Origin of the sequence: Streptomyces sp. NPDC058678 (assembly GCF_042714835.1) — a bacterium.
In the GTDB taxonomy this organism is placed as follows: domain Bacteria; phylum Actinomycetota; class Actinomycetes; order Streptomycetales; family Streptomycetaceae; genus Streptomyces.
On record NZ_JBHXSG010000006.1, the window covers coordinates 121,344 to 232,325 of the forward strand.

At 71.0% G+C, this 110,982-nt stretch carries 89 protein-coding genes, 3 pseudogenes and 1 riboswitch (1 of these 93 cut by a window edge); of the genes and pseudogenes, 32 read left to right on the forward strand and 60 right to left on the reverse strand.

What is annotated here, in order from left to right; all coding sequences use genetic code 11:
* The 7 genes and pseudogenes from ACFWWR_RS08695 to ACFWWR_RS08725 form a co-directional block, all read right to left on the reverse strand.
* On the reverse strand, positions 1 to 2,197 hold the 5' portion of the coding sequence (locus tag ACFWWR_RS08695; protein ID WP_383861044.1) for a glycoside hydrolase family 3 N-terminal domain-containing protein. The gene continues 827 nt to the left of window position 1, outside the view; the window shows 2,197 of its 3,024 coding nt (coding positions 1–2,197); the start codon lies at positions 2,195 to 2,197; its stop codon lies off the left edge, out of view.
* 241 nt (positions 2,198 to 2,438) lie between these two features.
* Positions 2,439 to 4,043, reverse strand: coding sequence for a citramalate synthase (cimA, locus tag ACFWWR_RS08700; RefSeq protein ID WP_383861041.1), 1,605 nt, complete (start codon positions 4,041 to 4,043; stop codon positions 2,439 to 2,441).
* Positions 4,044 to 4,351: 308 nt separating this feature from the next.
* Positions 4,352 to 5,587 carry a TolB family protein gene (locus ACFWWR_RS08705; RefSeq protein ID WP_383861038.1) on the reverse strand — a complete coding sequence of 412 codons (1,236 nt, stop codon included), beginning with the start codon at positions 5,585 to 5,587 and terminating at the stop codon, positions 4,352 to 4,354.
* Between the two features lie 53 nt (positions 5,588 to 5,640).
* Positions 5,641 to 7,761, reverse strand: coding sequence for a hypothetical protein (locus ACFWWR_RS08710; protein WP_383861035.1), 2,121 nt, complete (start codon positions 7,759 to 7,761; stop codon positions 5,641 to 5,643).
* Between the two features lie 184 nt (positions 7,762 to 7,945).
* Positions 7,946 to 8,062, reverse strand: a pseudogene (locus ACFWWR_RS08715) (transcriptional regulator); the annotation flags it as partial.
* 62 nt (positions 8,063 to 8,124) lie between these two features.
* Positions 8,125 to 9,213 (reverse strand): branched-chain amino acid aminotransferase, encoded by a 1,089-nt coding sequence (locus ACFWWR_RS08720; RefSeq protein ID WP_383861032.1) that lies wholly within the window; start codon positions 9,211 to 9,213, stop codon positions 8,125 to 8,127.
* Positions 9,214 to 9,467: 254 nt separating this feature from the next.
* A complete protein-coding gene (locus tag ACFWWR_RS08725) occupies positions 9,468 to 10,511 on the reverse strand; it encodes a 3-isopropylmalate dehydrogenase (RefSeq protein ID WP_383861029.1) in 1,044 nt (347 codons plus the stop codon).
* A gap of 143 nt (positions 10,512 to 10,654) precedes the next feature.
* Here ACFWWR_RS08725 and ACFWWR_RS08730 point away from each other — a divergent pair, with 143 nt between their 5' ends.
* Complete coding sequence (locus ACFWWR_RS08730) at positions 10,655 to 12,220, forward strand: purple acid phosphatase family protein (RefSeq protein ID WP_383861026.1); 1,566 nt, start codon at positions 10,655 to 10,657, stop codon at positions 12,218 to 12,220.
* Positions 12,221 to 12,277: 57 nt separating this feature from the next.
* Here the strand turns inward: ACFWWR_RS08730 and ACFWWR_RS08735 are convergent, their stop codons facing one another.
* The 3 genes from ACFWWR_RS08735 to ACFWWR_RS08745 all read right to left on the reverse strand — a co-directional run bounded on the left by ACFWWR_RS08735 (position 12,278) and on the right by ACFWWR_RS08745 (position 15,320).
* Positions 12,278 to 12,409 (reverse strand): hypothetical protein, encoded by a 132-nt coding sequence (locus ACFWWR_RS08735; RefSeq protein WP_107091473.1) that lies wholly within the window; start codon positions 12,407 to 12,409, stop codon positions 12,278 to 12,280.
* A gap of 306 nt (positions 12,410 to 12,715) precedes the next feature.
* Positions 12,716 to 14,347, reverse strand: a complete 1,632-nt coding sequence (gene pruA / locus ACFWWR_RS08740) for an L-glutamate gamma-semialdehyde dehydrogenase (RefSeq protein WP_383861023.1) — start codon at positions 14,345 to 14,347, stop codon at positions 12,716 to 12,718.
* Between the two features lie 46 nt (positions 14,348 to 14,393).
* On the reverse strand, positions 14,394 to 15,320 hold the full coding sequence (locus ACFWWR_RS08745; RefSeq protein WP_383861020.1) for a proline dehydrogenase family protein: 927 nt from the start codon (positions 15,318 to 15,320) through the stop codon (positions 14,394 to 14,396).
* Between the two features lie 164 nt (positions 15,321 to 15,484).
* Here ACFWWR_RS08745 and ACFWWR_RS08750 point away from each other — a divergent pair, with 164 nt between their 5' ends.
* The 5 genes from ACFWWR_RS08750 to ACFWWR_RS08770 all read left to right on the forward strand — a co-directional run bounded on the left by ACFWWR_RS08750 (position 15,485) and on the right by ACFWWR_RS08770 (position 21,682).
* Positions 15,485 to 16,684 (forward strand): PucR family transcriptional regulator, encoded by a 1,200-nt coding sequence (locus tag ACFWWR_RS08750; RefSeq protein WP_384302593.1) that lies wholly within the window; start codon positions 15,485 to 15,487, stop codon positions 16,682 to 16,684.
* Between the two features lie 131 nt (positions 16,685 to 16,815).
* Positions 16,816 to 18,312 (forward strand): ABC transporter substrate-binding protein, encoded by a 1,497-nt coding sequence (locus ACFWWR_RS08755; protein ID WP_383861015.1) that lies wholly within the window; start codon positions 16,816 to 16,818, stop codon positions 18,310 to 18,312.
* The gene (locus ACFWWR_RS08760; RefSeq protein WP_384302595.1) at positions 18,309 to 20,048 is read left to right on the forward strand and encodes an ABC transporter permease subunit; all 1,740 of its coding nucleotides are present in this window, start codon (positions 18,309 to 18,311) and stop codon (positions 20,046 to 20,048) included. The genes ACFWWR_RS08755 and ACFWWR_RS08760 overlap by 4 nt, the downstream gene beginning before the upstream one ends.
* A complete protein-coding gene (locus ACFWWR_RS08765; RefSeq protein WP_383861009.1) occupies positions 20,038 to 21,021 on the forward strand; it encodes an ABC transporter ATP-binding protein in 984 nt (327 codons plus the stop codon). The genes ACFWWR_RS08760 and ACFWWR_RS08765 overlap by 11 nt, the downstream gene beginning before the upstream one ends.
* A complete protein-coding gene (locus ACFWWR_RS08770; protein WP_383861006.1) occupies positions 21,008 to 21,682 on the forward strand; it encodes an ATP-binding cassette domain-containing protein in 675 nt (224 codons plus the stop codon). Before ACFWWR_RS08765 ends, ACFWWR_RS08770 begins: the two co-directional genes overlap by 14 nt.
* On the opposite strand, the gene ACFWWR_RS08775 is transcribed toward ACFWWR_RS08770, so the two are convergent.
* Positions 21,669 to 22,253, reverse strand: a complete 585-nt coding sequence (locus ACFWWR_RS08775; RefSeq protein ID WP_383861003.1) for a TetR/AcrR family transcriptional regulator — start codon at positions 22,251 to 22,253, stop codon at positions 21,669 to 21,671. The two genes, ACFWWR_RS08770 and ACFWWR_RS08775, sit on opposite strands and share 14 nt — an antisense overlap.
* Positions 22,254 to 22,376: 123 nt before the next feature.
* On the opposite strand from ACFWWR_RS08775, the gene ACFWWR_RS08780 reads away from it, so the two are divergent.
* On the forward strand, positions 22,377 to 23,900 hold the full coding sequence (locus ACFWWR_RS08780; protein ID WP_384302597.1) for an MFS transporter: 1,524 nt from the start codon (positions 22,377 to 22,379) through the stop codon (positions 23,898 to 23,900).
* Positions 23,901 to 23,955: 55 nt separating this feature from the next.
* Here the strand turns inward: ACFWWR_RS08780 and serA are convergent, their stop codons facing one another.
* The 6 genes from serA to ACFWWR_RS08810 all read right to left on the reverse strand — a co-directional run bounded on the left by serA (position 23,956) and on the right by ACFWWR_RS08810 (position 34,166).
* Entirely contained in the window at positions 23,956 to 25,545 is a 1,590-nt protein-coding gene (gene serA / locus ACFWWR_RS08785) for a phosphoglycerate dehydrogenase (protein WP_383860997.1), read from the reverse strand.
* Between the two features lie 253 nt (positions 25,546 to 25,798).
* Positions 25,799 to 26,797, reverse strand: a complete 999-nt coding sequence (ilvC, locus tag ACFWWR_RS08790) for a ketol-acid reductoisomerase (RefSeq protein ID WP_383860994.1) — start codon at positions 26,795 to 26,797, stop codon at positions 25,799 to 25,801.
* Between the two features lie 118 nt (positions 26,798 to 26,915).
* On the reverse strand, positions 26,916 to 27,443 hold the full coding sequence (gene ilvN, locus ACFWWR_RS08795) for an acetolactate synthase small subunit (protein ID WP_031047109.1): 528 nt from the start codon (positions 27,441 to 27,443) through the stop codon (positions 26,916 to 26,918).
* Positions 27,444 to 27,463: 20 nt separating this feature from the next.
* Positions 27,464 to 29,344, reverse strand: a complete 1,881-nt coding sequence (locus ACFWWR_RS08800; protein WP_383860991.1) for an acetolactate synthase large subunit — start codon at positions 29,342 to 29,344, stop codon at positions 27,464 to 27,466.
* Between the two features lie 345 nt (positions 29,345 to 29,689).
* A complete protein-coding gene (locus ACFWWR_RS08805) occupies positions 29,690 to 32,728 on the reverse strand; it encodes a putative bifunctional diguanylate cyclase/phosphodiesterase (RefSeq protein ID WP_383860988.1) in 3,039 nt (1,012 codons plus the stop codon).
* A 487-nt stretch (positions 32,729 to 33,215) separates the two neighbouring features.
* Positions 33,216 to 34,166 (reverse strand): 2-hydroxyacid dehydrogenase, encoded by a 951-nt coding sequence (locus ACFWWR_RS08810; RefSeq protein ID WP_383860985.1) that lies wholly within the window; start codon positions 34,164 to 34,166, stop codon positions 33,216 to 33,218.
* Between the two features lie 76 nt (positions 34,167 to 34,242).
* On the opposite strand from ACFWWR_RS08810, the gene ACFWWR_RS08815 reads away from it, so the two are divergent.
* Positions 34,243 to 35,241 (forward strand): aldo/keto reductase, encoded by a 999-nt coding sequence (locus ACFWWR_RS08815; protein WP_383860982.1) that lies wholly within the window; start codon positions 34,243 to 34,245, stop codon positions 35,239 to 35,241.
* A 119-nt stretch (positions 35,242 to 35,360) separates the two neighbouring features.
* Complete coding sequence (locus ACFWWR_RS08820; RefSeq protein WP_384302599.1) at positions 35,361 to 36,533, forward strand: PQQ-dependent sugar dehydrogenase; 1,173 nt, start codon at positions 35,361 to 35,363, stop codon at positions 36,531 to 36,533.
* On the opposite strand, the gene ACFWWR_RS08825 is transcribed toward ACFWWR_RS08820, so the two are convergent.
* The 7 genes from ACFWWR_RS08825 to ACFWWR_RS08855 form a co-directional block, all read right to left on the reverse strand.
* Positions 36,526 to 36,729, reverse strand: a complete 204-nt coding sequence (locus ACFWWR_RS08825) for a DUF6191 domain-containing protein (protein WP_383860976.1) — start codon at positions 36,727 to 36,729, stop codon at positions 36,526 to 36,528. The genes ACFWWR_RS08820 and ACFWWR_RS08825 overlap by 8 nt on opposite strands.
* A gap of 38 nt (positions 36,730 to 36,767) precedes the next feature.
* On the reverse strand, positions 36,768 to 39,845 hold the full coding sequence (locus tag ACFWWR_RS08830) for an AAA family ATPase (RefSeq protein WP_384302625.1): 3,078 nt from the start codon (positions 39,843 to 39,845) through the stop codon (positions 36,768 to 36,770).
* 71 nt (positions 39,846 to 39,916) lie between these two features.
* Positions 39,917 to 40,102, reverse strand: a complete 186-nt coding sequence (locus ACFWWR_RS08835; protein ID WP_383860973.1) for a hypothetical protein — start codon at positions 40,100 to 40,102, stop codon at positions 39,917 to 39,919.
* Positions 40,103 to 40,308: 206 nt separating this feature from the next.
* Positions 40,309 to 40,896: a hypothetical protein gene (locus ACFWWR_RS08840; RefSeq protein ID WP_384302601.1), complete on the reverse strand. Its 588-nt coding sequence runs from the start codon at positions 40,894 to 40,896 to the stop codon at positions 40,309 to 40,311.
* Positions 40,897 to 40,931: 35 nt separating this feature from the next.
* On the reverse strand, positions 40,932 to 41,507 hold the full coding sequence (locus tag ACFWWR_RS08845) for a GNAT family N-acetyltransferase (RefSeq protein WP_383860967.1): 576 nt from the start codon (positions 41,505 to 41,507) through the stop codon (positions 40,932 to 40,934).
* Complete coding sequence (locus ACFWWR_RS08850; protein WP_384302603.1) at positions 41,485 to 43,731, reverse strand: MMPL family transporter; 2,247 nt, start codon at positions 43,729 to 43,731, stop codon at positions 41,485 to 41,487. The genes ACFWWR_RS08845 and ACFWWR_RS08850 overlap by 23 nt, the downstream gene beginning before the upstream one ends.
* A gap of 213 nt (positions 43,732 to 43,944) precedes the next feature.
* A complete protein-coding gene (locus ACFWWR_RS08855; protein ID WP_383860961.1) occupies positions 43,945 to 44,238 on the reverse strand; it encodes a hypothetical protein in 294 nt (97 codons plus the stop codon).
* Positions 44,239 to 44,427: 189 nt separating this feature from the next.
* On the opposite strand from ACFWWR_RS08855, the gene ACFWWR_RS08860 reads away from it, so the two are divergent.
* Complete coding sequence (locus ACFWWR_RS08860; RefSeq protein WP_383860958.1) at positions 44,428 to 45,231, forward strand: SAM-dependent methyltransferase; 804 nt, start codon at positions 44,428 to 44,430, stop codon at positions 45,229 to 45,231.
* 98 nt (positions 45,232 to 45,329) lie between these two features.
* On the opposite strand, the gene gatB is transcribed toward ACFWWR_RS08860, so the two are convergent.
* The 9 genes from gatB to ACFWWR_RS08905 form a co-directional block, all read right to left on the reverse strand.
* Positions 45,330 to 46,844, reverse strand: coding sequence for an Asp-tRNA(Asn)/Glu-tRNA(Gln) amidotransferase subunit GatB (gene gatB / locus ACFWWR_RS08865; protein ID WP_383860955.1), 1,515 nt, complete (start codon positions 46,842 to 46,844; stop codon positions 45,330 to 45,332).
* Between the two features lie 15 nt (positions 46,845 to 46,859).
* Positions 46,860 to 47,099, reverse strand: coding sequence for a hypothetical protein (locus tag ACFWWR_RS08870; protein ID WP_030040520.1), 240 nt, complete (start codon positions 47,097 to 47,099; stop codon positions 46,860 to 46,862).
* Positions 47,096 to 48,598 (reverse strand): Asp-tRNA(Asn)/Glu-tRNA(Gln) amidotransferase subunit GatA, encoded by a 1,503-nt coding sequence (gene gatA / locus ACFWWR_RS08875; protein ID WP_383860952.1) that lies wholly within the window; start codon positions 48,596 to 48,598, stop codon positions 47,096 to 47,098. Before gatA ends, ACFWWR_RS08870 begins: the two co-directional genes overlap by 4 nt.
* 5 nt (positions 48,599 to 48,603) lie before the next feature.
* Entirely contained in the window at positions 48,604 to 48,900 is a 297-nt protein-coding gene (gene gatC, locus ACFWWR_RS08880) for an Asp-tRNA(Asn)/Glu-tRNA(Gln) amidotransferase subunit GatC (RefSeq protein ID WP_007384860.1), read from the reverse strand.
* A gap of 210 nt (positions 48,901 to 49,110) precedes the next feature.
* The gene (locus ACFWWR_RS08885) at positions 49,111 to 51,366 is read right to left on the reverse strand and encodes a putative bifunctional diguanylate cyclase/phosphodiesterase (RefSeq protein ID WP_383860949.1); all 2,256 of its coding nucleotides are present in this window, start codon (positions 51,364 to 51,366) and stop codon (positions 49,111 to 49,113) included.
* Positions 51,367 to 51,645: 279 nt separating this feature from the next.
* Positions 51,646 to 53,838: an NAD-dependent DNA ligase LigA gene (ligA, locus tag ACFWWR_RS08890; RefSeq protein WP_384302605.1), complete on the reverse strand. Its 2,193-nt coding sequence runs from the start codon at positions 53,836 to 53,838 to the stop codon at positions 51,646 to 51,648.
* 15 nt (positions 53,839 to 53,853) lie between these two features.
* Positions 53,854 to 54,855, reverse strand: a complete 1,002-nt coding sequence (locus ACFWWR_RS08895) for a methionine synthase (protein WP_383860944.1) — start codon at positions 54,853 to 54,855, stop codon at positions 53,854 to 53,856.
* A gap of 232 nt (positions 54,856 to 55,087) precedes the next feature.
* Entirely contained in the window at positions 55,088 to 55,786 is a 699-nt protein-coding gene (locus ACFWWR_RS08900; RefSeq protein ID WP_383860941.1) for an SDR family oxidoreductase, read from the reverse strand.
* A gap of 18 nt (positions 55,787 to 55,804) precedes the next feature.
* Complete coding sequence (locus ACFWWR_RS08905) at positions 55,805 to 56,344, reverse strand: TIGR00730 family Rossman fold protein (protein WP_383860938.1); 540 nt, start codon at positions 56,342 to 56,344, stop codon at positions 55,805 to 55,807.
* A gap of 50 nt (positions 56,345 to 56,394) precedes the next feature.
* Here ACFWWR_RS08905 and ACFWWR_RS08910 point away from each other — a divergent pair, with 50 nt between their 5' ends.
* Together ACFWWR_RS08910 and ACFWWR_RS08915 are read left to right on the forward strand one after the other, a co-directional pair.
* The gene (locus tag ACFWWR_RS08910) at positions 56,395 to 56,718 is read left to right on the forward strand and encodes a DUF427 domain-containing protein (RefSeq protein ID WP_383860935.1); all 324 of its coding nucleotides are present in this window, start codon (positions 56,395 to 56,397) and stop codon (positions 56,716 to 56,718) included.
* Positions 56,719 to 56,755: 37 nt separating this feature from the next.
* The gene (locus ACFWWR_RS08915; protein ID WP_383860932.1) at positions 56,756 to 57,535 is read left to right on the forward strand and encodes an alpha/beta fold hydrolase; all 780 of its coding nucleotides are present in this window, start codon (positions 56,756 to 56,758) and stop codon (positions 57,533 to 57,535) included.
* 150 nt (positions 57,536 to 57,685) lie between these two features.
* Here the strand turns inward: ACFWWR_RS08915 and mnmA are convergent, their stop codons facing one another.
* Positions 57,686 to 58,816: a tRNA 2-thiouridine(34) synthase MnmA gene (mnmA, locus tag ACFWWR_RS08920; protein WP_383860928.1), complete on the reverse strand. Its 1,131-nt coding sequence runs from the start codon at positions 58,814 to 58,816 to the stop codon at positions 57,686 to 57,688.
* 60 nt (positions 58,817 to 58,876) lie between these two features.
* On the opposite strand from mnmA, the gene ACFWWR_RS08925 reads away from it, so the two are divergent.
* A complete protein-coding gene (locus tag ACFWWR_RS08925) occupies positions 58,877 to 59,560 on the forward strand; it encodes an N-acetylmuramoyl-L-alanine amidase (RefSeq protein ID WP_383860925.1) in 684 nt (227 codons plus the stop codon).
* Positions 59,561 to 59,620: 60 nt separating this feature from the next.
* On the opposite strand, the gene ACFWWR_RS08930 is transcribed toward ACFWWR_RS08925, so the two are convergent.
* The 3 genes from ACFWWR_RS08930 to ACFWWR_RS08940 all read right to left on the reverse strand — a co-directional run bounded on the left by ACFWWR_RS08930 (position 59,621) and on the right by ACFWWR_RS08940 (position 61,343).
* Entirely contained in the window at positions 59,621 to 60,790 is a 1,170-nt protein-coding gene (locus ACFWWR_RS08930; protein WP_383860922.1) for a cysteine desulfurase family protein, read from the reverse strand.
* Positions 60,791 to 60,867: 77 nt separating this feature from the next.
* A complete protein-coding gene (locus ACFWWR_RS08935) occupies positions 60,868 to 61,134 on the reverse strand; it encodes a DUF4190 domain-containing protein (protein ID WP_383860919.1) in 267 nt (88 codons plus the stop codon).
* A 44-nt stretch (positions 61,135 to 61,178) separates the two neighbouring features.
* Complete coding sequence (locus ACFWWR_RS08940) at positions 61,179 to 61,343, reverse strand: hypothetical protein (protein ID WP_383860916.1); 165 nt, start codon at positions 61,341 to 61,343, stop codon at positions 61,179 to 61,181.
* Positions 61,344 to 61,501: 158 nt separating this feature from the next.
* On the opposite strand from ACFWWR_RS08940, the gene ACFWWR_RS08945 reads away from it, so the two are divergent.
* The gene (locus ACFWWR_RS08945; RefSeq protein WP_383860913.1) at positions 61,502 to 62,128 is read left to right on the forward strand and encodes a TetR family transcriptional regulator; all 627 of its coding nucleotides are present in this window, start codon (positions 61,502 to 61,504) and stop codon (positions 62,126 to 62,128) included.
* A gap of 106 nt (positions 62,129 to 62,234) precedes the next feature.
* Here ACFWWR_RS08945 and ACFWWR_RS08950 read toward each other — a convergent pair whose 3' ends face one another.
* The 3 genes and pseudogenes from ACFWWR_RS08950 to ACFWWR_RS08960 all read right to left on the reverse strand — a co-directional run bounded on the left by ACFWWR_RS08950 (position 62,235) and on the right by ACFWWR_RS08960 (position 64,642).
* Positions 62,235 to 62,597, reverse strand: coding sequence for a hypothetical protein (locus ACFWWR_RS08950; RefSeq protein WP_383860910.1), 363 nt, complete (start codon positions 62,595 to 62,597; stop codon positions 62,235 to 62,237).
* A 113-nt stretch (positions 62,598 to 62,710) separates the two neighbouring features.
* Positions 62,711 to 63,723 (reverse strand): annotated as a pseudogene (locus ACFWWR_RS08955) (helix-turn-helix transcriptional regulator).
* Between the two features lie 67 nt (positions 63,724 to 63,790).
* Entirely contained in the window at positions 63,791 to 64,642 is an 852-nt protein-coding gene (locus tag ACFWWR_RS08960) for a thioesterase family protein (RefSeq protein WP_383860908.1), read from the reverse strand.
* A gap of 157 nt (positions 64,643 to 64,799) precedes the next feature.
* Here ACFWWR_RS08960 and ACFWWR_RS08965 point away from each other — a divergent pair, with 157 nt between their 5' ends.
* On the forward strand, positions 64,800 to 65,993 hold the full coding sequence (locus ACFWWR_RS08965; RefSeq protein ID WP_383860906.1) for an alpha/beta hydrolase: 1,194 nt from the start codon (positions 64,800 to 64,802) through the stop codon (positions 65,991 to 65,993).
* Here the strand turns inward: ACFWWR_RS08965 and ACFWWR_RS08970 are convergent.
* From ACFWWR_RS08970 to ACFWWR_RS09010, 9 genes are all read right to left on the reverse strand, one after another.
* Positions 65,902 to 66,558: a trimeric intracellular cation channel family protein gene (locus tag ACFWWR_RS08970; protein WP_383860904.1), complete on the reverse strand. Its 657-nt coding sequence runs from the start codon at positions 66,556 to 66,558 to the stop codon at positions 65,902 to 65,904. The two genes, ACFWWR_RS08965 and ACFWWR_RS08970, sit on opposite strands and share 92 nt — an antisense overlap.
* 64 nt (positions 66,559 to 66,622) lie before the next feature.
* A complete protein-coding gene (locus tag ACFWWR_RS08975) occupies positions 66,623 to 67,834 on the reverse strand; it encodes an ABC transporter ATP-binding protein (protein ID WP_383861291.1) in 1,212 nt (403 codons plus the stop codon).
* Positions 67,835 to 67,851: 17 nt separating this feature from the next.
* The gene (locus tag ACFWWR_RS08980) at positions 67,852 to 68,949 is read right to left on the reverse strand and encodes an ABC transporter ATP-binding protein (RefSeq protein ID WP_383860901.1); all 1,098 of its coding nucleotides are present in this window, start codon (positions 68,947 to 68,949) and stop codon (positions 67,852 to 67,854) included.
* Entirely contained in the window at positions 68,946 to 69,944 is a 999-nt protein-coding gene (locus ACFWWR_RS08985; protein ID WP_383860898.1) for an ABC transporter permease, read from the reverse strand. Before ACFWWR_RS08985 ends, ACFWWR_RS08980 begins: the two co-directional genes overlap by 4 nt.
* 142 nt (positions 69,945 to 70,086) lie before the next feature.
* Positions 70,087 to 71,886, reverse strand: a complete 1,800-nt coding sequence (locus ACFWWR_RS08990; protein WP_383860895.1) for an ABC transporter substrate-binding protein — start codon at positions 71,884 to 71,886, stop codon at positions 70,087 to 70,089.
* 77 nt (positions 71,887 to 71,963) lie between these two features.
* On the reverse strand, positions 71,964 to 72,971 hold the full coding sequence (locus tag ACFWWR_RS08995; RefSeq protein ID WP_383860892.1) for an ABC transporter permease: 1,008 nt from the start codon (positions 72,969 to 72,971) through the stop codon (positions 71,964 to 71,966).
* Positions 72,972 to 73,280: 309 nt separating this feature from the next.
* The gene (locus tag ACFWWR_RS09000; protein ID WP_384302627.1) at positions 73,281 to 74,054 is read right to left on the reverse strand and encodes an enhanced serine sensitivity protein SseB C-terminal domain-containing protein; all 774 of its coding nucleotides are present in this window, start codon (positions 74,052 to 74,054) and stop codon (positions 73,281 to 73,283) included.
* A 182-nt stretch (positions 74,055 to 74,236) separates the two neighbouring features.
* Positions 74,237 to 75,040, reverse strand: coding sequence for an enhanced serine sensitivity protein SseB (locus ACFWWR_RS09005; protein ID WP_383860888.1), 804 nt, complete (start codon positions 75,038 to 75,040; stop codon positions 74,237 to 74,239).
* A 69-nt stretch (positions 75,041 to 75,109) separates the two neighbouring features.
* Positions 75,110 to 75,778, reverse strand: coding sequence for an AAA family ATPase (locus tag ACFWWR_RS09010; RefSeq protein WP_383861288.1), 669 nt, complete (start codon positions 75,776 to 75,778; stop codon positions 75,110 to 75,112).
* 173 nt (positions 75,779 to 75,951) lie between these two features.
* A riboswitch (glycine riboswitch) is annotated at positions 75,952 to 76,051 on the forward strand.
* 151 nt (positions 76,052 to 76,202) lie between these two features.
* Here ACFWWR_RS09010 and gcvT point away from each other — a divergent pair.
* The 6 genes from gcvT to ACFWWR_RS09040 all read left to right on the forward strand — a co-directional run bounded on the left by gcvT (position 76,203) and on the right by ACFWWR_RS09040 (position 81,806).
* Complete coding sequence (gene gcvT, locus ACFWWR_RS09015; RefSeq protein WP_383860886.1) at positions 76,203 to 77,336, forward strand: glycine cleavage system aminomethyltransferase GcvT; 1,134 nt, start codon at positions 76,203 to 76,205, stop codon at positions 77,334 to 77,336.
* 110 nt (positions 77,337 to 77,446) lie between these two features.
* Positions 77,447 to 77,824: a glycine cleavage system protein GcvH gene (gene gcvH, locus ACFWWR_RS09020; RefSeq protein WP_383860883.1), complete on the forward strand. Its 378-nt coding sequence runs from the start codon at positions 77,447 to 77,449 to the stop codon at positions 77,822 to 77,824.
* 15 nt (positions 77,825 to 77,839) lie between these two features.
* Entirely contained in the window at positions 77,840 to 79,117 is a 1,278-nt protein-coding gene (gene glyA, locus ACFWWR_RS09025) for a serine hydroxymethyltransferase (protein ID WP_383860880.1), read from the forward strand.
* Positions 79,118 to 79,195: 78 nt separating this feature from the next.
* Complete coding sequence (locus ACFWWR_RS09030) at positions 79,196 to 80,563, forward strand: L-serine ammonia-lyase (RefSeq protein ID WP_383860878.1); 1,368 nt, start codon at positions 79,196 to 79,198, stop codon at positions 80,561 to 80,563.
* Positions 80,564 to 80,684: 121 nt separating this feature from the next.
* Positions 80,685 to 81,242 (forward strand): GH25 family lysozyme, encoded by a 558-nt coding sequence (locus tag ACFWWR_RS09035; protein ID WP_383860875.1) that lies wholly within the window; start codon positions 80,685 to 80,687, stop codon positions 81,240 to 81,242.
* A gap of 21 nt (positions 81,243 to 81,263) precedes the next feature.
* On the forward strand, positions 81,264 to 81,806 hold the full coding sequence (locus ACFWWR_RS09040) for an MOSC domain-containing protein (RefSeq protein WP_383860873.1): 543 nt from the start codon (positions 81,264 to 81,266) through the stop codon (positions 81,804 to 81,806).
* Between the two features lie 26 nt (positions 81,807 to 81,832).
* Here the strand turns inward: ACFWWR_RS09040 and ACFWWR_RS09045 are convergent.
* The 3 genes and pseudogenes from ACFWWR_RS09045 to ACFWWR_RS09055 all read right to left on the reverse strand — a co-directional run.
* Positions 81,833 to 82,066: pseudogene (locus tag ACFWWR_RS09045) on the reverse strand (NADP oxidoreductase); the annotation flags it as partial.
* Between the two features lie 50 nt (positions 82,067 to 82,116).
* Positions 82,117 to 82,329: an EF-hand domain-containing protein gene (locus tag ACFWWR_RS09050; protein WP_383860870.1), complete on the reverse strand. Its 213-nt coding sequence runs from the start codon at positions 82,327 to 82,329 to the stop codon at positions 82,117 to 82,119.
* 50 nt (positions 82,330 to 82,379) lie between these two features.
* Entirely contained in the window at positions 82,380 to 83,294 is a 915-nt protein-coding gene (locus ACFWWR_RS09055) for a MerR family transcriptional regulator (RefSeq protein ID WP_384302607.1), read from the reverse strand.
* 57 nt (positions 83,295 to 83,351) lie between these two features.
* Between ACFWWR_RS09055 and ACFWWR_RS09060 the strand changes: the two genes are divergently transcribed.
* On the forward strand, positions 83,352 to 84,023 hold the full coding sequence (locus tag ACFWWR_RS09060) for a GNAT family N-acetyltransferase (RefSeq protein WP_383860864.1): 672 nt from the start codon (positions 83,352 to 83,354) through the stop codon (positions 84,021 to 84,023).
* Here the strand turns inward: ACFWWR_RS09060 and ACFWWR_RS09065 are convergent.
* The 7 genes from ACFWWR_RS09065 to ACFWWR_RS09095 form a co-directional block, all read right to left on the reverse strand.
* Entirely contained in the window at positions 83,977 to 84,621 is a 645-nt protein-coding gene (locus tag ACFWWR_RS09065; RefSeq protein WP_383860861.1) for an ADP-ribosyltransferase, read from the reverse strand. The two genes, ACFWWR_RS09060 and ACFWWR_RS09065, sit on opposite strands and share 47 nt — an antisense overlap.
* A gap of 77 nt (positions 84,622 to 84,698) precedes the next feature.
* Positions 84,699 to 85,877, reverse strand: a complete 1,179-nt coding sequence (locus ACFWWR_RS09070; protein ID WP_383860858.1) for a PQQ-binding-like beta-propeller repeat protein — start codon at positions 85,875 to 85,877, stop codon at positions 84,699 to 84,701.
* Positions 85,877 to 86,662: a polysaccharide deacetylase family protein gene (locus tag ACFWWR_RS09075; RefSeq protein ID WP_384302609.1), complete on the reverse strand. Its 786-nt coding sequence runs from the start codon at positions 86,660 to 86,662 to the stop codon at positions 85,877 to 85,879. The genes ACFWWR_RS09070 and ACFWWR_RS09075 overlap by 1 nt, the downstream gene beginning before the upstream one ends.
* Before the next feature lie 395 nt (positions 86,663 to 87,057).
* Positions 87,058 to 87,561: an ATP-binding protein gene (locus ACFWWR_RS09080; RefSeq protein ID WP_383876691.1), complete on the reverse strand. Its 504-nt coding sequence runs from the start codon at positions 87,559 to 87,561 to the stop codon at positions 87,058 to 87,060.
* A gap of 263 nt (positions 87,562 to 87,824) precedes the next feature.
* Entirely contained in the window at positions 87,825 to 88,592 is a 768-nt protein-coding gene (locus ACFWWR_RS09085; RefSeq protein WP_383876688.1) for an enoyl-CoA hydratase/isomerase family protein, read from the reverse strand.
* Positions 88,593 to 88,710: 118 nt separating this feature from the next.
* Positions 88,711 to 89,973, reverse strand: a complete 1,263-nt coding sequence (locus ACFWWR_RS09090; RefSeq protein WP_383876686.1) for an Ig-like domain-containing protein — start codon at positions 89,971 to 89,973, stop codon at positions 88,711 to 88,713.
* A gap of 176 nt (positions 89,974 to 90,149) precedes the next feature.
* On the reverse strand, positions 90,150 to 91,394 hold the full coding sequence (locus tag ACFWWR_RS09095) for an Ig-like domain-containing protein (protein WP_384302611.1): 1,245 nt from the start codon (positions 91,392 to 91,394) through the stop codon (positions 90,150 to 90,152).
* A 151-nt stretch (positions 91,395 to 91,545) separates the two neighbouring features.
* On the opposite strand from ACFWWR_RS09095, the gene glgX reads away from it, so the two are divergent.
* From glgX to ACFWWR_RS09135, 8 genes are all read left to right on the forward strand, one after another.
* Positions 91,546 to 93,783: a glycogen debranching protein GlgX gene (glgX, locus tag ACFWWR_RS09100; protein WP_384302614.1), complete on the forward strand. Its 2,238-nt coding sequence runs from the start codon at positions 91,546 to 91,548 to the stop codon at positions 93,781 to 93,783.
* 163 nt (positions 93,784 to 93,946) lie between these two features.
* Complete coding sequence (locus tag ACFWWR_RS09105) at positions 93,947 to 95,737, forward strand: ABC transporter ATP-binding protein (protein WP_384302616.1); 1,791 nt, start codon at positions 93,947 to 93,949, stop codon at positions 95,735 to 95,737.
* The gene (locus tag ACFWWR_RS09110) at positions 95,734 to 97,593 is read left to right on the forward strand and encodes an ABC transporter ATP-binding protein (protein WP_384302619.1); all 1,860 of its coding nucleotides are present in this window, start codon (positions 95,734 to 95,736) and stop codon (positions 97,591 to 97,593) included. Before ACFWWR_RS09105 ends, ACFWWR_RS09110 begins: the two co-directional genes overlap by 4 nt.
* A gap of 50 nt (positions 97,594 to 97,643) precedes the next feature.
* Positions 97,644 to 99,401 (forward strand): ABC transporter ATP-binding protein, encoded by a 1,758-nt coding sequence (locus ACFWWR_RS09115; RefSeq protein ID WP_383876673.1) that lies wholly within the window; start codon positions 97,644 to 97,646, stop codon positions 99,399 to 99,401.
* Positions 99,398 to 101,182 carry an ABC transporter ATP-binding protein gene (locus ACFWWR_RS09120; RefSeq protein WP_383876670.1) on the forward strand — a complete coding sequence of 595 codons (1,785 nt, stop codon included), beginning with the start codon at positions 99,398 to 99,400 and terminating at the stop codon, positions 101,180 to 101,182. The genes ACFWWR_RS09115 and ACFWWR_RS09120 overlap by 4 nt, the downstream gene beginning before the upstream one ends.
* A 251-nt stretch (positions 101,183 to 101,433) precedes the next feature.
* Positions 101,434 to 103,512 (forward strand): M4 family metallopeptidase, encoded by a 2,079-nt coding sequence (locus ACFWWR_RS09125; RefSeq protein WP_383876668.1) that lies wholly within the window; start codon positions 101,434 to 101,436, stop codon positions 103,510 to 103,512.
* A 210-nt stretch (positions 103,513 to 103,722) separates the two neighbouring features.
* Positions 103,723 to 105,390: a M4 family metallopeptidase gene (locus tag ACFWWR_RS09130; protein ID WP_383876665.1), complete on the forward strand. Its 1,668-nt coding sequence runs from the start codon at positions 103,723 to 103,725 to the stop codon at positions 105,388 to 105,390.
* A 71-nt stretch (positions 105,391 to 105,461) separates the two neighbouring features.
* Positions 105,462 to 105,980: a DUF1990 family protein gene (locus ACFWWR_RS09135; RefSeq protein WP_383876663.1), complete on the forward strand. Its 519-nt coding sequence runs from the start codon at positions 105,462 to 105,464 to the stop codon at positions 105,978 to 105,980.
* Between the two features lie 6 nt (positions 105,981 to 105,986).
* Here ACFWWR_RS09135 and ACFWWR_RS09140 read toward each other — a convergent pair whose 3' ends face one another.
* Positions 105,987 to 108,605, reverse strand: a complete 2,619-nt coding sequence (locus tag ACFWWR_RS09140) for a glycosyltransferase family 1 protein (protein WP_383876660.1) — start codon at positions 108,603 to 108,605, stop codon at positions 105,987 to 105,989.
* A 290-nt stretch (positions 108,606 to 108,895) separates the two neighbouring features.
* Here ACFWWR_RS09140 and ACFWWR_RS09145 point away from each other — a divergent pair, with 290 nt between their 5' ends.
* Both ACFWWR_RS09145 and ACFWWR_RS09150 read left to right on the forward strand, forming a co-directional pair.
* Positions 108,896 to 110,095 (forward strand): S8 family peptidase, encoded by a 1,200-nt coding sequence (locus tag ACFWWR_RS09145; protein WP_383876658.1) that lies wholly within the window; start codon positions 108,896 to 108,898, stop codon positions 110,093 to 110,095.
* A 217-nt stretch (positions 110,096 to 110,312) separates the two neighbouring features.
* On the forward strand, positions 110,313 to 110,982 hold a 670-nt coding region (locus ACFWWR_RS09150), incomplete at its 3' end, for a maltotransferase domain-containing protein (RefSeq protein WP_384302621.1).

The window sequence follows — 110,982 nt, forward strand, 5'->3', positions numbered from 1 at the left end:
GCGGCAGCAGCCCCGCGGAGTTCTTCAGCAGCACCTGCGACTCGGCGACCGCCTGGCGGGCCACGGCGCGGTGCCCGGCGGAGCCGATCCGGGACGCGCCGCTCGTGTCGGCGTACGGCTTCTCGAAGAGCCCGAGCCTGAACTTCTGGGTGAGGATGCGCGACACGGCGTCGTCGATGCGTTGCTCGCCGACGCGGCCCGCCTCGATCTCGTCGAGGAGCGTGGCGCGGAAGTCCTGGTACGCGTACGGAACCATGATCATGTCGAGGCCCGCGTTGATCGACGTACGGACGTCGGAGGCGTAGTCGCCCGGGAGCTGGTCGATCGCCGCCCAGTCGCTGATGACGAAGCCGTCGAAGCCCATACGGCCCTTCAGGACGCCGTTCAGCATGTCGGCGCGGGCGTGCATCTTCACCGGGCCCCGGCCGTCGCCGGCGATGTCGAGCGAGGAGTAGGACGGCATGACCGTGCCGACACCGCGGTCGACGGCCGTCTCGTACGGCGCCAGGTGTACGGTCTCCAGTTGCTGCCGGGTGACCTTGGTGACGCCCTGGTCGATGGTGTACGTGCCGGTCGTGGACGAGCCGTACCCGGTGCCGCCGTCCCCGACGAAGTGCTTGGCGGTGGCGAGGACCTTGTCGGCGCGTCGCAGATCACTGCCGTCCGGGGCTCCCTGGAGGCCCTGGACGACCGTCTCCATGGCATCGACCAGCGCCGGATCCTCGCCGAAGGCCTCGTAGGAGCGGCCCCAGCGTTCGTCGCGGGTGACGCACAGGCAGGGGGCGAAGTCCCAGGGGACACCGGTGGCGCGGACCTCGGCAGCGGTGACGGCAGCCGTCTTCTGGGCCAGCCGGGGATTCCTGGACGCTCCGACGCCGATGTTGTGCGGCATGATCGTCGCGCCGACCAGGTTGTTGTGGCCGTGCACGGCGTCGACGCCGTAGATCAGCGGGATCTGGAAGCGGGTCGCCTGCGCGCGCAGCTGGAACGCGTCGACCATCTTCGCCCACGCCTCGGGGGTGTTGGGCGTCGGTGTCGAGCCGCCGCCGGAGAGGAGCGAGCCGAGGTCGTACGCGGCGATGTCACCGGGGGCGGTGACCGCGCCGCGCTCGGCCTGGGTCATCTGGCCGGCCTTCTCCTCCAGGGACATGCGGGAGAGGAGGTCGGCGACGCGCTTCTTCACCGGCAACCTGGCGTCGAGATACGGCAGTCCGTGCGCGTCGATCACGATCTGCGGGGTCTCGGACGGGGGTTTGGCGCCGGTGACGGTCAGCTTGAGCGGGATCGTCTCGGCGGACTCCGCCCGCTTGTCCTCGAGGGTGGGGACCTGGACGGTGCGGGTCGTGCCGGAGGGGGTGCCCTCGGGGAAGGTGAACTCGCCCTTGAGTGGCGTGCGGTCGGCGTCCGAGGCGGTGCCGCCGGTCGTCTCGTAGGCGACGGTCACCGGCGCGTCGATCGGGGCGGAGCCGGTGGTGGCGACGGTGAACCGGACGCCGGCCGTGCCGCCCTCCTTCACCGGGTACACGGCGGCGTCGGTCGTCACGCTCGCGCGCAGCGACTGGTCGGCCCTGCCGTACAGCTCGACGCCGTCCATGGCGAAGTCGCCCTTGACGCCCACGGGGAGGGTGACCGCGTATCCCCAGGTCTCGGTCAGGCCGAGGATCTGGTCGATGCCGCCGACGGGCTGGTAGTCCGTGCGGTACGCGAAGTCGGTGAAGGGGATCTCGATCTGTTTCCAGCCGCTGAAGTCGTCCGTGAAGGACGTCGTCCAGAGTTCGGAGGCCTCGCCGTCGGCGCCGCCGTCCTTGATCTCGAAGGCGATCTTCCTGCCGTTGGCCCTGCCGTCCCACCAGAAGCGGATGCCCTTGTGGGCCGACCAGTCGTGGGCGGGTTCGGCGAAGGCGAAGTCGTGGGTGAAGCCGCCGTATCCGCTGATGTCGTAGGTACCGGTGAGGACCTTGTCCCCCTCGGGGGCGTCCTCTCGGGCGGTCAGCCGGAGGGCGGGCGGGTCGTCGGTGTCGCTGCCCCAGGTGAAGATGCCCTCGGCGGGCGGGGAGGCGAAGGGGACTTCACCTTCGAAACGGTCGACGGGGGTGGGGGCGGGGTCGTCGGCGGCGGCCGAGACCGGGCCGGCGGTGGTGAGCGGGAGCAGTGCGGTGAGCAGGGTGGCGGAGGCTAACAGGGCGGTTCTTCGCATGGAACGTCCCTTGGCTCTCGTGGTCCAACGGCTGTCTCTTGCATCGGCTTACGGCTTAGCTCACGCCGTGAGTGAACTGGTGCCCCACCAAGCCGTCAAGACCTCACGTCATGACCGGCAGCCCTCCGCTGTCACCCGGCGGACCTCGCCCCTTCGGAACCCCGCCAGGTACGGGCCGGCGACCGGGCGCAGAGCCTCGGCGAGTTCGGGAAGCTCGCCGAGGACTCCTGTTCGGCGGCGGCTACTCGGCCGGCTCGACCCCGGCCCGCAGCAGGCCGTACGTGTACGCGTCCTCCAGGGCCTGCCACGACGCCGCGATCACGTTCTCGGCGACGCCCACCGTGGACCACTCGCCCGCCCCGTCGGACGTGGAGATCAGGACGCGGGTCGTGGACTGGGTGCCGTGCACGCCCTCCAGGATGCGGACCTTGTAGTCGACGAGGTCGAGCTTGGCGAGCTGGGGGTAGATCTGTTCCAGGGCGACGCGCAGGGTGCGGTCGAGGGCGTTGACCGGGCCGTTGCCCTCGGCCGTGGCGACGATGCGCTCGCCCTTGGCGAAGAGCTTGACCGTGGCCTCGTTGGCGTGGATGCCGTCGGGGCGGTCCTCGACGATCGCGCGCCAGGACTCGACCTCGAAGTACTTGAGGGGCTTGCCCTCCACCTCGGCCCGGAGGAGGAGTTCGAAGGACGCGTCGGCCGCCTCGTACGTGTAGCCCTTGAGCTCGCGCTCCTTGACCCGGTCGACCACCCGCTGGACCAGCGCGCGGTCGCCGCCGAGGTCGATGCCGAGTTCCTTGCCCTTGAGCTCGATCGACGCGCGGCCCGCCATGTCGGAGACCAGCATCCGCATGGTGTTGCCGACCTGCTCGGGGTCGATGTGCTGGTACAGGTCGGGGTCGACCTTGATGGCGGAGGCGTGCAGGCCCGCCTTGTGGGCGAAGGCGGAGACCCCGACGTACGGCTGGTGCGTGGAGGGGGTGAGGTTCACGACCTCCGCGATCGCGTGCGAGATGCGGGTCATCTCGCGCAGTTTGCCGTCGGGCAGCACCTTCTTGCCGTACTTCAGTTCCAGTGCCGCCACGACCGGGAACAGGTTGGCGTTGCCGACCCGCTCGCCGTAGCCGTTGGCCGTGCACTGGACGTGGGTCGCGCCCGCGTCCACCGCGGCGAGGGTGTTGGCGACCGCGCAGCCGGTGTCGTCCTGGGCGTGGATGCCGAGGCGGGCGCCGGTGTCGGCGAGGACCGTGGAGACGACCGCCTGGACCTGCGCCGGGAGCATGCCGCCGTTGGTGTCGCAGAGGATGACCACGTCGGCGCCGGCCTCGGACGCCGAGCGTACGACCGCCTTGGCGTACTCCGGGTTCTGGCGGTAGCCGTCGAAGAAGTGCTCGCAGTCGACGAAGACGCGGCGGCCCTGGCCCTTCAGGAAGGACACCGTGTCGCGGACCATTTCCAGGTTCTCGTCCAGCGTGGTGCGCAGGGCGAGTTCCACGTGCCGGTCGTGGGACTTGGCCACCAGGGTGATGACGTCGGCGCCCGAGTCCAGCAGCGCCTTGACCTGCGGGTCCTCGGAGGCCTTGCCTCCGGCCCGGCGGGTGGCGCCGAAGGCGACCAGCTGGGCGTACTTGAAGTCGATCTCCTGCCGGGCGCGGGCGAAGAACTCGGTGTCGCGTGGGTTGGCGCCGGGCCAGCCGCCCTCGATGAAGCCCACGCCGAAGTCGTCCAGGTGCCGTGCGATGGCCAGCTTGTCCGCGACGGTGAGGTTGATGCCCTCCCGCTGCGCGCCGTCGCGCAGGGTGGTGTCGAAGACGTGGAACGAATCGTCGAGCTCGCTGGTGTCGGTCATGGTGTCAAGGCTCCTGTGTCGGATCTCGGTCTGTACCGGAATGACCGGCTCCACCGTCCTCACATGGTCCCTCGCGCTCTCGCCTCCGGCTGCGGGTGGGCCAGAAATGCGAAAAACCTCTCGCGGGTGCGAGAGGTCTGCGCGCGGGTCGAAGACGACGGTGTCCGCCCGTACCTGGTCGTACGTGGCGGTCACTGCGGACCGGCGCGCCTGCTGCCAATAATCGTGGCGAACGAGAGCACGGGGGCATTCTGGCACAGACCACCTCCGTGCTCACCGTCCGTCTCAGGATGCGAGCAGATGCGTGATCATCGCAGGTGGCGGACGAGGACGTCGTAACCGTCGTTGACGTCTCCGCCCTCGATGAGTGTCGCGTCGGGCGAGGTGAAGGCGATCCGGCGGGCGCCGTTCGCGATGCCGCCGGGGGCGACTTCGGCCGTGGCCGTGCCGCCGGTGGTGTCCGGGGTGACGAGGACGGTTTCGCCGGTCTTCAGGTCGCGCAGGTAGACCGGGTTCTCGGTGCCCCACCGGCTGCCCGGTTCGTCGACCCGGGAGGAGAAGGTGACGTAGCGGCCGTCGGAGCTCACCGCGGGCGCACGGGTGTACGCGGTGGCGGGTCCGCCATGGGTGGCGTGGACGCGCTGGTTGGCGCCGGACGCCACGTCGTGCACGAACACGTTCCAGCTGCCGTCGGTGTCGTCCGGCACCAGGTTGGTGTCGGCCGACTCGAAGACGACGGTACGGCCGTCGCCGCTGATCGACGGCAGCAGGGACTCCCGCTGGGTCTGCGAGCCGTCGTGGGAGCGGTCGATCTGGGTGCGGGCGCCCGTGCCGCGGTCGAGCATCCAGACGTCTCCCCAGTCGTCGCCGCGCGGGCCGTTGGCGTAGCGGTAGTCGTAGACGACGCGGCTGCCGTCGTCGCTGACCGTCGGGGCACCGGCGTTGCGCGGCTCCCAGGTGGGCTTCGGGTGGCTGACGCGCTCGGTGGTGCCGGTGACGCGGTCGTGCAGGAAGACGACGGAGCCGCCCTCCTCGCCGTCGTACTGGCCACCGGCGGTGAAGACCGCGTAGCGCGCGTTGCCGCTGAGCGCGACGTCGGCGCGGCCGGTGCCGTAGCTCGCCGGGATCCCGGTGTCGAGGCGCTCGGTCCGGCCGGTGCGCAGGTCGCGCAGCCGGACCTCGGTGCCGGTGGTGTAGGCGAGGTGGCGGCCGTCGGCGCTGAGCGAGGGGCTGCCGCCGACGGCGACGTGCCGGAGCTTTCCGGTGCGCAGGTCGCGTACGAAGACGCCGCCTTCCGGGGCGCCGGGCAGCAGGTCGGACGCGCTCGAGGAGAAGGCGACGTACCGGCCGTCGCGGCTGGTCACGGCACCCGACGAGGCGCCGTTGCCCGCCTTGTTGTCGGGTGTGACGCTGACCGGCTCGGTGTGCGGGGCGCTGGGCGCGGCGCTGGGCGCGGCGCTCACCGCGGAGCCGGTGAGCGTCATGGCGGCGGTGGCCGCGACGACGGTGGCCGCCAAGGCGGCGCGGTGCCTCTTCGTGCGCATGGTTGTTCCCCCGTTGTCTCTGTACATGGTCTTTCCCCCGTGGTCGTTCGTTGTCATTGCACTGTCCGCAGGAAGACGTCCGCCACCCCGTTGGTGTCCCCCTCCACCAGATCGGGTGACGCCGATTCGAACGCGACGGTCGTGCCGTCGGCGTTGACGGAGGGGTGCCCGGCCGGGAGGTCGTTGCGGCCGCCCCAGCGGTCGACGCTGATCAACTGCCGCTTTCCGGTGGTGAGTTCGAGCAGGTACACGGATCGGCCCGAGGTGTACGCGACCCGTGTGCCGTCCCCGGCGAGCGAGGGCTGCGCGCCCTTGACCCGGGTCGTGGTCCCGGTGTCGAGGTCGCGGACGAAGACGTCCCGGCCCTGCTGGAAGGCGACCTTGCGGCCGTCCGCGCCGAGGGAGGGGGCCGAGCCGCCGCCGACCGTCTCCAGGGCGCCGGTGTCCAGGTCGCGGACGTGGATGTCACCGCCCTGTTCGAAGGCGATGTAGCGGCCGTCGTAGGTGATCGACGGGTTGCCCGCCGCCTTGCCCGAGGGCTCGCTGACCACGTCCGTGGTGCCGCCGTTGAACCGGAAGCGGTAGACGCGGGGTTGAGGGTCCGGGTCGGCGTCGGTGGCGGGCAGGGTGGCGGCGTAGGTGACCCACTGGCAGGTGGGGTCCACGCTGGGCTGTCCCATCCAGGTGAAGCGGACGCCCTGGTAGGAGCCCAGGCTGGTCAGCTTGCCGACCGCGCGGTTGCGGATGTGGACTCCCGGGCCGCCGTCGGATTCGAGCGGGGCCACGTAGCCGACCATGCGTCCGCTGTAGCAGGGCGTGCCCTCGTGGGAGGGGCCCTGTGTGCTGGAGTCGACCTGGGAGAGACCGCCGGCCGCGTGGACGAACACGTTCGTGTGCTTCGGGTCGTCGGTCCCCTGCGAGGTGAAGGCGACGACCTTGCCCTCGCCCATCACCGGGCCGTGGGACGCCCCGGGACGTTGCTGCCCGTCCCGCGTCATGCTGATCCGTTCGGTGACGGAGGGCATCGGGTCCGGGTTCTCCCGGAGCTCGCCCGAGAAGACGAACACGTCCGACTCCCCGTTGGTGTCGCCCGCGACCAGGTGGGACGCCCGCGAACTGAACGCCACCGCACGCCCCTTGGCGGCCAGCATCTCGGATCCCAGCTGGGTGTCCGCGGGGAGAGCCGCCCCGCGCCGGCCCGTCCGCAGGTCGCGCACCCGCACGCCGTCCTCGCCGCCGACGACGGCGTACCGGCCGTCCGCCGTGGCCGAGATGGGCCGCCCCTCGGCCACGCGCCGCGACTCGCCCGTGCGGAGGTCGTGGACGTACAGGCCGCTCCCGGCGTCGAGGAGGACGCGGCGGCCGTCCGCGGTGATGCGGACCAGCGAGGCCTGACCGAGGCCCGTGTCGGCCTGGATCCGCTCGCCGGTCCTCCGGTCCTTGACGAAGACGTCGTCCGGGTCGCCCTCCGTGGGCCCCGGGACCTGGTAGGCGACCCGCTCGCCGTCTCCGCTCACCGAGGCCCCGCGCTTGGAGCCCTCCTCGGCCGGAGAGATCAGTTCGTCGGTGCCGGTGGCCGTGTCGCGGACGTACAGGAGGCGTGTGTTCTGCGGCCCGTGGCGGTTGCCGATGGTGTACGCGACGTGCTTGCCGTCTTCGCTGATCGACTGCGCGCGGCCCAACTCGTTGGAACCGGGAGGGTTCTCGGGCCACAACCGCTCCGAGCGGCCGGTGGCGCGGTCGTACAGGTACGGGGCCAGGAACCGGGTGCCCGCGGAGTAGGCGATACGGTCCCCGTCGGCGCTCGGCATCGGCGAACCGTACGTGTAGCCGCTACCGAGGTCGATCTTGGTGACCCCGCCGGTGGGCAGGTCCTTCACGAGCAGGCACGGCAAGGTCTGCGCGCAGCCGAAGCTCGGCGCGTTGGACGTGAACGCGACGCGCCGGCCGTCGGCGCTGATCGCGGCACCGTCTGACGGCCCGTCGGCCTGGGTGCCGTCGACGCCGGTGCTGACCCGTTCGACGCGCGGTGCGTGCGGTGCGTGTGCCTGCGGTGCGTGCGGTGCGTGCGGTCTCTGCGGTGCCGCGGTGGCACTCGGAACGGCGGCTCCGGCGAGCGCCAGCAGCAGCACCGCACCTAACGAGCCTCTGGACACATGTACGGCTCTGGACATGTTCCCCCCTGTGATCCCCGTGGACGCTCTACCCCCGGCCCGCGCCGTCCTGCCGTCAAGGCTCCCGTCGTCCGCCCGAAGGCAGGCGGGAGCCGCCGCGGCAGGGCCAAGGGCTCGCTCCGAGGCAAACGCATCAGCAGCCATGGGGTCAATCGGCCTTATTGCGTACAACCCGGGCGGGGAGTCACGCGTCCGCGAGGAGGCTTTCATCCAGGAAGTCCCGAACGTGGCCGAAATGCTGCGCCCGGTCCGTGCCGCGCAGGCCGATCGCCACGTGGACGGAGAAACCCGGCAGGGCCGCCGCGGACACGGAGTCCACGGCGGCCCTGGCCGACAACGGGGTCCAGCCCGGTCCAGCCCGGTCTAGCCCAGCTTGTGCATCCAGCCGTGCTTGTCCTCCGTGACACCGCGCTGGATGCCGAGCAGGGCCTCGCGCAGGCGCACGGTGACCGGTCCGGGAGTGCCGTCGCCGTGCGTCCAGGCCGCGTCCTTGGTCTTGGCGTGGCCGATGGGCGTGACCACGGCGGCGGTGCCGCAGGCGAAGACCTCGGTCAGGGCGCCGGAGGCGGCGTCCTCGCGCCACTGCTGCAGCGTGACGACCCCCTCCTCGGCCGTGTAGCCGAGGTCGCGGGCCACCTGGAGGAGGGAGTCGCGGGTGATGCCCTCCAGGATCGAGCCGGTCAGCTCGGGGGTGACGATCCGGTCGCCGTAGACGAAGGCGATGTTCATGCTGCCGCTCTCCTCGACCTTGGTGCGGGTCACCGCGTCGAGGTAGACGACCTGGTCGCAGCCGTTCCTGGCCGCCTCGGCCTGGGGCAGCAGGGAGGCCGCGTAGTTGCCGCCGGTCTTGGCGTCACCGGTGCCGCCGGGGACGGCACGGACGTAGTCCTCGGAGACCCAGATGGTGACCGGCTTGACGCCGCCGGCGAAGTAGGCGCCGGACGGGGAGGCGATCAGCATGAACAGGTACTCGTTGGCCGGGTGCACGCCGAGCGCGGCCTCCGTGGCGAACATGAACGGGCGCAGGTAGAGCGACTCCTCGCCGCCGTGCGGCGGGACCCAGTCGGCGTCCTGCGCGAGCAGCGCGTCGAGGGCCCCGATGAAGAGGTCCTCGGGCAGCTCCGCCATGGCCATGCGGCGGGCGGAGTTGCGGAAACGGCGGGCGTTGGCCTCCGGTCGGAAGACGGCGACCGAGCCGTCGGACTGCCGGTAGGCCTTCAGGCCCTCGAAGATCTCCTGGCCGTAGTGGAGGACGTGGGTGGAGGGGTCGAGGGAGATCGGCCCGTACGGGACGAGCTGCGCGTCGTGCCAGCCGCGGCCCTCGGTCCACTTGATCGTCACCATGTGGTCGGTGAAGTGGCGGCCGAACCCGGGGTTGGCCAGGATCGCCTCGCGCTCGGTGGCGGCGAGCGGGTTGGCGGAGGGCTTGAGCTCGATCGTGGGCGTCGTCATGAGTGGTTGTCCTTCACCGGTCGGATAGTGACGGGCCGCGCTCACGCCCGTACTGCCTGTGGCCAGTGCTAGGACGTCCGAGCATTCCCTCAATCCGCGGCTCCGCGTTCGATTATCTCGCGACGGAGGCCGTGGACGAAAAACAGCGTGAATGCGACCCAGGGGATGATGGTGGCACCCCGGCGGGGACATGCGAAAGCCGCCGGGTGGTGAGTGACCCGGCGGCTTCGAGGTGTTCGCGAAAGCGCGGCGGGTCAGCCGGCTACTCGTACGGCGAGCGCGTCGCCGATCTCCGAGGTGGAGCGGGCGGGCTTGCCGGTGCGCTCCGCGAGGTCGGCGGAGACGGCGTCCTCGATGCGGGCGGCCTCGGCCTCGTAGCCGAGGTGACGCAGCAGGAGGGCGACGGACAGGACCGTGGCGCTGGGGTCGGCCTTGCCCTGACCGGCGATGTCCGGGGCCGAGCCGTGGACCGGCTCGAACATCGACGGGAACTCGCCGCTCGGGTTGATGTTGCCGGAGGCGGCGACGCCGATGCCGCCGGAGACGGCCGCGGCGAGGTCGGTGATGATGTCACCGAAGAGGTTGTCGGTGACGATCACGTCGAAGCGCTCGGGCTGCGTGACCAGGTAGATGGTCGCCGCGTCCACGTGCATGTACTCGGTGGTGACGTCGGGGAACTCCGCCGCCACCTTGTTGAAGATGTTCGTCCACAGGTGACCCGCGAAGGTCAGCACGTTGTTCTTGTGGATCAGCGCGAGCTTCTTGCGCGGGCGGGCCTGGGCACGGGCGAAGGCGTCGCGGACCACGCGCTCGACACCGAAGGCCGTGTTGACGGAGACCTCGGTGGCGACCTCGTGCGGGGTGCCCTTCCTGATGGTGCCGCCGTTGCCCGTGTACGGACCCTCGGTGCCCTCACGGACCACGACGAAGTCGATCTCGGGCTCACCGGCGAGCGGGGTGGCGACACCCGGGAGGAGCTTCGACGGACGCAGGTTCACGTGGTGGTCGAAGAGGAAACGGAGCTTCAGCAGGAAGCCGCGCTCCAGGACACCGGACGGGACCGACGGGTCGCCGATCGCGCCGAGCAGGATGGCGTCGTGCCGCTTGAGGGCCTCGGCGTCCGCGTCGGTGAGGGTCTCACCGGTGGCGTGGTAGCGCTGGGCGCCGAAGTCGTACTCCTTGGTCTCCAGCTTCACATCCTGCGGGAGGACGGCGGAGAGGACCTTCAGACCTTCGGCCACGACTTCCTGGCCGATGCCGTCACCGGGGATCACTGCGAGATTGATGCTGCGAGACATGTCGGCACCGTACTCCCTCGTCCCATGTGATGACACGCACTGTCCGGGATACGGACACCCAGGCGGCGGACAACGTCATCCTGTCGGATTGCGTTCACCCGTACGCAGGACGGGCGTTGGGCCGCGCTGGGAAGTTCACCACCATGGAGACTCCCGACTTCGGCATCCCGCCCGCGCTCGCCCGCCGGATGAGCATGGCGGAACAGCACGAGTACCTGCGCACCAAACTGTCCCGGCGCCGCACGCTGGTGACGGCGGGCGCCGTGGCGGGAGGGCTGCTGACCGGCTGTTCGGGCGGCGGAGCGCCGAGTACGACCGCCAGTGCGCCGGCCGCGACGGCCGCGTCCCGGGTGCACGGCTCCGTCGTCACCCCCTTCGGCCGCCATCTCGCCTTCGGCGCCGACCCGAAGACGCAGATGCGGGTCTCCTGGCAGGTGCCGCTCGCGGTGCGGAAGCCGTACCTCCGGATCGGCACCCGGCCCGACGACCTCGGCCGCAGGATCGAGGCCGAGGTGCGCGACCTGCACACACCCGGACTGACCGGGGTGCGCTCGGCGCTCGACCAGTACTACCTGCACGCGGCACTCGACGGCCTGCGCCCCGGCACGACGTACTACTACGGCGTCGGCCACGACGGCTTCGACCCGGTGTCGCCCGAGCGCCGGAAGACCATCGGCACCTTCCGCACGGCCCCGGCGAGCCCCGAGCGGTTCGTGTTCACCGCGTTCGGCGACCAGGGAGTCGGCAAGGCGGCGGCCGCCAACGACCATGTGCTGCTGCGCCAGGACCCCGCCTTCCACCTGCACGCCGGCGACATCTGCTATGCCGACGTCAACGGCCGCGGCGAGAAGTCCGACGGCTACGACCCCGCCTTCTGGGACCTGTTCCTCAAGCAGAACGAGCCGGTCACCAGGTCCGTGCCGTGGATGGTGACGACCGGCAACCACGACATGGAGGCCTGGTACTCGCCGGACGGCTACGGCGGCCAGCTGGCCCGCTGGTCCCTCCCGGACAGCGGCTTCGACCCGCGCGCGGCACCGGGCGTGTACGCGTTCACGTACGGCAACGTCGGCTTCGTGGCGCTGGACGCGAACGACGTGTCGTACGAGATCCCCGCCAACTTCGGCTACACGGAAGGCAAGCAGACGGCCTGGCTGGACCGGAAGCTGGGCGAGCTGCGGGCAGACGCCTCGGTCGACTTCGTCGTCGTCTTCTTCCACCACTGCGCGTACTCGACCTCCACGCACGCCTCCGACGGCGGAGTCCGTGCCGAGTGGCTGCCGCTGTTCGCCAGGCACCAGGTGGACCTGGTGATCAACGGGCACAACCACGTCTACGAGCGCACCGACGCGATCAAGGACGGCGAGGTCGGCAGGCCGGTCCCGATCGGCGCGTCAACGGACCCCACCCGGGACGGGACGGTGTACGTCACGGCGGGCGGCGGCGGCAAGGACCTGTACGGGTTTCCGGAAGGCGTGAAGGAGAGCTACGAGGGGCACGTCACGGGCCGCGAGTCGGTCGAGACCTTCCGGTGGACGAAGTCGAAGGAGTCCGAGAAGGAGACCGTGGAGTGGTCGCGGGTGCGCTACCGGGGCTTCTCCTTCCTCTCGGTGGAGGCGGAGAGCGGGGCACGGCCGCGCCTCACGGTGTCGGCGCTGGCGCAGAGCGGGGAGCGCGTCGACCATTTCGAGGTGCGGCGCGGCGTCTGAGACCGCGCCGCACCTCGCGGGTGCGGCTCCCGGCTTACATGGGTACTGGACCTGGCCTCAGTGGCCGGTCGAGCCGCCGTTGTCGCGGCGGTCGAGGGCGCGCTGGAGGGCGGCGGCCGCGTTCTTACGGTCGGACTCGCTCGTACGGGAGATACGACGGACTCGGCGGCGGGCGGTCGTCTCGGCCATGGGAAATCGACTCCTTCGAGTTCCTGGAGTGCACGGGGGGGGTTGCGAGACGCCGGAAGGGGCGGGGAGCGAGCCGCAGGGGTTGCCTGCGCGGGGCCCGGCTCACGACCGCCATTCGCTTGGTCGAGCGAGACGTTCGGCTCCTACAAAGTTAAGGGAGGAGCGCGCGTCTGTCTCCACAATTACTCGGACTTCCTACTATCTGAGACGGCGCACTGGCGGTGTACTGGCTCACACCGCGCTGAACTGCGGTTTCACGCGAACGGGCCGGGTCGACGACGACCCGGCCCGTTCCCCCGTGGGGGGTCAGCCCATGTGCGGGTAGGTGTAGTCGGTCGGCGGGACCAGCGTCTCCTTGATGGCGCGGGTCAGCGTCCAGCGCATCAGGTTCTGCGGGGCGCCCGCCTTGTCGTTGGTGCCGGAGGCACGGCCGCCGCCGAAGGGCTGCTGGCCGACGACGGCGCCGGTCGACTTGTCGTTGATGTAGAAGTTGCCGGCCGCGTAGCGCAGCTTCTCCATCGTGTACGCCGTCGCCGCACGGTCGGTCGAGATGACCGAGCCCGTGAGCGCGTAGGCGGACACCGACTCCATCTGGGTCAGCATCTCGTCGTAGCTGTCATCCTCGTAGACGTGCACGGCGAGGATCGGGCCGAAGTACTCGGTGGTGAAGACCTCGTTCGCCGGGTCGCCGCACTCGATGACGGTCGGGCGGACGAAGTAACCGGTCGAGTCGTCGTACGAACCGCCCGCGACGATCGTGCAGTCGGGGTCGGACTTCGCGCGGTCGATGGCCGCCTTGTTCTTGGCGAAGGCCCGCTCGTCGATGACGGCGCCGACGAAGTGGGACAGGTCGGTGACGTCACCCATGGTGATGTGGTCGACCTCGGCGGCGAACTCCTCACGGAAGCCGCTGTTCCAGATCGACGCGGGGATGTACGCCCGGGAGGTCGCCGAGCACTTCTGGCCCTGGTACTCGAAGGCACCGCGGGTCAGGGCGGTCTTCAGGACCGCGGGGTCGGCGCTCGGGTGGGCGACGACGAAGTCCTTGCCGCCGGTCTCGCCGACCAGGCGCGGGTAGGAGCGGTACTTCTCGATGTTGGCGCCGACCGTCTTCCACAGGTACTGGAAGGTCTTGGTCGAGCCGGTGAAGTGGATACCGGCCAGGTCGCGGTGGGCCAGGGCGACCTCGGAGACCTCGATGCCGTCACCGGTGACGAGGTTGATGACGCCCTTGGGCAGACCTGCCTCTTCCAGGAGCCGCATCAGCAGCACGGCGGCGTGGGTCTGGGTCGGGGACGGCTTCCAGACCACGACGTTGCCCATGAGCGCGGGCGCGGTCGGCAGGTTGCCCGCGATCGCCGTGAAGTTGAACGGCGTGATCGCGTAGACGAACCCCTCGAGCGGGCGGTGGTCGAGGCGGTTCCAGACGCCCGGCGAGTTGGCCGGGGGCTGCTCGGCGAGCAGGTCGCGGGCGTACTTGACGTTGAAGCGCCAGAAGTCGACCAGCTCGCAGGGGGTGTCGATCTCGGCCTGCTGAGCGGTCTTGGACTGGCCCAGCATGGTCGAGGCGGCGAGCGTCTCGCGCCAGGGGCCGGCCAGCAGGTCCGCCGCGCGCAGGATGATCGCCGCGCGGTCGTCGAACGACATCGCGCGCCAGGCGGGCGCGGCGGCGAGGGCCGCGTCGATGGCGTCCTGGGCGTCCTGCCGGGTGGCGTTGCCGTACGTACCGAGGACGGCCTTGTGGTTGTGCGGCTGCACGACGTCGAAACGCTCACCGCCACCGAGCCGCTGCGCACCGCCGATGGTGCACGGGAGGTCGACCGGGTTCTCGGCCAGCTCCTTCAGCTTGGCCTCCAGCCGGGCGCGCTCGGGCGAGCCGGGCGCGTAGCCGTGCACCGGCTCGTTGACGGGGGTGGGGACCTGGGTCACAGCGTCCATGGGTTCCGTAACTCCTTACTGAGCGGTGTTGCGAGCGGTGTGCGGCTCAGTCCTTGGTGAGGATCGAGCGGGCGAAGAAGCGGAGGTTCGCCGGCTTCTCCGCCAGGCGGCGCATGAAGTAGCCGTACCAGTCGGTGCCGTAGGCGGTGTAGACGCGCATCCGGTGGCCCTCGGCGGCGAGCCGCAGGTGCTCGTCGCTCCGGATGCCGTACAGCATCTGGAACTCGTACTCGTCGAGCTTGCGGCCGGAGCACCGGGCGAGTTCCTGGGCGATGGAGATGAGGCGTGGGTCGTGGGACCCGATCATCGGATACCCCTCCCCCGCCATCAGGACCTTCAGGATCCGCACGTACGCCTTGTCGATCTCGTGCTTGTTCTGGTGGGCGACCTCGGCGGGCTCCTTGTACGCCCCCTTCACCAGCCGTACCCGGCTGCCGTTCTCGGCGAGGCGGCGGGCGTCGGCCTCGGTGCGGAAGAGGTAGGCCTGGATCACGCAGCCGGTCTGCGGGAATTCCTTCCGCAGCTCCTCGTGGATGGCGAACATCGAGTCGAGGGTGGTGTGGTCCTCCGCGTCGAGGGTGACGGTCGTACCGATGGCGGCGGCGGCCTCGACGACGGGCCGGACGTTGCCGAGAGCCAGCTCGTGACCACCGGGGAGGGCCTGGCCGAACATCGACAGCTTCACCGACATCTCGGCGCGGGCGCCCAGCTCCAGCTGCTTCAGCCGGTCGACGAGCTCCAGGTAGGCGTCCCGCGCGGCGGCGGCCTGCGCGGGCGTGGTGATGTCCTCGCCGACGACGTCCATCGTCAGCTCCAGGCCCCGGTCCGTCAGCGCCCGGACGATCGGCACGATCTCGTCGACGGTCTCGCCCGGGATGAAGCGGTCGACGACCCGCTTGGTCACCGGGGCGGCCGAGATCAGGTGGCGCATCCGGTCGCTGCGCGACGCGGCGAGAATCACGGGACCCAGCACGGGGAACCTCCACATACCAACCCAGACGAGGCCGTTTCCCAACGTTCCGGGAACGGCACGGAGAACCACCGTGAAACCTAAGGATCCCTCCGATCGTCTGCCATCGACAGCTGTCACGCATCCGTGCCCCAGATCTCAGACAGATGTATGAAGGGCTTGCGGATATGCGGGAGAATGCCCGGGTGACGTCGGATTACAAGGACCACAAGGGCGACTACCAGGAGCTGGTCGACGAGGTCTCGGAGATCCTCGGCGCCCCGGCGACGCTGGAGAGCCGGGACTTCGAGCTGATCGCCTTCGGCGCGTACGACAGTGAGGGCGAGCTCGACGCCGCCGCCCTGGACCCGGTGCGCACCCGCTCGATCCTGACCCGCCGCTCGACGTCCGCGGTCCGGACGTGGTTCGAGGGCTTCGGCATCACGCGGGCGACCGGCCCGGTCCGCATCCCGCCGACCCCGGAGGCGGGCGTGTACCGGGGTCGCGTCTGTCTTCCCGTACGCCATCGGGGGGTCGTCCTCGGTTACGTCTGGCTGCTGGCCGACGATCCGGGGCCGACCGAACGGCAGCTGACGGCGGCCATGGAGGTGACCGCCCGCATCGGCGCGCTGCTCGCGGACGAGGCGCAGCACGGGGCGGACCTCTCGCGGGAACTGCGGGCGGTCCTCACGGCCGAGCGCGACTGGCAGCGCGACATGGCCGTCGCCGAACTCCGCACCGCCCTCGGGCCCCGCACCGACACCCTTCACACCGTGGTGTGCGTGGCCCCCTGGCCGTCGGCCGGCCCGGACGACGCCCCGTCGGTCCGTACGGTGCCGGGGGCCACCGCCCTGTGCACGGTGCCGTGGGAGACGACCGCCACGTCCCTGGCCCTGCTGGTACGGCTGCGCTCGGCGGACGTGCTGGCGCCGGCCACGTCGGCGGCGGGGCGGTTGCTGGAGCAGGCGCGCGGCACTGAGGCCGCCGCCGGCATCGCGCCCGCCCGAGCCGGGCTCGCGGAACTGGGGACGGCCTGGCGGGAGGCCTCGGCCGCCGCCCGCGCGGCCCTGGCGGAACCCCACCTCGGCCCGGTCGCCGAGTGGGCGTCGATCGGCCCGTACCGCCTGCTGACCGCCCTGCCCCCGGAGACGGCCCACGACCCCGCCGTACGCACGCTCCTCTCCCCCGCCCACCGCGAACTGGCCCGCACGGCGGAGGTCTACCTGGACTGCGCGGGCCAGGCGGGCCGGACGGCGGCGGAGCTGGGCATCCACCGCCAGACCCTCTACTACCGGTTGTCGCGGGTCGAACAGCTCACGGGGCTGGACCTGGACGACGGGGAGGACCGGCTGCTGCTGCACATGGCGTTGAAGAGGGCACGGCTGTGAGCGGTCGGGCGGCCAGGGCGGCGGTGCCCAGCGGTGACCAGGTCGGCGGGACACGGAATTATTGAAAACGATTGTCATCGTGCTACGGTCGCCGCACTCACCCTTGACCACCCCTTTACCCGGAGGGTCCCGTGCGCCTGCCCGCCCACCGCCTGCTCCCCGCCACCGCCCTCACGGCCGCCTCCGCCCTGCTCACCGGCTGTTTCGCCGGTGCGGAGTCGGCCACGGGTGACGAAGGGGGCGGCAAGCGAATACGCGTCGCGATGATGCAGCCCCCGCGCTCCGGGCTGTCCCCGCTGTCCGACGACGCGTTCAAGCTGTCCCGCTGGTCGACGGCCGAGACGCTGGTGAAACTGGACAAGGAGGGAGACGCCGCACCCGCGCTGGCCACCAAGTGGACACAGTCGGGCAAGAGCTGGACCTTCACCCTCAGAGACGGGGTCACCTTCCACGACGGCACGGAGCTGACCGCCGAGACCGTCGTCCGCTCCCTCACCGCGGCCGCCGGCGCCGCCCCCAAGCCCCGCATCCTCGACGGCGTCGAACTGACGGCGAAGGCCGAGGGCGAGGACACGGTCGTCGTCACCACGGGCGACGAGGACCCCCTCGTCCCGCAGCGGCTCAGCTCCCCGCAGCTGTCCATCCTCGCGGCGAAGGCGTACACCGGGAAGACGGTGAACCCCGTGGGCGCCGGCACCGGCCCCTTCGAGCTGACCAAGGTCAACGGCACCTCCTCCGCCACCCTCGACCGCTACGGCGCCTACTGGGGCGACAAGGCCGAGTCCCCCGGCATCGACGTCAGGTTCGTGCCGGACGGCACCGCCCGCGCCGCCGCCCTCCGCAGCGGCGAGGCCGACATCGTCGAGGCGGTCCCCGTGTCGCAGGCCGCGCTGCTCGACGAGGACCTGATCACCGAGGTCCCGATGCCGCGCACCAACACCCTGTATCTGAACACCGGGAAGGGCGCCTTCGAGGACGCCTCGCTGCGCGCCGCCGCCCGCGAGGCGGTCGACGCCGAGACGATCGTGAAGAGCGTCTACGAGGGTCGCGCCGACGTCGCCGCAGGGCTGCTGGGACCCGCGCTGCCGTGGGCGGCCGAACTGCGTACGCCGGTGTCCCGCACCAAGGCGGGCGACCCGTCCGGGAAGACCATCACCATCGGCACCTTCACCGACCGCGCCGAACTTCCCGAGGTGGCGGCCAGCCTCCAACAGCAGCTGCAGAAGGCCGGCTTCAAGGTGAAGCTGGACATCCGCGAGTACGCCAACATCGAATCCGACGCGCTGGCGGGCGAGTTCGACGCGTTCATCCTCTCCCGGGCGACCGTCCTCGACTCCGGCGACCCGGCCGCCTACCTCTACAGCGACTTCGCCTCCGACGGCTCCTTCAACATCTCCCAGCTCGCGAACCCCACCGTGGACAAGGCGCTGACCAGGGCGGGCGGCACCGAGAGCGGCGACGCCCGCCGCAAGGCCGTCATCGAGGCCGAGGCCGCCGTGCTCGCCACCGACGCGGCCGTGCCGATGCTCCATGAGCGGGTGATCCAGGGCGACGCCGCCGGGGTCGTCGACGCCGCCCACGACCCCCGCGAGCGGGAGCTGGTCACGGCGGACACGCACGTCAAGTGAGGCTCCGACCAAGAGCGGCCGGGGCGACCCGGGCCGTCTGTCTCCTCACGGTCCTGACCACCGTGGGCCTGTTGCCCTGGCTCTCCGGCCGCGACCCCGCCCTGACGGTCCTGCGGGCCCGCTCCGCCGAGCAGGAGCCGACCGAGGAGGCTCTGGACGCCGTACGCCAGGATCTCGGCCTCGACGCGGGACCGCTGCCGCTGCTGGGGAGTTGGGCCTCGGACCTGCTGCACGGAGACCTCGGCACGTCCTGGGTCTCCGGCACCGACGTCCTGCCGTCCGTGGTTTCCGGGCTCCAGGTGTCGCTGGCGCTGATGGGTGCGGCCTTCGCGGTCGCGGTGCTGCTGGCGTGCGCGCTGGTGGCGCCCGTGCTGGTGCGGGGGCGGGGGTCGTCCGGGGCGTGGGCCGCGATGCTGGCGGCCGTGCCCGAGTTCCTGCTGGCCACCGTCGCGTTGCTGGTGTGCGGGGTGTGGCTGGGGTGGCTGCCGACGTCCGGCTGGCAGGGCCCGCAGTACATGGTCCTGCCCGCGCTCGCCCTCGGCGTCCCCGCGGGCGGTCTGCTCGGCCGGCTGGTGGCGGACGCGCTGCCCGCCGTGCTGGACGAGCGGTGGGTGGAGCTGTGGCGAGGAGCCGGAGTCACCCGCCGGAACGTCTCGGCGGCCGCCCTGAGGCGCGTACTGCCGCCGCTGGTACCGCAGTTCGGGATGGTGGCGGTGGGGCTGACGGGTGGCGCGGTCGCCGTCGAGACCGTGTTCGCCGTGCCCGGCATCGGCCGTACTGCGCTCGGCGCTGCCAAGTCGCAGGATCTGCCGCTGCTCCAGGGCGCGGTCCTGGCTCTGCTGCTGCTCGGCCTGGTCACGGGGGCGGTCGCGGCGCTCGTAAGGCGTCGGCTGCTGGGCCCGGCGCTGCGGGACGCCGGGCTGTCGCTGCCGCCGGTGCGGCCGGTTCGCGCGCATCCGGCGATCCCGGTGGCCCTCGCCGTCCTGCTCGCGACGGCGATCGGCTGGGGCCTGCTGCGCGACCCGTACGCACTCGACCCGACCGCCCGGCTGGCCGCGCCCTCCTGGTCGCACCCGCTCGGCACCGACGGCCTCGGCCGGGACGTGCTCGCCCGGCTCGGCCACGGCGCGGCCCCGACGGTCGGCACGGCGGCGGCGGTGTGTCTGCTGAGCCTGCTGCTCGCGCTGGCGCTCGGCTTCCTGCCCGGTGTCGCGGCCGGCGCGGCGGACATCGCGAACGCCCTGCCCCCGGTGATCGTCGGCATCCTGGTCGCGGCGGCGTCCGGACCCGGCACCGGCGGAGCGGCCCTCGCGGTCGCGCTGATCTCGTGGCCGCCCCTGGCCTCGCACGCGGCGGCGCTGGTGCAGGAGGTGCGCGCGTCCTCCTTCCTCACCGCCCAACGGGCCATCGGCGCAACCCCGTCGTGGATCCTCACCCGGCACGTCCTCCCGTCGGTGGCCGCGCCCGTCGCCCGGCACGCCCTGCTGCGCCTGCCCGGCATCGCCCTCGCCCTGGCCTCCCTCGGCTTCCTGGGCCTCGGCGCCCAGCCGCCCGCCCCCGAGTGGGGCCTGCTCCTCGACGAGTCCCGCGCCTACGTGGAACGCGCCCCGTGGGCGGCCCTCGCCCCCGCGGTGGCTTTGGCCCTGCTCGCGGGACTGGCGGTGTCGGGAGCGGCGTACGCCCAGGGCCGACGCGTCACCCGCGACACCAGGAAGGCGGCCCCCGTTGGAGTCTGAGGCACTTCTCTCCGTACGCGATCTGCGGATCGCCTTCGACGGCGTCGAGGCCGTGCGCGGCCTGTCCTTCGACGTCCGCCCGCGCGAAGTGCTGGCCGTCGTCGGCGAGTCGGGCGCGGGCAAGTCCCTCACGGCGCGGGCGCTGCTGGGCATGCTGCCGCCGGGCGCGACAACGAGCGGGAGCGTACGACTGCTCGGCGAGACCGATCTCGCCGCCCAGCGCGGCCGCCGCATCGCCCTCGTTCCGCAGGACGCCCTGTCCGCACTCTCCCCCGTGCACCCGGTGGGCGACCAACTCGCCGTCGCCGTGAGGTCGGTGGCCGGTGTGTCGCGCAAGGAGGCCCGGGCCCGGGCGGTGGCCGCGCTCGACCGCGTCGGCATTCCGGACGCCGCCCGCAAGGCGCGCGCGTACCCGCACGAGTTCTCCGGCGGTATGCGGCAGCGGGCGGTGATCGCGATGGCGACGATCAACGAACCCGACGTCCTCGTCGCCGACGAGCCGACCACCGCGCTGGACGAGGAGCGCCGGGACCAGGTGCTCCGGGTACTCGGCGAACAGCGGGAAGCGGTCGGGGCGGCGCTCGTCCTGGTCACGCACGACCTGGACGTCGTACGACAACACGCGGACCGCGCGCTGGTCATGTACGCCGGACGCCTGACCGAACTCGGCCCGGCCGAAGAGGTGTTGACCCGCCCGTCGGCCCCCTACACGGCGGGCCTGCTGGCGTCCCTCCCCCAGTACGCCCCCGCCGGCCGCCGCCTGCCCACCCTTCCCGGCAGCCCGCCCGCGCCGGGCGCGCTGCCGCCGGGCTGCGCCTTCGGCCCGCGCTGCCCGATCGCGGCGGACACCTGCCACCACGAGGATCCGGAGCCGCGCCCGGTGGAGGGACGGCTGGTCGCCTGTCACCGCTGGGCCGAAGTCCCCCACCCCGCCGTCGAGTTGTTCCTGGAGAAGCCGTATGCCTCTTCTTGACGTCCGCGACCTCGTCGTACGCCACGGACCGGTCACGGCGGTGGACCACGTCTCCTTCGCCCTGCACGCGGGAGAGACGCTCGCCCTGAACGGCCCTTCCGGCTGCGGCAAGTCCTCCACCGCCCTGGCGGTACTGCAGCTGCGCCGCCCGGACAGCGGCGAAGTGCGCTTCGAGGGGCGGGAGCTGACCACCCTCGGCGAACGCGAACTCCGCCCGCTGCGCCCCCGCATGCAGCCCGTCTTCCAGGATCCGTACGGCTCCCTCAGCCCCCGCCACCGCATCCGCGACGCGGTCGCGGAACCACTCAGGGTCCAGGGCCGCTGGAGCGCGGACGACGGCCCCGCCCGAGTGGCCGACCTCCTCGACCGCGTCGGCCTCGACCCGTCGTACGGCGACCGCCACCCGCACGAACTCTCCGGCGGCCAGTGCCAGCGCGCCGGCATCGCCCGCGCGCTCGCCTCCGAGCCGCGCCTGCTGATCCTGGACGAACCGGTGTCGGCCCTCGACCCGTCCGTCCGGGCCGGCGTGCTGAACCTGCTCGCCGACCTCCAGGACGAGCTGGGTCTCGGCTACCTGTTCATCTGCCACGACCGGGCGGTCGTACGGCACTTCGCGGACCGGGTGCTGGAGATGCGGGACGGGCGGGTCACCCCTTCGTGACGGCGGCGATCACCTGGCGCAGCCCCTCGGCGAGCTGCTCCGCGCCGGGGGCGGTCTTCGGGTCGAAGGTCCACTGCGCGATGAGGCCGGTCATCAGGGTGAGGTAGAACGCGCCGAGGGTGTCCACGGTCTCGTCCGAGACGTCCTCCTCCCGGCCGCCCATGAGCAGCGGGATGAGCCCGCGCGCCGCCTCCCGCTGGGCCAGCGCCAGGTGATCGCGCACCTCGGGCATCTCGTCACCCATGACCAGGACCTCCATGCTGAGGTGCCAGATCGAACCGGGATCCCGCATGGTGCCGACGATGTTCGACCACACCCCCTGGAACCGTTCGACGGATCCCGGCTCGGTGGCGCTCGTGGCGATCCCGCCCCCGTCGAAGGCGTCGCCCAGCGCTTCGACCAAGGACACGTACGCCTGCGCCAGCAACGCGTCCTTCGATCCGTAGTGGTAGCCGATCGACGCCAGGTTGGTGCCCGACTCCTTCACGATGTCGCGCGCCGTCGTACGCGCGAACCCCTTCCGCAACAGGCAGCGCTTGGCGCCTTCGAGCAGATCCTCACGGTGTCCCATGCGCAGCAGCGTACCCGGATCCATACGACTGTCCTAGACAGGCGACTTACACAACCGACTTGTACAAACGATTTATACAGACGTACTAGACAAGCGTTTAAGACGCTCGTACAGTCCTCAGGCATGACGAACCCGACGCGTACTTCCGCAGGCCCCCGTGCCGGCCGCCGCGAATGGACCGCCCTCGCCGTGCTGATGCTTCCGCTGCTCCTGGTCTCCATGGACGTCTCGGTGCTCTACTTCGCCATCCCGGCGATCAGCGCGGACCTGGAGCCGAGTGGCACCCAGCAGCTGTGGATCTTCGACATCTACGGTTTCGTACTGGCCGGCCTGCTGATGACGATGGGCTCCCTCGGCGACCGCATCGGCGGTCGCAGGCTGCTGCTGATCGGCGCCGCGGCCTTCGGCACCGCCTCCCTGGTGGCGGCGTACGCGCACAGCGCCGAGACCCTGATCGCGGCGCGTGCGGTCCTCGGCATCGGCGGCGCGACCCTCATGCCGTCGACGATGGCGCTGGTCCGCACGATGTTCACCGACTCGGCCCAGCGCGCGAAGGCGGTCGGCCTCTGGTCCGGCGTGATGACGGCCGGTATCGCACTCGGCTCGGTGATGAGCGGCGTGCTCGTCGAACACTTCTGGTGGGGCTCGGTCTTCCTGGTCAACCTGCCCGCGATGGTGCTGCTTCTGGTCCTCGGCCCGGTCCTGCTCCCGGAGTCGAAGAGCACGAACCCCGGACGTTTCGACCTGCTGAGCGTCCCGCTCTCCATGGCAGCGGTCCTGCCCGTGATCTACGGCCTGAAGGAGATTGCGTCCGAGGGCTGGAACGTGCGCTACGTCGTGTCGGTGACCGTCGGCCTGCTCTTCGCCGCGCTGTTCGTCCACCGCCAGCGCACCACGGCCTCGCCGCTCATCTCACCGGCGCTGTTCCGCAACCACGGCTTCACCCCGGCGGTCGCCCTCAACCTCGTCTCCGCCTTCGGGATGATGGGGTCGGCCTACTTCACCACGCAGTACCTCCAGTCGGTCCTCGGCAAGAGTGCCCTGGAGGCCGCGCTGTGGAGCCTGCTGCCTTCCGTGCTCATCGGCGCCGCGGGGCCGCTCACGGCCCACCTCGCGCAGCGGGGCGTGCACCGCGCCCACCTCGTCGCCGCAGGCTTCGCGGTCAGCGCGGGCGGCTACGCGCTGCTGGCCCTGGTGGACACGGACTCCCTCTGGCTGCTGCTGGCCGCGTGCGGCGTCCTGGCCTCCGGCGCCGTCACCGTGATGTCCCAGCTGACCGACCTGGCCATGAGCACGGCCCCGGTCGAGAAGGCGGGCGCGGCCTCGTCGCTCCTGGAGACGGGCACCGAGTTCGGCGGCGCCCTGAGCATGGCCGTCCTGGGCGCGATCGGTACCGCGATCTACCGCCACGACATGCCGGCCTCGGCCCCCGCTCCTGCCCGCGAGACCCTGGGCGGGGCGCTCGCCGTGGCCGACGGGGTACCGGGCCTGGCGACCACGGCACGAGAGGCCTTCACCAGCGGGATGCAGGCGGCCTCGGTCGCGGGGGCGCTGGTACTTGCGGGGGCGGCGGTGCTGGCGGCCGTGACACTGCGGCGCGTTCGGGTGCCGGAGGAGACTCCGGAACCGGAAAAGGTCCCGGCATGACGGAAGCCGGGTGCGCCGAGGATTCTCGGCTCACCCGGCTTCTCGCCGTCAAGCGTCAGACCAGGTTCACCGCGCGGGCGGACGTCGCGCCGATCTCCTCCGCGACCTCCGCCAGCACGCCGGCGGGCACCGTGTCGTCCACGGTCAGGACGGCCAGCGCCTCGCCACCCGCCACCGCACGCGACACCTGCATGCCGGCGATGTTGATGCCGGCCTCGCCGAAGACACGGCCCACGGTGCCGACGACACCCGGACGGTCCTCGTACCGCAGGACGACCATGTGGTCGGCGAGCGCGAGGTCGACGTCGTACTCACCGACCGCGACGAGCTTCTGCAGGTGCTTGGGGCCGGCCAGGGTGCCGGAGACCGCCACCTCCTCGCCGCTGCCGAGCGTGCCGCGCACGGTCACGACGTTGCGGTGGTCGGCCGACTCGGAGCTGGTCGTCAGGCGCACCTCGACACCACGCTCCTGCGCGAACAGCGGGGCGTTGACGTACGACACCGTCTCGTCGACGACGTCCTCGAAGACACCCTTGAGGGCACTGAGCTCCAGCACCTTCACGTCGTGCTGGGTGATCTCGCCGTACACCTCGACGTCGAGGCGGACCGCGACCTCACCGGCGAGCGCGGTGAAGATACGACCGAGGCGCTCGGCGAGCGGCAGGCCCGGCTTGACGTCCTCGGCGATGACACCGCCCTGGACGTTGACCGCGTCCGGGACCAGCTCGCCGGCCAGGGCCAGGCGCACCGACTTGGCGACGGCGATACCGGCCTTCTCCTGCGCCTCGTCGGTCGACGCCCCGAGGTGCGGGGTGCAGACGACCTGGTCGAGCTCGAACAGCGGGGAGTCCGTGCAGGGCTCCTTCGCGTACACGTCCAGACCGGCGCCGGCGACGCGGCCCTCCTTGAGCGCCGAGTACAGCGCCTCCTCGTCGACGATCCCGCCGCGCGCGGCGTTGACGATGCGCACCGACGGCTTGACCTTGTGCAGCGCCTCGTCGCCGATGAGACCCAGCGTCTCGGGGGTCTTGGGCAGGTGCACGGTGATGAAGTCGGCGACCTCGAGCAGCTCGTCCAGCGACAGCACCTTGACGCCCATCTGCGCGGCCCGCGCGGGCTGCACGTAGGGGTCGTAGGCGACGACCTTCATGCCGAAGGCCGACATCCGCTGGGCGACGAGCGCGCCGATACGGCCCAGACCCACGACACCGAGGGTCTTCTCCGCGAGCTCGACGCCCGTGTACTTGCTGCGCTTCCACTCGCCGTTCTTCAGCGCGGTGTTGGCCTGCGGAATGTGGCGCGCGGTGGCGAGCAGCAGACCGCAGGCCAGTTCGGCGGCGGTCACGATGTTCGAGGTGGGGGCGTTGACGACCATCACGCCGGCCTTGGTGGCGGCGGAGACGTCGACGTTGTCCAGGCCGACGCCGGCTCGTGCGACGACCTTCAGCTTGTTCGCGGCGGCGACCGCCTCGGCATCGACCTTGGTGGCCGAGCGGATCAGGATCGCGTCGACGTCGGCGATGGCGGGCAGCAGCTCGGCCCGGTCCGCGCCGTTGACGTGCCGGATCTCGAAGTCGGGGCCAAGCGCGTCGACAGTGGCGGGCGACAGCTCTTCAGCGATGAGTACGACAGGTTTCGAGCTCACGTGAGTCCTCACATGTCCAATGCGGACGGCCGTCCCGACGGCCGCATGCGGTGGAGGGTTGCTAGCCGCGTGGAAGACGCACGACGCTGTGGGCCTGACGCGTATGTAATGCAGCAGTCTAGTGCCGCAACGGAAGTCGTCTTACGCCTCCACGGAAGGATCACTCGTCCGTGGCTGGACACCGTGGACAAGCGGTTACCCGTGGTTCGGCGACGGGGCCGCAACGACATCGCCGCGGCCCCGCCCCCGCGGCTCACGCCTCGTCGTTCACCCACGACATGAGCTTGCGCAGCTCCTTGCCGGTGGTCTCCAGGAGGTGGTTCTCGTCCTGGGTCTTGTACTCGTTGTACTTCTTCAGACCGCCGTGGTACTCGGCCATCCACTCACGCGCGAAGGTGCCGTCCTGGATCTCGGCGAGGACCTTCTTCATCTCGGCCTTGGTGGCGTCCGTGATGATGCGCGGGCCGGTGACGTAGTCGCCCCACTCGGCGGTCTCGGAGATGGACCAGCGCATCTTGTCGAGGCCGCCCTCGTACATGAGGTCGACGATCAGCTTCAGCTCGTGCAGGCACTCGAAGTACGCGATCTCCGGCTGGTAGCCGGCCTCGGTCAGCGTCTCGAAACCGGCCTTGACCAGCGCGGCCGTACCACCGCACAGAACGACCTGCTCACCGAACAGGTCGGTCTCGGTCTCCTCGGTGAAGGTCGTCTTGATGACGCCGGCGCGGGTGCCGCCGATGCCCTTGGCGTACGAGAGGGCCAGCTCGAAGGCGCTGCCGGTAGCGTCCTGCTCGACGGCGGCGATGCACGGAACGCCGCGGCCCTCCTCGTACTGGCGGCGCACCAGGTGGCCGGGGCCCTTGGGGGCGACCATGCAGACGTCGACGCCCGCCGGGGGCTTGATGAAGTCGAAGCGGATGTTCAGGCCGTGGCCGAAGAAGAGGGCGTCGCCGTCCTTGAGGTTGTCCTTGATGGACTCCTCGTAGACCTGGGCCTGGATCGGGTCCGGAACCAGGATCATGATGACGTCGGCCTCGGTGGCGGCCTCGGCCGGGGTCACCACGCGCAGGCCCTGCTCCTCGGCCTTCGCCTTGGACTTGGAGCCCTCGTGCAGACCGACACGCACGTCGACACCCGAGTCACGGAGCGACAGCGCATGGGCGTGGCCCTGGCTGCCGTAACCGATGACCGCGACCTTGCGGCCCTGGATGATGGACAGGTCGGCGTCGGCGTCGTAGAACAGCTCGGCCACTTTGGGTTCTCTCCTTGTGTGCAGGTGTTGCGTCCCACCGTATGACGGCGAGCGGAAGTGGAGTTTCGGGGTCTCGGTATACGGGCGGTCGGTGGTCTCCGACCGCCCGCTCCTTCTCTCAGGCAGACCGGTCCAGGGCGCGCAGCGACCGGTCGGTGATCGAACGCGAACCACGGCCGATCGCGATCGTGCCGGACTGGACGAGCTCCTTGATGCCGAACGGCTCCAGCATCTTCAGCATCGCCGACAGCTTGTCGCTGCTGCCGGTGGCCTCGATGGTGACGGCCTCCGGGGAGACGTCGACGGTCTTGGCGCGGAAGAGCTGGACGATCTCGACGATCTGGGAGCGCGTCTCGTTGTCGGCGCGCACCTTCACCAGAACGAGTTCCCGCTGAACGGCGGATCCCGCCTCCAGCTCGACGATCTTCAGCACGTTGACGAGCTTGTTGAGCTGCTTGGTGACCTGTTCGAGGGGCAGTTCCTCGATCACGTTCACCACGATGGTGATCCGGGAGATCTCGGGGTGCTCGGTGACGCCGACCGCGAGCGAGTCGATGTTGAAGCCGCGGCGGGAGAACAGGGCGGCGATCCGGGCGAGGATGCCGGGCGTGTTCTCCACCAGGACGGAGAGCGTGTGCTTGGACATGTCTCTTGGGTCTTCCTCGCTCAGTCGTCTTCGTTGTCGCCGAAGTCGGGGCGGACGTCCCGAGCGGCCATGATCTCGTCGTTGGAGGTGCCGGCGGCGACCATCGGCCACACCATGGCGTCCTCGTGGACGATGAAGTCCACGACGACCGGGCGGTCGTTGATGGAGTTGGCCTCTTCGATGACCTTGTCGAGGTCCTCCGGGGACTCGCAGCGGATCGCGTAGCAGCCCATGGCCTCCGACAGCTTCACGAAGTCGGGGACGCGGGTGCCGGCGCTCGGCTGCTTGCCGGAGCCCGCGGCGGAGCCGCTGATCGATGCAGTGGGGCCGGAGTGCAGCACGGTGTTGGAGTAGCGCTGGTTGTAGAAGAGGGTCTGCCACTGGCGCACCATCCCGAGGGCGCCGTTGTTGATGATGGCGACCTTGATCGGGATGTTGTTCAGGGCGCAGGTGGTGAGCTCCTGATTGGTCATCTGGAAGCAGCCGTCGCCGTCGATCGCCCAGACCGTGTGGTCCGGGGCTCCGGCCTTGGCGCCCATCGCGGCCGGGACCGCGTAACCCATCGTGCCCGCGCCGCCGGAGTTCAGCCAGGTCGCCGGTTTCTCGTACTGCACGTAGTGCGCGGCCCACATCTGGTGCTGGCCCACGCCCGCGGCGAAGATCGTGCCCTCGGGAGCGAGCTGCCCGATGCGCTCGATGACCTGCTGCGGCGAAAGGGATCCGTCCTCAGGCTGGTCGTAGCCCAGAGGATAGTTCTCGCGCCAGCGGTTGAGGTCCGTCCACCAGGCGGCGTAGTCGCCCCGGTGACCCTCGCTGTGCTCCTTCTGCACGGCCTGGACCAGATCGGCGATGACCTCGCGGGCGTCACCGACGATCGGCACGTCGGCCGCGCGGTTCTTGCCGATCTCGGCCGGGTCGATGTCGGCGTGGACGATCTTGGCGTGCGGGGCGAAGCTGTCCAGCTTGCCGGTGACGCGGTCGTCGAAGCGGGCTCCGAGGGCGACGATCAGGTCGGCCTTCTGCAGCGCGGTGACGGCGGTGACCGCACCGTGCATGCCCGGCATTCCCACGTGCAGCGGGTGGCTGTCGGGGAATGCACCGAGCGCCATCAGGGTGGTGGTGACGGGCGCTCCGGTGAGTTCTGCGAGGACCTTCAGTTCGGCGGTGGCGTTGGCCTTCAGGACGCCGCCGCCGACGTACAGCACGGGCCGCTTGGCGGCGGTGATCAGCTTGGCGGCCTCACGGATCTGCTTGGCGTGCGGCTTGGTCACCGGGCGGTAGCCGGGCAGGTCCATGACCGGCGGCCAGGAGAAGGTCGTCCGCGCCTGGAGGGCGTCCTTGGCGATGTCGACCAGGACCGGGCCCGGGCGGCCGGTGGAGGCGATGTGGAACGCCTGAGCGATCACCCGCGGGATGTCCTCGGCCTTGGTGACCAGGAAGTTGTGCTTGGTGATCGGCATGGTGATGCCGACGATGTCCGCCTCCTGGAAGGCGTCCGTACCGATCGACGCGGAGGCGACCTGGCCGGTGATCGCGACCATCGGCACGGAGTCCATGTGGGCGTTGGCGATCGGTGTGACGAGGTTGGTCGCACCGGGGCCCGACGTCGCCATGCAGACCCCGACCTTGCCGGTGGCCAGGGCGTAGCCCTCGGCCGCGTGGCCCGCGCCCTGCTCGTGCCGGACCAGAACGTGGCGCACCCGGGTGGAGTCCATCAGCGGGTCGTACGCCGGGAGGATCGCACCGCCGGGAATCCCGAATACCGTCTCGGCGCCGACCTCCTCGAGAGAGCGGATGAGGGACTGCGCTCCCGTGACGTGCTCGGGCGCGGACTGGTGTCCTCCGGAACGGGGCCGCGGCTGCGGATGATGGGCCCCGGTGGCCTGCTCGGTCATCGGCATTCTCTTCTCGATGCTGAGGGTTTTTGCGAAGTTCGTGCGGTGTACGGCTTTTGTACGGCAGGTGTCTGTGCAACAAAAAACCCCTCGTGCCGTGAGGCAAGCGAGGGGAGCGCGCCGGGTGCGGTCGCTGGGAGTTCCGGGTCCGTCCGGAGGTCACCAGCGTCAGCCGACGCGCTTTCCAAGTACGAGAATTCGGGTGCGCATGGCACAGACCCTCTCCCCGGCGCACACTCACTGTCAAGTGGGTGGGACGGGAGTCTCATTATGTGAGCGCAGGGCCGGTCCGTCACCGAGACCGCGACCACACCACTGGTGTACACCCCCGCGCTCCTTTCCCTCGTTCGTTCACCTCCGGGGCGCCGCAGTCGGTGTCGAGGCCGCGACCGGGCTCAGCCCTTCGGGCCTCCGTGCGGCAGGACCCTCGGCACCGACGCGCCCCTGCGGCTCTCTCACGCCGCCCGCGAACGCGGGCTCCGCCGGTCCGTGCGGCACCGGGTAGTGGCCGGATCCGAGCGCTCTGCGCAGCCGGTACTCGTCCAGCGGGCCGGAGAACGCCATGCCCTGTCCGTGCGTGCACCCCATCGCGCGCAGCGCCACGACCTGCTCCGGCAGGTCCACGCCGTCGGCCACGGACTGCAGCCCGAGATCGCCGGCGATGCGCAGCAGCCCACTGGTGATCTTGTGCAGCCGGGCGGACTCGACGACTCCCTCGACCAGATCGCGGTCGAGCTTCAGTACGTCGACGGGGAGCCTGCGAAGGGCTGTGATGGCCGCGTATCCGCTCCCGAAGCCGTCGAGGGCGATCCGGACGCCGAGCCTGCGCAGGGCGCTCAGACGGCGCTCCAGCTCGTCCAGCGGGGCCCGGGGGTCGGTGTCGGACAGCTCGATCACCAGCGATCCGGACGGCAGCCCGTGCCGGGTCAGCAGGGCCTCGATCGAGCCGAGCGGCATCGAGCGGTCCAGCAGCCGGCGCGCACCCATCCGGACCGTCACCGGCACGGACAGCCCGTTCGCGGCGCGCTCGGCGGCCTGCTCGACGGCCTCCCCGAGGATCCACCGGCCCAGCTCGGCCGTCTTCTCGCTGTCCTCGGCCACCCGCAGGAACTCGGCGGGCGTGAACAGCACGCCCTGCGAGGAGCGCCAGCGCGCCTGGGCGGCGACCGACGTGATCCGGCCGTCCTCCAGGCACACCACCGGCTGGTGCAGCAGGGTGAACTCACCGTCGTTCAGCGCGGCACGCAGACGCGTGGCCAGCTCCGCCTTGCGTACGACGTCCTGCTGCATCTGGGGGGCGTACAGCTCCACGCGGCCCTTGCCGCCCGCCTTGGCGCGGTACATGGCCAGGTCCGCGTTGCGCAGGATCTCGCCCGCGCCGAGGCCCGGCTCGGCGAAGGCGACGCCGATGGAGGCGTTGACCCGGACATCGTTGCCGTCGATGAGGTAGGGCTGGGAGAGCGTGATCCTGAGGCGGTCGGCGAGGTCCATGATGTGACGCTCCCGGGCGGGGCGGTCACGGGCGCCGTCCCCGACGATCAGGGCCGCGAACTCGTCGCCGCCCAGCCGGGAGGCGGTGTCCCCGTGCCGGACCGCGTCCTGGAGCCTGCGGGCGGCCTGGACGAGCAGTTCGTCCCCGGCCTGGTGCCCGATGGTGTCGTTGACGGCCTTGAAGCCGTCGAGGTCGATGAAGAGGACCGCCGTGCCGCGCAGGGCCGCGCCGCGGTCGGAGGAGCGACGGCCGGACAGGGCCTGCTGGACGCGTCGGGTGAACAGGGCGCGGTTGGGCAGGTCGGTCAGCGGGTCGTGCTCGGCGTTGTGCTGCAGTTGCGCCTGCAGGCGCACCCTTTCGGTCACGTCCCTGCTGTTGAAGATGAGGCCGCCGTGGTGCCGGTTGACGGTGGACTCGACGTTGAGCCAGCCGCCGTCGCCGGAGCGGAAGCGGCACTCGATGCGCGTGGTGGGTTCCTCCTGCGGGCTGGCGGCGAGGAAGCGGCGCACCTCGTGCACCACGCAGCCCAGGTCCTCCGGGTGGATGAGGCCGGCCAGTTCCGTACCCACGAGTTCCTCCGCGGGTCGGCCGTAGACGCCGGCGGCGGCCGGGGAGACGTACCGGAGGATGCCGTTCGGAGCGGCGATCATGATGACGTCGCTGGAGCCCTGCACCAGGGAGCGGAAGTGGTTCTCCTTCTGCGCCAGCTCCTGGGTGAGGGTGATGTTGTCGAGCAGCATGATGCCCTGGCGCACCACGAGGGCGAGCACGACGGTGCCACCGGTGAGGAGCACCACGCGGTCGACGCTCCGGCCGCTCAGGACGTTGTAGAGGATCCCGAGCGTGCAGACGGCGGCGGCGAGATAGGGCGTGAGGGCGGCCAGCGAGCCGGCGATCGGCCGGGCCGCCGGATACCGGCTGTGATCGTCTCCCGGCACGGGCGGGCGCTGGTGCGGGCCGGTGCGCTGTCCTGGCAGGTGTTCGTGCACCACGCGCGTGTGCCCCTCCGTCCGGCGCCGGTCGAGGCGCTGCCTCAGGGGGTCAGGTCGGCCGCGCCGCGGGGCGGCCCAGGGGGCGTAGGCGAGCAGCAGCGAGCCGGCGAACCATCCCGCGTCGAGCAGTTGCCCGGAGCGGTAGGTGTGGTGCAGCAGCGGTGAGGTGAACAGCGCGTCGCACATCACGGTCAGGGCGAGCGCCCCGATCGCGGTGTTGACCGCCGTACGGTTGACCGCCGAGCGCCGGAAGTGCAGCGCGAGCACCATGCTGACCAGAGCGATGTCGAGCAGCGGATACGCGAGCGACAGCGCGGCGTGCGCCACGCTCGACCCCTCGGACTTCGCCGCCTGTGCGAGGGCCAGGCTCCAGGACAGGGTGAGCAGCGAGCCGCCGATCAGCCATGCGTCCAGACCGAGGCAGACCCAGCCCGCCTTGGTCACCGGCCGCTTGGCGAGCACCAGCAGTCCCACGATCGCGGGCGGCGCGAAGCACAGGAAGAAGAGATCCGCGGAGCTGGGGTTGGGCACGGGCCGCCGCAGGACGACTTCGTACCACCCCCAGATGAGGTTGCCGACGGCCGCCATCGCCGAGGAGAGGGCGAAGAGCAGCCAGGCGGGCCGGAAGCAGATACGGCGCCTACGGGCGTAGAGGAAGCAGGACACCGCGGCGGCGCCCGCCGCGGCGCTCAGCCCGAAGTCACCCATGATCAAGGCTACTTGCCGTGATCCCCAGCCGAGCGCGGAACCGGCGGCGTATCCCGCGCACACCAGGGCCAGAACGAGTTGGCGGACCGTGCCCGACGCGCAGTTGAGGGCCGGTGGGCGGGTCGGCCTCGCCCCCGGCGCGGGCTGTACCCGCCGCGCCCCGTCAAGGGCGGTCGTGGATGGCGGGGGCGAACTCACCGGACCCTCCCGGTCCGAGCCGCTCCAGGGTCCCGGGGATCCCGGTGCGCTGGGTGCGCATGCCTCCTGCGGCTGTTGTGCCTGCGGTGGTGACGGTTGTGAGGGTGATGGCTCTGCTGACCGTCGTGCTGACCGTGATGACCGCCGTGGCTCCCGTGATGGCCGCGTCGGCGCGCGGCCGTGTGCCAGGGTCGCCGCCGACGGCCCCGCCGCGTCGGATCGCTCGTCCATAGGCCGTGCATCGCCCGTCGCCCCCCTCACAGTCTCAAACGTCCATCCCCGGCGCCGAACGGTGCGCGGCGCAGCCCCTGTCGGGACGATACACCAGTCTCGTCACTCAGGGACATAGTTCCTCTACGCTCCGTGACGGCCAGCGGCGACGCGAGCACGGAGCGCGTCCGTGAGGTTGCGGAGGGTACCGGAAACGGATGACACGCTTGTTGCGCCGGTCGTGCGGGGCGTGCGCGCGGCGCTCATCTCACAGGCGTCACGCGCCGGTTGGGCCCGTCGTAAGGATCACGTTGCGCAGGGGCTCCCGGTTCACGAATCGGCTCAACTGGTCCACCAGCAGTCGCTTGGCGCGGGGCAGGAACGCGGAGGTGGGTCCGCCGACGTGCGGGCTGACGAGCACGCCGGGCGCCTGCCACAGGGGGTGCCCCGGGGGCAGCGGTTCGGGGTCGGTGACGTCGAGGGCGGCGGTGATACGGCCGCTCTCCAGCTCGGCGAGCAGCGCCTTGGTGTCGACGACCGGGCCCCTGGCCACGTTGACCAGCAGCGCGCCGTCCTTCATGCGGGCCAGGAAGTCGCTGTTCACCAGGTGGCGGGTGGTCCCGGTGAGGGGCGTGGCGAGGACGATCACGTCCGCCTCGGGGAGCAGGGCGGGAAGTTCGGTGAGCGGATGCACCGGACCGCGCGCTGTGGTGCGCTCGGAGCGCGCGACGCGCGCCACCCGCGCGACCTCGAAGGGAACGAGCCGGTCCTCGATCGCTGATCCGATCGAGCCGTATCCCACGATGAGGACGTTCCGGTCGGCGAGCGCGGGCCGGAACCCGCCGCGCCACTCCCCCTTGTCCTGGGCCCGTACGAAGTCGGGGACACCGCGCAGGGAGGCGAGGATCAGGGTGAGCGCCAGCTCGGCGGTGCTGGCTTCGTGCACCCCGCGCGCGTTGCACAACCGCACGCCGGCAGGCAGGTACTTGAGGCCCGGCTCGATCGCGTCGGTGCCGGCCGACAGCGTCTGCACGACCTGCACCGAGCTCATGCGGGGCACCGGCCGCAGTCCGACCGCGATGGGCTTCATGTAGGGGACGACGTAGTACGCGCAGTCGGCCGGATCCGCGGGAAAGTCCTCACCACCGTCCCAGAAGCGGTAGTTCGGGCCTTCGGGGAGCCCTTCGATGTCTTCCGGCGGAATGGGGAGCCACACGTCTGCAGTCATGGTCAGGAGGCTATGTCAGGCGCTACCGGACGCAGAGGTTAGGTTGGGGGGCCAGGAGAGGGAGGGTCACGGCCAGGTGGAGCGCAGGACGATCGGCGCGGCGGCGCTCACGGTGGGGGCCGTCGGACTCGGGTGCATGCCGATGAGCTGGGCGTACAACGGTTCGCGGCAGCGCGGCGACGAGTCGCTCAGGGCCGTGCAGCGGGCGCTGGATCTGGGCTCGACCCTCCTGGACACGGCCGACATGTACGGCCCGTTCACCAACGAGCTGCTGCTGGGGCGGGCGCTGAAGGAGCGGCGCCAGGACGCCTTCGTGTCGACCAAGGTCGGTCTGCTGGTGGGCGAGCAGCACATCGTGGCCAACGGCCGCCCCGGCTATGTGAAGCGCGCCTGCGACGCCTCCCTGCGCCGCCTGCAGACGGACGTCATCGACCTCTACCAGCTCCACCGGGCGGATCCCGAAGTGCCGGTCGAGGAGACCTGGGGTGCGATGGCGGAACTCGTCCAGGCCGGAAAAGTAAGGTCGTTGGGGCTGTGTGCGATGGGCGCGCGGGGCGGCCGCAGGTCCGGGGCCCGGCTGCACGACGGGACGATCCGGCAGTTGCAGCGGGTCCAGCAGGTCTTCCCGGTGAGCGCGGTGCAGGCCGAACTGTCGGTGTGGTCGCCGGAGGCGAAGGAGTCGCTGCTGCCGTGGTGCGAGGCGCGCGGCATCGGCTTCCTGGCGGCGATGCCGCTCGGCAACGGCTTCCTGACCGGCACGCTCACCCCCGGCGAGGGCTTCGAGCCGGACGACGTGCGTGCCCGCCACCCCCGCTTCACCGCCGAGATGATGGCCGCGAACCAGCCGATCGTGGCCGGCCTGCGCCGGGTGGCCCGTCGCCACGGCGAGGACGTCACGCCCGCTCAGGTGGCCCTGGCCTGGGTGCTGACGCAGGGACGGCACGTGGTCCCGGTGCCGGGCGCCAAACAGGAGCGCTGGGTGACGCAGAACGCGGGGGCGGCGAGCCTGCGCCTGACGGCCCAGGACCTGGCCGAGGTGGCGGAGCTGCCGGGGGCGCAGGGATCCTGGGAGTAGGGATCCGGGGGTCACCGCGTGAGGTTTCGGGGATCGGGTTGCGGTGATCGGGAACCTGTGAGGCGCGAGCGGTGTATGACAAGGAGAACCTGCCGCGAGACCGCCCCGTCGAAGGGACCATGATCGTGCAACGTCGAGCTGTGTCGGCCGTATTGGCCGCGACCGCGCTCGTGCTGACGGCCGGCTGCTCCTCCGACGGCGGAGGTGAATCGTCCAACGGAAGTGACAGCGTCCCACCGAGCAGTACGACCTCGGGGTCGTCACCCACGGAACGGGCCGCCGACCCCACTCCCCCCGCCAAAGGCTCGGTGAAGGTCGTCCGCACCGTCACCCAGGGCCTGAGCACCCCCTGGGGCCTGGCCCCCATCCCGGACGGCGACCTGCTGGTCTCCTCCCGCGACGAGGGCACCCTCACCCGGGTCGACGAGGAGACGGGCAAGAAGACCGAGCTGGGCGAGGTGCCCGGGGTGTCGCCGGCGGGCGAGGGCGGCCTGCTGGGCATCGCCCTCTCCCCGGACTTCGCCTCGGACCACATGGTCTACGCGTACTTCACCTCGGCCTCCGACAACCGCATCGTCCGCATGCTGTACGACGAGCGGAAGCCGGCCGGTGAGCAGCTGGGCGCACCCGACACGATCTTCAGGGGCATCCCCAAGGGCGTGATCCACAACGGCGGCCGGATCGCCTTCGGCCCGGACAAGATGCTGTACGCGGGCACGGGCGAGAGCGGTGACACCGGTCTGTCCCAGGACACCAAGTCCCTCGGCGGCAAGATCCTGCGCATGACTCCGGAGGGCGAGCCGGCCCCGGGGAACCCGTTCCCGAACTCGCCGGTGTACTCATACGGCCATCGCAACGTGCAGGGCCTCGCCTGGGACGACAAACAGCGACTGTTCGCCTCGGAGTTCGGTCAGGACACCTGGGACGAGCTGAACGCGATCAAGCCGGGCGACAACTACGGCTGGCCGGAGGCGGAGGGCAGGTCGGGCGGCTCCGAGTACCACAACCCGGTGGCCCAGTGGGGCACGGACGACGCCTCCCCCAGTGGTGTCGCCTACGCGGAGGGCTCCGTCTGGATGGCCGGCCTCAAGGGTCAGCGCCTGTGGCGCGTTCCCCTGAAGGGCACGGCGGCCTCGGCCGAACCGCAGGCTTTCCTGGAGGGCGAGTACGGCCGTCTGCGCACGGTGGTCGCGGCGGGCGGCGACAAGCTGTGGCTCGTCACCAGCAACACGGACGGCCGGGGAGACCCGAAGGCGGGCGACGACCGGATCCTGGAGATACAGGTCAGCTAGGGCCTGTGTCGTCCGGGGAGGCGTCTTCCTCCTCCGGCTGCGGCGGCCGTACGACGACCTTCCCCGACGTGAGGTCTATCGGCCCGCGTCCGGGGTCGCCGTCGCCGACGTCCTCCCGGGTGAGCTCCAGCCGCTTCTGCTCGTCGCGGGTGTGCTTGCGACCGGGGGCGAACAGTTCCTCGAAGGGGTTGAACACAAAGTCTCCCTCAGCCGGTGTCCTCTTCAGCGTAGGCCTCAGGGCGCCGTCCGCATGGTGAGCGTTTCGGACGGGAACAGCCCCAGACGGTGCGCCACCGCCGCCGCCTCGCCGCGGCCCGAGACACCGAGCTTGGCCAGGATGTTCGAGACGTGGACGCTGGCCGTCTTCGGGGAGATGAAGAGTGCCTCGGCTATCTGGCGGTTGGTCCGGCCTGCGGAGACCAGGCGCAGGACGTCGCGTTCCCGGCCGGTGAGGCCCAGGATGTCGGCCGGGTCGGCGGGGGCGGGCGTCTGCCCGGAGGGCCGGTTCAGGGGGAGGCGGGCGCGTTGGGCGAGGAGGGTGACGGAGTCGGCGAGGGGGCGGGCGCCGAGGTGGGAGGCGACGGCGTGGGCGAGGCGGAGGAGTTCCGTGGCGCGATCGCGGTTGTCGCCGTCCGCTCCCGAGAGCAGCAGGGCCTCGGCCAGGCGGTGGCGGACGCGGGCGAGGTCGTAGGGGCGTTCCAGGGCCTCGAAGGCGGTGACCACCTGCGTCCAGGTGTCCGCGCAGGTGCCGCCCTCGGCTCGGAGCAGTTCGGCGCGGACCCAGCACTCGTAGGCCTGCCAGACGGGGACGTGAGTGGGGAGGAGCTTGGCCGTGGCGCGGATGCGTTCGAGGATCTCGGTGCGGCCGGGGTCGGCGGCGGGCAGGTCGCGGGCGTCGGCCTCCGCGGCGGCCGCGCTGAGCAGCATCCGCCAGACGTAGCGCTGGGTGGCGGGCGGGAAGCCGGCGTCCATGGCGCGTCCGAGTTCGGCGCGGGCGTCCAGGAGGCGGCCCTCGCCCGCGGCGATGCCGATCGCGATGCGGACCAGGGGCAGCTCGTGCTGGGGTGCGCGGTCGTGGTTGCCGAAGTGGCCGCGGGCGGCGGTCAGATGGCCGGCGGCGGTGGCCAGGTCTCCTCGGGCCAGGGCGAGTTCGGCACGGAGCGTGGCGTGGAAGCCACGGGGCTTCGCGCTCTGGCCGACGCGTTCGGCCTTGGTGCCCGCTTCGGCGGCGCGGTCCCAGCGGCCCAGGGAGTACAGGGTTTCCGCGAAGTTGCCCCAGATATAGGCCTCGGAGTCCAGCAGGCCGAACTTCTGGGAGTAGGCGAGGCCTTCCTCCAGGATCGGCACGGCCTCCTTGGACCGGCCGACGGATTCGAGGGCGTCGGGCAGGTTCACGTAGGCGCGGCCCCCGATGGTGGAGATGCCGTACTCGACCGTCCGCTGCTTTACCTCGAACATCTCGGCGAGCCCCGCCTCGACGTCACCGGCCTCGACCATGAGCCCGCCGAGCGTGAGGCGGGCGTTCATCTCGGTCTCGCGGACGCCGACCATGCGCGCGTACTCCACGGCACGTTCGGCGGCCGTGAAGGCGTCGGGTCCCGGTGCGTGCACCATGGACCAGTTGGCCACGTTGGCGAGGACCTCGGCGTGCACCTCCGAAGGCGGCAGACCGCGTACGAGTTCCTGGGCGGTGGCCAGTTCGGACCAGCCGTCGCCGCGGGACAGCGCCTGGATCAGACGCGAGCGCTGGGTCCAGAACCAGGCGGCGCGCAGAGGATCGGCCTCGTCCTCGAGCAGCCGCAGCGCCCGCTTGGTGATCTTCAGGGCGCGTTCGCGTTCCGAGCACAGCCGTCCGGCGACCGCGGCCTCGGCCATCAGGTCGAGGTAGTGCAGCGGGGTGGTGGCCGGGTCGCAGCCGCTGGGGGTTCCCCCACGCCTTTCGGGCAGTGGGGGAGGATGGACCTCGGTGTAGTCGGCTGGGTGCAGCTGTGCGCGGACCTCTTCGGGGGTGGAGTCCCACAGCTCCATCGCGCGTTCCAGGAGCCGCAGTTGTTCGGAGTAGGCGTGCCGGCGGCGGGCGGTGACGGAGGCGTCCAGGACGGCCGGCAGGGCTTTGGCGGGGTCGTGGGCGTGGTACCAGTAGCTGGCCAGGCGCATCACGCGTTCGCCGACGGGGACCAGCGTGGGGTCGGCCTCCAGGGCCTCCGCGTAGCGACGGTTGAGGCGGGAGCGTTCGCCGGGCAGCAGGTCGTCGGCGACGGCCTCGCGGACCAGGGAGTGGCGGAAGCGGTAGCCGTCGCCGTCGGGTGCGGCGAGCAGGATGTTGGCGTTGACGGCGGCCCTGAGCGCCTCGATGAGGTCGTCCTCGGCGAGCCGGGCGACGGCGGCGATCAGCCGGTACTCGACGGTGGAGCCGCCCTCGGCGACGATCCGGGCGACCCGCTGGGCGCTGTCGGGCAGGCTCTCGACGCGCACCAGGAGCAGGTCGCGCAGGGAGTCGGTGAGGCCGGTGCGGCAGCCCTCGTGGGCGGCGACGGCGAGTTCCTCGACGAAGAAGGCGTTGCCGTCGGAGCGTTCGAAGATGTCGTCGACCTGGGCCGGCTCGGGTTCGTGGGCGAGGATGCCGGCGGTCTGGCGGCCGACCTCGGCACGGTTGAAGCGGCCGAGTTCGATGCGGTGGACGGTGCGCAGCCGGTCGAGTTCGGCGAGCAGGGGGCGCAGCGGGTGGCGGCGGTGGATGTCGTCGGCCCGGTAGGTGGCGAGGACGACGAGGCGGCCGGTGCGCAGGGTGCGGAAGAGGTAGGCGAGGAGGTGGCGGGTGGAGGCGTCGGCCCAGTGCAGGTCCTCCAGGGCGACGACGACCGTGCGGTCGGTGGCGACGCGCTCCAGGAGGCGGGCGGTGAGTTCGAAGAGGCGGGCCATGCCCTCCTCGTCGTGCCGCCCGGGGGCGAGCTCGCCGAGTTCGGGCAGCAGCCGGGCGAGTTCCTCCTCCTGGCCGGCGGCCGCGGCGGCCACCTCGTCGGGCAGTTCACGGCGCAGGGCGCGCAGAGCGGTGGAGAAGGGGGCGAACGGGAGTCCGTCGGCGCCGATCTCGACACAGCCGCCGAGGGCGACGACGGCACCGCCTCGGCAGGCGGCGGTGGCGAACTCCTCGACGAGGCGCGTCTTGCCGACGCCGGCCTCGCCCCCGAGCAGTAACGCCTGCGGCTCGCCCGCGGCAGCGCGGGCGAGCGCGTCGTTCAGCGTGTCCAGCTCATCGATGCGACCGACGAACACCGGACTGACGGACCTGGTCTCCACGCGCCCGAGCATGGCACGCGGGTCCGACAGTGCGGCACCGGTTTTCGCGGGGAGGCCCTTGAGACCCTCCCCCGCCCCGGCGGTCATGCGGTCCGCGGGAACCGGTGCCTACGGGGGCGGCCGGTATGCACCTCGCCCTCGGCGGCGTTCTCGACTGCCTCACGGCGGGCGGCGCGCCGGCCGCGGACGGCCTCGCGGGCCAGGCGCTCGGTCGCGGCCCGGCGGATCAGTTCGGCGGAGCGGAGCTGGGCGAGCTCGTACTCATACATGGTGTGTCCCCTTGTGTTCCTGGTGAGAGGTCGGTTTCGGCTTCGCTTGCTGCGATGTCTCAACCTTCGTCTCCCAGGGGGGTCCGCCACATCGGGAGAGTTCCGCATCTTCGGCGGCGGGCGGGGCCTTAGACGTGCGTGAGGGGCCTTAGGAGGGCCGTAAGACGTTCACGGCATTCCTAAGACCCCTCGGGTCACGTGGTGTGTCAGCTCGCCGACGGCAGTCCGAGCAGGACGTCGGTGTACTTCAGGACGGCCAGGAGAAGGCCGATGACGCCGAGCGCGACACCGCCCCAGGCGACCGACTTGATCCACACGGCCTGCGGCTTGCCGGGCGTCCCGAAGGCGGGGCGGGCGAGGACCACGGCACCGACGATCAGCGCGGCAAGGGCGAACAGGCCGCCCCACAGCGCGGTGGTCTTCCAGGCGTCGCCGTAGACCTCCTTGACCTGCATGGCGACGCTCGCGGTGGACGAGGTCCCCAGCTGGCCGATGAGGGTCTCGCGGGCGGCGGCGACGGTGGAGATCCATCCGCCGGTGAGCGAGACGACGCCGAGCGCGGCGGAGACGACGGCACCGGCACCCTGTCCCACGCCCGTCGGACCCTCCGCCACGACCGGCTCGAGCGCCTCGTCCAGGTCGTCGGCGTCGGTGTCGGCGTCGACCTCGGCGGCGGCCTCGGTCTTCGTCACCTCGTCGGTCTTGGTGAGGTCGGTGGCGCCCGTCTTCCCCTCGTCGGTCGTGGCCTCGGCACCCGTCTTGGCACCGGTCTCGTCAGCTGTCTTGGTTCCCATGTCCGGCACCGTACGGATCCTGTCTGAGAGGTTTCTTAACGTTGGCTGTGTGCGGTACGCGTGCGTGCGTCCCGCCACTCGGGCGCGAGAATGGACCACACCTCGAGGTCGTGCCGCACCCCACGATAGGGGTGCGTCTCGCGCCGGACTCCCTCCAGGGTCATCCCCAGGCGCCGGGCCACGTTCAGGCTGGGCGTGTTCCCGGAGGCGGCGATCCACTCGACCCGGTGGATACCGCGCTGCTCGATCGCGAAGTCGAGGAGCACCCGCATGGCCCGGGTGACCAGGCCGCGCCCGGTGCCGGCGGGCTCCAGCCAGCAGCCGACCTCGCAGTTGCCGGTGTCGGCGTGGAAGTTCAGGAAGAGCACGCCGCCCACGAGCTGTCCGTTCAGCCACAGGCCGTGCAGGGATCCGGTGTCGGCGGCGCGCATGTCGGCGTACCGCTGGAGAGTCTCGCGCGCGGAGTCCACGTCCGTCGCCTTGGAGCCGAAGGCGATGAACTGCCCGATGAACTCGCGCCCCCGGTCCAGGTGCGCCAGGAACTCCTCGGCGTGCCACGGCTCCAAGGGACGCAGCTCGGCTCCGTCGTCACCCAGCGATATCGCGTACATCCTCGTCGTCCCGCCCCTTCGCCAGCACGTCCGCCACCTCGGCGTCCGTCGCGGCGGCCAGCCTTTCATGGGCGGCGCGGCACTCGGGCGGCTCGATGCTGATGCGGGGCATACGGCGGTCCAGCCAGCGCGGCAGCCACCAGTTGGCGCCGCCGAGCAGATGCATCAGGGCCGGCACCAGCAGCGTACGGACCACGAAGGCGTCGAGGGCGACGGCGGCGGCGAGCGCGATGCCGAACATGGCGATCACGCGGTCGCCGCTGAGGACGAAGGCGAGGAAAACGGAGATCATGATGACCGCGGCGGAGTTGATCACCCGGCTGGTCTCGGCGAGGCCGACGCGGACGGCCCGCCGGTTGTCGCCGGTCTCCAGCCACTCCTCGTACATCCGGCTGACCAGGAAGACCTGGTAGTCCATGGAGAGCCCGAAGAGGACGGACACCATGATCACGGGGAGGAAGGGCTCGATCGGCCCCGCGCGGCCGAGCCCGAGCAGTTCGCTCCCCCAGCCCCACTGGAAGATCGCGACGACGACGCCGAAGGCGGCGGCGACGGCGGCGACGTTCATCGCGGCGGCCTTGAGCGGGATGCCGACGGACCGGAAGGCGAGCAGGAGCAGCAGACAGCCGAGGCCGATGACGACGCCGACGAACACGGGCAGCTTGCCGACGATGACGTCGGCGAAGTCGTCGTAGCCGGCCGTCACCCCGCCGACCTGCACGTCGAGGCCGGTGCCGCCCTCGGCACGCGGCAGGACGTCGGTGCGCAGCCGGTCGACGAGGTCGCTGGTCCGGTGGGACTGCGGCGACGACTCGGGGACGATCGTGAAGTACGCCGTGTCGCCGCCGGTGTCGTACGTCACCGGGGTCACCGACGCGACGCCCTCGGTGGTGCGGATCGTCGCGTCGAGGTTGTCGAGGGCGAGCTTGTCCTCGGCGCCCCGGACGGGCGTGACGAGGGTGAGGGGGCCGTTCACGCCGGGACCGAAGCCGTCCGCGAGGAGGTCGTAGGCCTGGCGTGTGGTCGACGCCTGCGGGTTGTTGCCCTGGTCGGAGGTGCCCAGGTGGAGCCCGAAGGTGGGCAGGGCGAGGACCGTGATCACGGCCAGGGCGAGCGCGCCGAGCAGTTTGGGGTGGCGCTCCACGAACGCCGACCAGCGGGCGGCGAGCCCGGTCGGCAGCTCCGGCTGGGGCCCGTGTTCCGCGAGGTGGCGCCGCTCGCGCCGGCTGAGGGCGCGCATCCCGATGAGGGACAGCAGGGCGGGCAGCAGGGTCACGGAGGCGGCGACGGTGAGGACGACGGTCAGCGAGGCGGCGATCGCGACGCCGTTGAGGAACCCGAGCCGCAGGATCAGCATCCCCAGCAGGGCGATGCAAACGGTGGCACCCGCGAAGACGACCGCACGTCCGGTGGTGGCGACGGCGTTGGTGACCGCCTCCGTCACGGACAGCCCGCGTTTCAGGCCGCGCCGGTGTCTGGTGACGATGAACAGCGCGTAGTCGATGCCGACCCCGAGCCCGATCAGCATCCCGAGCATGGGCGCGAAGTCGGCGACGGTCATCACGTGCCCGAGCAGCACGATCCCGGCGTACGCCGTGCCCACGCTGACCAGCGCGGTGGCGATGGGCAGCAGCGAGGCGGCGAGCGAGCCGAAGGCGAGGAACAGGACGACCGCGGCGACGACCACGCCGACCACCTCGGCGAGGTGTCCGCCGGACGACTCGGTGAGCCCGATCGCGCTGCCGCCCAACTCCACCCGGAGCCCGTCGGTCGCGACGTCCCTGGCGGCGCTGACGACGGCCTGTGCCTCGCCCGGGTCGATGGTCTCGGCCGGGTCGTCGAAGGTGACCGTGGCGTACGCCGTGTGTCCGTCCGCGCTGATCCGGGCGGCGCCCTGCTCGCCGTAGGGGCCGGACACGGCGGCGACGCCGGGCAGGGACTCGATCCGGTCCAGGGTGCGGGTCATGACCTGTTCGATGTCGGCGGCGCGGACGGTGCCGGACGTGGTGTGCCAGACGACGGTGTCGCTGTCACCGCCGAGGTCCGGGAAGCCCTCGCGCAGCAGCTGGGTGGCGCGGCCCGACTCGGTGCCGGGGACCTCGTAGTCGTTCGAGTAGGCGGAGCCCGCGACGGCGGCGGCTGTACTCACTCCGCCAAGGGCGAGAAGCCACAGGAGAACGACGACGAGGCGTCGTTGAACACACCAGCGTGCGAGGGCTGCCACGAACGTGCTCCCGGGGGGTTATTTTGTGGATCTTTGACCGGGAACAGTCGTTCATAAGACGTCATTTGATTTCATGATGTGAACGGCCCGCAAAGAACGCATGAGCAATGCGAGGACCACTCTTGCAGGCGAAAGTGATCGTTTGCCTTATTGGTGGGCTTATTCACAAGAGTGGGAGCCAGATCACAGGACAGTAACGGGCACTCTGTCACCTCAGTCGAACTGGTCGCCCAGCGCCATCACCATCACACCGGCGACCAGCAGCCAAAGGGCCCGCCGGGTGCGTCCCCGGGACCCGAGGACCGACGCCAGCGCGCACACCACCGCGCCGAAGGCGTAGGCGGCCGGGACCAGCGTGGGTGCGGAGCCGGTCAGGCGGAGCGTCGAGGCGGCGAGGCCCGCGAGCGCCAGCACCGCCCCGGTCGCCGCCGCCGTCCAGCGGGCCCGCCGGGCGTCCTCGGCCGGATCTCCGACGTCGTGCATCTCGGAATCACCGCGTCCACTCATGGCGGGCGAGCGTAGCGCGTCCCGCTGGGAAATCCGGATGCGGGGCCGGACGGCCGCCTGCTAGCTTCCGCAGGTCCCTCGTCCTCGCGGCTCCTCGCCGCCGGCCTGAGCAGGTGCGTTGTTTGAGCGTCCGACCGAGCTCCTCCGTATCCCTTTCCGCTTCCCCGGACTCAAGGAGCCCGTTCACCGATGCCCGACAACACCCCGAGGACCTCGGTTGAGGACCTCACCAAGCGGCTGACCCACGCCCGCTACCCGCGCAGCAACAGCTACGACGTCCGCTGGACCATCGAGAACCAGATGGGCCCGCACGCGCTGTGGCTGCTGGAGTGGCTCGCGCCCGCCCTCGGCCTGGACACCCTGCGCCCCGGCGCCCGCGTCCTCGACCTGGGCTGCGGCCGGGCCATGACCTCGGTCTTCCTGGCCAGGGAGTACGACGCCCAGGTCACCGCGGCCGACCTGTGGGTCAAGCCCGACGAGAACGCTCAGCGGATCGCCGAGGCCGGTTTCGCCGACCGTGTGCTGCCCGTGCACGCCGAGGCGCACGACCTGCCGTTCGCCGAGGGCGGCTTCGACGCCATCGTGAGCATCGACGCCTACCAGTACTTCGGCACCGACGACCTCTATCTGCCCACGCTGACCCGGCTGTTGAAGCCGGGCGGGCGGATCGGTGTCGTCGTGCCCGCGCTGCGGGAGGAGCCGGAGGGCACCGAGCCGCCGGAGCACCTGAAGCCATTCTGGGACCCCGGCTTCTGGGCCTTCCACACGCCCGCCTGGTGGCGCCGCCACTGGACCCGGAGCGGGACCGTGGAGGTCGAGACCGCCGACTGGCTGGAGGACGGCTGGAAGGACTGGCTGCTGTGGAGCGAGGTGTGCGCCGAGGAGAGCCCGAGCGAGTTCATGGCGGGCATGGCCCGTGAGTCGGTGGAGCTGCTGCACGCCGACGAGGGCCGCGCACTGGGCTTCGCACGCGTGGTGGGCCGCCGCCGGTAATGAACGCCGGTGAACACGCCGGTAAGTGACACACCGGGGGGACGCATCGCAGCCGATGCGTCCCCCCGGTGCTCACGACCAAGGGGCCGACAAGGGACTCAGCCCTCGCTGACGCCCAGCTTCTCCAGGATCAGTTCCTTGACGCGAGCCGCGTCCGCCTGCCCCCGCGTGGCCTTCATGACCGCGCCCACCAGGGCACCGGCCGCGGCCACCTTGCCGCCACGGATCTTGTCCGCGACGCCCGGGTTGCCGGCGATGGCCTCCTCGACGGCGGTGGTGAGCGCGCCCTCGTCGGAGACGACCTTCAGTCCGCGCTTGTCGACGACCTCGTCGGGAGTGCCTTCGCCCGCGAGAACGCCTTCGATGACCTGGCGGGCCAGCTTGTCGTTCAGGTCACCGGAGGCCACCAGCTTGGAGACCCGGGCGACCTGCTCCGGCGTGATCGCCAGCTCGTCCAGCGACGTGCCGGACTCGTTGGCGCTGCGCGCGAGTTCGCCCATCCACCACTTGCGGGCGGAGCCGGCGTCGGCACCGGCCTCGATGGTGGCGACGATCGGCTCCAGCGCACCGGCGTTGAGGATCGCCTGCATCTCGGTGCCGCTGATGCCCCACTCCTCGCGCAGGCGGTTGCGGCGGACCAACGGCAGCTCCGGCAGCGCGGAACGGATCTCTTCGACCCACTCGCGCGTCGGGGCCACCGGGACCAGGTCCGGCTCGGGGAAGTACCGGTAGTCCTCGGCCTCCTCCTTCACGCGGCCAGAGGTCGTCGACCCCGTGTCCTCGTGGAAGTGCCGGGTCTCCTGGATGATCGTCCCGCCGCTGTTCAGCACGGCCGCGTGCCGCTGGATCTCGAAGCGGGCCGCCCGCTCCACCGACCGCAGCGAGTTGACGTTCTTCGTCTCGGACCGGGTGCCGAACTTCTCCCGGCCGTGCGGGCGCAGCGACAGGTTCACGTCGCAGCGCATCTGGCCCATCTCCATGCGCGCCTCGGACACGCCGAGCGCCTTGATGACCTCGCGCAGCTCACGGACGTACGCCTTGGCCACCTCGGGAGCGCGCTCGCCCGCGCCCTCGATCGGCTTGGTGACGATCTCGATGAGCGGGATGCCGGCGCGGTTGTAGTCGAGGAGCGAGTGCGAGGCGCCGTGGATACGGCCCGTCGCGCCACCGACGTGCATGGACTTGCCGGTGTCCTCCTCCATGTGGGCGCGCTCGATCTCCACGCGGAAGGTCTCGCCGTCCTCCAGCTGCACGTCGAGGTAGCCGTTGAAGGCGATCGGCTCGTCGTACTGGGAGGTCTGGAAGTTCTTCGGCATGTCCGGATAGAAGTAGTTCTTCCGGGCGAACCGGCACCATTCGGCGATCTCGCAGTTCAGCGCGAGACCGATCCTGATCGCGGACTCGACGCCGGTCGCGTTGACGACCGGGAGCGAGCCGGGCATGCCGAGGCAGGTGGGGCAGGTCTGCGAGTTGGGCTCGGCGCCCAGCTCGGTCGAACAGCCGCAGAACATCTTCGTCTTGGTGCCGAGTTCGACATGGACCTCGAGGCCCATGACGGGGTCGTACGACGCCAGCGCGTCCTCGTACGACACCAGGTCGGTCGTGGTGGTCACGGTGAAAGTTCCCTCTCAGCCCAGCAGGACGTCGTCGTCGCCCAGCCGCTTCAGCTCGCGGTAGAGGATGGCGAGGCCGGTGACGATGGCGACGGCGGACACGGTGGCGTCGATCAGGACCAGGGTGTCCTTGTCGGCGCGGGCCTTCTTCAGCCGCTTGGCGACGCCGAACGCGCCGAACGCGGTCCCGGCGATGGACAGGTACGTACCGGACTTGGACTTCTTGAAGCCCTTGGCCTTGGTCAGTGCGCTCACAGCGACGGTGCCTCCTCGATCAACGGGTGACCCCACCTTTCCACGAAGGCGGCCTCGACGGCGGCGCCGACCTTGTACAGACGGTCGTCCTTCAGCGCCGGGGCGATGATCTGCAGCCCGACCGGGAGGTTGTCCTCCGGGGCGAGACCGCAGGGCAGCGACATGGCCGCGTTGCCCGCCAGGTTGGTCGGAATGGTGCACAGGTCGGCGAGGTACATCGCCATCGGGTCGTCGGCCCGCTCACCGATCGGGAAGGCGGTGGTCGGCGTCGTCGGGGAGACGATCACGTCGACCTGCTCGAAGGCCTTCTCGAAGTCGCGGGTGATGAGCGTGCGGACCTTCTGGGCGCTGCCGTAGTACGCGTCGTAGTAGCCGCTCGACAGGGCGTAGGTGCCGAGCATGATGCGGCGCTTGACCTCGGGGCCGAAGCCCGCCTCACGGGTGAGGGAGGTGACCTCCTCGGCCGAGTGGGTGCCGTCGTCGCCGGTCCGCAGGCCGTAGCGCAGCCCGTCGAAGCGGGCGAGGTTGGACGAACACTCGGAGGGCGCGATGAGGTAGTACGCCGACAGGGCGAGGTCGAAGGACGGGCAGTCCAGCTCGACGATCTCGGCGCCCAGCTCCTTGAGGAGGGCGACGGACTCGTCGAACCGCTGGAGCACACCGGCCTGGTAGCCCTCGCCGCGGAACTGCTTGACGACGCCGACGCGCATGCCCTCGACGTTGCCGTTGCGGGCGGCCTCGACGACCGGCGGGACCGGGGCGTCGATGGAGGTGGAGTCGAGCGGGTCGTGTCCGGCGATGACCTCGTGCAGGAGGGCCGTGTCCAGGACCGTACGGGCGCAGGGCCCGCCCTGGTCGAGGGAGGAGGAGAAGGCGACCATGCCGTAGCGGGAGACCGCCCCGTACGTCGGCTTCACGCCGACCGTGCCGGTGACGGCGGCCGGCTGGCGGATGGAGCCGCCGGTGTCGGTGCCGATGGCGAGCGGCGCCTGGAAGGAGGCGAGCGCGGCGGAGGAACCACCGCCGGAACCGCCGGGGATCTTGGTGAGGTCCCAGGGGTTGCCGGTCGGGCCGTAGGCGCTGTTCTCCGTCGACGACCCCATGGCGAACTCGTCCATGTTGGTCTTGCCGAGGATGACGACGTCGGCGGCCTTCAGCTTCTTCGTGACGGTCGCGTCGTACGGCGGGATCCAGCCCTCGAGGATCTTCGAACCGACGGTCGTCGGGACGCCCTCGGTGGTGAAGATGTCCTTGAGCGCGAGGGGAACGCCGGCCAGCGGACCGAGCTTCTCGCCCCTGGCCCGCTTCTCGTCGACGGCACGAGCCTGGGCGAGGGCGCCCTCGCGGTCGACGTGCAGGAAGGCGTGCACCTTCTCGTCGACGGCCTCGATACGGGCCAGGTGGGCCTCGGCGACCTCGACCGCGGTGAGCTCGCCGGAGGCGATCTTCGCGGCGGTCTCGGCGGCCGTGAGCTTGATGATGGTGACGTTGTCCGTCATGGCGGTTAGTCCTCCCCCAGGATCTGCGGCACCTTGAAACGCTGCTGCTCCTGGGCCGGGGCGCCGGAGAGCGCCTGCTCGGGGGTGAGCGACGGACGGACCTCGTCGGCCCGCATGACGTTCGTCAACGGGAGCGGGTGCGAGGTCGGCGGTACGTCTTGGTCGGCGACCTCACTGACGCGGGCGACCGCGCCGATGATGTCGTCCAGCTGTCCCGCGAAGTGCTCGAGCTCTTCGGGCTTCAGCTCCAGACGCGCCAGCCGGGCGAGGTGGGCGACCTCCTCGCGCGTGATGCCAGGCATGCAGCGATCCTCAGGGGTGAGTGAGTGTGGTTTGGGGCCAATCCTATGGGGCGGCGGCCCGTGGCCGTTAAACGGTTTCGCGAGCGCTCGTCACACCTCCGTCTGCCGCCGACTTCCTGTGACGACTTTCAGTGGCCGCCGATGGCGGTCATCCCCGCAGAGAGGGTCATCTGTCGGCCGGGCTGAACGGGTGGGCGAGGGAGAAAGAAGTCACTCCGCGGCCGGCAACGCCGCCCGCGGCCGCTGCCACCCCCGCGACCCCCGCGCCCGCAGCCACGCCGTCGTCTCCTCCGGCGGCATCGCGGCCGCGACCAGCCAGCCCTGCACGGCGTCACAGCCCATGTCCCGCAGCCGCTCCCAGGTCTCGTCGTCCTCGACGCCCTCCGCGACGACGAGCAGGCCCAGGGAGTGCGCTAGGTCGACGGTGCAGCGCACGATCTCCGCGTCCTCGGTGTCGACGGCCAGCCGGGCGACGAACGAGCGGTCGATCTTCAGCTCGCTGACGGGCAGGCGGCGCAGGTGGACCAGCGAGGAGTAACCGGTGCCGAAGTCGTCCAGGGACATCTTCACGCCGTGGCCGGTCAGCGCGGCGAGGGTGTCGGCGGCACGCTGCGGGTCCTCCAGGAGGACGTGTTCCGTTATCTCCAGTTGGAGCGCTCCCGCCGGGACGCCGTGACGGGCCAGCCGGGCGGCCACCGAGCCCGCGAAGCCGGGCGTGTGCACGTCGCGCGGGGAGACGTTGACCGCGACCGGGACGAACAGGCCCTGCGAGCGCCACTCGGCGACCTGCGCGAGGGCCGTGTCCAGGACGTATTCCGTGAGGTGGGGCATCAGCCCGGAGGACTCGGCGATGGCGATGAACTCGTCCGGCGGGACCTTGCCGCGCTCGGGGTGCACCCAGCGGACCAGGGCTTCGAGGCCGGCCACCTGTCCGTCGAAGCGGACCTTGGGCTGATAGTGGAGCTGGACCTCGCGCGCGTCGAGGGCCCGGCGCAGATCGCCCAGCAGCCCGAGCCGGTCCGGGGTGTTGGAGTCCCGCTTGGACTCGTAGACCTCGACGCCCGTACGGTCCCGCTTCGCCTGGTACATCGCGACGTCCGCCCGCCGCAGCAGCCCTTCGGCGTCGAGGGCGTGGTCCGGGAAGACGGCGACTCCGGCGCTGGCCTCCAGGACGAGGGTGAGGCCGTCGAGGTCGAGCGGGGAGCTGAGGGCGGCGACGAGGCCGCGGGCGACCCGGGTCGCGGAGGTCGTGGAGTCGGCGACCGGCAGTAAGACGGCGAACTCGTCACCGCCGAGCCGGGCGGCCTCCGCACCGCGCGGCAGCGCCAGCCGGAGCCGGTCGGCTATCTGGAGGAGCAGCCGGTCACCGGCGAGGTGACCCAGCGTGTCGTTGACCGACCGGAAGCGGTCCAGGTCGATCAGCATCAGGGCGGAGCGGGCGCCGATGCGCTCGGCGTCGTCCAGTGCCGTCCAGATGCGTTCCAGCAGCCACTGGCGGTTGGGCAGCCCGGTCAGGGGATCGCGCAGCTGTTCCTCGGCCCGGGCCCGGGCTATCCAGAGGGTGGAGTCGAGGGCGACGAGGGGGATGGCGAACATCGGCAGCAGGATGGGCTTGGCGCTGGCGACCACGCAGACCAGGGGTGCGATGCCGAGCAGCGCGACCGCGACCAGACCCTGCCTGACCAGGGCGGTGCGGGCGACGGTGGGCAGTCCGCCGGAGCGCGGGGCGTGCAGATACCAGCCCAGGGTGCGGGTGACGGCGAGGTAGGCGACCGCGACCAGCGCCACCTCGGGGGCGGTGTAGAGGGTCCAGGTCTCGGGGTTCCAGGGGTGCTCGACGGACGGCACCCGGCCGAACGCGCCCAGTACCAGGGCTCCGGCGCCGATGCCGAGGATGTCCACCGCGCCGTGCAGGACGCCCTGGCGCCAGCGTCCGCGGCGGGCCACGCCGACCAGCAGGACGACGGTGAGGCTGACCATTCCGGCGGGCACCCAGCCGTACAGCAGCAGCACGGCGAGGGTGAGGGCGGCGCCGGAGCCGGTGCCGCCCCACCAGCGGGCGCGTCCCAGTGCCACCAGGTGGCCGACGATGATGCCGGTCAGCACGGCCAGCGACCAGCCGACGGTGCCGGACGGGAAGAGCGCGTGGCCGTCGGTGAAGGCCCGGTAGAAGCCGGCGCCCAGGACGAACCCGGCCGCCGCGACGACCGCCGTGGGCAGCGCGGGCCAGGACAGGTGCCGCTCCGCCTCGGCGTCCTGCTGCCCGGACGCGCGTGCGGCGGTGTGCTGGGCGGAGCTCGGGTCGTCGGTCTGCGTGTAGGGTCCGGCCGGGTAGTGTCCGGCGGGACGACCCTCCGCGCCGGGACGCTCCGCGGGCCGCCCGCTCCGCATGCCTTCCCGCCATGCGCCGACCATCCGGCGCAGGCGCAGCCGTGAGTCCGGGGCGGCGCTCTCGCTCGGTTCCATTCCCGTCCCTCTCACAGCCGGCGGTGCCCACGCCACGCGGCCCGATGCCCGACAACTCTCGACGAAGCCGCGTTGGAAAACCCTTCCCCGTGCTCTTCGAGGCTCTTCGAGAGCAAAGGGATGCCCCGACCGCAGCTGGGCACGGCAGGCGCACACCTCAACAGTAGGCCGCAGAAGGCTTCTACGGGCACCGGTCGTCGACGGTTGCCCGAATGCGCCCCGGCCACCCGTATGCATCTGGTATGCGCCGATCGGGTGGCCTTCAACCGCTGTTCCTCGCTACTCCTGGGCCGGAAGCGCGACTTCGGCCGCCGCCTCCGGGCCCTGTTCCAGCAGGACCTCGAAGCCGTCCTCGTTCAGCACGGGCACCTTGAGCTGCATCGCCTTGTCGTACTTCGAACCTGGATTGTCACCCACTACGACGAAAGACGTCTTCTTCGAAACAGAACCGGTCACTTTCGCGCCACGAATTTGCAACGCCTCCTTGGCGCCATCGCGGGTGAAGTGTTCGAGTGTGCCGGTCACCACGACGGTGAGGCCTTCGAGCGGACGCGGGCCCTCGTCCTCGCCGGAGCCCTCCTCCTCCATCCGGACGCCGGCGGCCTTCCACTTGCGCAGGATCTCCTGGTGCCACTCCTCGGAGAACCACTCTTTGAGTGATTTCGCGATGATCGGGCCGACGCCGTCGGTGCCCGCGAGCTCCTCCTCGGAGGCCTGCTCGATGCGGTCGACGGAGCGGAACTCGCGGGCCAGCGCCTCGGCGGCGACGGGGCCCACGTGACGGATCGACAGGCCGGTGAGGACGCGGGCGAGCGGGCGCTGCTTCGCGGCGGCGATGTTCTCGAGCATGGAGAGCGCGTTCTTCTTCGGCTCGCCCTGCTGGTTGGCGAAGACGGTGGCGACCTTCTCGTCACCGGTCTTCGGGTCCCGCTTGGGCAGGCCACTGTCCTGGTCCAGGACGTACGCCTTGATGGGCAGCAGCTGCTCGATGGTGAGGTCGAACAGGTCGCCCTCATCGGTCAGCGGCGGCTCGGCGGGTTCCAGCGGCTTGGTGAGGGCCGCGGCGGCGACGTACCCGAAGTGCTCGATGTCCAGTGACTTACGGCCCGCGAGATAGAACAGGCGTTCGCGCAACTGGGCGGGGCAGGTGCGGGCGTTCGGGCACCGCAGGTCGATGTCGCCCTCCTTCATCGGCCTCAGCGCGGTACCGCACTCGGGGCACTCGCTCGGCATCACGAACTCGCGCTCGCTGCCGTCGCGCAGGTCGACGACCGGGCCGAGGATCTCCGGGATGACGTCACCGGCCTTGCGCAGCACCACGGTGTCGCCGATCAGCACGCCCTTGGCCTTGACGACGTCCTGGTTGTGCAGGGTCGCGAACTCCACCTCGGAGCCCGCGACGGTGACCGGTTCGACCTGTGCGTACGGCGTGACCCGGCCCGTACGGCCCACGCCCACGCGGATGTTGATGAGCTTGGTGTTCACCTCTTCGGGCGCGTACTTGTATGCGATCGCCCAGCGCGGAGCACGCGAGGTGGAACCCAGCCGCCCCTGGAGCGAGATCTCGTCGAGCTTGACCACGACCCCGTCGATCTCGTGCTCCACGGAGTGCCGGTTCTCGCCGTAGTACGCGATGAACTCCCGTACGCCGTCGAGGCCGTCGACCACCTTGTTGTGCCGGGAGGTGGGCAGGCCCCAGGTCTTCAGCAGGTCGTAACCCTGGGAGAGGCGGGTCATGCCGTCGAAACCCTCCAGGGCTCCGATGCCGTGCACGACCATGTGGAGGGGGCGGGTGGCGGTGACGCGCGGGTCCTTCTGACGCAGTGAACCGGCCGCCGCGTTGCGCGGGTTGGCGAAGGGCTTGTCGCCGGCCTCGACCAGGCGGGCGTTGAGCTCCTCGAACTTCTCCATCGGGAAGTAGACCTCGCCGCGGATCTCCACGAGGTCCGGGACGCGGTCGCCGGTCAGACGGTCCGGGATCTCCGCGATCGTACGGACGTTGGGCGTGATGTCCTCACCGGTGCGGCCGTCGCCCCGGGTCGCCGCGCGCGTGAGGCGGCCCTGCTGGTAGGTCAGGTTGACGGCGAGGCCGTCGACCTTGAGCTCGCACAGCAGGTGGTAGTCCGGGGCGCCGACGTCCTTGGCGACGCGCTCGGCCCAGGCGGCGAGCTCCTCGTCGCTGAACGCGTTGTCGAGCGAGAGCATGCGGGAGCGGTGCTGGACCGCCGTGAACTCCGTCGCGTACGCTCCCGCGACCTTCTGGGTCGGCGAGTCCGGGGTGCGCAGCTCCGGGTGCTCCTCCTCCAGCGCCTCCAGGGTGCGCAGGAGCTTGTCGAACTCCGCGTCGCTGACGACCGGAGCGTCCTTCACGTAGTACCGGAAGCGGTGCTCCTCGATCTGCTCAGCGAGCTGCGCGTGCTTCTCCCGTGCCTCGGCGGGCACCGTCGTCTCCGCCTGCTCTTCGCCGGCCACCGTGTTGTCCTCCCGTTACTCTGGGTTGTCCGCGAGGGATCTCGCCGCCCGGACGCAGTGGGCGAGGGCCTCGCGCGCGTACGCGGGGGACGCCCCCGCGAGTCCGCACGACGGCGTCACCGTGACCGCCTCCCCGAGCAGCCCCGGATGCAGCCCCAGCCTGCGCCACAACGTCCTGACACCCATGACGCTACCGGCAGGGTCTGACAATGGGCCGTCCGTGCCCGGCACGACACCGGCGAACAGCCGGAGGCCGCCCTCCACCGCCTCACCGATCACGTCGTCGTCACGCTCGGTGAGGAGCGAGAAGTCGAAGGAGACGGCCGCCGCGCCCGCCCGGCGCAGCAGGGCGAACGGGACGTCCGGTGCGCACGAGTGGACCACGACCGGGCCACCGTCGTGAACCCCGATGCACTCCCGGAGCGTGGCCTCGACGACCTGGCGGTCGGGGGTGCGGTAGGTCCGGTAGCCGCTGGCCGTCCTCACCTGACCGCGCAGTACGGCGACGAGGGAGGGTTCGTCGAGCTGCAGGACGACCTGGGCGCCGGGTACGCGGCGTCGCACGTCCGCGAGATGCTCCCGCAGGCCCTCGGTGAGCGAGCCCGCGAGGTCGCGGTAGGCGCCGGGGTCGGAGAGGACGGCCTCGCCGTTCCTCAGCTCGAGGGCGGCGGCGAGGGTCCACGGTCCGACGGCCTGCACCTTCAGCTGACCCTCGTAGCCCTGGGTGAACTCCTCCAGCGCGTCGAGGTCTTGGACGAGCCACGACCGGGCCCTCTTCGTGTCCCGTCCCGGGTGGTCGCCGAGCCGCCAGCCACTGGGCTCCACGCGCGCGTACATCTCGACGAGCATCCCGGCGGTCCGGCCGATCATGTCCGCGCCGGGGCCGCGGGCGGGGAGCTCGGGCAGGAACGGGAAGTCGTCGAAGGATCCGGTGGCGGTCTTGGCGGCCTCCAGGGCGTCGCCGCCGGGGAGGGAGCCGATGCCGGTGGCGGGGGCGAAGCTGAAATGTGCGGTCACATGGGAAGCCTACGTAGGTGGTCGGGGTCGGGTGCACCGGTGCGGGGCCGGCTTCTCGCCCCCGCCGCCCCTACCCGTCCCGTCCCCGGGGGCTGCGCCCCCGGACCCCCCTCCGGCCGTGAACGGGCCTCGTCCTCAAACGCCGGACGGGCTGAGAGAAAGCGACCGAGACGGGTGGCGGATGGGCACAGGCCCGGGGGTCTGAGGGCGGAGCCCTTAGGGACAGCGTCCCTCAGCGGCCCGGGCGGACCGTCAGGTCGTTGATCTCCGCGTCCCTCGGCAGGTCCACGGCCAGCAGGATCGTCGTCGCCACCGACTCGGGGTCGATCCACTGCGACGGGTCGTACTCCTTGCCCTCCTGCTGGTGGACCTTGGCCTGCATGGGGCTGGCCGTGCGGCCGGGATACACCGAGGTGACGCGGACGCCGTTCGCGTGCTCCTCGTGGCGGAGCGCGTCCGCCAGGGCCTTCAGGCCGTGCTTGGACGCCGCGTACGCCGACCAGTCGGCGTGGGCGTTCAGGCCGGCGCCGGAGTTCACGAACACCACGTGCCCGTGGGCGACGCGGAGTTGGGGCAGGAGGTGACGGGTCAGCTCGGCGGGGGCGACGAGGTTGACGTTGAGCTGGTGGCGCCAGGACTTGGGGGTCAGCTCGCCCACCGGGCCCAGGTCGACGACCCCGGCGATGTGCAGCAACGAGTCCACTCGGTCCGGAAGCGACTGGTGCGAGAACGCCCAGCTCAGCTTGTCGGGGTCCGCGAGGTCGCCCACCAGCGTCTTCGCGCCGGGGAACTCCGCGGCCAGCTCCTTCGCGCGACCCGCGTCGCGCGCGTGCAGCACGAGTTCGTCCCCGCGGGCGTGCAGGCGGCGGGCCACGGCCGCGCCGATGCCGGATCCGGCTCCGGTGATCACATGAGTAGCCATGTCCGCCATGCTCGCATCAGGGCCGCCTCAGGCGACGCCCCGGCTCTCCTCCAGGTACGCCAGCGCCCCCACCGGCTCCTCCGCGAAGAACACCAGGTCGGTGAGCGGGCGTGGCAGGAAGCCCTCGTCCTCCATACGGCGGAACTGCTCCTTGAGGCCGTCGTAGAAGCCCGCGGTGTTGAGGAGCACCACCGGCTTGTCGGTGTGGCCGTGCTTCTTCAGCTCCAGGATGTCGGTCGCCTCGTCGAGCGTGCCGGTGCCGCCGACCATGATGACGACCGCGTCGGCGTTCTCCAGGAGGAGCTTCTTACGCTCGGCCAGGTCGCGCGCGACCACCATCTCGTCGGCTCCCTGACGTGCCTTGGCCGCCAGGAACTCCACGGTGACGCCGAGCAGCCGGCCGCCCGCCTCGTGCACCCCGTCGGCGACCACCTTCATCAGTCCGACGTCGGAGCCGCCCCACACCAGCGTGTGCCCGCCCTTGCCGATCAGCTTGCCGAACTCCCGCGCGGGGCGGGTGTACCGCTCGTCGAGGTCGGCCGCGGAGAGGAAGACGCAGATTCGCATGAAGCCACCGTAGCCGGGAAGAACCGGCGGCCCGCGAGCGCTGTTCCGGTATGGCCCATGGACACACGATCACCATCGAGCAGGGTACCCAGCGCGTACGGGTCGTCCGCGGCGACCACGTGCTGGCGGAGACCGAACGGCCCCTTCTCCTGCGGGAGACGGGCTGTCCGGTGCGGTACTACATCCCCCCTGAGGACGTACGGCTCGACCTGCTGACGCCCTCCGAGACGCACACGTACTGCCCGTTCAAGGGCACCGCCTCGTACTGGTCGCTGGCGGACGCGGCCGACCTGGTCTGGGCGTATCCCGACCCGAAGCCGGACGTGGCCGAGATCAAGGACCACCTCTGCTTCTACGATGTGGAAGTGTCGTGACCGATTAGACCGGTGCCGTCCGGCAGTCTTCACAGGCATGGACAAGAAGACGACTTCGCAGGACGGCACCTCCCTCGCGTACGAGAGCACCGGTCAGGGCCCCGCGGTCATCCTCGTCAGCGGGGCCATGTCGACGGGGGCGACGGTGGCGCCGCTGGCCGTGCCGCTGTCGGAGGGGTTCAGCGTCGTCTCGTACGACCGCCGGGGCCGCGGGGCGAGCGGCGACACGTCTCCCTACGCGGTGGAGCGGGAGGTCGAGGATCTCGCGGCACTGATCGAGGCCGCGGGCGGCGAGGCCTCGCTGTACGGCATCTCCTCGGGCGGCGCGCTCGCGCTGCACGCTGCGGCGAGCGGGCTGCCGGTGCGCCGGGTCGCGGTGTACGAGCCTCCCTTCGCCGTGTACGAGGGCGGGGCGAAGGAACGCGCCGAGTACACCCGGGCTCTGACCGAGGCGCTGGCCCAGGGCCGGCGCGGGGACGCGGTGGAGCTGTTCCTGCGGCTCACCGGGCTGGCCGAGGAGATGATCCAGGGCGCCCGCCAGTCCCCCATGTGGCCCGGCATGGAGACCGTCGCGCCGAGCCTCGCCTACGACAACGCCGTGATGGGCGACGGCCTGGTCCCCCGGGACCTGCTGGCCTCGATCACCGTGCCCGTCCTGGCCGTCGCGGGCGGCGCGAGCCCCGCCTGGATGCGCGAGGCGGCGCAGGAGGTCGCGGAGGCGGCACCCGAGGGCACGTACCGCGCGCTGGAGGGGCAGACCCACATGGTGGACCCGAACGCCCTCGCACCCGTGCTGGCGGAGTTCTTCGCCCAGTGAGCGAGCCCAAGTGCGAGCCCGAGTGCGAGACCGAGTGCGAGACCGAGCCGAATCCGAGCTAGCCCGAGCGAGGTCCGCTGAGCCCCGGCGTGCCCGAGCCGAGCCCGAGCGAGCCCCGTGAGCCCGCCCTGAGCCCGGTGGCTTCTGCGGTTACGCCACGCCCGCCGTCGCCCGCACCGTGGACGCGATCGTCGCCGACCCCACCACGCGCGTGCCGTCGTACAGCACGATCGCCTGGCCGGGGGCCACACCGCGGACCGGCTCCGCGAACGACACCTCCAGGGTGCCCTCGATCAGCTCGGCGGTGACATCGGTCTCACCGCCGTGGGCGCGGAGCTGGGCGGTGTAGGTGCCGGGGCCGGTCGGGGCGGCGCCGCACCAGCGCGGCTTGATGGCGGTGAGCGCGCTCACGTCCAGGGCGTCGGCCGGGCCGACCGTCACCGTGTTGTTCACCGGCGAGATGTCGAGGACGTAGCGCGGCTTGCCGTCGGCGGCGGGGGTGCCGATGCGCAGGCCCTTGCGCTGGCCGATCGTGAAGCCGTACGCGCCCTCGTGGGTGCCGAGCTTCGCTCCCGCCTCGTCGACGATGTCGCCCTCCGCCTTGCCGAGGCGGGAGGCGAGGAAGCCCTGGGTGTCGCCGTCGGCGATGAAGCAGATGTCGTGCGAGTCGGGCTTCTTGGCCACCGCGAGGCCCCTGCGCTCGGCCTCCGCGCGGATCTCGTCCTTGGTCGTCGTCGTGTCACCGAGCGGGAACATGGCGTGGGCGAGCTGCTGGTCGTCCAGGACACCGAGGACGTACGACTGGTCCTTCGCCATGTCGGAGGCGCGGTGCAGCTCCCGGGTGCCGTCGTCACGCACGATCACCTGGGCGTAGTGGCCCGTGCAGACCGCGTCGAAGCCGAGCGCGAGTGCCTTGTCGAGCAGGGCCGCGAACTTGATCTTCTCGTTGCAGCGCAGGCAGGGGTTCGGGGTGCGGCCGGCCTCGTACTCGGCGACGAAGTCCTCGACCACGTCCTCGCGGAAGCGGTCGGCGAGGTCCCACACGTAGAACGGGATGCCGATGACGTCGGCGGCACGGCGGGCGTCGCGCGAGTCCTCGATGGTGCAACAGCCACGCGCGCCCGTGCGGAACGATTGCGGGTTCGCCGAGAGGGCGAGGTGGACGCCGGTCACGTCGTGTCCCGCCTCGGCCGCGCGGGCGGCGGCGACGGCGGAATCGACCCCGCCCGACATGGCGGCGAGGACGCGGAGAGGACGAGTGGGCTGCGTGGTGTCAGTCATAACCCTTCAAGAGTAAGGGGGCTCGGGAACCGGAGCCCCCGAGTATCCGTTCACGATCACATGGGGGCGAGACGAGCAGGCAAGGACAAGGCCGCCGGTGCGGACACGGACCGGCGGATCGGCCGGCGTGCGCTGCTGATCGGCGGTACGGCGGCCGCGGCGGGCACGGCCGTGCTGGCCCGTGACGAGCTGGCGCGCCTGTGGTGGCGGGCGCCCGGCGTGGAGAAGCCGCGCAAGGAGGGCGAGGTGGACTACGCCGGGGCGCGCTGGGTGGCCGCGTCGGAGGCGAACTGGCGGCGCGCGGACCGTCCCGACGACTACGGCATAGACATGGTGGTCATCCATGTCACCCAGGGCAGCTTCGACAGCGCGGTGAAGGTCTTCCAGGACCCCGGACACGGCGCGGCCTCGCACTACATCGTCCGCAAGGACGGCCACATCGCGCAGATGATCCGCGAGCTGGACGTGGCGTACCACGCGGGCAACCGCGACTACAACGAACGCAGTGTCGGCATCGAGCACGCGGGCTTCGTCGACCGGCCACAGGACTTCACGGGCGAGATGTACGAGGCCTCGGCCCGGCTCACGGCCCGGATATGCGCGCGCTACGACATCCCGGTCGACCGTGAGCACATCATCGGCCACGTGGAGGTGCCGGGGACGGACCACACCGATCCCGGGAAGCACTGGGACTGGGACCGGTACATGAAGCTCGTACGAAAGGCTCGTACGGCGGTGGTGTGAGCGGCTGCGGACAGGTAGGACCGCCGGGGAGCGTCCTGCGTACGTCCCGCCGGGAGCGTCCTACGTCAGTCCCGCCGCGCGTGCCCGCTCCACCGCCGGGCCGATCGCCTTGGCGACGGCCTCCACGTCTGCCTCCGTGGAGGTGTGGCCGAGGGAGAAGCGGAGGGTGCCGCGGGCCAGGTCGGGGTCGGTGCCGGTGGCGAGGAGGACGTGGCTGGGCTGGGCGACGCCCGCGGTGCAGGCGGAGCCGGTGGAGCACTCGATGCCCTGGGCGTCCAGGAGGAGGAGCAGGGAGTCGCCCTCGCAGCCCGGGAAGGTGAAGTGGGCGTTGGCCGGCAGACGGCCGCCGGGAGCCGGGTCGCCGCCCAGGATGGCGTCGGGGACCACCTTGAGGACCTCCTCGACCAGGCTGTCGCGCAGGGTGCCGATCTCGCGCTCGAACCACTCGCGCTGTTCGGCGGCCAGCCGGCCGGCGACCGCGAAGGAGGCGACCGCGGGGACGTCGAGGGTGCCGGAGCGGACGTGCCGCTCCTGGCCGCCGCCGTGCAGGACGGGGACGGGGGTGTGCTCACGGCCCAGGAGCAGGGCGCCGATGCCGTACGGGCCGCCGATCTTGTGGCCCGAGACCGTCATCGCGGCGAGGCCGGAGCCGGCGAAGTCGACGGGGACCTGGCCGAAGGCCTGGACGGCGTCGGCGTGCAGGGGGACGTCGAACTCGGCGGCCGCTTCGGCGAGTTGGCGGATCGGCAGGACCGTGCCGATCTCGTTGTTCGCCCACATGACGGTGGCGAGGGCGACGTCGTCGGGGTTGCGGGCGATGGCCTCGCGCAACGCCTCGGGGTGGACCCTGCCGTACGCGTCGACCGGGAGGTACTCGATCGTGGCGCCCTCGTGTTCGCCCAGCCAGTGGACGGCGTCCAGGACGGCGTGGTGCTCGACGGGGCTCGCGAGGACCCGGGTGCGGGCCGGGTCGGCGGCGCGGCGGGACCAGTAGAGACCCTTCACGGCGAGGTTGTCGGCCTCGGTGCCGCCGGCGGTGAAGACGACCTCGCTGGGGCGGGCGCCGAGCGCTTCCGCGAGGGTCTCGCGGGCCTCCTCGACGGTTCGCCTCGCTCGGCGGCCGGACGCGTGGAGGGAGGAGGCGTTGCCGGTGATGCCCAGGTGCGCGGTGAGTGCCTCGACTGCCTCGGGGAGCATCGGGGTGGTCGCGGCGTGGTCGAGGTATGCCATGGTGACGCCGATTCTACGGGGCCCCGGGCTGGGCCTCGGCGGGGCGTCTCGCGAGGGGGGATCGGGCACCGCTGCGGTCAGAAGCTCCAGGACACCGAGCTGTCCATCTGCATGAACGCCAGCAGGACCACCAGATCGGCGACCCCCAGCCCCATGCCCAGGTAGGCGCGGCCCTTGCGGGTCGTGCCACGCCACAGGGAGAGGGCTGCCAGGACGATGGCGGTCGGGCCCAGAACGATGTTGAGGACGAGGAGGCCGAGAAGGCCGAGGACGAAGGATGCGACGGCCATGCCGTCGGCGTCGTGGATGCCGGTGCGGCGGGTGGCCGGTGCGGTGAGTTGCATGACGGGTCAGCTCCTGGAAGTCGCAGAAGTCGTAGGACGGTTGGTCAGTGGGTGGTGCCGCGGCGGCGGCCGTGGCGCTCGCGGATCGCGAAGATGCCGAGCCAGACGGCGATCACGACGGCGGCGACGGCGGTGAAGCCGAACGGCGCGTGCGCGACGGTGCCGAGGACGACTCCGAGCAGCAGGAGTGCGGCGACGAGGAACAGCATGGGTGGGACCCCCTCCGACGAGATGACTCTCGATGGCGATCGAGGACGACTCTCGTGACGTTTCGGTGAACGGTTGTAGTTACAGTTGTTCACTGACTTCCCAGTCTAGCGCCTCCTATGACTTTCCAATTACAGAGAACAGTTGTTAACTGCATGGCATGAGTCACACCCTCGGCATCCGGCAGGCACAGAAACAGAAGACCCGGCAGGCGCTCCTCGACGCCGCGTTGGAACTGCTGGAGGAGCAGAGCCTGAGCAGTCTCGGCCTGCGTGAGGTCACCCGTGTCGTCGGCGTCGCCCCCACGGCCTTCTACCGGCACTTCCGCTCCACCGCGGATCTCGGCGTGGCCCTGGTCGAGGAGGCGCTGGGCAGCCTGCACCCGATGATCCGGACGACGGTGTCCGGAGCGGACGACCACGACCAACGCATCACCCGCGCCGTCCAGTTGATCGCCGGCCATGTGGCCGAGTACCCCGCACACGTCCGTTTCGTCGCCCGTGAGCGCCACGGTGGAGTCCAGCCGGTGCGGGAGGCGATACGCGACCAACTGGCGCGGTTCGGCGAGGAGGTGGGGACCGAGCTGGCCAAGGACCCCGAGTCCGCGGGCTGGAGCGAGGACGACCTCCTCATGCTGGCCAACCTGTACGTCGACCAGATGCTGATCACCGCCTCCCTGTTCCTGGAGGCGCTGGAGGCGTCCGAGGAGGAGCGCGAGCGGGTCGTCCAGGTGGCGACCCGGCAGCTGCGCCTGATCAGCGTGGGTCGTCATCACTGGCTGGACTGAGCCTGCGCAACGCGCAGGGGCGGCACACCCGTCGGCCGGGTGTGCCGCCCCTGTCGCATGCGATGCCCGGTCGGTCGTACGACGTCCGAGCTCAGCCCTGCCGTGCCTACCGGCTCGGGCTGCCGCTGGGCAGCGCGCCACCACCGCCCGGACCGCCACAGCCACCGCCCTGCCCCCCGCCGGGGCCGCCCTGGCCGCCCCCGGCCCCGCCGGAGGGCACGCCGCTCGGCATGCCGGAGGGGGTGCCGGACGGCTGGGCGGTGGCGTTGCCGGTGGGGGCGCCCGACGGGGCACCGCTCGGCCTCGCCGACGGGTTGCCGCTCGGCGCGCCGGACGGTGGCTGGCAGGTCTGCTGCCCGGAGTTGCCACTGTTCGAGGACGACGACGAGTCGCCCGCACCGCAGGCCACGAGGGCGAGGGGCGAGAGCGCCAGCAGGGCGACGGCGGGAGCGAGACGCACACGCTTCATGAGAAACAACTCCAGGAAGGATGAGGGAGTCCTGAGGCGCGCACTCAACCAACGTCCCTTAGGGCTTCGTTGGGACCGCCCTGTCCCTGGCCTGTGCGTAGGGCAAAGAGCGGCTAACGAGACACGCTTGACCTGGGGTTCTCTTCCGGCCCGTCCTCTGCTCGCTGGTACAGGTCCGTGACAGAGGCGGCCGCCCGGGCCAGTTCCTCGCGCACCTCCGGCGGGGACACGACCTCCACGCGGTCGGCGAACTGGAGGAGTTGACGGGCCTCGCCGAGCACGCCGTACGACAGTCGGGCCGTCACCCACGCGCTCTCGCCGTCGTCGTCGGGGAGTTCGGCCAGCGACGCGGCGTTGATGCGCAGGAACAGGTCGAGGCGGTCACGGCGGACCCGGACGGTGACGTCGAGCCCGCCGGGGCGTTCCTCGACCTGTCGGCGCAACACCTGCCAGACGTCGGTGAGTTCGACGCCGGGCCGGCGCCTGACCGGGTCGGCCAGGACGGTCGCCGACCGCACCCGGTCGGCACGGAAGAGCCGCGGCCCGGTGCGCCGGTCGGCGACCAGGTACCAGACGCCCGCCTTCGCGACCAGGCCGTACGGGTCGACGGTGTAGGTCCGTGTCTCCTGCTCGCCGCTGTGCCGGTAGCGCAGTCGCAGCCTGCGGTCGGTGAACACCGCGTCCTGCAACGCCTCCAGGTCCACCGCCCGCCGTGGGCCGCCCTTCCAGCGCGTGGCGTCGACGAGGATGCGGCGGGAGGTGACCTCGGCGGCCGGGCGGTGGGGGCGGGCAGCGCGGCCATCACCTTGCGCAGGGCCGATCCCAGCGCCGCGTCCAGGCCGAGCGCCGCGTGGGCGCCCTGGGCGGCCAGGGCGGCCAGGATGAACAGGGCGCGGGACTCGTCGGCGGTCAGTCCCGTGACGTCCGTGCGGAACCCGGCGAGCAGCTCGATGCCGCCGTGCCGGCCGCGTTCGGCGTAGACCGGGACGCCGGAGGCGGACAGGGCCTCGACGTCCCGGTAGACGGTGCGGACGGACACCTCTAGGCGGTCGGCGAGTTCGCGCGCGGGGACGCGGCCCCGGGACTGCAGGAGCAGCAGGATCGACAGCAGGCGGTCGGACTTCACCGCTCCAGGATCCCGGACCGTACGCCCGCGCGGTGGGGCGCTGCTCAGCCTGCCGGGGGCCGGCCCCTCAGCCGAGCCTGGCCCGGGCCAGCTGCCGCGACTGCGCGACCAGCCGGTCGGCGCTGTCCCAGACCTCGGCGTCCTCCTCCAGGAAGCCGCCGGCCAGGTTGCGGGTGGTGATCGAGACGCGCAGCGGGCCCGGGGCCGGGCGGCACCGGATGTGAACCGTCAGTTCGACCGTGGGCACCCAGCCCGACAGGCCGATCTCGAAGGCGGTCGGCGGCAACGCGTCGACCGCGAGGAGCAGCGAGAAGGGGTCGGCGTCACGGCCGTCGGCGAGGCCGAACCAGGCCCGCATCTCCCCCTTGCCGGAGGGCGCTCCGAGTGCCCAGCCGAGCGTCGACGGGTCGAGCTTCAGCATCAGCCGGTCGGTGATCGCCGAGCTGCCGTCGACGGGGGCCGGACCGTCCTCCGGTCCGAAGCACTGGTCCAGGGGCGGGAAGGCGGGGGGCTCGGCCGTCGTGCGGACGTCGTCCGGCAGCGAGTCCAGGTCGCCGTAGGAGGCGAGGACGCGGATGCGTTCGACTTCGCGGCCCTGGTCGTCGTACTGGAAGAGGGAGGCCTGGCCGGTCGACAGGGTGCGGCCGGTGCGGACGACGTCCGTGCGGACGACCGCCGGGCCCGGCTGGGACGCGGTCAGGTAGTGCGCCGAGATGGTGAACGGGTCGGCGTGCGGCAGGGCGTCCGCGAGCGCGCGGCCCAGGACGGCGAGCAGGTAGCCGCCGTTGACGGCGCTGATGATCGTCCAGCCCGCGGAGAGGTCGATGTCGTAGACCCCGGGCTCGCGCAGGGTGACCGCGGTGTCCCGGTCGAACTCGCTGTCGCCGATGACGGCGCGCACGGTAGCTGTCTCTGGCATGCCTGAACGGTACAACAGGTAATTACTAAGCGGTAGCTTTTATCGTTACGGCCGTATGACACCGGTCGCGGCGCCCCAGGTGAGGCGCGGGCAATTTTTCGGTAAGTGTCCCTACACATCCGTAAACCCGAGCCCTCGGCCCGCCCTCTCCAGATACATGAGCCTCACCGGGACTACGTTCCTCTACACCCTGATCGCGCTGGCCGTCGCCGCCCTCGCGCTGCCGTTCGCCCTGTGGTCGCGGATGCGGGGACCCCGGGCCCTGCGCACCGCGGCCCGGGTGCTGATGCTGCTGTTCGCCCAAGGCACGGCGGTCGCCCTCATCTTCACGCTGGTCAACAACGAGAACAACCTCTACGACAACTGGGCCGACCTCCTCGGCACCGGCGACCACGTCCAGCAGGCCGTCGACCTGGGCGCCGACGGCACCGGCGGGATCGCGCTGAAGCGGCTGCCCAAGGTCCACCAGAGGTTCACGAAGACCGGCGGCGTGCGCGTCACGCAGCTCGAGGGGCGGGTGTCGGGCGTGAACGCCGAGGTATACGTCTGGCTGCCGCCGCAGTACGACGAACCCGCCTACCGGCACCACAGGTTCCCGGTCGTCGAGCTGCTGTCGGGCTATCCCGGCTCGGCGAAGGCCTGGTTCGGGTCCCTGCACGCCGACGAACAGCTGCTGCCGCTGATGCGCGACCGCGAGGTGGCGCCGTTCATCCTGGTCGCCCCGCGCACCAACCTGCTGGCCGGCGTGGACCCGGGCTGCGCCAACATCCCGGGCACGGTCAACGCGGACAGCTGGCTCAGCGTGGACGTGCCGAGAATGGTCATGGACAACTTCCGGGCCGAGTCCGCCCCGGCGGGCTGGGCGGTGGCCGGGTACTCGGCGGGCGCGCACTGCGCGGCGAAGCTCGCCGTCGCGCACCCCGACCGCTACCGGGCCGCGGTCAGCCTGTCCGGCTACAACGACCCGATCGGCGAACGCACCTCGCTGGCCGCGCAGAACCCCGCCCTGCGCAACGCCAACAACCCCTACCTGCTGCTGCGCGAGGCCCGCACCCCGCCCGCGATCGCGCTCTACCTCTCCGGCCAGCCACACGACGGCTACGAGGCGGCCGTGGCCCTCGAACGGATCGCGAAGGCGCCGACGACCGTGCACGTCGTCTACATCCCGAAGAGCGCGGGCGGCCACACCATGGCGCTGTGGCGGCCGCAGGTGGTGCCCGCCTTCCGCTGGCTGACCGAGCAACTGGGCCTGGGAGCCGCTACTCCTCCCGCACCGTCGACCGCCGGTTCCACGCACGCGGCGCTCGCCAGTGGAACCGCATCGCGAGCAGCCGCAGGACGAAGGCGGTGACGACCGCGAGCGTGCTGGTGAGCGGGTTGAGGACGTCGTAGTGGATGCACAGGACGACCAGGGTGGCGCCGACCATCGCCGGGACCGCGTACAGGTCGCGGTCCCAGCGAAGCAGCGAGGGCACCTCGTTGGCGAGCACGTCCCGCAGCACACCGCCGCCGACCGCGGTGGCGAGGCCGAGAGCCGCCGACTGGGTCAGGCCGAGCCCGTACTCGTACGCCTTCGTCGTGCCGGCGACGCAGAACAGGCCGAGGCCGGCCGCATCGAAGACGTTCACACCGGCCTGGATCCGCTCCACCTGCGGGTGCAGGAAGAAGACCAGGAGGGCGGCGAGCAGCGGGGTGGTGAAGTACCCGAGGTCCGTGAAGGCGGCGGGCGGTACGGCCCCGATGATCAGGTCGCGGAACAGCCCGCCGCCCAGCGCGGTGACCTCGGCGAGGACGGCGATGCCGAAGACGTCGAAGTTCTTGCGGACGGCCAGCAGGGCGCCGGAGATGGCGAAGACGAAGATGCCGATCAGGTCGAGCGTGTGCTGGACGGACGGGCTGAACAGTTGCTGAAGCACCCTGACATTCTTACCCAGAACTGAGCCCCCGCCTTGCGATGGAAGGCGGGGGCTCGGTTGTGAGCTACTTGTCGTTGGCGTCCTTGGTGACGTCGGTCTCCTTGGCGACCTCCGCCGCCACCGCCGCCGACGTCTCCGCCGACTCCGCCAGCACCTCGTCCGCGACCAGCTCGGCCGCCTCCCGGGCCACCGTCAGCAGCACGGTGTCCTGCGGGGCCTGGTCCTCGAAGTTCTCCGGGTGGTGACAGGCGACCTGCTGGCCGGGCTTCAGCTCGAGGAGCGGAGGCTCGGTGGTCTTGCAGATCTCCGTCGCCTTCCAGCACCGGGTGTGGAAACGGCAGCCGCTCGGCGGCGAGATCGGCGAGGGCACGTCGCCCTTGAGCAGGATGCGCTCGCTCTTGGCCGACTTGCGCCGCGGGTCCGGGATCGGCACCGCCGACATGAGCGCCTTGGTGTACGGGTGCATCGGCGCCCGGTACAACGCGTCGCGGTCGGCGAGCTCCACGATCTTGCCGAGGTACATCACGGCGATACGGTCCGAGACATGGCGTACGACGGACAGGTCGTGGGCGATGATCACGTACGTCAGGCCCAGCTCCTGCTGGAGGTCGTCCAGGAGGTTCACGACCTGCGCCTGGATCGACACGTCCAGGGCCGAGACCGGCTCGTCCGCCACGACCAGCTTCGGGTTCAGCGCGAGCGCGCGGGCGATGCCGATGCGCTGGCGCTGGCCGCCGGAGAACTCGTGCGGGTAGCGGTTGTAGTGCTCGGGGTTGAGGCCCACGACCGACAGCAGCCGCTGCACTTCCTTCTTGATGCCGCCCTCGGGCTCGACGCCCTGCAGCTTGAAGGGAGCGCCGACGATCGTGCCGATGGTGTGGCGCGGGTTCAGCGACGAGTAAGGGTCCTGGAAGATCATCTGCACGTCGCGGCGCAGCGGACGCATGCCGCTCACCCCGAGGTGCGTGATGTCCCTGCCCTCGAACTCGACCTTGCCCGCGGTCGGTTCGAGCAGCCGGGTGATCAGCCGGCCCATCGTGGACTTGCCGCAGCCGGACTCGCCCACGACGCCCAGCGTCTCGCCGGAGCGGACCTCGAAGTCGATGCCGTCGACCGCGTGCACCGCGCCGACCTGGCGCTGGAGCAGGCCCTTCTTGATCGGGAAGTGCTTCTTCAGCCCGGTCACCTTCAGCAGGACCTCGCCGGGGGCAGGGTCCTTGGTGAGGGTGGCGGTGCCCTCCTCCTGAGGAGCGTCGCCCTGCGCGGGAATGGTCACCGCTTTCTCGTCGTCACTCACAGCTTCGGCGCAATCTCTTCGGTCCAGATACGCTCCCGCTGCTCCGTGCCCAGGTGGCAGGCGGCCCAGTGCCGGCTGCCCACTTCGGCGAGCTCGGGGCGGACGGTGCGGGTGACGTTGTCCTTCGGGAGGTCCGCGTACGGGCAGCGCGGGTTGAAGGCGCAGCCGGACGGGATGTTGATCAGCGAGGGCGGCGAGCCCTTGACCGGGATCAGACGCTCCTGCTGCTCACGGTCCAGGCGCGGCATCGAGCCCAGCAGACCCCAGGTGTAGGGGTGCCGGGGCTCGTAGAACACCTTGTCGGCCGGGCCCCGCTCGACGCAGCGGCCGCCGTACATCACCAGGATGTCGTCGGCCAGTTCGGCGACGACGCCCAGGTCGTGGGTGATGACGATGACCGCGGAGCCGAACTCCTTCTGCAGGTCGCGGATCAGGTCGAGGATCTGCGCCTGGACGGTGACGTCCAGGGCGGTCGTCGGCTCGTCCGCGATCAGCAGCTCGGGGTTGTTGACCAGCGACATCGCGATCATCGCGCGCTGGCGCATGCCGCCGGAGAACTCGTGCGCGTAGCTGTCGACCCGCTTGTCCGGCTGCGGGATGCCCACCCGGTCGAGCATCTCGACCGCTCGACGCTTGGCGGTCTTCTTGTCGACGTCGTGGTGGATCCGGTACGCCTCCACGATCTGCTGGCCGATCGTGTAGTACGGGTGCAGCGCCGACAGCGGATCCTGGAAGATCATCGCCATCTCGCGGCCGCGCAGCTTGCGCACGTAGTCCGGGTCGGCGGACAGGAGCTCGGTCCCGTCCAGCCAGATCTCCCCGGAGATCTGCGCCTTGCGCTTTCCGTACTGGCCGGCGGTGTGCAGGCCCATGATGCCGAGCGAGGTCACCGACTTGCCGGAGCCGGACTCGCCCACGATGCCGAGGGTCTTGCCCTTCTCCAGCTGGAAGCTGAGCCCGTCGACGGACTTGACCAGGCCGTCGTCGGTCGGGAAGTGCACCTTCAGGTCGCGCACTTCCAGGAAGGAGGTCGGGGCGGGCGAGGAACTGGTGGGCTCGCCCACGGCCGCTCCGCTCTTGCTGAGTTCGGTCATGTGAGCCTCACTCGGGGGTCGATCACGGCGTACAGGATGTCCACCACGAGGTTGGCGACGAGCACCGCGAGGGATGTGATCAGGGTGACGCCCACGATGATGGGCAGGTCCTGGTTGCGGATGGCGTCCAGTACGGCCCGGCCGAGACCGGGCAGGTTGAACGTGGACTCGGTCAGGATCGCGCCACCGATCAGGGCTCCGAGGTCCATGCCGAGCATGGTCAGGATCGGCGTCATCGTCGAGCGCATGGCGTGCTTGCCGATGACGGTCTGTTCCTTCAGGCCCTTGGCGCGGGCGGTGCGGATGTAGTCCTCGCCGAGGATCTCCAGCATGGTGGCGCGGGTGATCCGGGCGTACATCGCCGCGTACAGGAAGGCGAGGGTGATCCACGGCAGGATCATGCCGCCGAACCAGCCGCCGAAGCTGTCCTCCAGAGGCACGTACTGCGCGTCGATCCATTTCAGCCCGAAGGCGAAGATCGCCAGGCTCAGCATGCCGGTGAAGTAGATGGGGAGGGAGACACCGCCGAGCGCGATGACCATCGCGCCGCGGTCCCAGATGCTGCCCCGCTTGAGCGCGGAGAGCACGCCCGCCGCGACACCGAAGACCAGCCACAGCACGGCGGCGCCGAGCGCGAGTCCCAGGGTCACCGGGAAGCGGTCGGTCAGCACCGGCCAGACGGCCTGCTCGCTGCGGAAGGAGTAGCCGAAGCACGGTGCGGAGCAGTGGATCGTGTCGCCGCCGCCCGAGTAGGTGCGCCCGGCGAAGATGCCCTTGAAGAACTCCCAGACCTGGGCGTAGATCGGGTCGCCCAGGCCGAGCTTCTGGCGCACGCCCTCGACAGCGGCCGGGTCGGCCTGCTTGCCCACGAAGCTCGTGGCGATGTCCACGCCCGCCCACTTGGGGACGAGGAAGAAGATGCCGAAGACCACCATGATGATGACCACGAGCATCACTGCGGCGGCGAACAACCGCCTGATGAGGTAAGCGAGCACAGCTCTCGGCCCGCCGCGGACCGCGGGCCACCTCCGGTCTCCCCCACTGCCTTAAAGGCGTGGGAGGTACCCCCAGGTGGCCCACGGTCACGCTGCGCCGGCCTTCACCTGCCTTTCGTGCCGTGTGGCGGGTGTGCCGGGATTACTTCGCGGACTTCAGACCGAGGTTGACGAAGTCGTACATACCGCTGTAGCCGTCGGTGGTGTACACGTTCGCCAGGTTGTCCGAGCGCCAGTTGATGAACTTCTCGAAGACGAAGGGCAGGTAGTACGCGCCCTCCATCACCTTGTGGTTGATCTCCGTGGCGATCTTTTCCTTGCCCGCGTCGTCCAGCGTGGTGACGTAGGAGTCGAACAGGCCGTCGATCGTCTTGTCCTTGATCATCGCGTAGTTGGAGTTACCGCTGTCAAGGATGTACTTGCTGTCCCACAGCGGCAGACCGAAGCCCTGCACGGACGGGAAGTCCGGGCCCCAGCCCATGATGATGATGCCGTAGCCCTTCTTCTTCACGTTCTCGGGGCTGCCGATGATGCCGGTGGTTTGCGAACCGTCGTACTGCTCGATCTCGGCGTTGATGCCGATCTTCTTCAGCGACGCCTGCAGGGACTGGGCGGTGGCCACCTCGACCGGCTTGTTGTTACGCACGGCGATGGTGGTGGAGAAGCCGCTCGGCTTGCCGCAGGCCTTCAGGGCCTCCTTGGCCTTGGCCTCGTTGCCGCCCTTGTTGGCACCCGCGAGCTCGTACGGGTCGTACTTCTGGCCCTCGGCGCCCGGGATGGACGGCGGCAGCATGTTGGTGCCGATGTCGCCACCGGCGATCGGGCCGCCGCGGGCGGTCTGCAGCGACACGTGGTCGGCGCCGTAGATGACGGCCTTGCGGCACTCGATGTTGTCGAACGGCGCGACGGTCTGCGGGAAGACCGCGTAACGGATGTAGCCGGAGACCGGGTTGTCCAGGTTGGCCTTGTGCTGCTTGAGGGCGGTGGTGCGGCCCTGCGGCGACATGCCGGTCTGGTTGATGTCGAGGTCCAGGTCACCGTTGAGCAGACGCTGGTCGAGCTGGTTGGCGTCCGAGAAGAACGTGACCTTGATCGTGTCCGGGTACGCCTTGCGGATCGGGTCCGAGGCCTGCTTCCACTCGGGGTTGCGGACCAGCGTCAGCTCCTTGCCCGGGCTGTACGACTGGAACTTGTACGGGCCGGAGGAGAACGGGTGCAGACCGTACTTGGACTTGGTGTCCTTGTCCTGGCGGACCGGGGAGGCCGACACCAGGGCCAGCATCTCCTCGAAGTCCGAGTTGGCCTGCGGCAGGTGGAAGACGATCGTCTTGTCGTCGGGCGTGTCGATCGCCTTCAGACCCAGCTTGTCCGCGGAGGTGTCCTTGTACGGGCCCTTGTACTCGCCCTTGGGGTCCAGCACGTCCTTCAGGTAGACCGGACCGCCGGACAGCACGTCCTGCGCCCACACGCGCTCGATGCCGTACTTGACGTCCTTGGACGTGATCGGCTTGCCGTCCTCCCACGTCACACCGTCGCGCAGCGTGTACGTGTAGGTCTTGCCGTCATCCGTGATCTTGGCGGTCGAGGTGGCGAGGTCCGGAGTGATCTCGGCACCCGCCGCGCCCGGCTCGGCCTTGCCCGTGACGAGCTGACGGCTGTAGTAGCGCGCGAAGTTCCACATGAAGCCGTAGTAACCGCGCGTGGTGTCCCACGAGTCGGCATCCTGGGCGCCACCGAACTTCAGCGTGCCGCCCTTCTTGGCGGCGGAGGCCTGGGCGACCTTGTTGTTCGCGGCGTCGAAGCCGGCGGCGCCGGTGCTCGAGCCCTTGTCGCCGTCGTCTCCACCGCCGCCGCCGCACGCCGCCGTGGTCAGCAGCGCGGCGACCGCGGCGACAGCGGCAAACGCCTGCTTCCGCCGCCCTGAGGTGCGTTGGGTAGTCACGATCTCGGATCCTCCGGATTTGATGAGAGACCCCGTGTCAGTGCCACGGGACAGTTGGGGTGCCGCGATTCGGCGGTTCAACGGGAAGCCTTCGGGTCCAGCGCGTCCCGGACGCCGTCGCCGAAGAGGTTGAAGGCCAGCACGGTGATGAAGATCGCCACGCCCGGAACCACCATGTACATGGGGTCCGACTCGTAGTAGTCGATCGCACTCGAGAGCATCTGCCCCCACGAGGCCGTCGGCGGCTTGACGCCCACGCCCAGGAAGCTGAGCGCCGCCTCGGTGAGGATGTTGGTGGGGATCATCATCGTCGTGTACACGACGATCGGGGCGACGAGGTTGGGCAGCAGCTCCTTGAACAGGATGTAGATCCGCCCCGCGCCCAGCGATCGGGCGGCCTCCACGTACTCGCGCTCACGCAGCGAGAGCGTCTGGCCGCGCACCACGCGCCCGATGTAGGGCCAGCCGAAGAAGCCGATGACGAGGATCATCACGAAGACGCGCACGCTCGACCCGGTCAGACCCAGCATCTCGTTCGGCATGACGGAGACCAGCGCGATGATGAACAGCAGCTGCGGGAAGGCCAGCAGGCCGTCCATCACCCGGCTGATCACGGAGTCGACCCAGCCGCCGAAGAACCCGGCGAGGATGCCCAGCACCGTTCCGAGGATCACGGCGACCACGGCGGACAGGAAGCCCACCAGCAGGGAGATCCGGGCGCCGTAGAGGATGCGGGCGAAGATGTCGCGGCCGTTGACCGGCTCGACGCCGAGCAGGTGTTCGCCGCTGATGCCGCCCAGGGAGCCCGTGGGCGTCCCGAAGAGCGGGTCGATGAGGCTCTCGTGATACTCGTTCGGGTCCTGCCCGAGGATCCCGGTGATGACCGGGGCGAGCAGCGCGAGCATCACGAGGAAGAGCACCACGACGCCACCCGTGAGGGCGAGCTTGTCCCGCTTGAGGCGCTCCCAGGCGATCCGGCCCAGGGAGCGTCCCTGTACGGCCTTCGCATCGGCGCTGATCAGCGCCGCTTCTTCGGCCGCGCTCGGGGCCGCTTCCGCGGTCGGCTCGTGCAATGGTGCCGTCATCTGGCAGGGACCCCTCTCAACCGGCGGTAGCCGGCCCGCACTTGCCGCTGTGGCGGCATTGATCAGTCCGTCGTACACAGGGACGAAAGGTCCCTGGTGCCGGAGTCTTCAACGCTTTGGCGATCTGTTGCCAGACTTGGCGGTGAAAGGATGCATAAACGTGATGCGGGCTGGAGGGTTCCGTTATCCGGACGCCGGGTAACGCGGGGCGGACACAGGCTACTTGGGACATTTGGGGCACATAGGTGCGATCCACCCTGTTCTACGCGCGGAGACATGCCGGGCCGCCCGGGCCGGGATGACGTCCGATCAGTATCCGCCGCGGGCCGGCGGATAGCCGTATCCGGCCGCCGGAGCCTGGGCCGAGGAGGGGGCCGGGGCGGGCGCGGCATGGGCCTCGCGGTCGTAGAACGGGCGGGCGCTCGCCCGCATCCACAGAGCCACCGGGTCGTACTCGTCGGACATCGCCACGGTCGACACCGGCAGCCCGTCCGGGACCGCTCCGATCGACTGCTGCATCATCGCGCGCACCGAGTCGACGGCCGGCGGGCTGGTGTCGTACACGTCTAGACCGATGGCCAGATAGGGCGCCCCGAGCGCGGGTTGCACCCAGGCGCGGCGCAGTGAGCGGACGGCCGGGGTGCGGTGGGCGTTCTGCGCCACCAGGGCGTAGAACTGCGGGATCTCGATGCCGGGTTCGGACAGCCGGAGCGGACCGGCGGGCTGGCGCTCCAGGCCGGTGGCGATGCGGCGCAGGTCGAGCCAGGGGATGCCGACGCCGCCGCCGGGAGCGTGCGGGTTCAGCCACAGGCCGTAGTGGTCGGGGTAGAGGGTGCGGGCGACGTCGATTCCGTCGACGACCTCGTAGGAGCGGTTCCAGCCACTGGCCGAGAGTTCCTGGGCCGAGGTGACGCACGGGGCGTAGCCGTAGCCCTCGACCTCCATGTTTCCGTACTGGGCGTCGGGGGAGCCGGCCTGGCCGTGCCACAGGAGCATCCAGATCTGGCCGGAGGAGGGAGTCGCGAGCGCGCGCAGGAGTGCCTCGTAGGCGTCGTAGCGCCCGGGCGTCACCTGGCGCAGCATGTGCTCGACCTGACCGGCCGCGATGCCGCTCACCTGTACCGCCCCTTCGTGAAGTTGCCTCGATATGAAACCAGCTTATGTGGCGGTGCCGACAGCAGCCGCCCAAGAGCTCGGGACTTGTTCGCCGTCGGCGGGTGCGGGTCGTGGGGCCTGTCGCGCCGTTCCCCGCGCCCCTGACTACCTCAGTAGCCGTACTGGTAGAAGGGCCGGACCTGCTCGCGCATCCAGTGGCCGACCGGGTCGTCGGCCACGTCCAGGAGGACCAGGTTGACCGGCCAGGGGGCCGGGGCGCGGCCCAGGGCCCTCGCCAGGGCGTCCGTGGGGACCGTGCGCAGGTCGGGGGCCTCCCAGTGGGAGAGCTCCACGCCGACGAACATCACGGGGTCCGCCGTCTCGATCGCCGCCAGGCAGCGGCGGGCCGTGAGGACGACGCCTGTCGACGCGAACTCGGCCGAGGCGGCGGCGAGGAAGTCGACGGGGTCGTCCTGCCAGTCGGGCTCGTAGAGCTTGACGCGGCCGCCGCTCGCCGGGCCGTCCAGCGGGGTACGGCCGGAGCGGCACAGGTCGGCCACGGCGGCCGGGGGCAGCGGGACGCCGACCGTGCCGTCCGGGTTCACGGCGATGCCGACCTGCGGGGGCAGGCCGCGGGCGAACTCCACCGCGGGCGCGATGGTGTACGACAGGTGCGAGCCGACGACCTGGCGGAACTGCTCCTCGGAGCTGAAGACCGGCACATAGGCCTGGCCGTCGATCTCCAGGGTCGGGAGGTCGAGCGGGCCGCTGTGCGGGCCGCCGCCGCTGGGCAGCGGCACCCACACGAAGCTGCGGCCGAGCACCTCGATGATCCGCCCGCCGGCCCCGGGGATGCCGAGGGAGGCGGAGAGCACCTCCTCCAGCTCGTTGCCGGGCCATCCGCCGTGCGAATGGGGGTGCGCCTGTGCCGGGAACTCCGAGAAGCCCGCTGGGAGATCCGCCGGGAAGTCCATCTGCTGCCTACCGCCTGCCGAGTACCGCTGCTGTGGCTGAAAGGCTAGCGGGTGCGGACCGGCGCGGGGTCAGCCCGTGAATCCGATCCGGCGCAGAACGTTCGCCGCGTCCCTGTCGATCAGTACCGCCGAGTCGCAGCCCTGGGGCAGGTCGCCCTTCTCCACGGAGCTGATCAGGCGGGAGGCCGCGCCGCGGTGGCGCAGGAACGCGTACCGCGAGACCCCGCGACCGCGTTCGCGCTGGCCCGCCAGCGCCGTGTCGGGGGCGACGTCGAGCAGCAGCAGGTGCAGGATGCCGCCCCGGCGGCGGGCCTCGCGGGCCAGCCAGCCGCGCACCCAGGCCTGCGTACCGCAGTCGTGCACGACGACGCCCGCGCCGGAGCGCAGGGCGCGGCGCAGCCCCGCGTAGTGGGCGAGGCGGACGAGCGGGCGGTAGACCGCGTACGGCAGGAAGCGGGACAGCCGGCCGTCCCAGCGGTCTCGGGTGTCCTGGGAGTCGATCCGCAGGCCCTTGACCGTGCGCCGCATCAGCGTGGACTTGCCGCTGCCGGGCAGACCGGTGATCACGACGAGGTCGCGGGGTCCGAAGAGCAGTGCGTGCGGGCTGCGGCCCTCGCGCTCGCGCAGGTCGCGGAGGACGGGTCCCGGCCGCGTCCCGCACGCCTCGCGGGCCGCGGGCTGCTCGGGCAGCGCGACGGCCGAGGTCGTGGCGTACGCCGTAGTCCTGTTCACCGTGATCGTCCTCCCCTGGGGCGGGTCACGAGTTCCCCTCCCCGTCGAGTGTAAAGAGAAGGTAATACGCGGTGTCTCCTGTTTTCATGCGCTTACTGCCACAGGCCGGTTACAGATGTGACCTGCCGCGGACCGAAGATGCGTGCGATGATGTGCGCGCCAACTGCATACCGGCCGTTTGAATCCGCGCGGGAGAGTCCCCAGCCGTACGTCGCTGGGGCGCCGAAGGAGCAAGTCCCTCCCTTGAATCTCTCAGGTCCCCGTTACCGCGCGGGCGAGGCACATCTGAAAAGCGGGCCGCTGCCACAGCGGCTCCACCCAAGGTGCAAGTCGTGACCACCGTTTCGCGGGGTCATGACGAACCTCTCAGGTTCCGATGACAGATGGGGAGGAACGACCTCGCCGTCATGCCTTGGGAGACGACCGTCCGATGAGCAGCACCGCACCCCGTCACACCGCGCTCGATGCCCTGCATCGCTCGCTCGGCGCGACGATGACCGACTTCGCCGGCTGGGACATGCCCCTGCGCTACGGCTCCGAGCGCGACGAGCACAACGCCGTGCGCACCCGGGCCGGTCTCTTCGACCTCTCGCACATGGGCGAGATCACCGTCACCGGCCCGCAGGCCGCGCAGCTCCTGAACTACGCGCTCGTGGGCAACATCGCGTCCGTCGGTGTCGGCCGGGCCCGCTACACCATGATCTGCCGCGAGGACGGCGGCATCCTCGACGACCTGATCGTCTATCGGCTGGCCGACACCGAGGCCGGTTCCTCGCACTACATGGTCGTCGCCAACGCCTCCAACGCCCAGGTGGTGCTGGACGCGCTGACCGAGCGTGCCGCCGGCTTCGACGCCGAGGTGCGCGACGACCGGGACGCCTACGCGCTGATCGCCGTGCAGGGTCCGCGATCGCCGGGGGTTCTCAAGTCCCTCACCGACGCCGACCTGGACGGCCTGAAGTACTACGCCGGCCTGCCCGGCACCGTCGCCGGCGTCCCGGCGCTCATCGCGCGCACCGGCTACACCGGCGAGGACGGCTTCGAGCTGTTCGTGCAGCCGGAGCACGCCGTCGAGCTGTGGCAGGCCCTGACCAAGGCGGGCGAGGACGTCGGCCTGGTCCCCTGCGGCCTGTCCTGCCGGGACACGCTGCGTCTGGAGGCGGGCATGCCGCTGTACGGGCATGAGCTGTCGACGGCGTCGACCCCCTTCGACGCCGGGCTCGGACGCGTGGTGAAGTTCGAGAAGGAGGGCGACTTCGTGGGGCGCGAGGCGCTCACCGAGGCCGCTGCCCGCGCCGAGAGCAACCCTCCGCGCGTCCTCGTCGGCCTGGTCGCCGAGGGGCGTCGCGTCCCGCGCGCCGGGTACGCGGTCGTCTCCGGCGGCGAGGTGATCGGCGAGGTCACCTCCGGCGCGCCCTCCCCCACGCTGGGCAAGCCGATCGCGATGGCGTACGTCGACGCCGCGCACGCGGCGCCGGGCACGCCGGGTGTCGGTGTGGACATCCGGGGCAGCCACGAGCCGTACGAGGTCGTGGCGCTGCCGTTCTACAAGCGCCAGAAGTAGACACTTGAGCGGTTCGTGCGCGTGACCCTGCGCACATATCCGCTGCTCACGTGTGTTTCCAGCAGTCCCACCATCACCAGCACTCCCCCGCGTACAGGAGAATCCAGGCCATGAGCAACCCCCAAGAGCTGCGCTACAGCAAGGAGCACGAGTGGCTGTCGGCCGCCGCGGACGGCGTCTCGACGGTCGGCATCACGGAGCACGCGGCCAACGCGCTCGGTGACGTCGTCTTCGTCCAGCTCCCGGAGGTCGGTGCCGCGGTGACCGCGGGCGAGACCTGCGGCGAGCTGGAGTCGACCAAGTCGGTCAGCGACCTGTACTCCCCGGTCAACGGCGAGGTCACCGAGGTCAACGAGGACGTCGTCAACGACCCGTCACTGGTGAACTCCGCTCCCTTCGAGGGCGGGTGGCTGTTCAAGGTACGCGTCGCGGAGGAGCCGGCCGACCTGCTCTCCGCCGACGAGTACACCGCCTTTTCCGCCGGCTGAGGAGTCGTACACCCGATGTCCGTTCTGAACACGCCCCTGCACGAGCTCGACCCGGAGATCGCCGCCGCGGTCGACGCCGAGGTCAGCCGCCAGCAGTCCACCCTCGAGATGATCGCCTCCGAGAACTTCGCGCCTCTCGCGGTCATGGAGGCACAGGGCTCGGTCCTCACCAACAAGTACGCCGAGGGCTACCCCGGCCGCCGCTACTACGGCGGTTGCGAGCACGTCGACGTCGCCGAGCAGATCGCGATCGACCGGGTCAAGGAGCTGTTCGGCGCCGAGTACGCCAACGTGCAGCCCCACTCGGGCGCCTCCGCCAACCAGGCCGCCCTGTTCGCGCTGGCCAAGCCCGGCGACACCATCCTCGGCCTCGACCTGGCGCACGGCGGCCACCTCACCCACGGGATGCGGCTGAACTTCTCCGGCAAGCAGTTCAACGTGGTCGCCTACCACGTGGACGAGGCCGGGCTGGTCGACATGGCCGAGCTCGAGCGGCTCGCCAAGGAGCACCGGCCGAAGGTGATCATCGCGGGCTGGTCGGCGTACCCGCGGCAGCTGGACTTCGCCGAGTTCCGCCGGATCGCGGACGAGGTCGAGGCCTTCCTGTGGGTCGACATGGCTCACTTCGCGGGTCTGGTCGCGGCGGGCCTGCACCCGAACCCGGTCGAGTACGCCGATGTCGTCACCTCCACCACCCACAAGACGCTGGGCGGCCCGCGCGGCGGCATCATCCTGGCCAAGAAGGACTTCGCCAAGAAGCTCAACTCGTCCGTCTTCCCGGGCTTCCAGGGCGGTCCCCTGGAGCACGTGATCGCGGCCAAGGCGGTCTCCTTCAAGGTCGCCGCCTCGGAGGACTTCAAGGAGCGCCAGCGTCGCACCGTCGAGGGCGCGCGGATCCTCGCCGAGCGCCTCACCGCGCCGGACGCCCGCGCGGCCGGCGTGAACGTCCTGTCCGGCGGCACCGACGTGCACCTGATCCTGGTCGACCTGCGCGAGTCCGAGCTGGACGGGCAGCAGGCCGAGGACCGCCTCCACGAGGTCGGCATCACGGTCAACCGCAACGCCGTCCCGAACGACCCGCGCCCGCCGATGGTCACCTCCGGCCTGCGGATCGGCACGCCCGCCCTCGCCACCCGCGGCTTCACCGCCGAGGACTTCGCCGAGGTCGCGGACGTCGTCGCCGAGGCGCTGAAGGCGCCCGCTCCCTTTGCGGGGGCCGACGTCGAGGCGCTGAAGACCCGGGTCAAGGCCCTGGCCGCCAAGCACCCGCTGTACCCCGGTCTGAACAAGTAGTTCCTTTTTGTTGCGCGCCCCGCACACTCGTCAGTGCGGGGCGCGCGCCCCCTGCACCACCCGTACTGAGGAGTTCCCGTGGCCATCTCGGTCTTCGACCTGTTCTCGATCGGCATCGGCCCGTCCAGCTCCCACACGGTCGGCCCGATGCGCGCGGCCCGCATGTTCGCCCGCCGACTGCGCAACGAGGCCCTGCTGGACACGGTCGTGTCCCTGCGGACCGAGCTGTACGGCTCCCTCGGCGCGACCGGCCACGGTCACGGCACGCCCAAGGCGGTACTGCTCGGCCTGGAGGGCGACTCCCCGCGGACGGTGGACGTGGAGAAGGCCGACCAACGGGTGGCGGACATCAGGGAGGCGGGCCGTCTGCGGCTCCTCGGCGAACACGAGATCGGCTTCGACTTCGACAAGGACCTCGTCCTCCACCGCCGTAAGACCCTCCCCTACCACGCCAACGGCATGACCCTGTGGGCGTACGACGCCTCGGGGGCGGAGCTGCTCACGAAGACGTACTACTCGGTGGGCGGCGGCTTCGTCGTCGACGAGGAGGCGGTGGGCGCGGACCGCATCAAACTCGACGACACGGTCCTCAAGTACCCCTTCCGCACCGGCGACGAGCTGCTGCGCCTGACGCAGGAGACCGGCCTGTCCATCTCCGCGCTGATGCTGGAGAACGAGCGGGCCTGGCGCACGGAAGAGGAGATCCGCGCCGGGCTGCTGGAGATCTGGCGGGTGATGCAGGCGTGCGTGTCGCGCGGCATGGCCCGCGAGGGCATCCTGCCGGGTGGGCTGAAGGTCCGTCGCAGGGCCGCCATGTCGGCGCGCCAACTCCGGGCGGAAGGCGACCCGTTGGCGCACGCGATGGAGTGGATCACGCTCTACGCGATGGCGGTGAACGAGGAGAACGCGGCGGGCGGACGGGTGGTGACCGCGCCGACGAACGGAGCGGCCGGCATCATCCCCGCGGTGCTCCACTACTACCTCAACTTCGTTCCGGGCGCCGACGAGGACGGGGTGGTCCGCTTCATGCTCGCCGCCGGCGCGATCGGCATGCTCTTCAAGGAGAACGCGTCCATCTCCGGCGCCGAGGTCGGCTGCCAGGGCGAGGTCGGCTCCGCCTGCTCGATGGCGGCGGGCGCGCTCGCCGAAGTCCTCGGCGGCTCCCCCGAACAGGTCGAGAACGCCGCCGAGATCGGCATGGAACACAACCTCGGCCTCACCTGCGACCCGGTCGGCGGCCTCGTCCAGATCCCCTGCATCGAGCGCAACGGCATGGCCGCGGTGAAGGCGGTCACTGCCGCGCGGATGGCGATGCGCGGGGACGGCTCGCACAAGGTGTCCCTGGACAAGGTCATCAAGACGATGAAGGACACGGGCGCCGACATGTCCGTCAAGTACAAGGAGACGGCCCGGGGCGGGCTGGCGGTCAACATCATCGAGTGCTGACGTCCGCCGCCGACGAGCGCAGGTCGGTGTTTCCACGCCACGCGCGGATCACCCGTGCCAAGGTGGGGCTGCGGTCAGCAACCGACTCGTGTCCCCCCTACAGGCACTTCAGGGAGCACCCATGCTGCGCGGCATCGACGTGAGCGCCTACCAGTCCGCCACCTACGACACCGACGGCCTCTCCTTCGTCTTCATCAAGGCGACCGAGGGCCGTACGTACGTCAACCCGAAACTCGCCGCCCAGACGAAGCGGGCCCGGGACGCCGGCCTGGTCGTCGGCTTCTACCACTTCCTCTGGCCGGGCAACCTGACGGCCCAGGCGGAGTACTTCGTCGGCAAGGCCCCCGAGAAGGCGGGTGACATCCTGGTCGTCGACTGGGAGACGACCGGCGACGGCAGACACCCGAGCAACGCGGAGAAGGACAACTTCATCCGCAAGGTGAAGGCGCTGCGGCCGAACAACCGAGTGATCTTGTACTGTAATAGGAACTATTGGCTGACCGTCGACACCACGTCGTACGCGGGTGACGGACTGTGGATCGCGGACTACGTCACGGCCGGCCGGCCCCGCATCAAGGCGAAGTGGCGCTTCCACCAGTACACCGACGACCCGCTGGACAAGAACGTGGCGGATTTCGCCGACAAGGCGGCGCTGCGCCAGTGGGCCGAGGGCGCCTGACATTTGGGAGAGCTTCAGGTCATGGGTGGGTCTGTCAGTGCCGTCAGCAGCAACGGGACGTACTCCTTCACCAAGCCGAACCGGGAGAGCATCACCTTGCTCGCCGGGCTCGGGGTGGAGGGGGATGTGCACGCCGGGACGACGGTGAAGCACCGGTTCCGGATGGAGAAGGATCCCTCGCAGCCGAACCTTCGGCAGGTGCACCTCATCCACGAGGAGCTTTTCGACGAGGTGCGGGGCGCCGGGTTCGAGGTGGCGGCCGGGGAGCTCGGGGAGAACGTCACCACGCGGGGGATCGATCTGCTGGGGTTGCCGGTCGGGACCCTGCTGCGTCTCGGCGGCGAGGCCGTCGTCGAGGTCACCGGGCTGCGGAATCCCTGTGCGCAGATCGACAGGTTCCAGAAGGGGCTGTTGAAGCAGGTCGTCAGGCGGGACGCGGAGGGCCGGGCGCGGTTCACGTCCGGGATCATGAGCGTCGTCGTCACCGGGGGCGTGGTGCGGCCCGGGGACCCCGTGAAGGTCGTCCTGCCGGACGGGCCGCACCTGCCTCTCGAGATCGTCTGACCTAGGGCCTGTCCGCCGGACAGGCCCTAGCCGCGGAACTCCGGCTTGCGCTCCGGGCTCGCCTCCGCCAGGGCCCTTATGACCCCGTCGACGTCGGCCCGCAGCCCGTACACCGGGCTGTCGGGCTGCTGGCGCCAGGAGTCGTCGAGGCCGCCCGCGTCGACCGTGTCGAAGCCGAGCTCGTCGATGAGGGCCCGCACCCTCCGCTTCGCCGCCTCGTCGTCGCCCGCGACAGGAAGTGCCAGGCGGGCCGGGGCGCCGGTCTTGCCAAGGGGGGCGCCCCACGGGCGCCCCCCTTTTGCCACTCGCGTCACTTGTTCAGGTGGGCCCAGAACTCGTCGAACGACAGCAGCTTGTCCCCGTTGAGGTCGCGGGACTTGATGATGGCCTCGGCGACCGACTCGGTGACGTTCCAGTCGCCCTGCTGGGCCAGGGCGGTCTTGAACTCGGCGGCGGTGATGAAGCCGTCACCGTCAGTGTCGATCCGCTGGAAATGCTTGCGTGCCTCTTCGATGTCCGCCACCGATTCGCCCCTTTATCTCGTACCTTGCTGTCCCTTTGACGAAGGTCAGATTAACCGGCCGTGCGCGCTTGCAACGCGGCGACCACCCACGCGAACTCCTCGCGGTGCGCCGCCACCGCCCCGTGGCCGTTCACGATCCCCAGCAACTCCCGGTAGCGGGCGACCTTGTCGTTCGTCGTGGACTTCAGGCGTTCCAGTACCTGAGCCGGGTCGGCGTTCCCGAGCAGGTCCCGCAGCACCTGCCCGGCCTCCGCGGACTCGGGCGCGACGCCCCGCTCCCGTGCCTCGGCCCCCAGCTGCACCAGTCGCCGGGCGAACCACAGGGACGCCCCGTCGGGGGTGTCGTGCCCGCGGTCGGCCGCGTTGAACTCCGCCGCCTGCCGCATCCGCGCCCGGAACTCCCGGTCCTCCAGGAGCTCGGCCAGCTCCACCCACGCATCCACCTGCTCGGGCGTCGGCTCGTCCGGGAGGTTCGCGGTCGTACCACGCATCCGCTCCCGGATCAGCGGGTCCGCGGTGTCCAGCCCGCGGAAGGTCTCCTCCACGAACTCCTCCAGGATCCGGCTCCGCTCGGCTGCCGACAGCCGTGCCAGCTTGTTCATCAACGTCATCTCCTCTGCGGTCGAACCGCGTCGCGCCACGGTCGACAGCACCGCACGGGTCACCTTCAGCGACCGGATCTGCGCGTCCAGCGCGGCCACGTGGGCTGCTGCCACCTCCGCGACCGTGGTCTCCCCGGCCAGCACCTTGCGTACGTCCTCCAGGCCGAGGCCCAGTTCGCGCAGGGTGCGGATCAGCTCCAGGCGGGCCACGGACGCGGCGTCGTACAGCCGGTAACCGCCCGTGGACCTGGTCACCGGGGGCAGGGCGCCCTCGTCGGACCAGTAGCGGATGGTGCGCACGGTCAGCCCGGTCGCGCGGGCCAGCTCGCCGATGGTGAGGAGTCCGGTGCCGTCGTCGATCATGTCTGCGAGTCTGGGCCTTCCAGTGGGTGGAGACTCAAGGGCGAGACGGGGGCGGTCGTGGCGGAGACCTTGCGGGACATTCTCGACGCGGCGGCGCGGGGCGTCTTCCCGCCGGCGGACGGCCGTACGACGGTCGTGGCCCAGGCGTCCCACCGGGACGCGGGCGTCCTCGCCTTCACCGCGCATTCGGTCGTCTTCACGGACGAGGATCCGCGGTGGGTGTACGACACGCTGGACGCCGTACCGTGCGACGCCCTCGCGGCGACGATGAACGCGCGGTTCCTGACGGCCTTCATGGAGCGGACGGGGCGTACGACCGAGACGATCGACGCGATGCTGGTCGGCTCACCCCTGCCGGGTGAGCCGCCGCTCGCGCTGCGGGAGATCGCGGACGGCGGCCATCCGCGGATCCGGTACGCCCTCGGGCGGCGCGACGACGTGCGCGCGTGGACGGCGGACGGCGGTGTGGTGGTGATCGGGCGGGGGATCGCCGGGCGGGCGGAGGTGTCCGTCGAGGTGGAGGACGGCGTACGGCTCCGGGGGCTGGGCCGGGCCCTGGTGACGGCGGCCCGGCATCTCGTCACGGAGCCGCTGTGGGCCCAGGTGGCGCCGGGGAACGCCCGCAGCATGCGGGCGTTCCAGGCCGCCGGTTACCGGGCCGTGGGCGCGGAGGCGCTGCTGCTCAGTGCCACGGCTCGTAGTGCGGGTTGCTCTCGCAGTCGCTCATGATCTCGACCTTGGTCTTCTTGTCGACCGGGCAGACCCCGATGACGTACTCCCGCGCGATACCGCCGGGGAAGGCCACCTCGACCTGGTCGGCCCACTTGTGGGTGTCGCCGATGGTCCTGTTGACGTCCACGCCGCCGGGGGCGTCGATGTAGTAGTTGTAGCCGGCCTTCCACCACGTCTTGTACAGGTCGTGGTCGTACGACGTGGACACGTACGGGGAGGGCTGGTTGACCAGGACGTACTTCTCGATGTCGTACTGGCCGTCGACGACGTCCTTCGGGTGGAAGCCCTGCTCGAAGACGACGTCCGGGCCGCGGCCGTCGCTGCGGTAGAGCGTGCCGCAGGTCTTGCGCCAGACCGGCTCGGGGGTGATCCGGTCGACGTCGACGCGGTGGTCGACGGCGGCCTTGACCGGGTCGTCGAACTGGGGACAGGCGGGAGCGGCAGCCCCCGCAGAGGCCGTGGCGGCAGCCCCCGCGGAGGCCGTCGCGGCAGCCTTCGCGGGCTGCTGGGGAGCGGTGGCGGCCGTCGTGGCGAGGACGGCCGCGAGGGACAGGACGGCGGCAGCGGCCCGCCGCCGCAGACGAGTTGTGATCATGGGGAGCACAATTCCCGTTCCGCGACGGCATGTTGCGGATCATCACTCGATCGGCGGCGTGTCCACCGTCCCCTCCCTCAGCGGAAGATGCCCGTGTGACCCAGCGAGTAGCGGCCCGGCTGTGGGTAGACCGCGAGGCCGTGCGGTCCGCTGCCGACGGGGATACGGGCGAGCTGGGCGCCCGTGCGGGTGTCGATGGCGTACACCTCGGCGTCGTAACGTCCCGACAGCCACAGGACCTTGCCGTCGGCGGAGACGCCGCCCATGTCGGGGCTGCCGCCGTCGGGCAGGCGCCACTTCTTGGTGAGCTGGTTCCGCGTGAAGTCGAAGACGGAGACGGTGCCCTCGCCACGGTTGGAGACGTACATCTCGCGGGAGTCACGGCTGACGTAGAGGCCGTGGGTGCCCTTGCCGGTGGGCAGCAGCTTCGGCTTGGTGAACTTGTCGCCGTCCAGGACCCACATGCCGTCGGCCATCATGTCGGCGACGTAGAACCGCTTGCCGTCCGGGGAGACCTTCACGTCCTGCGGCATCGCGCCGTCGAACGGCAGCTTCTGCTGTCCGACGACCTTCATCTTCTCCGTGTCGACCTTGAGCAGTTCGCCGCTGAACTCGCAGGAGACGATGAAGTACCTGCCGTCGAGGGAGAAGTCCGCGTGGTTGACGCCGTAACAGGTGACCGGCTCGGTCTTGATCCGCTTCATGGTGTGCGGGTCACGGAAGACGAGTTCGCGGTCGAGGGAGGCCATGACGACGGCATACCGGCCGTTGGGCGTGAAGTAGAGGTTGTAGGGGTCGTGGACCTCGACCGGCTTGCCCGCCTTCCCGGTCCTCGGGTCGATCGGGGTGAGGGAGTGGCCGCGGTTGTTGTTGACCCAGAGGGTTTTCAGGTCCCAGGACGGCACCACGTGTTGGGGCTGCCGTCCGACGTGGATCGTCTCGATGATCTGGTACGTCTTCGGGTCGATCACCGAGACGGTGTCGGACTCGGTGTTGGGCACGTAGACCCGGGACGGGAAGTCCTTGACCACCGGGGAGAGCTTGCCCGGCCGGTCCGCCGCGTAGACGTCCTGCGGGTCGAGGACGGGCGGCATACCGGGCAGGCCCTGCACCTGCTTCTTCTTCGGCGGGGCCGGTACGGCGGCCTTGGTGACCCGGGTTTCGTCGGCGCGGTGGTGGGTGTCGGTGCCGCAGGCGGCCAGCGCGGCGAGGGCGACGCCGAGGACGAGGGTGCTCTTCATGAGGTTGCGGTGCATCAGCTCAGCAGCTCCGTGGTGGTGACCGCGCGCAGTCCGCGGCGGCCGAGTTGTTCCAGTACGGCGGGGAGCGCGGCGGTCGTGTCCGCGTACCCGAAGTGCAGGCTCACCACGGATCCGTTGCGGATCTCGCCGAGGACCTTGCGGGTGACGGCTTCGGCGCCGGGCGAGGTGGAGTCGAGGGAGTCGACGTCGTAGGAGAGGACGTGCGGGTAGCCCGCGTCGTGCGCCAGGCGCTCGACGAGAGGGGAGGCGCGGGCGGCGCGGGAGGGGCGGAACCAGGTGCCGATGGAGCCTGTGAGGCGTTTCAGGCGCCGGGCGCAGCCGGTGATCTCCGCACGGGCCTCGGCCTCGGACATCGCGTTGATGTCGACGTGGTGGAGGGTGTGGTTGCCGAGGTCGTGGCCGCCGTCCAGGATGCGGCGGGCGAGGTCCGGGTGCTCGTCGAGCCAGGTGCCGACGGCGAGGACGGTGATCCGGGCGTCGTGTCCTTCGGCTTCGGTGAGGAGGGCCCGGGCGGTGGCGGGGTCGCCGCCGCCGTGGAAGGTGAGGGCGACGCGGGGGTGGGTCCGGGCGCCGTGGGTGAGCTGGGCGGGGTGCGCGGGGTAGTGGCGGGGTGCGGGGGCTCCGGTGGCGGGGGCCTTGGTGGCGGAGCCCTTGGTGGCGGGGGCCGGGTGCGCGACAGCGCCGTGGGTCGCGCAGCCGGCGCCCAGGGCACCCGCGGTGACGAAGGCGGCGCCCGCGCGGAGCGCCGTACGGCGGTCGTTGGTGGTCACCCGCACCATTTAAGGCGGGTTACGGCGGAAAGCGGGCGATTCGCCCGAACGGCGGCCGGTGCGGGTCGCGTGCGGCGGCCTTCTTCCGCCCCCCGCCGCCCCTGCCCGTCCCGTCCCCAGGGGCTCCGCCCCTTCGACCCCGCCAGGGGGCTCCGCCCCCTGGACCCCCGGCCTTCGCCCACCCACCACCCGACTCGGTGGGTCGAAAAGTGGGCCTCGCCCCTCAGGGGTCCGCCACCTTGGCACACCACCCGACCCCGTGGGTCGAGAAGTGGGCCTCGCCCCTCAGGGGTCCGCCACCCTCGACACACCACCCGACCCGGTGGGTCGAGAAGTGGGCCTCGCCCCTCAGGGGTCCGCCGACACTCCACCCGACCCCATGGGTCGAGAAGTGGGTCTCACCCTCAGCGGTCCGCCACCCTCATCTCGAACCACGTCGTCTTGCCCCTGGGCAGCAGGTCGACCCCCCAGCGGTCGGACAGCTTGTCCACCAGGAACAGCCCCCGGCCGCTGATGTCCATCTCCTGGACCGGCATCAGACAGGGCAGACCTCGGGACGGGTCGCGGACCTCGATGCGGATCCAGCCGCGGCGGCGGCGCATACGGAGGCCGAAGACACGGGCTCCGGTGTGGCGTACGGCGTTGCCGACGAGTTCGGAGACGAGTAAGACCGCGTCTTCCGTCATCTTGGGGGTGAGTCCCCACTGGCGGAGGACGACGACCTGGGCCAGTCGGCGGGCGGTGGCAGCGGACTCGGGGCGGGACGGCAGCGGAACCTCCGCCTCCGTGGGGTTGCCGAACAGTTCGAGTGCCTTGAGTGCGTGTTCGTCCTCGACCGTCGGAGACCAGCGCGCCGCGGTCGCACGGCTCTCTCCCCGCGGCTGTTCGATACCCTCCAGCCCCGCCATGCCCCCATCATGGCCGCCCGGACCGCCCTCCGGGGCCGTTCCCGGCGAATACGCCCCCCGGAATCGGTCATTCCGTGCGGGTCGTCCGGCATATGCCGATGGCACTTCAGAAGCTCGAACAGCCCGTCTGACCTGCGACGAAGGCTCCGTGGGCGGCAAGCGACAGACTCCCTCGACAAGGCAGGCCTAAGGTTGCGTTAAGGCTCCCATAAACCGCCCCATCGAGGGACCTCGGATCAGACACCGCGTCAATTGCAAGCGATTCAGAGGAACTTCGCCTTGCCGGGGCCTTCTTCCACGAAACTCTTCATTCCCCGCTCGCGGTCCTCGGTGGCGAACAGGCCCGCGAACCAGTTCCGTTCGACGGCCAGGCCGGTCTCGATGTCCGTCTCCAGGCCCGTGTCGATCGACTCCTTGGCGGCACGCAGAGCGATCGCCGGTCCCTGCGCCAGCTTCGCCGCCCACGCGTGAGCCTGCGTGTACACCTCGTCGGCGGGCACCACTCGGTCCACCAGGCCCAGACTCAGCGCCTCGTCGGCCTTCACCATGCGGCCCGTGAAGATCAGGTCCTTCGCCTTGGACGGGCCGACGAGCCGGGACAGGCGCTGGGTGCCGCCCGCGCCCGGGATCAGGCCCAGCAGGATCTCCGGCTGGCCCAGCTTGGCGTTGTCCGCGGCGATCCGGAAGTCCGCGCAGAGCGCCAGCTCGCAGCCGCCGCCCAGTGCGTAACCCGTGACGGCCGCGACCACCGGTTTCGGGATGCGGGCCACCGCCGTGAACGAGTCCTGCAGGTCACGGGCGCGCAGGACCATCGCCGTGTGGTCCATGGCCTGCATCTCCTTGATGTCCGCGCCGGCCGCGAACACCTTCTCCCCGCCGTAGATCACCACGGCCCGCACGTCGTCCCGGCGAGCCGCCTCCTCGGCGAGCTCCTTGAGCCGGTCCTGCGTGGCGACGTCCAGCGCGTTCATGGGCGGGCGGTCGAGGCGGATCGTGCCCACGCCCTCGGCTACTTCGAGATTCACGGTCATGCGGGTCAGGTTAACGGCGACTAACGGCAACGGCCCCGGTGCGATAGCTCACACCAGGGCCGCACCTCCAACCGGACCGGACCTCACACCAGGGTGGAACCTCCGCGGAAGGCCGTTCCTACGCCTTCCACTTCTCCCACGACATGTTCCAGCCGTTGAACCCGTTGTCCGGCGCCACCGTCTCGTCGTTGGAGTTCTTCACGACCACCACGTCACCGATCATCGAGTGGTTGAAGAACCACGCGGCCGGCACGCCGCTGTCGTAACCGCCGCGCACGTCGCGCAGGCCGATGCAGCCGTGGCTGGCGTTGTAGTTGCCGAAGGCGCCGCCGCCCCAGTAGTTGCCGTGGATGAAGGTGCCGGAGGTGGTCAGGCGCATGGCGTGCGGTACGTCCTTGATGTCGTACTCGCCCTTGCCGTCGGCGTCGGTGTAGCCGACCGTCGCGCCGTTCATCCGGGTGACCGTGAGCCGCTCGCTGATGACCATCTGGCCGTTCCAGGTCTCCATGCCGGGCTTGCCGGTGGTGACGGGGATGGTCTTGACGACCTTGCCGTCCTGCATGACCTTCATCGTGAGCTTCTTGACGTCGACCACGGAGACCTGGTTGCGGCCGACGGTGAAGGAGACCCTCTTGTCCTGCTTGCCGTAGACGCCGTCGCGGCCCTCGACACCGTCGAGTTCGAGGTCGACGGTGACCTTGGTGCCTTCCTTCCAGTACTCCTCGGGGCGGAAGTCCAGGCGGTCGTTGCCGAACCAGTGGCCCTCGACGTCGACGGCCGGCTCGGTCTTGATGCTGATGGCCTTCTCGACGTCCGCCGGGTTGGTGATGCCCCGGGAGAAGCGGACGGAGAACGGCATTCCGACGCCGACCTTCGAGCCGTCCTCGGGGGTGAAGCTCCCGGTGAACGTGTTCTCGGGCGTCAGGGTGGTGAAGCTGGAGTCCTCGGCGGCCTCGCGGCCCTCGGAGTCCTTCGCGACCGCGTGCACGGTGTACTTGGTGGCGGCCGCGAGGTGCGTGGACGGTGTCCAGGTGGTGCCGCTGCCGGTGACCTTCCCGGCTATCTCGTCGCCCTTGGCGTCCTTGACCTCGACCTGGGTCAACTCGCCCTTGGCGGCGCTGACCTTGAGGGCGCCGCTGGTGTCGACGGACTTGGCGCCGTCCTTCGGGGCTATCGAGACCACGGCCTGCGACTGCTTGGTCTCCGCCTGGGAGGAGCCCTTGCCGGCGCCCTTCCCCTCCTCGGATGTGGAGTCGGAACCGCCGCCCCCGCCGCACGCGGTGACGGCCAGCAGCAGGACGCCGAGTATCAGCGCCGACAGCCCCCTGCCGCCTCGCCCCCGCGCGTCAACCGACGCCCCCGATATCGGTCGCACGTTCAAGTCTTCTCCCCTCGCGGGGCCTGGTCCGGCCCCCGCTCCCCCGCGCGTACCACCACGCGCACCGGCGCATCGTAACCACAAGGTCAGGGGCGTCGGCGGCTCATGATTGTCACCGTTCCGTACCGACTTCAACGGAAAGTTGGAGCAACCCGCTCCCTGCCCGCTCTCCTCTCGGGCTACCGCACCGCACTGCCCGCCTTCCATTCCTGCCAGCCCATGTTCCACCCTCCGAGCCCGTTGTCGGGAGCGACCTTTTTGTCGTTGCTGTGGACCACCTCGATGACGTCCCCGACGAGGCTGCGGTCGAAGAACCAGCCCGCCGGCGTGTCCGAGCGGCCGCCCTTCACGTCCCTGAGGCCCACGCAGCCGTGGCTGACATTGACCTGGCCGGGCGCGTCCGGCGCCCAGTAGTTGCCGTGCAGGAAGGTGCCGGAGTCGGTCAGGCGCATGGCGTGCGGGACGTCCGGGATGTCGTACTCGCCCTTGCCGTCCTTCTTCTTGAAGCCGACCGTGGCGCCGTTCATCCGGGTCACCTCGAACATCTCGCTGACGACCATCCTGCCGTTGTACGTCGTCGTCTTCGGGGCGCCGGCCGTGATCGGCACGGTGGCCAGCAGGTCGCCGTCCCGCCGGACCTCCATGGTGTGCTTCGCCGCGTCGACCAGGGAGACCTGGCTGCGGCCGATGGTGAAGGAGAAGGTCTTGTACTGGAGGCCGTAGACGCCGGGGGCGCCTTCGACGTCCCTCAGCCGCAGGGAGACGGTGACCTGGGTGCCGGGCTTCCAGTACCGCTCGGGGCGGAAGTCCAGGCGGCCGTCGCCGAACCAGTGCGGGCGGATCTCGACGGGGGGCTGTGCGGTGACGCGGATGGCCCGTTCGACGGCCGCGCGGTGCTCGATCTCCCGGTTGAACTCCAGGGAGACGATCATGCCGGTGCCGACGGTGGAGCGGTTCTCCGGCGTGACGTATCCGATGAAGCGCTCATCGGGGACGTGCGTGGTGAACGTGGTGTGCCGGGCCGACCGGCGGCCGTGGGCGTCCAGGGCGACCGCGTCGATCGTGTACTTGGCGGCCAGGGCGAGCTTGTGCTCGTCGGGTTCCCAGGTCAGGCCGTTGTCGGAGAGGTGCCCCGGCACCGGGGACTCCTGCGCGTCCTGCGATCTGACGACCTTGACCGACTCCAGGCGCCCGTCGGGCACCCGTACCCGGAGCTTCTCCTCGGGCCGCACCCCCCGGGTGCCGTCGTCCGGGGAGATCCGGATGACGTCCTCGGGTGCCGGGGGTTTGCCGAGTCCTCCGATGTCGATGCCGCCCTTGCCGTCGGTAGTGCAGCCGGTGGCCCCGGCCAGCAGTCCTGCCCATGTCAGTACGGCGGCCAATGCGACCCCCGCGCGCCGTGCGCGCCCAGTTACGTGCCTCACGCGGTACCCAACGACCGGGCCTGCTTCGGGGAAACGTGAGTGCGACCCAAGCTCTGGGCAGAACAGTGGGGAGAACGACGCGAGGGGGTGGGGCGGCCGGGATGCCGCACACCCTTCCCAGGTCGTTCCACGAGCCGTGGGAGGCTGACAGGTGTCCAGCGCAGCCGAGCAGGAGGCGGTGGCCGAGGACGGGCGCACCGCCGCCGTCGTGAACGGCGCGCGCCGCACCGCGCCACCGCCGGCCGTGCCCGTGCGGCCCGGGGCACCGACGCCCTTGGGCGCCCGGTTCCGGGTCGGCCCGGACGGTGTGGCGGGCACCAACTTCGCCTTGTGGGCGGGCGGGGCCGAGGCGGTCGAGCTGTGCCTGTTCGACGAGGCCGGCAAGGAGACGCGGGCCCGGCTGACCGAGCTGACCCACGAGATATGGCACGGCTTCGTGCCCGGCGTGATGCCCGGCCAGCGCTACGGCTACCGGGTGCAGGGCCGCTGGGACCCGTGGACCGGCGGCCGCTGGAACCCGGCGAAGCTGCTCCTCGACCCGTACGCCCGCGCGGTGGACGGCGACTTCAGCCTCCCCCCGGAGGTGTACGGGCACGTCCGCGACTGGCCCCAGCAGCAGGTCGCGGACACCGTGCGCGACGACCGGGACTCGGCGCCGTACGTCCCGAAGGGGGTCGTGGTCCACGATGACGACGACTGGGCGGACGACCACCGCCCGAAGACGCCGTGGGCGGACTCGGTGATCTACGAGGTGCATGTACGGGGCTTCACGCAGTTGCACCCGGGCATCCCGCAGGAGCTGCGGGGCACCTACGCCGGGCTGGCCCATCCGGCGGCGATCGAGCACCTCGTGAAGCTGGGCGTGACGGCCGTCGAGCTGCTCCCCGTCCACCAGTTCGCGCACGAGGACCACCTGCTGCGCAAGGGCCTCAAGAACTACTGGGGCTACAACTCGATCGGCTACTTCGCGCCGCACGCGGGCTACGCGGCCTCCGGTACGACGGGACAGCAGGTCGGCGAGTTCAAGCGCATGGTCCACGCGCTGCACGAGGCCGGCATCGAGGTCATCCTCGACGTGGTCTACAACCACACGGCGGAGGCGGGCGAGCTCGGCCCGACGCTGTCCCTGAAGGGCATCGACAACCGGGGGTACTACCGGTTGCAGTCCGACGCGCGGAGGTACGCGGACTACACGGGCTGCGGGAACACCCTGCACGTGGTCCAGCCGCACGTCCTGCGCCTGATCACCGACTCGCTGCGCTACTGGGTGACGGAGATGGGCGTGGACGGCTTCCGCTTCGACCTGGCCGCCGCGCTGGCCCGCTCGATGCACGACGTCGACATGCTGTCGCCGTTCCTCGCCGTGATCGCGCAGGACCCGGTGCTGCGGCGGGTGAAGCTGATCGCCGAGCCGTGGGACGTGGGGTCCGGGGGCTACCAGGTCGGGGCCTTCCCGCCCCTGTGGACGGAGTGGAACGACCGCTACCGCAACGCCGTGCGGGATTTCTGGCGGGGCGCCCTGCCGGACGTGCGCGACCTGGGCTACCGCCTGTCGGGATCGAGCGACCTGTACGCCTGGGGCGGCCGTCGGCCCTACGCCTCGGTCAACTTCATCACCGCGCACGACGGTTTCACCCTGCGCGACCTCGTCTCGTACGAACGCAAGCACAACGAGGCGAACGGCGAGGGCAACCGGGACGGCACGGACGACAACCGGTCGTGGAACTGCGGGGCGGAGGGGGAGACCGACGACGAGCGCGTACGGGCCCTGCGGCGCCGCCAGTTGCGGAACCTCCTGACGACCCTGCTGCTGTCGACGGGCGTCCCCATGCTGGTCGCGGGCGACGAGCTGGGCCGCACCCAGCGCGGCAACAACAACGCGTACTGCCAGGACAACGAGATCAGCTGGGTGGACTGGAGTCTGCTGGAGGACCCGGACTGGAAGCCCCTGTTCGACCTGACCGCCCGTCTGATCGACCTGCGCCACCGCCACCCCGTGCTCCGCCGCCGCGCCTTCTTCTCCGGCCGGGCGCACTCCGCGGACGGCCTGCGGGACCTGGCCTGGTTCACCGTCCGGGGCACCGAGATGACGGAACGGGACTGGTACGCCCCGGCCGGCACCCTCGGCATGTACCTCTCCGGCCGGGACATCCCCGGCCGCGACGAGCGCGGCGACCCGATCCTCGACGACAGCTTCCTCGCCGTCCTGCACGCCGGGGACCGGCCCGCGAGCTTCGTGCTGCCGGGGCCGCCGTGGGCGGAACGGTACGAGGTGCTCGTCGACACGGCACGGGAGGAACAGGGGGAGGCACCCGGGGTCGTGCACCGGGCGGGAGGGACCATCACGGTGCCGGCGCGGGCGGTGCTGCTGCTGCGGGTGGTCGGCTGACGCAGGATTGCAGGTCCGCGAAGTCCGTTCGAAGCGGCATCAGCCGATCGGCTGATGCCGTCGTACGACCCCTCGAACACGCAGGTCGTAGGACCAGCGGCCGATCCGGGTCCGGCCAAAACTCGGTGGGCGTTGTCAGTGCCGATCCGTAGGCTCGCTGATGATGGCGACGACACCTGTAACCACCAAGGATCCTGAGAAACGCGGCGACCGGTCGGCCGTACGCACGCTGCTGCGGCTGTGGCCGTACGTCCGGCCGGTGCGCGTGCGGCTGTTCACCGCCGCGTTCGTGGCGGTGCTCGCCTCGTGCGCGGGGCTGGTGATTCCGCTCGTGCTGAAGTGGATGGTGGACGGGCCGGTCGCCGACCGGGACTCCGCGGGGGTGTGGCTCGGGGCGCTGTTCCTGCTGCTGCTCGGGCTCACGGAGGCGTTGCTGTTCGGGCTGCGGCGGTGGCTGGTGGCGCGGCCGCTCGCGGGGGTCGAGGCGGGGATGCGGGCCGATCTGTACCGGCATCTCCAGCGGCTGCCGGTGGCCTTCCACGACCGGTGGGCGTCCGGACAGCTGCTGTCCCGGGGGACCACGGACCTGATGCTGGTGCGCATGTTCCTCGCGTTTCCGCTGACGTTCCTGCTGGTCAACGGGGTGACGATCGTCATCGGCGTGGTGATCATGCTGATCCAGGACTGGTCGCTCGGACTGGTGATCCTCGGCCCGGCGATCCCGGTGATCGTGACGTGCGTGGTCTTCGAGACGCGGTACACCGAGGTGGCGCGGCGGGCCCAGGACCAGGTCGGAGATCTGACGACGGTCGTCGAGGAGAGCGTGCTCGGCATCCGGATCATCAAGGGGTTCGGCCGGCACCGGAGCCAGGCACGGGCGTTCCGGGAGCTGTCGCGGACGCTGCGGGGGACGGAGCTGCGCAAGGCGGGGCTGCTGGCGACGATCTGGGGCGTCATCGTGACGCTGCCGGAGGTGGCGATCGGGGTGGCGCTGGTGCTGGGGGCCATGCAGGTGGCCGACGGTTCGCTGTCCGCCGGGACCCTGGTCGCCTTCCTGTCCACGGCGCTCGCGCTGCGCTGGCCGGTGGACTCCATCGGCTTCCTGCTGGCCATGAGCCAGGAGGCGGCGACGGCGACCGAGCGGTACTTCGAGGTGATGGACGCGGAGCCGGAGTCGCAGGCGACAGGCGCCGCGCCGCGGTCCGAGGACAGCGGGCTCCGGTTCCACGACGTGTCGTTCCGCTATCCCGACGCCCCCGCCGACTCCCCAGCCGTCCTCGACCGCATCAACCTGCACATCCGCCCCGGCGAGTCCATGGCCCTCGTCGGAGCCACCGGCAGCGGCAAGACCACGCTCACCGCGCTCGTGCCCCGCCTCCACGAGGTGACCTCCGGGCGGATCACGCTGGACGGCGAGGACATCACGGCGATGTCCCGTGAGGAGCTGCGCGCGAAGGTGGCGGTCGCCTTCGAGGAGCCGACCCTCTTCTCCGCCGGGGTCGGTGACAACGTACTCATGGGGGCGCACGGCACCGCGGGACAGGCCGAGTTGGAGCGGGCGCTGGCCGTCGCGCAGGCCGACTTCGTGTACGCGTTGCCGCAGGGCACCGACACGCGGGTCGGTGAGCAGGGGCTCAGTCTCTCGGGCGGGCAGCGGCAGCGTCTCGCTCTGGCCAGAGCCGTGGTCGGCCGGCCCAGGTTCCTCGTGCTCGACGACCCGCTGTCCGCCCTGGACGTGCACACCGAGGCGGCCGTCGAGGCCGCGTTGCGGGACGTCCTGGCGGAGACCACGGGCCTGATCGTGGCGCACCGCCCGTCGACCGTCCTGCTCGCGGACCGCGTCGCCCTGCTGTCCGGCGGCCGGATCGTCGCCGTCGGCACCCACCAGGAACTGCTGCGCACGAACGCCGAGTACGTCCATCTGATGGCCGGGACCGAGGAGGCAGACCGATGACGGCGACGGCGCCCACGACCACCACACCGGGCAAGGAGAGCCCGGCCGGGGAACCCGCCCGGCAGGACGACGACTTCGACCGCGACGTCCTGCCCACACCCCCGGGCGCCACCGCCGCCCTGCTGCGTTCCCTGCTCGCCCCGATGAAGGCCCGCGTCGCCGTCACCACGCTTCTGCTGCTGCTCCAGCAGGCGGCCACGCAGGCCGGCCCGCTGCTGGTGGCGTACGCCATCGACAGCGCCGTACCCGCGTTCCGCGACCACGACAACGGCCCCCTCGTCGCGGTGGGCGTCGGCTATCTGCTGTGCGCGCTCGCCTCCGGGGCCCTGCAGTCCACGTTCGTGATCGCCGCAGCCCGCGTCAACCAGGACGTGCTGCTGGACCTGCGCGGCCGCATCTTCCGCCACGCGCAGGCGCTGAGCGTCGACTTCCACGAGCGCTACACCTCGGGCCGGCTCATCTCCCGCTCCACCACGGACGTGGAGTCCCTGCGCGAGCTGCTGAACGAGGGCCTGCAGGAGCTGGTCGGGGTCGTCCTGTCCTTCGCCTACATCTCGGCGCTGCTGCTCTGGCTCGACCTGGGGCTCGGCGCGGTGGCGGTGGCGTCGCTGGGGCCGCTGTATCTGCTCATCCGGCTCTACCAGCGGCGCGCGGGACGGGTGTACCGGGCCCGGTCGACGGCCATCGCGGCCGTGATCGTGAAGTTCGTCGAGACGATGAACGGCATCCGGCCGGTGCGCGCGTTCCGCCGCGAGGCGGTCAACGACGCCGACTTCCAGGTGCTGAACTCCCGCCACGAGCGGACCAACGGCGACGCGCTCCTCGAGATGGCCCGCTATGTGATCGGCTCCCGGCTGGTCGCCAACACGGCGGTCGCGGTGATCGTGCTGTGGGGCGCGCACCGGGTGGCCGACGGCTCGCTGGAGCTGGGCGTGCTGGCGGCCGCGGTGCTGTATCTGCGGCGGCTGTACGACCCCATCGACCGGCTCGGCATGTTCCTGAACTCCTACCAGTCGGCGGCGGCCTCCCTGGAGAAGATCGCCGGACTGCTCGCCCAGACGCCGTCCGTCCCGGAGCCCACGACACCCCGGCAGCTGCCGCCCCTCGCGTCCGAGCACCCCGGCCGCGAGGTCGTCTTCGACGGGGTCCGCTTCGCGTACCGCACCGGCGGTGAGGTGCTTCCTCGCTTCGACCTGACGCTGCCCGCCGGACAGACGGTCGCGGTCGTCGGCTCGACCGGCGCAGGAAAGTCGACCCTGGCCAAGCTGCTCGCCCGGTTCTACGACCCCTCCGACGGCCGGGTCCTCCTGGACGGCGTCGACCTGCGCGACCTGGCCGGGCCCGAACTGCGGCGCGGGGTGGTCATGGTGACGCAGGAGGCGTTCCTGTTCTCCGGCACGGTCGCCGAGAACATCGCGATCGGCCGCCCGGACGCCACCCGCGAGGAGATCGAGGAGGCCGCGAAGGCGATCGGCGCGCACGACTTCGTCACCGCGCTGCCCGACGGCTACGACACGGACGTACGCAAGCGGGGCGGCCGTATCTCCGCCGGTCAACGCCAACTCGTCGCCTTCGCCCGGGCGTTGCTCGCCGACCCGGCCGTGCTGATCCTCGACGAGGCGACCAGCTCGCTCGACATCCCGGGCGAGCGGGCGGTGCAGCGCGCGATGGCGACGGTGCTGAAGGGGCGTACGGCCGTGGTCATCGCGCACCGGCTGTCGACCGTGGAGATCGCGGACCGGGTGCTGGTCATGGAGCACGGGCGGATCGTCGAGGACGGCAGCCCGGACGAACTCATCGCGGACACCGGCCGGTTCGCGGATCTGCACAGGGCGTGGCGGGACAGTCTGGCGTAGGCGGGGCAGCCTTCGTGAGGCGGGCGGTCCGGCGTGGGAAGCGGAGAGAGATGATCGACGCGTACGAGGATCCCGGCACGCCCGACTGTCGTGGCGGCGGCCGGTATCTGTGGTGGCTGGTGAGGTGCCAGCCGGGCCGGGCCGCCGCCGGTGCGCTGCTGGGCAGCACCTGGATGGTGCTGCTGGCGGCGACGCCGTATCTGATGGCCCGGGCGATCGACGACGGTCTGGAACCGGGCCACATGGGTGCGCTGGCCGGCTGGAGTGCCGCGTTGTTCGCGGTGGGGTCGTTCAACGCCTGGCTGAGCATCATGCGGCACCGCACGATGACCCGGGTGCGGATGGACGCCAACTTCCGCACGGTCAAGGTCGTCGTCGGGCAGGCGGTCCGGCTGGGCGCCGCGCTGTCCCGGCGGGCGGGCGCCGGGGAGGTCGTCACGATCGGTGTGGGCGACGTGCAGACGATCGCCCAGTCGCTGACCGTCGTCGGGCCCGGGGTCGGCGCGGTCGTCGCCTATCTGGTGGTCGCCGGGCTGCTGCTGTCGGTGTCGACGCTCATCGCCGCGGTGGTACTGCTCGGGATCCCGGTGATCGTCCTCCTCGTCGGGCCGCTGCTCACCCGCCTCCAGGGCACCGAGACGGAGTACCGCGAGCGGCAGGGCGTGCTCACCGCCCGGATCGCCGACCTCGCGGGCGGGCTGCGGGTCCTCAACGGGCTCGGTGGCAAGGGCCTGTTCGCCGACGCCTTCAACCGGGACTCCCAGCGGCTGCGGTCGCAGGGTTACCGGGTCGGCGCGGTGACCAGCTGGGTGCAGGCGCTCGGCGTGGGGCTGCCGACGCTGTTCATGGCGGTCGTGACCTGGCTGGCGGCCCGGCTCGCCGCCCGAGGGGACATCACGGTCGGCGAGTTGGTGTCGGTGTACGGCTATGTGGCGGTCCTGGTGGGGCCGGTGGCGTTCTGGGTGGAGTGCGGCTACCAGATCAGCCGCGGTCTGGTGGCGGCCCGGCGGGTCGTACGGTTCCTGCGCCTGGAGCCGATGGCGGACACCGGCACCCGGGACGCGCCCGCGGAGCCCTCGGTGCTGCACGACCCGGTGTCGGGCGTGCGGGTGCTGCCGGGGCGGCTGACCGCGCTGGCGGGCGCCCGCCCCGCCGACACCGCGGCCGTGCTCGACCGCCTCGGCCGGTACGTCCCGTCGGCGGCGACCTGGGGCGGGGTGCCGCTCGACGAGATCGCGCTGGCGCAGGTCAGACAGCGGATCCTGGTCGCCGACCACGAGGCGGACCTGTTCTCGGGCACCCTGCGCGACCTGGTCGGCGGCGGAGACGATGGCGACGACGAGCGCATCGGGCGGGCCGTGCACACGGCCGTCGCCGACGACATCGTGCAGGGCCTGCCGGACGGGCTCGACTCGGCGATCGACGCGCAGGGCCGCAACCTCTCCGGCGGCCAGCGCCAGCGTGTGCGGCTGGTCCGGGCGCTGCTCGCCGACCCCGAGGTGCTGCTGGCCGTCGAGCCCACCTCCGCGCTGGACGCCCACACCGAGGCGCGGGTGGCCGAGCGGCTGGGGGCCGCGCGCAAGGGCCGTACGACGGTGGTCACCACCACTTCCCCACTGGTGCTGGACCACGCGGACACCGTGCTCCACCTGGTCGACGGCAAGGTCTCGGCCACCGGCAGCCACCGCGAGCTGCTGGACCGGGAGCCGGGATACCGGGCGCTGGTGGCGCGGGACGCCGACCTCATGGAAACCCCCGGCCTCACGGACACCACAGACGTCACAGACACCGAGGAGGCCGTACGGTGACCGGCTCGACGGCCTCTTCCGGACAACTGCCCGTGGCCGAGCCCGCCGACGTGCGGCGGGCCTCCGTACGCCTGGTGAAGGCCGACCGGCGGGCCTTCGCGGCGGCACTCGCGCTGAACGCGCTGGCCGCGGTCGCCGGGCTCGCCGGGCCGTGGCTGCTGGGGCGGATCATCGACGACGTGCGGGACGGGGGCGGGGTGTCGGCCGTGGACCGGCTGGCGGCGGCCCTGCTGGTGTGCGCGGTGGCGGAGTTGCTGCTGGCCCGATGGGCGCGGTACGTCGGGCACCGGTTCGGTGAGCGGACGCTGGCGCGGGTGCGCGAGGAGTTCGTGGACCGGACGCTGGCGCTGCCCGCGTCGGTGGTGGAGCGGGCCGGTACCGGCGATCTGACCGCGCGCGGCACGGCCGACGTGGCCACCGTCGGCACCACGCTGCGCGACGCCGGGCCCGAACTGCTCATCAACGGCGTGCAGTGCCTGTTCGCGCTGGTCGCGGTGTTCGTCATCGACCCGTTGCTCGGCGCCGTCGGGGTGTTCGGGCTGACGCCCATCTGGTTCGCCCTGCGCTGGTATCTGCGCCGGGCGCGGGACGGCTACCTGGCGGAGGGGGCGGCCAACTCGGAGGTCGCCGAGGTCGTCGCGGCGACCGCGTCGGGGGCGCGCACGGTCGAGGCGTTCCGCCTGGAGGAGCGCCGGACCAGGGCGAGCCGGGAGGCCCTCGAGACGTCCCGCCGCACCCGTTTCCACACCCTCTACCTGCGCTCCGTGTTCTTCCCGGCGGTGGAGGTGTCGTACCTGATCCCCGTGGCCGGGGTGCTGGTGATCGGCGGGATGCTGCACGCGGACGGCGTGATGAGCCTGGGCGCGGTGGTGGCGGCCGCGCTGTATCTGCGGCAGCTGGAGTCGCCCCTCGACCAGATCCTGGTCCGGGTCGAGCAACTGCAGAGCAGCGGCGCCTCGTTCGCCCGGGTGGAGGGGCTGGCCCGGGCCCCGCGCGCCGACGCGGCCGACGTCCCCGTCCCGGCGGACGACCTGATCGAGGTGACCGGCGTGCGCTACGCCTACGACCGCGGCGGTGAGGTACTGAGGGGCGTCGACCTGACCGTGCGCCCCGGGGAACGGCTCGCGGTCGTCGGGCCCTCCGGCGCCGGCAAGACCACCCTGAGCCGGCTGCTGGCGGGCGTGGACGCGCCCGGCACCGGCACGGTGACGGTCGGCGGGGTGCCCGTCGTCGGCCTCGGCCCCGAACAGCTGCGCCGCCAGGTCGTCCTGGTCACCCAGGAGCACCACGTCTTCCTCGGGACGGTCCGCGACAACCTCCTGATCGCCGAACCCGCCGCGACGGACGACGACCTGCGGGCCGCGCTGGCGGCGGTCGGCGCGGACACCTGGGTACGGGAACTGCCCGACGGTCTCGACGCCACGCTGGGCGAGGGAGGGTGCCGTACGGACGGCTCCCAGGCCCAGCAACTCGCCCTCGCCCGGGTCGTGCTGGCCGACCCGCACACCCTGATCCTCGACGAGGCCACGGCCCTGCTCGACCCGACCACCGCCCGCCACACGGAGCGCGCCCTGGCCGCCGTACTCGAAGGCCGCACGGTCATCGCCATCGCCCACCGCCTGCACACCGCCCACGACGCGGACCGCGTGGCGGTCATGGAGGACGGTCTGCTGACCGAACTGGGCACGCACGACGAGCTGGTGGCGGCGGACGGGGCGTACGCGGCTCTGTGGGGGTCGTGGCACGGGGACCGGCCCGCCTCCCCCGAGACCTCCACCTGACCGTCCAGTCCGTATACCGAACATGAATTTCCGGGCAACGGACGATTTCTGGCCAACTTCCTGACGCGCTCCTGACAGAAACCGCCATCTCCTGCGACTCTTCCCACGGCCGCTTCACAGCAACCCCACAGCACGAACGTGTGCCGCGGCCGCACGTGGATCTGCGCACCGCCCTGTTCTGCCCGGACGGCCCACCCGCCGACCGGTCTCCCCTGGCCGTGCGACCCGCGGCCACGCAGAAGGAGTCAGTGTTGAGAGACAGTTCCTCCCACAGACGCACCTCCCACACCAGCACCTCCTCCACGCGCACCACCCCCCGTCGCAGGGCCGCAGCCGTGGCCCTCGTCGGCGTGTCCGCCCTGATCGCCGCGGCCGTCCAGTCGGGCGCCGCCACCGCAGCCCCGGAGAAGGCACCGTCGGCCGCGGGAAAGGTCATACCGGGCGCGGAGTCGGTCAAGCTGACCCCCGCACAGCGCGCCGCGCTGCTCCGCGCGGCCGAGGCCACCAAGGCGGAGACCGCCGAGGAACTGGGCCTGGGCGCCAAGGAGAAGCTGGTCGTCCGTGACGTCCTCAAGGACGGCAACGGCACGGTCCACACCCGCTACGAGCGCACCTACGACGGCCTGCCCGTCCTGGGTGGCGACCTGGTCGTGGAGAGCACGAAGGCCGACGCGACCGAAGCGGTCGTCAAGGCCACCCGCGCCGCCATCAAGCCGGCGACGACCACGGCCAAGCTGTCCGCGGCCAAGGCCGAGACGCAGGCCCTCGCCGCGGCCAGGGCCGAGGACGCCAAGAGCCCGGACGTCAACCGCGCCCCGCGCAAGGTGATCTGGGCGGCCGACGGCAAACCGACCCTGGCGTACGAGACGGTCGTCGGCGGCTTCCAGCACGACGGCACCCCGCAGGAGCTGCACGTCGTCACCGACGCGGCCACCGGCGAGAAGCTGTACGAGTGGGAGGCCATCGAGACCGGCACCGGCAACACGGTGTACAGCGGCACGGTCACCCTCGGCACCACGCAGTCCGGGTCCACGTTCAACCTCACGGACGGCGCCCGCGGCGGCCACAAGACGTACAACCTCAACCGCGGCACCTCCGGCACCGGCACCCTGTTCTCCGGCGCCGACGACATCTGGGGCAACGGCAACCCGTCGAACCTGGAGTCGGCCGCCGCCGACGCCCACTACGGCGCCGCGCTGACCTGGGACTACTACAAGAACGTGCACGGCCGGAGCGGCATCCGCGGGGACGGCGTCGGCGCCTACTCACGGGTCCACTACGGCAACAACTACGTCAACGCGTTCTGGTCAGACAGCTGCTTCTGCATGACGTACGGCGACGGCTCGGGCAACGCCAACCCGCTGACGTCGATCGACGTGGCCGCGCACGAGATGACCCACGGGCTCACCTCCAACACGGCGGGGCTCAACTACAGCGGCGAGTCCGGCGGTCTGAACGAGGCAACCTCCGACATCTTCGGCTCGACCGTCGAGTTCTACGCCAACAACTCCTCCGACGTCGGTGACTACCTCATCGGCGAGGAGATCGACATCAACGGCGACGGCACGCCGCTGCGCTACATGGACAAGCCGAGCCAGGACGGCTCGTCCAAGGACAGCTGGTACTCCGGCATCGGTTCGATCGACGTGCACTACTCCTCGGGCCCCGCGAACCACTTCTTCTACCTGCTGAGCGAGGGCAGCGGCACCAAGACCATCAACGGTGTCACCTACAACTCGCCCACCGCGGACGGCCTCGCGGTCACCGGCATCGGCCGGGACAAGGCGGAGAAGATCTGGTTCCGCGCGCTGACCACCAAGTTCACCTCGACCACCAACTACGCGGCGGCCCGCACCGGCACCCTCGCGGCGACGGGCGAGCTGTACGGCACCACGAGCGCCGAGTACAAGGCCGTGCAGGACGCCTGGGCGGGCGTCGCGGTCGGTGCGCGCTCCGACGGCGGCGGCGGTGGCGGTGGCGGCACCTCCTTCGAGAACGCGGCCGACGTGTCGATTCCGGACAACGGAGCGGCTGTCAACTCGTCCGTCACCGTGTCCGGGCGGACCGGCAACGCGCCGTCGAACCTCGCGGTGGCGGTCGACATCGTCCACACCTACATCGGTGACCTCCGGGTGCAGCTGATCGCCCCCGACGGCACGGCGTACACGCTGAAGGCGTACGGCACCGGTGGCAGCGCGGACAACCTCAACACCACGTACACGGTGAACGCCTCCTCCGAAGTCGCCAACGGGACCTGGCAGTTGAGGGTTCAGGACAACGCGGCTCAGGACACCGGCTACATCAACTCCTGGAAGCTCACCTTCCCGTAGGCCCACGCCCTGCGAGGGCCCGAAGACAGGGCGCCGCCCCGGTGGTTCGACTCCCCGGGGCGGCGCCCTCGTTCACGTTTCCGAAACATTTACCGGCCAGTCGACTTTCGGCCAACATCACCTGGAGGCATGACATGTACGCGGCACCGATGCCACTCTTCCCTCACCCGCCGCACAACTTCCCAGCAGCCCCCCACCGAAGGAGCTTGTGTGTCCTCCATCTACGCGCGTCACCGTCGCACGACGCTGGCCATCGCCACCACCGTCGCCGCCGGAGCCCTGCTCACCACAGGGCTGACCGCCGTCAGTGCCTCCGCCCAGTCCCCCGCGGACAGCACCGGAAGCGCGAAGCCCCTCGCCGCCCCCACCTCGCTCGCCCCGGCCGCGCGCACCGCGCTCATCCAGCAGCAGCAGGACACCGCGGCCGACACCGCCCAGGAGATAGGCCTCGGCGCCAAGGAGAAGCTGGTCGTCAGAGACGTCGTCAAGGACGCCGACGGCACGGTCCACACCCGCTACGAGCGCACCTACGCGGGCCTGCCCGTCCTCGGCGGCGACCTGGTCGTCCACGAGTCGAAGGCCGGAGCCACCCAGGGCGTCACCAAGGCGACGAAGACCACCATCAAGGTCGCCTCGCTCAAGCCCGCGATCGCCGCCACCAAGGCGGAGAAGCAGGCCGTGACCGCCGCCGAGTCGGCCGGCTCGGAGAAGACCGAGGCCGACGCCGCGCCCCGCAAGGTGATCTGGGCGGGCAACGGCAGCAAGCCGACCCTCGCCTACGAGACGGTCGTCGGCGGCCTCCAGGAGGACGGCACCCCGAACCAGCTGCACGTCATCACCGACGCCGCCACCGGCAAGAAGCTCTTCGAGTACCAGGGCATCGAGACCGGCTCCGGCAAGAGCCTGTACTCCGGCACCGTCACCCTCGGCACCTACCTGTCGGGCTCGACGTACCAGCTGTACGACACCTCTCGCGGCGGCCACAAGACGTACAACAAGGCGCACGGCACCAGCTCCTCGGCGGGCACCCTGTTCACCGACGCCGACGACACCTGGGGCACCGGCGTCGCCTCCAGCTCGACCACCGACCAGACCGCGGCCGTCGACGCCGCCTACGGCGCGCAGACGACCTGGGACTTCTACAAGAGCACCTTCGGCCGCAGCGGCATCAAGAACGACGGCAAGGCCGCCTACTCCCGCGTCCACTACGGCAACGCGTACGTCAACGCGTTCTGGGACGACAGCTGCTTCTGCATGACGTACGGCGACGGCGAGAGCAACACCCACCCGCTGACGTCGCTGGACGTGGCCGGCCACGAGATGACGCACGGTGTCACGTCGAACACGGCGGGCCTGAACTACAGCGGGGAGTCCGGCGGCCTGAACGAGGCCACGTCCGACATCTTCGGCACGGCGGTCGAGTTCTACGCGGCGAACTCCAACGACGTCGGTGACTACCTCATCGGCGAGGAGATCGACATCAACGGCGACGGCAGCCCGCTGCGCTACATGGACCAGCCCAGCAAGGACGGCGGCTCGGCCAACTACTGGTCGTCCACGCTGAAGAACCTGGACGTCCACTACTCGTCCGGCCCGGCGAACCACTTCTTCTACCTGCTCAGCGAGGGCAGCGGCAGCAAGACCATCAACGGGGTCGCCTACAACTCCCCGACCTCCAACGGCTCCACCCTCACCGGCATCGGACGCGCCAAGGCCGTCCAGATCTGGTACAAGGCGCTGACCGAGTACTTCACGTCGACCACCACCTACGCGGGCGCCCGCACCGGCACCCTGAGCGCGGCGGCGGCCCTGTACGGCTCCACCAGCACCGAGTACAAGGCCGTCGCGGCGGCCTGGTCGGCGGTCAACGTCGCCTGACGTTTCACCGGTCGAGACGGGCGGCCCCCGGGACGAAGGCATCCCCGGGGGCCGCCCTACTCTTGGGCACCATGCCCTTGACGGACTTCACGTACGACCACGTCGGCTCCACCCGGCAGGACGGCTTCTGCCCGCCCGGCTTCCACCCCCTGCACGTGCGCGCACGTATCGGCGAGGGCCAGGAGGTCTTCAGCAGAGCCTCCGAGGCGGTCCTCACCTGGGAGATGCACCGCGAGCTGGGCGTCGGCATCGACGCCGGCGCGGACCGCGCCGCCCCCGAGGTCGACGTCACCGTCACCCTCGCCGGGCTGATAAAGGCCCCCTGCCGCGTGGTCTGGACGGTCGAGGAGCCCCGCCGCGCCGGCTGGGCGTACGGCACGCTGACCGGTCACCCCGAGTGCGGCGAGGAGTCCTTCGTCGTGGACCGCACCGGCGACGGCACGGTCTGGCTGACGATCTCCGCGTTCAGCCGGGGCGCCAAGTGGTACGCCCGCGCCGGCGGCCCGGCGACGCGCGGGCTGCAGCACGCGTACGCGAAGCGGTGCGGCGCGGTGCTGCGACGGCTGTGCGCCCCGGTCGAGAAGATCTGAGCGGGCTCACCGCAGCACCACCCCCGCGGCCTCCACCACCTCCTGTGACGGCAGCGCCACGAGCCCCGGCTCCGCACCGGACGCCAGCAGCCGGTGCGCGGGCAGGACGCGGACCGTGTAGCCGTAGGGGCCCGTCCGGTCCAGGGACAGCGGACCCTCGTACACCCACCGGCCCTCCGGATCCGGGCTGCCCGCCGGTTTCAGCGGGACGGTCGTGGCGTCGGTGATCCGGTCCTCCTCGTCGACCCGGCCGGAGACCGCCTGCACCTCGACGTCCTCCGGGGCGAGCCCGCCGAGGCCGACGCGGACCCGCAGACCGAGGGTCGTGCCGAGTTCGGCGGTGGCGGTGGCCGCGGTCGTCTCGACGTGGCCGACGGTCACCCCGTGCCAGGCGGAGCGCAGCTTGGACTTCCACTGAGCCAGTTCGCGGGCGGCGTCGGGGGCCATCGCGCGGTGGGCGTGGGCGGCCGGGGCGTAGAGCCGCTCGACGTACTCGCGGACCATGCGCCCGGCCAGCACCTTCGGGCCGAGCAGGGTGAGGGTCTGGCGGACCATCTCGATCCAGCGGTCGGGCAGCCCGCCCTGGCCGCGCTCGTAGAAGCGCGGGGTGACCCGCTGTTCGAGAAGGTCGTAGAGCGCGTCGGCCTCTATGTCGTCGCGCCGGTCGGGATCGGTGCCGACGCCGTCGGCGGTGGGGACCGCCCAGCCGAAGTCGGGCTGGAACCACTCGTCCCACCAGCCGTCCAGCACGGAGAGATTGAGGCAGCCGTTGAGCGCGGCCTTCATTCCGGACGTGCCGCACGCCTCCAGCGGCCGGAGCGGGTTGTTCAGCCAGATGTCGCAGCCCGGGTAGAGCTTCTGCGCCATCGCCATCCCGTAGTCGGGCAGGAACACGATCCGGTGCCGCACCCGCGGATCGTCCGAGAACCGCACCAGCTCCTGCACCAGCCGCTTGCCCCCGTCGTCCGCCGGGTGCGCCTTGCCCGCGACCACGATCTGGATCGGCCGCTCCGGGTGCAGCAGCAGGTCCATCAGCCGGTCGCGGTCGCGCAGCATCAGCGTCAGTCGCTTGTACGACGGGACGCGCCGCGCGAACCCGATGGTGAGGACGTCCGGGTCGAGCACCCCGTCGATCCAGCCCAGCTCGGCCGTACCCGCGCCGCGCTGCCGCCAGGACGCGCGCAGCCGCTCCCGCACCTCCGTCACCAGCTGCTCGCGCAGGCTGCGGCGCAGCTCCCAGATGTCCTGGTCGGCGATGTCCGCGACCGCGTCCCAGCGTTCCGAGCCGCCGACGGTCATGGCGTCCTCGGTGCGCTGGGCGCCGACCTGCCGGGCGCCGAGCCGGAACACCTCCGGGGCGACCCAGGTCGGGGCGTGCACGCCGTTGGTCACGGAGGTGATCGGCACCTCCTCGGGGTCGAATCCCGGCCAGAGCCCGGAGAACATCTCCCGGCTGACCTTGCCGTGCAGCAGGGAGACGCCGTTGGCGCGCTGGGCGAGGCGCAAGCCCATCACGGCCATGTTGAAGAGGTTGGGTTCACCGCCTGGATAGGTCTCCATGCCCAGTTGCAGGACGCGCCCGACGTCGATGCGCGGGAGTTCCGCGTCGGGGCCGAAGTGGCGGGCGACCAGCTCGCGGTCGAAGCGGTCGATGCCGGCCGGGACGGGGGTGTGCGTGGTGAAGACGGTCCCGGCCCGGACCGCTTCGAGAGCGGAGTCGAAGTCGAGGCCTTCCGCGCACAGTTCGGCGATCCGCTCCAGCCCGAGGAGGCCGGCGTGGCCCTCGTTGGTGTGGAAGACCTCGGGCTCGGCGTGACCGGTGAGGCGGCAGTACGTCCGTACGGCCCGCACTCCTCCTATGCCGAGCAGCATCTCCTGCAACAGCCGGTGCTCGCTGCCGCCGCCGTAGAGCCGGTCGGTCACCCCGCGTTCGCCGAGGTCGTTCTCCTCGACGTCCGAGTCCAGCATCAGCAGGGGGACCCGGCCGACCTGGGCCAGCCAGATCCGGGCGTGCAGCTGCCTGCCGCCGGGCAGCGCGAGGGAGACCTGGGCGGGGCTGCCGTCGGGCTCCCGGAGCTGGGCGACGGGCAGCTCATTGGGGTCGAGGACCGGGTAGTGCTCCTGCTGCCAGCCGTCCCGGGACAGGGACTGCCGGAAGTAGCCGTGCCGGTAGAGCAGCCCGACACCGATCAGGGGTACGCCGAGGTCGCTGGCCGCCTTCAGATGGTCGCCGGCGAGGATGCCGAGGCCGCCGGAGTACTGGGGCAGGGCGGCCGTGACGCCGAACTCGGGTGAGAAGTAGGCGACGGCGGCCGGCAGGTCCGCCGTCTGGGTCTGGTACCAGCGGGCGCCGGTGACGTAGTCGTGCAGATCGTCGGCGACCGCGGTGAGCCGGCGCAGGAAGCGGCGGTCCTCGGCGAGCTCGGCGAGCCGACCGGGCCGCACGCTGCCGAGCAGCCGTACCGGGTCACCGCCCGAGGCGGACCAGCGCTCGGGGTCGACGGACTGGAAGAGATCGCGGGTCTCCGCGTGCCAGGACCAGCGCAGATTGCGCGCTAGGTCGCTCAGTGGCCGCAGGGGGTCGGGGAGCACGGGTCGGACGGTGAATCGACGGATCGCCTTCACATTCCACCTCGAACGAGCGTGAGGAAGAGGACGCACGGCGGTGTGCGTCCCGTCGTCAGCTTCGACGGTATCGGGCACGAGGCCTTCGTAACCACGGCGCCTTCCCGCGGGCACGGTTCCTGCCGCACCCTACGACCCCCTCACCCGATTTGGCCGATTCCGCCCCCGTAGGCGTCCTTGTCGTACTTCACACCGCACGAGAGGCTGCCAAGTGGCGTACCGGCCGGAGGTGCCGCGCAGGCGGTGCACCCCGGCTGTCGTACGCCGAGTCGAGGAGGGGGTACAAAGCCATGGCACGGACGCGAACACGGCGTCTGCGCCGGGCGGGGGGTCTGACCGCGGTGACCTGCGCCGCGGCGCTTTCGGCCATCACCCTGCCCGCGCACGCCGTACCGGAGGGGCGGATACTCGGCGCCGGACAACCCGGTTCCGTCGGCGGAAGTTACCTGGTGACACTCGAGGGGGGAACGAAGGCCGCGTCGGTGGCCGGAAAAAGCCTCGCTAAAAAATACGGGGCGACAATCAGCCATACCTACGGAACGGTGCTGAACGGCTACGCCGTCAGGGCGAACGAGAGACAGGCCGGGCTGCTCGCGGCCGACCCGCACGTCGCCTCGGTCGTCCAGGACACCCGGGTGACCCTGGACCACGTCCAGAAGAACCCGCCGTCCTGGGGCCTGGACCGCATCGACCGGCCGAACCTGCCGCTCGACAAGAGCTACACCTGGCCGGAGTCCGCGGGGGCGGGCGTCACGGTCTACGTGATCGACACCGGCATCCGGATCGGCCACCGGGACTTCGGCGGCCGGGCGAGTCACGGCTGGGACTTCGTCGGCCGCGACAGCAGCGCGGGCGACGGCAACGGCCACGGCACCCATGTCGCCGGCACCGTCGCCGGCACCAAGTACGGCGTCGCCAAGAAGGCCGAGGTGGTGGCCGTGCGCGTCCTCGACAACGCGGGGGCGGGCACAACAGCCCAGGTCATCGCGGGCATCGACTGGGTCACCAGGAACGCGAGGAAGCCCGCCGTCGCCAACCTCAGCCTGGGCGGCCTGCACAACGCCCAACTGGACGCCGCCGTACGCACCTCCATCGCGTCCGGCGTAACGTACACGGTCGCCGCGGGCAACGACGGCATGCCGGCGTCGCTCTACTCGCCCGCGGGCGTACGGCAGGCGATCACGGTCGGCGCGACCGACCGGAAGGACGCCAGGGCGAGCTTCTCGAACCACGGCTCGGCCCTGGACATGTTCGCGCCAGGTGTGTCGATCACGTCGGCATCCATCGCGAGCAACACCGCGGCGGCCACCGCCTCCGGTACGTCGATGGCGTCGCCGCACGCGGCGGGCGCGGCCGCGCTCTATCTCGCGGATCACCGGAAAGCCACTCCGGCCCAGGTCGGCAAGGCACTGGTCGCCCGGGCGGCATCCGGGAAAATATCCGGACGAGGCCTCGGATCACCGAACAAACTGCTCCAGATACCGCGCTGACCGGGATCGATTCCCGTACCGGCCCCGTTCGGCCTGAACGGGGCCGGTCTTGTGTGCAGACATACGCGTGAGTAGTTAACAAAGTGCCGGATTGCTCACCCGAATAGGGTGGGAAGGCTCCCCCGGTACGCCCCTCAGGAAGACCACAGGGTTACCACGCAGGACCCACCTCCCCACAGCCATCCGCCCACCCACGTTGACGCGGACAGGAGCGGTCATGCCCGCCACGCACCACTCGTCAGCACCCCCGACACCGAGCACCGAAGAAGTTCCCGTGCGCCCGGTCGACGACGGTCCGCCGACCCCGGAGCCCCCCTCCGCGGGCGACACCACCGGTATCGGACGCATACCCGTCCTCGACGTCCGCCCGGTCGTCCGGCGCGGACGCAGGCCCGCCAAGGCCGTGACCGGCGAGACCTTCGAGATCTCGGCCACCGTTTTCCGCGAGGGGCACGATGCCGTCGCCGCCAACGTCGTGCTGAAGGATCCGGAAGGCCGCCCGGGCCCCTGGACGCCGATGCGCGAACTGACGCCCGGCACCGACCGCTGGGGCGCCGAGGTCACCCCCGGCGCCCCGGGCCACTGGACGTACACCGTGGAGGCGTGGGGCGACCCCGTCACCACCTGGCGGCACCACGCCCACATCAAGATCCCTGCGGGTATGGACACGGAACTCGTCCTGGAGGAGGGCGCCCGGCTGTACGAACGGGCAGCCGCCGGCGTCCCCAAGAAGGGCAAGCGCCAGGTCCTCCTCGCGGCCGTGGAGACCCTGCGCGACGACACCCGCCCCGCCGCGACGCGCCTCGCGGCGGCGTTGACGCCGGAGGTGGACGCGGTCCTCTCGCGGTATCCGCTGAGGGAGTTCGTGACCGCGTCGGAGACGCTGC

Bases quoted from the DNA above. Each gene is read 5' to 3' on its own strand.
- cimA (WP_383861041.1), bottom strand. From the start codon at position 4,043: ATGACCGACACCAGCGAGCTCGACGATTCGTTCCACGTCTTCGACACC.
- ACFWWR_RS08705 (WP_383861038.1), bottom strand. From the start codon at position 5,587: ATGCGCACGAAGAGGCACCGCGCCGCCTTGGCGGCCACCGTCGTCGCG.
- ACFWWR_RS08710 (WP_383861035.1), bottom strand. From the start codon at position 7,761: ATGTCCAGAGCCGTACATGTGTCCAGAGGCTCGTTAGGTGCGGTGCTG.
- ACFWWR_RS08720 (WP_383861032.1), bottom strand. From the start codon at position 9,213: ATGACGACGCCCACGATCGAGCTCAAGCCCTCCGCCAACCCGCTCGCC.
- ACFWWR_RS08725 (WP_383861029.1), bottom strand. From the start codon at position 10,511: ATGTCTCGCAGCATCAATCTCGCAGTGATCCCCGGTGACGGCATCGGC.
- ACFWWR_RS08730 (WP_383861026.1), top strand. From the start codon at position 10,655: ATGGAGACTCCCGACTTCGGCATCCCGCCCGCGCTCGCCCGCCGGATG.
- ACFWWR_RS08735 (WP_107091473.1), bottom strand. From the start codon at position 12,409: ATGGCCGAGACGACCGCCCGCCGCCGAGTCCGTCGTATCTCCCGTACG.
- pruA (WP_383861023.1), bottom strand. From the start codon at position 14,347: ATGGACGCTGTGACCCAGGTCCCCACCCCCGTCAACGAGCCGGTGCAC.
- ACFWWR_RS08750 (WP_384302593.1), top strand. From the start codon at position 15,485: ATGCGGGAGAATGCCCGGGTGACGTCGGATTACAAGGACCACAAGGGC.
- ACFWWR_RS08770 (WP_383861006.1), top strand. From the start codon at position 21,008: ATGCCTCTTCTTGACGTCCGCGACCTCGTCGTACGCCACGGACCGGTC.
- ACFWWR_RS08775 (WP_383861003.1), bottom strand. From the start codon at position 22,253: ATGGGACACCGTGAGGATCTGCTCGAAGGCGCCAAGCGCTGCCTGTTG.
- ACFWWR_RS08780 (WP_384302597.1), top strand. From the start codon at position 22,377: ATGACGAACCCGACGCGTACTTCCGCAGGCCCCCGTGCCGGCCGCCGC.
- ilvN (WP_031047109.1), bottom strand. From the start codon at position 27,443: ATGTCCAAGCACACGCTCTCCGTCCTGGTGGAGAACACGCCCGGCATC.
- ACFWWR_RS08800 (WP_383860991.1), bottom strand. From the start codon at position 29,344: ATGCCGATGACCGAGCAGGCCACCGGGGCCCATCATCCGCAGCCGCGG.
- ACFWWR_RS08810 (WP_383860985.1), bottom strand. From the start codon at position 34,166: ATGACTGCAGACGTGTGGCTCCCCATTCCGCCGGAAGACATCGAAGGG.
- ACFWWR_RS08820 (WP_384302599.1), top strand. From the start codon at position 35,361: ATGATCGTGCAACGTCGAGCTGTGTCGGCCGTATTGGCCGCGACCGCG.
- ACFWWR_RS08830 (WP_384302625.1), bottom strand. From the start codon at position 39,845: ATGCTCGGGCGCGTGGAGACCAGGTCCGTCAGTCCGGTGTTCGTCGGT.
- ACFWWR_RS08835 (WP_383860973.1), bottom strand. From the start codon at position 40,102: ATGTATGAGTACGAGCTCGCCCAGCTCCGCTCCGCCGAACTGATCCGC.
- ACFWWR_RS08840 (WP_384302601.1), bottom strand. From the start codon at position 40,896: ATGGGAACCAAGACAGCTGACGAGACCGGTGCCAAGACGGGTGCCGAG.
- ACFWWR_RS08845 (WP_383860967.1), bottom strand. From the start codon at position 41,507: ATGTACGCGATATCGCTGGGTGACGACGGAGCCGAGCTGCGTCCCTTG.
- ACFWWR_RS08855 (WP_383860961.1), bottom strand. From the start codon at position 44,238: ATGAGTGGACGCGGTGATTCCGAGATGCACGACGTCGGAGATCCGGCC.
- ACFWWR_RS08860 (WP_383860958.1), top strand. From the start codon at position 44,428: ATGCCCGACAACACCCCGAGGACCTCGGTTGAGGACCTCACCAAGCGG.
- gatA (WP_383860952.1), bottom strand. From the start codon at position 48,598: ATGACGGACAACGTCACCATCATCAAGCTCACGGCCGCCGAGACCGCC.
- gatC (WP_007384860.1), bottom strand. From the start codon at position 48,900: ATGCCTGGCATCACGCGCGAGGAGGTCGCCCACCTCGCCCGGCTGGCG.
- ACFWWR_RS08885 (WP_383860949.1), bottom strand. From the start codon at position 51,366: ATGGAACCGAGCGAGAGCGCCGCCCCGGACTCACGGCTGCGCCTGCGC.
- ACFWWR_RS08900 (WP_383860941.1), bottom strand. From the start codon at position 55,786: ATGGCGGACATGGCTACTCATGTGATCACCGGAGCCGGATCCGGCATC.
- ACFWWR_RS08905 (WP_383860938.1), bottom strand. From the start codon at position 56,344: ATGCGAATCTGCGTCTTCCTCTCCGCGGCCGACCTCGACGAGCGGTAC.
- ACFWWR_RS08910 (WP_383860935.1), top strand. From the start codon at position 56,395: ATGGCCCATGGACACACGATCACCATCGAGCAGGGTACCCAGCGCGTA.
- ACFWWR_RS08915 (WP_383860932.1), top strand. From the start codon at position 56,756: ATGGACAAGAAGACGACTTCGCAGGACGGCACCTCCCTCGCGTACGAG.
- mnmA (WP_383860928.1), bottom strand. From the start codon at position 58,816: ATGACTGACACCACGCAGCCCACTCGTCCTCTCCGCGTCCTCGCCGCC.
- ACFWWR_RS08925 (WP_383860925.1), top strand. From the start codon at position 58,877: ATGGGGGCGAGACGAGCAGGCAAGGACAAGGCCGCCGGTGCGGACACG.
- ACFWWR_RS08930 (WP_383860922.1), bottom strand. From the start codon at position 60,790: ATGGCATACCTCGACCACGCCGCGACCACCCCGATGCTCCCCGAGGCA.
- ACFWWR_RS08935 (WP_383860919.1), bottom strand. From the start codon at position 61,134: ATGCAACTCACCGCACCGGCCACCCGCCGCACCGGCATCCACGACGCC.
- ACFWWR_RS08940 (WP_383860916.1), bottom strand. From the start codon at position 61,343: ATGCTGTTCCTCGTCGCCGCACTCCTGCTGCTCGGAGTCGTCCTCGGC.
- ACFWWR_RS08945 (WP_383860913.1), top strand. From the start codon at position 61,502: ATGAGTCACACCCTCGGCATCCGGCAGGCACAGAAACAGAAGACCCGG.
- ACFWWR_RS08950 (WP_383860910.1), bottom strand. From the start codon at position 62,597: ATGAAGCGTGTGCGTCTCGCTCCCGCCGTCGCCCTGCTGGCGCTCTCG.
- ACFWWR_RS08960 (WP_383860908.1), bottom strand. From the start codon at position 64,642: ATGCCAGAGACAGCTACCGTGCGCGCCGTCATCGGCGACAGCGAGTTC.
- ACFWWR_RS08965 (WP_383860906.1), top strand. From the start codon at position 64,800: ATGAGCCTCACCGGGACTACGTTCCTCTACACCCTGATCGCGCTGGCC.
- ACFWWR_RS08980 (WP_383860901.1), bottom strand. From the start codon at position 68,949: ATGACCGAACTCAGCAAGAGCGGAGCGGCCGTGGGCGAGCCCACCAGT.
- ACFWWR_RS08995 (WP_383860892.1), bottom strand. From the start codon at position 72,971: ATGACGGCACCATTGCACGAGCCGACCGCGGAAGCGGCCCCGAGCGCG.
- ACFWWR_RS09000 (WP_384302627.1), bottom strand. From the start codon at position 74,054: ATGCTGCGCCAGGTGACGCCCGGGCGCTACGACGCCTACGAGGCACTC.
- ACFWWR_RS09005 (WP_383860888.1), bottom strand. From the start codon at position 75,040: ATGGACTTCCCGGCGGATCTCCCAGCGGGCTTCTCGGAGTTCCCGGCA.
- gcvT (WP_383860886.1), top strand. From the start codon at position 76,203: ATGAGCAGCACCGCACCCCGTCACACCGCGCTCGATGCCCTGCATCGC.
- gcvH (WP_383860883.1), top strand. From the start codon at position 77,447: ATGAGCAACCCCCAAGAGCTGCGCTACAGCAAGGAGCACGAGTGGCTG.
- glyA (WP_383860880.1), top strand. From the start codon at position 77,840: ATGTCCGTTCTGAACACGCCCCTGCACGAGCTCGACCCGGAGATCGCC.
- ACFWWR_RS09035 (WP_383860875.1), top strand. From the start codon at position 80,685: ATGCTGCGCGGCATCGACGTGAGCGCCTACCAGTCCGCCACCTACGAC.
- ACFWWR_RS09040 (WP_383860873.1), top strand. From the start codon at position 81,264: ATGGGTGGGTCTGTCAGTGCCGTCAGCAGCAACGGGACGTACTCCTTC.
- ACFWWR_RS09055 (WP_384302607.1), bottom strand. From the start codon at position 83,294: ATGATCGACGACGGCACCGGACTCCTCACCATCGGCGAGCTGGCCCGC.
- ACFWWR_RS09065 (WP_383860861.1), bottom strand. From the start codon at position 84,621: ATGATCACAACTCGTCTGCGGCGGCGGGCCGCTGCCGCCGTCCTGTCC.
- ACFWWR_RS09070 (WP_383860858.1), bottom strand. From the start codon at position 85,877: ATGCACCGCAACCTCATGAAGAGCACCCTCGTCCTCGGCGTCGCCCTC.
- ACFWWR_RS09075 (WP_384302609.1), bottom strand. From the start codon at position 86,662: ATGGTGCGGGTGACCACCAACGACCGCCGTACGGCGCTCCGCGCGGGC.
- ACFWWR_RS09080 (WP_383876691.1), bottom strand. From the start codon at position 87,561: ATGGCGGGGCTGGAGGGTATCGAACAGCCGCGGGGAGAGAGCCGTGCG.
- ACFWWR_RS09085 (WP_383876688.1), bottom strand. From the start codon at position 88,592: ATGACCGTGAATCTCGAAGTAGCCGAGGGCGTGGGCACGATCCGCCTC.
- ACFWWR_RS09105 (WP_384302616.1), top strand. From the start codon at position 93,947: ATGGCGACGACACCTGTAACCACCAAGGATCCTGAGAAACGCGGCGAC.
- ACFWWR_RS09110 (WP_384302619.1), top strand. From the start codon at position 95,734: ATGACGGCGACGGCGCCCACGACCACCACACCGGGCAAGGAGAGCCCG.
- ACFWWR_RS09115 (WP_383876673.1), top strand. From the start codon at position 97,644: ATGATCGACGCGTACGAGGATCCCGGCACGCCCGACTGTCGTGGCGGC.
- ACFWWR_RS09135 (WP_383876663.1), top strand. From the start codon at position 105,462: ATGCCCTTGACGGACTTCACGTACGACCACGTCGGCTCCACCCGGCAG.
- ACFWWR_RS09145 (WP_383876658.1), top strand. From the start codon at position 108,896: ATGGCACGGACGCGAACACGGCGTCTGCGCCGGGCGGGGGGTCTGACC.